Annotated in this window: 81 protein-coding genes, 3 tRNA genes and 1 pseudogene (1 of these 85 running past the window's edge); 48 read left to right on the forward strand and 37 right to left on the reverse strand. The window is 55.9% G+C overall.

Annotated elements, in window-relative coordinates; all coding sequences use genetic code 11:
• The 3 genes from mscM to rsgA all read right to left on the reverse strand — a co-directional run.
• A protein-coding gene (gene mscM / locus CMQ96_RS16685) for a miniconductance mechanosensitive channel MscM (protein WP_049086624.1) crosses the window boundary here: on the reverse strand, positions 1–2,967 show its 5' portion. It extends 360 nt beyond the left edge of the window; 2,967 of the gene's 3,327 nt are visible here — the first part of the coding sequence; the start codon lies at positions 2,965–2,967; its stop codon lies off the left edge, out of view.
• 24 nt (positions 2,968–2,991) lie between these two features.
• Positions 2,992–3,954: an archaetidylserine decarboxylase gene (gene asd / locus CMQ96_RS16690; protein ID WP_049086623.1), complete on the reverse strand. Its 963-nt coding sequence runs from the start codon at positions 3,952–3,954 to the stop codon at positions 2,992–2,994.
• Between the two features lie 93 nt (positions 3,955–4,047).
• A complete protein-coding gene (rsgA, locus tag CMQ96_RS16695) occupies positions 4,048–5,109 on the reverse strand; it encodes a small ribosomal subunit biogenesis GTPase RsgA (RefSeq protein ID WP_098067036.1) in 1,062 nt (353 codons plus the stop codon).
• Between the two features lie 94 nt (positions 5,110–5,203).
• Between rsgA and orn the strand changes: the two genes are divergently transcribed.
• Positions 5,204–5,749, forward strand: coding sequence for an oligoribonuclease (gene orn / locus CMQ96_RS16705; protein ID WP_004097954.1), 546 nt, complete (start codon positions 5,204–5,206; stop codon positions 5,747–5,749).
• Between the two features lie 41 nt (positions 5,750–5,790).
• Here the strand turns inward: orn and CMQ96_RS16710 are convergent, their stop codons facing one another.
• Entirely contained in the window at positions 5,791–6,522 is a 732-nt protein-coding gene (locus CMQ96_RS16710) for an arginine ABC transporter substrate-binding protein (RefSeq protein WP_024360249.1), read from the reverse strand.
• A 286-nt stretch (positions 6,523–6,808) separates the two neighbouring features.
• Between CMQ96_RS16710 and CMQ96_RS16715 the strand changes: the two genes are divergently transcribed.
• The 3 genes from CMQ96_RS16715 to CMQ96_RS16725 all read left to right on the forward strand — a co-directional run bounded on the left by CMQ96_RS16715 (position 6,809) and on the right by CMQ96_RS16725 (position 7,083).
• Positions 6,809–6,884 (forward strand) — tRNA-Gly (locus CMQ96_RS16715).
• Positions 6,885–6,907: 23 nt separating this feature from the next.
• Positions 6,908–6,983, forward strand: a tRNA-Gly gene (locus CMQ96_RS16720).
• A gap of 24 nt (positions 6,984–7,007) precedes the next feature.
• Positions 7,008–7,083, forward strand: a tRNA-Gly gene (locus CMQ96_RS16725).
• A 270-nt stretch (positions 7,084–7,353) separates the two neighbouring features.
• On the opposite strand, the gene queG is transcribed toward CMQ96_RS16725, so the two are convergent.
• A complete protein-coding gene (gene queG, locus CMQ96_RS16730; protein ID WP_064371506.1) occupies positions 7,354–8,493 on the reverse strand; it encodes a tRNA epoxyqueuosine(34) reductase QueG in 1,140 nt (379 codons plus the stop codon).
• 13 nt (positions 8,494–8,506) lie between these two features.
• Between queG and nnr the strand changes: the two genes are divergently transcribed.
• From nnr to hflC, 9 genes are all read left to right on the forward strand, one after another.
• The gene (gene nnr, locus CMQ96_RS16735; protein WP_165909815.1) at positions 8,507–10,018 is read left to right on the forward strand and encodes a bifunctional ADP-dependent NAD(P)H-hydrate dehydratase/NAD(P)H-hydrate epimerase; all 1,512 of its coding nucleotides are present in this window, start codon (positions 8,507–8,509) and stop codon (positions 10,016–10,018) included.
• Complete coding sequence (gene tsaE, locus CMQ96_RS16740) at positions 10,011–10,472, forward strand: tRNA (adenosine(37)-N6)-threonylcarbamoyltransferase complex ATPase subunit type 1 TsaE (RefSeq protein ID WP_004871122.1); 462 nt, start codon at positions 10,011–10,013, stop codon at positions 10,470–10,472. The genes nnr and tsaE overlap by 8 nt, the downstream gene beginning before the upstream one ends.
• A 16-nt stretch (positions 10,473–10,488) precedes the next feature.
• Positions 10,489–11,826 (forward strand): N-acetylmuramoyl-L-alanine amidase AmiB, encoded by a 1,338-nt coding sequence (gene amiB, locus CMQ96_RS16745; RefSeq protein WP_004871121.1) that lies wholly within the window; start codon positions 10,489–10,491, stop codon positions 11,824–11,826.
• 10 nt (positions 11,827–11,836) lie between these two features.
• A complete protein-coding gene (gene mutL / locus CMQ96_RS16750) occupies positions 11,837–13,732 on the forward strand; it encodes a DNA mismatch repair endonuclease MutL (protein WP_064342090.1) in 1,896 nt (631 codons plus the stop codon).
• A complete protein-coding gene (miaA, locus tag CMQ96_RS16755) occupies positions 13,725–14,675 on the forward strand; it encodes a tRNA (adenosine(37)-N6)-dimethylallyltransferase MiaA (RefSeq protein ID WP_032695150.1) in 951 nt (316 codons plus the stop codon). The genes mutL and miaA overlap by 8 nt, the downstream gene beginning before the upstream one ends.
• A gap of 92 nt (positions 14,676–14,767) precedes the next feature.
• Positions 14,768–15,076, forward strand: coding sequence for an RNA chaperone Hfq (gene hfq / locus CMQ96_RS16760; protein WP_004871115.1), 309 nt, complete (start codon positions 14,768–14,770; stop codon positions 15,074–15,076).
• Positions 15,077–15,151: 75 nt separating this feature from the next.
• On the forward strand, positions 15,152–16,432 hold the full coding sequence (hflX, locus tag CMQ96_RS16765) for a ribosome rescue GTPase HflX (protein ID WP_004128082.1): 1,281 nt from the start codon (positions 15,152–15,154) through the stop codon (positions 16,430–16,432).
• A 65-nt stretch (positions 16,433–16,497) separates the two neighbouring features.
• The gene (hflK, locus tag CMQ96_RS16770; protein WP_004128085.1) at positions 16,498–17,754 is read left to right on the forward strand and encodes an FtsH protease activity modulator HflK; all 1,257 of its coding nucleotides are present in this window, start codon (positions 16,498–16,500) and stop codon (positions 17,752–17,754) included.
• Positions 17,755–17,756: 2 nt separating this feature from the next.
• The gene (gene hflC, locus CMQ96_RS16775; protein WP_004871105.1) at positions 17,757–18,761 is read left to right on the forward strand and encodes a protease modulator HflC; all 1,005 of its coding nucleotides are present in this window, start codon (positions 17,757–17,759) and stop codon (positions 18,759–18,761) included.
• A 63-nt stretch (positions 18,762–18,824) separates the two neighbouring features.
• On the opposite strand, the pseudogene CMQ96_RS16780 reads toward hflC, so the two are convergent.
• A pseudogene (locus tag CMQ96_RS16780) lies at positions 18,825–19,117 on the reverse strand (hypothetical protein).
• Positions 19,118–19,335: 218 nt separating this feature from the next.
• Here CMQ96_RS16780 and CMQ96_RS16785 point away from each other — a divergent pair.
• The 5 genes from CMQ96_RS16785 to rlmB all read left to right on the forward strand — a co-directional run bounded on the left by CMQ96_RS16785 (position 19,336) and on the right by rlmB (position 24,813).
• The gene (locus tag CMQ96_RS16785) at positions 19,336–19,533 is read left to right on the forward strand and encodes a DUF2065 domain-containing protein (RefSeq protein WP_004097978.1); all 198 of its coding nucleotides are present in this window, start codon (positions 19,336–19,338) and stop codon (positions 19,531–19,533) included.
• A 102-nt stretch (positions 19,534–19,635) separates the two neighbouring features.
• Positions 19,636–20,934: an adenylosuccinate synthase gene (locus tag CMQ96_RS16790; protein WP_004097979.1), complete on the forward strand. Its 1,299-nt coding sequence runs from the start codon at positions 19,636–19,638 to the stop codon at positions 20,932–20,934.
• Positions 20,935–21,085: 151 nt separating this feature from the next.
• Positions 21,086–21,511: a nitric oxide-sensing transcriptional repressor NsrR gene (gene nsrR, locus CMQ96_RS16795; RefSeq protein ID WP_004097980.1), complete on the forward strand. Its 426-nt coding sequence runs from the start codon at positions 21,086–21,088 to the stop codon at positions 21,509–21,511.
• Between the two features lie 37 nt (positions 21,512–21,548).
• Entirely contained in the window at positions 21,549–23,996 is a 2,448-nt protein-coding gene (gene rnr / locus CMQ96_RS16800; protein ID WP_024360254.1) for a ribonuclease R, read from the forward strand.
• Positions 23,997–24,081: 85 nt separating this feature from the next.
• The gene (rlmB, locus tag CMQ96_RS16805) at positions 24,082–24,813 is read left to right on the forward strand and encodes a 23S rRNA (guanosine(2251)-2'-O)-methyltransferase RlmB (RefSeq protein ID WP_024360255.1); all 732 of its coding nucleotides are present in this window, start codon (positions 24,082–24,084) and stop codon (positions 24,811–24,813) included.
• A 45-nt stretch (positions 24,814–24,858) separates the two neighbouring features.
• On the opposite strand, the gene CMQ96_RS16810 is transcribed toward rlmB, so the two are convergent.
• Positions 24,859–25,212 carry a hypothetical protein gene (locus tag CMQ96_RS16810; RefSeq protein ID WP_024360256.1) on the reverse strand — a complete coding sequence of 118 codons (354 nt, stop codon included), beginning with the start codon at positions 25,210–25,212 and terminating at the stop codon, positions 24,859–24,861.
• Between the two features lie 105 nt (positions 25,213–25,317).
• Here CMQ96_RS16810 and CMQ96_RS16815 point away from each other — a divergent pair, with 105 nt between their 5' ends.
• Positions 25,318–26,955: an isovaleryl-CoA dehydrogenase gene (locus CMQ96_RS16815; RefSeq protein ID WP_024360257.1), complete on the forward strand. Its 1,638-nt coding sequence runs from the start codon at positions 25,318–25,320 to the stop codon at positions 26,953–26,955.
• Here CMQ96_RS16815 and yjfN read toward each other — a convergent pair.
• Positions 26,946–27,221: a DUF1471 family protease activator YjfN gene (gene yjfN / locus CMQ96_RS16820; RefSeq protein WP_004871092.1), complete on the reverse strand. Its 276-nt coding sequence runs from the start codon at positions 27,219–27,221 to the stop codon at positions 26,946–26,948. The genes CMQ96_RS16815 and yjfN overlap by 10 nt on opposite strands.
• Positions 27,222–27,359: 138 nt before the next feature.
• Complete coding sequence (gene bsmA, locus CMQ96_RS16825; RefSeq protein ID WP_024360258.1) at positions 27,360–27,668, reverse strand: biofilm peroxide resistance protein BsmA; 309 nt, start codon at positions 27,666–27,668, stop codon at positions 27,360–27,362.
• 197 nt (positions 27,669–27,865) lie between these two features.
• Between bsmA and yjfP the strand changes: the two genes are divergently transcribed.
• Entirely contained in the window at positions 27,866–28,582 is a 717-nt protein-coding gene (yjfP, locus tag CMQ96_RS16830) for an esterase (protein WP_024360259.1), read from the forward strand.
• Here yjfP and ulaR read toward each other — a convergent pair.
• Positions 28,579–29,334 (reverse strand): HTH-type transcriptional regulator UlaR, encoded by a 756-nt coding sequence (gene ulaR, locus CMQ96_RS16835; protein ID WP_004871087.1) that lies wholly within the window; start codon positions 29,332–29,334, stop codon positions 28,579–28,581. The two genes, yjfP and ulaR, sit on opposite strands and share 4 nt — an antisense overlap.
• A gap of 106 nt (positions 29,335–29,440) precedes the next feature.
• Positions 29,441–30,505 (reverse strand): L-ascorbate 6-phosphate lactonase, encoded by a 1,065-nt coding sequence (gene ulaG, locus CMQ96_RS16840; RefSeq protein WP_024360260.1) that lies wholly within the window; start codon positions 30,503–30,505, stop codon positions 29,441–29,443.
• A gap of 364 nt (positions 30,506–30,869) precedes the next feature.
• On the opposite strand from ulaG, the gene ulaA reads away from it, so the two are divergent.
• Genes ulaA through CMQ96_RS16870 form a run of 6 tightly spaced genes read left to right on the forward strand, consistent with a single transcriptional unit; the run spans position 30,870 to position 35,279 of the window.
• Positions 30,870–32,270 carry a PTS ascorbate transporter subunit IIC gene (gene ulaA, locus CMQ96_RS16845; protein ID WP_004871084.1) on the forward strand — a complete coding sequence of 467 codons (1,401 nt, stop codon included), beginning with the start codon at positions 30,870–30,872 and terminating at the stop codon, positions 32,268–32,270.
• A gap of 12 nt (positions 32,271–32,282) precedes the next feature.
• A complete protein-coding gene (ulaB, locus tag CMQ96_RS16850) occupies positions 32,283–32,588 on the forward strand; it encodes a PTS ascorbate transporter subunit IIB (protein ID WP_004109091.1) in 306 nt (101 codons plus the stop codon).
• A gap of 9 nt (positions 32,589–32,597) precedes the next feature.
• Complete coding sequence (gene ulaC / locus CMQ96_RS16855; protein WP_024360261.1) at positions 32,598–33,065, forward strand: PTS ascorbate transporter subunit IIA; 468 nt, start codon at positions 32,598–32,600, stop codon at positions 33,063–33,065.
• A 13-nt stretch (positions 33,066–33,078) separates the two neighbouring features.
• Positions 33,079–33,729 (forward strand): 3-keto-L-gulonate-6-phosphate decarboxylase UlaD, encoded by a 651-nt coding sequence (ulaD, locus tag CMQ96_RS16860; protein ID WP_004128129.1) that lies wholly within the window; start codon positions 33,079–33,081, stop codon positions 33,727–33,729.
• Positions 33,730–33,738: 9 nt separating this feature from the next.
• Positions 33,739–34,593: an L-ribulose-5-phosphate 3-epimerase UlaE gene (gene ulaE, locus CMQ96_RS16865; protein WP_098067037.1), complete on the forward strand. Its 855-nt coding sequence runs from the start codon at positions 33,739–33,741 to the stop codon at positions 34,591–34,593.
• On the forward strand, positions 34,593–35,279 hold the full coding sequence (locus CMQ96_RS16870) for an L-ribulose-5-phosphate 4-epimerase (protein ID WP_024360264.1): 687 nt from the start codon (positions 34,593–34,595) through the stop codon (positions 35,277–35,279). The genes ulaE and CMQ96_RS16870 overlap by 1 nt, the downstream gene beginning before the upstream one ends.
• Before the next feature lie 61 nt (positions 35,280–35,340).
• Here the strand turns inward: CMQ96_RS16870 and CMQ96_RS16875 are convergent, their stop codons facing one another.
• A complete protein-coding gene (locus tag CMQ96_RS16875) occupies positions 35,341–36,534 on the reverse strand; it encodes an MFS transporter (RefSeq protein ID WP_098067038.1) in 1,194 nt (397 codons plus the stop codon).
• Positions 36,535–36,672: 138 nt separating this feature from the next.
• Positions 36,673–36,948 (reverse strand): DUF1471 domain-containing protein, encoded by a 276-nt coding sequence (locus tag CMQ96_RS16880; RefSeq protein WP_004871080.1) that lies wholly within the window; start codon positions 36,946–36,948, stop codon positions 36,673–36,675.
• Positions 36,949–37,285: 337 nt separating this feature from the next.
• On the opposite strand from CMQ96_RS16880, the gene rpsF reads away from it, so the two are divergent.
• The 5 genes from rpsF (at position 37,286) to CMQ96_RS16905 (ending at position 39,797) form a co-directional block, all read left to right on the forward strand.
• Positions 37,286–37,681 carry a 30S ribosomal protein S6 gene (rpsF, locus tag CMQ96_RS16885; protein ID WP_004098001.1) on the forward strand — a complete coding sequence of 132 codons (396 nt, stop codon included), beginning with the start codon at positions 37,286–37,288 and terminating at the stop codon, positions 37,679–37,681.
• 5 nt (positions 37,682–37,686) lie between these two features.
• Entirely contained in the window at positions 37,687–38,001 is a 315-nt protein-coding gene (priB, locus tag CMQ96_RS16890) for a primosomal replication protein N (RefSeq protein WP_004128142.1), read from the forward strand.
• Positions 38,002–38,005: 4 nt separating this feature from the next.
• Positions 38,006–38,233: a 30S ribosomal protein S18 gene (gene rpsR / locus CMQ96_RS16895; protein WP_000135199.1), complete on the forward strand. Its 228-nt coding sequence runs from the start codon at positions 38,006–38,008 to the stop codon at positions 38,231–38,233.
• A gap of 41 nt (positions 38,234–38,274) precedes the next feature.
• A complete protein-coding gene (gene rplI, locus CMQ96_RS16900) occupies positions 38,275–38,724 on the forward strand; it encodes a 50S ribosomal protein L9 (protein ID WP_004098003.1) in 450 nt (149 codons plus the stop codon).
• Between the two features lie 146 nt (positions 38,725–38,870).
• Positions 38,871–39,797, forward strand: a complete 927-nt coding sequence (locus CMQ96_RS16905) for a DMT family transporter (RefSeq protein ID WP_098067039.1) — start codon at positions 38,871–38,873, stop codon at positions 39,795–39,797.
• Positions 39,798–39,859: 62 nt separating this feature from the next.
• On the opposite strand, the gene CMQ96_RS16910 is transcribed toward CMQ96_RS16905, so the two are convergent.
• The 6 genes from CMQ96_RS16910 to CMQ96_RS16935 are packed head-to-tail and all read right to left on the reverse strand — an operon-like array spanning position 39,860 to position 47,245.
• The gene (locus tag CMQ96_RS16910) at positions 39,860–41,137 is read right to left on the reverse strand and encodes an MFS transporter (protein ID WP_049132180.1); all 1,278 of its coding nucleotides are present in this window, start codon (positions 41,135–41,137) and stop codon (positions 39,860–39,862) included.
• Between the two features lie 57 nt (positions 41,138–41,194).
• Positions 41,195–43,264: an FAD-binding protein gene (locus CMQ96_RS16915; RefSeq protein ID WP_098067040.1), complete on the reverse strand. Its 2,070-nt coding sequence runs from the start codon at positions 43,262–43,264 to the stop codon at positions 41,195–41,197.
• The gene (locus tag CMQ96_RS16920) at positions 43,261–44,802 is read right to left on the reverse strand and encodes an acyl CoA:acetate/3-ketoacid CoA transferase (RefSeq protein ID WP_098067041.1); all 1,542 of its coding nucleotides are present in this window, start codon (positions 44,800–44,802) and stop codon (positions 43,261–43,263) included. Before CMQ96_RS16920 ends, CMQ96_RS16915 begins: the two co-directional genes overlap by 4 nt.
• Positions 44,803–44,812: 10 nt before the next feature.
• Entirely contained in the window at positions 44,813–45,589 is a 777-nt protein-coding gene (locus tag CMQ96_RS16925) for an enoyl-CoA hydratase/isomerase family protein (RefSeq protein ID WP_098067042.1), read from the reverse strand.
• Positions 45,590–45,598: 9 nt separating this feature from the next.
• Positions 45,599–46,444, reverse strand: a complete 846-nt coding sequence (locus tag CMQ96_RS16930; RefSeq protein WP_064411401.1) for a sugar phosphate isomerase/epimerase — start codon at positions 46,442–46,444, stop codon at positions 45,599–45,601.
• A 9-nt stretch (positions 46,445–46,453) separates the two neighbouring features.
• Positions 46,454–47,245 (reverse strand): 3-ketoacyl-ACP reductase, encoded by a 792-nt coding sequence (locus CMQ96_RS16935; RefSeq protein WP_098067043.1) that lies wholly within the window; start codon positions 47,243–47,245, stop codon positions 46,454–46,456.
• A 208-nt stretch (positions 47,246–47,453) separates the two neighbouring features.
• Between CMQ96_RS16935 and CMQ96_RS16940 the strand changes: the two genes are divergently transcribed.
• The gene (locus CMQ96_RS16940) at positions 47,454–48,104 is read left to right on the forward strand and encodes a TetR/AcrR family transcriptional regulator (RefSeq protein WP_049132175.1); all 651 of its coding nucleotides are present in this window, start codon (positions 47,454–47,456) and stop codon (positions 48,102–48,104) included.
• On the opposite strand, the gene CMQ96_RS16945 is transcribed toward CMQ96_RS16940, so the two are convergent.
• Positions 48,088–48,747 (reverse strand): LysM-like peptidoglycan-binding domain-containing protein, encoded by a 660-nt coding sequence (locus CMQ96_RS16945; RefSeq protein ID WP_004871078.1) that lies wholly within the window; start codon positions 48,745–48,747, stop codon positions 48,088–48,090. The two genes, CMQ96_RS16940 and CMQ96_RS16945, sit on opposite strands and share 17 nt — an antisense overlap.
• Before the next feature lie 268 nt (positions 48,748–49,015).
• On the opposite strand from CMQ96_RS16945, the gene fklB reads away from it, so the two are divergent.
• Both fklB and cycA read left to right on the forward strand, forming a co-directional pair.
• The gene (fklB, locus tag CMQ96_RS16955) at positions 49,016–49,636 is read left to right on the forward strand and encodes an FKBP-type peptidyl-prolyl cis-trans isomerase (RefSeq protein WP_004871077.1); all 621 of its coding nucleotides are present in this window, start codon (positions 49,016–49,018) and stop codon (positions 49,634–49,636) included.
• A gap of 305 nt (positions 49,637–49,941) precedes the next feature.
• The gene (gene cycA, locus CMQ96_RS16960; protein ID WP_024360266.1) at positions 49,942–51,345 is read left to right on the forward strand and encodes a D-serine/D-alanine/glycine transporter; all 1,404 of its coding nucleotides are present in this window, start codon (positions 49,942–49,944) and stop codon (positions 51,343–51,345) included.
• A 115-nt stretch (positions 51,346–51,460) separates the two neighbouring features.
• Here the strand turns inward: cycA and ytfE are convergent, their stop codons facing one another.
• From ytfE to CMQ96_RS16980, 4 genes are all read right to left on the reverse strand, one after another.
• Positions 51,461–52,123: an iron-sulfur cluster repair protein YtfE gene (ytfE, locus tag CMQ96_RS16965; RefSeq protein ID WP_024360267.1), complete on the reverse strand. Its 663-nt coding sequence runs from the start codon at positions 52,121–52,123 to the stop codon at positions 51,461–51,463.
• 82 nt (positions 52,124–52,205) lie between these two features.
• Positions 52,206–53,177: a DMT family transporter gene (locus tag CMQ96_RS16970; RefSeq protein WP_004098010.1), complete on the reverse strand. Its 972-nt coding sequence runs from the start codon at positions 53,175–53,177 to the stop codon at positions 52,206–52,208.
• 75 nt (positions 53,178–53,252) lie between these two features.
• Positions 53,253–54,077 carry an AraC family transcriptional regulator gene (locus CMQ96_RS16975; RefSeq protein WP_024360268.1) on the reverse strand — a complete coding sequence of 275 codons (825 nt, stop codon included), beginning with the start codon at positions 54,075–54,077 and terminating at the stop codon, positions 53,253–53,255.
• 80 nt (positions 54,078–54,157) lie between these two features.
• Positions 54,158–55,006 carry an SDR family oxidoreductase gene (locus tag CMQ96_RS16980; RefSeq protein ID WP_024360269.1) on the reverse strand — a complete coding sequence of 283 codons (849 nt, stop codon included), beginning with the start codon at positions 55,004–55,006 and terminating at the stop codon, positions 54,158–54,160.
• A gap of 90 nt (positions 55,007–55,096) precedes the next feature.
• Between CMQ96_RS16980 and CMQ96_RS16985 the strand changes: the two genes are divergently transcribed.
• Positions 55,097–55,474, forward strand: a complete 378-nt coding sequence (locus tag CMQ96_RS16985) for a helix-turn-helix domain-containing protein (RefSeq protein ID WP_004871067.1) — start codon at positions 55,097–55,099, stop codon at positions 55,472–55,474.
• Between the two features lie 52 nt (positions 55,475–55,526).
• On the opposite strand, the gene CMQ96_RS16990 is transcribed toward CMQ96_RS16985, so the two are convergent.
• Positions 55,527–57,470 carry a bifunctional 2',3'-cyclic-nucleotide 2'-phosphodiesterase/3'-nucleotidase gene (locus CMQ96_RS16990; RefSeq protein ID WP_098067044.1) on the reverse strand — a complete coding sequence of 648 codons (1,944 nt, stop codon included), beginning with the start codon at positions 57,468–57,470 and terminating at the stop codon, positions 55,527–55,529.
• A gap of 191 nt (positions 57,471–57,661) precedes the next feature.
• On the opposite strand from CMQ96_RS16990, the gene cysQ reads away from it, so the two are divergent.
• Complete coding sequence (gene cysQ / locus CMQ96_RS16995) at positions 57,662–58,405, forward strand: 3'(2'),5'-bisphosphate nucleotidase CysQ (RefSeq protein WP_004871063.1); 744 nt, start codon at positions 57,662–57,664, stop codon at positions 58,403–58,405.
• On the opposite strand, the gene CMQ96_RS17000 is transcribed toward cysQ, so the two are convergent.
• A complete protein-coding gene (locus CMQ96_RS17000) occupies positions 58,395–58,952 on the reverse strand; it encodes a YtfJ family protein (RefSeq protein WP_004871061.1) in 558 nt (185 codons plus the stop codon). The two genes, cysQ and CMQ96_RS17000, sit on opposite strands and share 11 nt — an antisense overlap.
• A 322-nt stretch (positions 58,953–59,274) precedes the next feature.
• Between CMQ96_RS17000 and CMQ96_RS17005 the strand changes: the two genes are divergently transcribed.
• On the forward strand, positions 59,275–59,481 hold the full coding sequence (locus CMQ96_RS17005; protein WP_004128166.1) for a DUF1107 domain-containing protein: 207 nt from the start codon (positions 59,275–59,277) through the stop codon (positions 59,479–59,481).
• A gap of 67 nt (positions 59,482–59,548) precedes the next feature.
• Here the strand turns inward: CMQ96_RS17005 and araC are convergent, their stop codons facing one another.
• From araC to msrA, 5 genes are all read right to left on the reverse strand, one after another.
• Entirely contained in the window at positions 59,549–60,421 is an 873-nt protein-coding gene (gene araC / locus CMQ96_RS17010; RefSeq protein ID WP_024360272.1) for an arabinose operon transcriptional regulator AraC, read from the reverse strand.
• 30 nt (positions 60,422–60,451) lie between these two features.
• Complete coding sequence (locus tag CMQ96_RS17015) at positions 60,452–62,461, reverse strand: beta-galactosidase (protein ID WP_024360273.1); 2,010 nt, start codon at positions 62,459–62,461, stop codon at positions 60,452–60,454.
• 18 nt (positions 62,462–62,479) lie between these two features.
• Entirely contained in the window at positions 62,480–63,712 is a 1,233-nt protein-coding gene (locus tag CMQ96_RS17020; RefSeq protein WP_024360274.1) for an oligosaccharide MFS transporter, read from the reverse strand.
• A 196-nt stretch (positions 63,713–63,908) separates the two neighbouring features.
• Positions 63,909–65,252 (reverse strand): hemolysin family protein, encoded by a 1,344-nt coding sequence (locus CMQ96_RS17025; RefSeq protein WP_004098030.1) that lies wholly within the window; start codon positions 65,250–65,252, stop codon positions 63,909–63,911.
• Between the two features lie 185 nt (positions 65,253–65,437).
• Positions 65,438–66,076 carry a peptide-methionine (S)-S-oxide reductase MsrA gene (gene msrA, locus CMQ96_RS17030; protein ID WP_004871050.1) on the reverse strand — a complete coding sequence of 213 codons (639 nt, stop codon included), beginning with the start codon at positions 66,074–66,076 and terminating at the stop codon, positions 65,438–65,440.
• Positions 66,077–66,285: 209 nt separating this feature from the next.
• Between msrA and tamA the strand changes: the two genes are divergently transcribed.
• From tamA to CMQ96_RS17045, 3 genes are read left to right on the forward strand one after another with little or no spacing between them, the layout of a single operon-like run.
• The gene (tamA, locus tag CMQ96_RS17035) at positions 66,286–68,019 is read left to right on the forward strand and encodes an autotransporter assembly complex protein TamA (RefSeq protein WP_024360275.1); all 1,734 of its coding nucleotides are present in this window, start codon (positions 66,286–66,288) and stop codon (positions 68,017–68,019) included.
• On the forward strand, positions 68,016–71,792 hold the full coding sequence (gene tamB, locus CMQ96_RS17040) for an autotransporter assembly complex protein TamB (protein ID WP_049089952.1): 3,777 nt from the start codon (positions 68,016–68,018) through the stop codon (positions 71,790–71,792). The genes tamA and tamB overlap by 4 nt, the downstream gene beginning before the upstream one ends.
• 2 nt (positions 71,793–71,794) lie before the next feature.
• Entirely contained in the window at positions 71,795–72,139 is a 345-nt protein-coding gene (locus CMQ96_RS17045; protein ID WP_004871046.1) for a gamma-glutamylcyclotransferase, read from the forward strand.
• A 156-nt stretch (positions 72,140–72,295) separates the two neighbouring features.
• Here CMQ96_RS17045 and ppa read toward each other — a convergent pair whose 3' ends face one another.
• A complete protein-coding gene (ppa, locus tag CMQ96_RS17050; RefSeq protein WP_004098041.1) occupies positions 72,296–72,823 on the reverse strand; it encodes an inorganic diphosphatase in 528 nt (175 codons plus the stop codon).
• A 403-nt stretch (positions 72,824–73,226) separates the two neighbouring features.
• On the opposite strand from ppa, the gene ytfQ reads away from it, so the two are divergent.
• From ytfQ to yjfF, 4 genes are all read left to right on the forward strand, one after another.
• Positions 73,227–74,183: a galactofuranose ABC transporter, galactofuranose-binding protein YtfQ gene (gene ytfQ / locus CMQ96_RS17055; RefSeq protein WP_004098043.1), complete on the forward strand. Its 957-nt coding sequence runs from the start codon at positions 73,227–73,229 to the stop codon at positions 74,181–74,183.
• Positions 74,184–74,363: 180 nt separating this feature from the next.
• Positions 74,364–75,866, forward strand: coding sequence for a galactofuranose ABC transporter, ATP-binding protein YtfR (gene ytfR, locus CMQ96_RS17060; protein ID WP_004871040.1), 1,503 nt, complete (start codon positions 74,364–74,366; stop codon positions 75,864–75,866).
• Positions 75,867–75,876: 10 nt separating this feature from the next.
• Positions 75,877–76,902: a galactofuranose ABC transporter, ATP-binding protein YtfT gene (gene ytfT / locus CMQ96_RS17065; protein ID WP_049089953.1), complete on the forward strand. Its 1,026-nt coding sequence runs from the start codon at positions 75,877–75,879 to the stop codon at positions 76,900–76,902.
• Positions 76,889–77,875 carry a galactofuranose ABC transporter, permease protein YjfF gene (gene yjfF, locus CMQ96_RS17070; RefSeq protein ID WP_098067045.1) on the forward strand — a complete coding sequence of 329 codons (987 nt, stop codon included), beginning with the start codon at positions 76,889–76,891 and terminating at the stop codon, positions 77,873–77,875. The genes ytfT and yjfF overlap by 14 nt, the downstream gene beginning before the upstream one ends.
• Positions 77,876–77,919: 44 nt before the next feature.
• Here the strand turns inward: yjfF and fbp are convergent, their stop codons facing one another.
• The gene (fbp, locus tag CMQ96_RS17075; protein WP_004098053.1) at positions 77,920–78,918 is read right to left on the reverse strand and encodes a class 1 fructose-bisphosphatase; all 999 of its coding nucleotides are present in this window, start codon (positions 78,916–78,918) and stop codon (positions 77,920–77,922) included.
• Positions 78,919–79,093: 175 nt separating this feature from the next.
• Between fbp and mpl the strand changes: the two genes are divergently transcribed.
• Together mpl and CMQ96_RS17085 are read left to right on the forward strand one after the other, a co-directional pair.
• Positions 79,094–80,467, forward strand: coding sequence for a UDP-N-acetylmuramate:L-alanyl-gamma-D-glutamyl-meso-diaminopimelate ligase (gene mpl, locus CMQ96_RS17080; protein ID WP_004871032.1), 1,374 nt, complete (start codon positions 79,094–79,096; stop codon positions 80,465–80,467).
• 64 nt (positions 80,468–80,531) lie between these two features.
• Positions 80,532–81,077, forward strand: coding sequence for a GNAT family N-acetyltransferase (locus tag CMQ96_RS17085; protein WP_004871030.1), 546 nt, complete (start codon positions 80,532–80,534; stop codon positions 81,075–81,077).
• 162 nt (positions 81,078–81,239) lie between these two features.
• Here CMQ96_RS17085 and CMQ96_RS17090 read toward each other — a convergent pair whose 3' ends face one another.
• The 4 genes from CMQ96_RS17090 to yjgA all read right to left on the reverse strand — a co-directional run bounded on the left by CMQ96_RS17090 (position 81,240) and on the right by yjgA (position 86,805).
• Complete coding sequence (locus tag CMQ96_RS17090; RefSeq protein ID WP_024360280.1) at positions 81,240–82,448, reverse strand: aldose 1-epimerase family protein; 1,209 nt, start codon at positions 82,446–82,448, stop codon at positions 81,240–81,242.
• A 327-nt stretch (positions 82,449–82,775) separates the two neighbouring features.
• Entirely contained in the window at positions 82,776–83,918 is a 1,143-nt protein-coding gene (locus CMQ96_RS17095; protein WP_098067046.1) for an iron-containing alcohol dehydrogenase, read from the reverse strand.
• Positions 83,919–84,120: 202 nt separating this feature from the next.
• Entirely contained in the window at positions 84,121–85,632 is a 1,512-nt protein-coding gene (locus tag CMQ96_RS17100; RefSeq protein WP_064411407.1) for a CoA-acylating methylmalonate-semialdehyde dehydrogenase, read from the reverse strand.
• Positions 85,633–86,253: 621 nt separating this feature from the next.
• Complete coding sequence (gene yjgA, locus CMQ96_RS17105; protein ID WP_004098062.1) at positions 86,254–86,805, reverse strand: ribosome biogenesis factor YjgA; 552 nt, start codon at positions 86,803–86,805, stop codon at positions 86,254–86,256.
• A gap of 94 nt (positions 86,806–86,899) precedes the next feature.
• On the opposite strand from yjgA, the gene pmbA reads away from it, so the two are divergent.
• Positions 86,900–88,252 (forward strand): metalloprotease PmbA, encoded by a 1,353-nt coding sequence (pmbA, locus tag CMQ96_RS17110; protein ID WP_004128199.1) that lies wholly within the window; start codon positions 86,900–86,902, stop codon positions 88,250–88,252.
• Between the two features lie 36 nt (positions 88,253–88,288).
• Entirely contained in the window at positions 88,289–88,675 is a 387-nt protein-coding gene (gene cybC / locus CMQ96_RS17115; protein ID WP_004128201.1) for a cytochrome b562, read from the forward strand.
• Positions 88,676–88,758 lie beyond the last annotated feature (83 nt).

An 88,758-nucleotide genomic window follows, 5' to 3' on the forward strand; every position in this document is an offset into this window, starting at 1 on the left:
GGTCACGGAATCCGACAACGACCAGTTGATGAATTGTTCGGTGATGAACGCCTTGTTCGGCACGATAATCTCTTTACGGTCCCAGTCGCTGATAGTCGTGGCGCGAGTATTAATACGCGTCACGCTGCCGGTGAGATCGCGAATAGTGACCGTATCGCCAATTCGTATCGGTTTCTCAAACAGGATAATCAGGCCGGAGATAAAGTTGGCGAAGATCTCCTGCAAGCCAAAACCGAGACCGACGCCGAGGGCGGCAATGAGCCACTGTAGCTTGGACCACTCAATGCCAATCATCGAGAAGCCGACCAGACCGCCGATCAGCATCAGCAGATACTTCGTGATGGTGGTGATGGCGTAGCCGGTGCCCGGCGTCAGTTCCAGATGCTGGAGGATCGCCAGTTCCAGCAGCGCGGGCAGGTTGCGCACCAGCTGGGTGGTAATAATCAACACCAGGATGGCAATCAGCACCGCGCCGAGGGTAATCGGCTCCAGGCTCTCAACGCCCTGTACCGTAGAAGTGACGTCCCACAGCGAGATATTCTCCAGGAAGCTAAACGCGGAATGGATTTCTGACCACAGCACGATAACCGACACCAGCGCGATTAGCATCAGCAGGGAGCGCACCAGACGCAACGACTGGGTACTGATGGCATCCAGATCGACCTCGCTGACCTCGGCTTCCATTGAACCTTCCGGGCTGCTGGTATGCTGAGCCTCTTCTTCGCCACGTGCGCGCTGGGCGAGGATCTCCGCCCGTCGGTGCTTGGCGCGATCGAACGCCAGGCGGCGCCGCTGGATCAACATCCAGCGGCGGATGATGTGATAGACCACCAGCAGCAGGAACCAGATGGCGACCGAGGTTTCGAGCCTGGCGAGCAGCGCCTGCGCCGTGGCGAGATAGCCGATCGCCGCCGCCAGCATCGCCACCAGCGGCGCGCCGAGCAGCATATTCCACAGCAGCCGGTTCAGCATATTGTCGCCGCTGCCTTCTTTATCCAGATACAGCGGGATTCCGGCGCGTTTCAGGCTCAGGGTCACCATCGCCAGCGCGCCGCAAATCAGCATAAAGCAGAGGCGGCCCAGCGAGGCGGAAAACTCGCGATCGTTGAGGTTATCGAAGGTAATCAGCGCCATAATCAGCGGCACGATCAGCCCGATGCTCATCAGGTAGTAGCGCATCGCTTTGCTGACGCGGCTACGCGGCCAGCCGAAGTGGGCGACGAACAGGCCGTTCGGGCGGGCGAACGTGGCGCAAATCATCACCACCCACAGCAGCGGCACCGTGGCGGTGACGCTATCGCCAATGGCGACCGCCAGCGGGAAAGGCCAGGCGGCCTGCAGACCATAGCCCAGCGTCATCCACAGTACCGGCAGCGGCGAGGCCACCAGTATTGACCAGAACACCGTGCGCAGCGTGAGCCAGAAGTGATCCTGCGTAACCTTGCCGACGCGCGCGCTGGAACGCTCAAGGAAGCTGGTGAAATGGCGGCGCGAGCTGATGCTGAACCCCACCAGAATGAGCGCGACGAAGAGCGGCAGCAGGGTCTCTTTGCTGGTGAGCATCATCATGCTGGCTTTGCCGAGCTGGCTCATGGTATCGAGCGAGATCAGACGGCGTAGGTCCTGAACGATCTCCAGCGGCCATGAGAAGCCGATTGGGCTGACGTCGGAGGTCCAGAACAGATAGCGGTGGGTCGCTTCGTTGATCTCTTTAAGCGCATCCTCAAGCTGACCGTTAGCGACTTTTAGCTTGGTCAGTTCGAGCATAAGCGTATCGCCACCGCGCAGCAGGGAGTTGAGCAGCTCAGTCTGCGTACGCATCTGAGCCTGCAGAATACGGTTCTGCTCGCTGGTGAGCGGTTCCCCATCCGCCTGACGAATTTGTCTTAGCTGCGGCTGTTTGCCGAGCTGATCTTCATAGCGTAAACGCTGCACGCGCAGCTGCGCCATTTCGGTATCCAACTGCTGCGGTCGCGGGATTTCCGGCAGCCGCGCAACCTGCGCGCGCAGGGCTTCGCCGAGCAGATTGGAAGAACCCAGCCACTGGGACTGTTCGCGCAGGGTGTTTAAAGCCTGACGCACCTGCAGGGTTTGATTGGTCGCCTGGCGCTGCTGCGAGGCGATCAGATCCATCCGCTGCGCCTGCTGGTTGAGCGCCTGCGACAGCTCGCGGTTAACTTTAAACTGCGCCACGATATCCGGCGGCAGGTTTTCGCTGTTTTCCGCCAGCAGTTCGGTGCTTTCCAGCGCTTTCTCCGCCTCGCGCTGTCGTTGATTATTTAGCTGATTACGCAGCGCCTGTAGCCAGGCGTCGAGCTGTTCGCTCTCTTTCTGCGCCAGCTCGGAGCGCAACCGTGAAAGTTCCTGACGGTTATTGGCGGAGAGCTGGGCCAGATCGAGCTCATCGACCAGCGCTTTCAGCCGCGCGGACTCCGCCTGCAGACCAAGATTCTGCGCCTGCGCCAGCGGCGTATTGCTATTTTGCGCGCCAACCCGGCGCTCAACCTCGTTCAGCTGGCGGCGGGCATCGCTCTGCTGCTGCGGCAGTTGGTTAAGCGAGTCGGCGATGTCCCGGGCGCGATCCTGCTCCTGCTGAGCTTTACGGCTGGCTTCCAGCAGCTGGCTGCTGACCTGGAGAATCTCCTGGTTCAGCGCATCAGAGGAGAGGGTAGTAGAGACCTGGCGCGGCTCATCGCTCAGATTATTGAGCTGTGCGCGCAGGGTTTGCGACAGTTTAGGGAAGTTATCGATAACGTCCTGGTACTGACGGACGCGCTCAAGGGAAGCATTACGCTCCTCAAGGGCGTTGAGGGCAGATTGCAGGACTTCGACGGTCTCAGGCTGGGCGGGCTTCGCCGCCTTCGCCTGTTCCAGTTCCTGAGCTATCTGTTTAGCATCCGGGGCTGTCGCTGCGTACGCCCCAAAACTGAGGCACCAGGCCAGCAGGAAAGTGTATATCAGGCGCACGGCGTAACCTTTTTCTTTCAGGAATTAACCTTCGTCTTGTTTATCGTCAACCAGCGGACTGGCGGCATGTTCAGCGCGGACTTCTTCCTCTGCCAGCGGAGCGGGCTCGACCGGCGCTACGGCTTCAGGCGCGGTTGCCAGCGGCTGGCCTATTTTGGTGGCCGACAGGCTGTGTAACTGCTCAACCAACGTCACCTGGCCTGGCGCAAATAGGTTGATCACCGTGGAGCCCAGCTTAAAGCGGCCCATCTCCTGGCCTTTAAGCAGGGCGACGGAGCCTTCGCTATCGCCGGCGGGCCAGGTCCAGCGCTTAATGACGCCTTCACGCGGCGGCGTCACGGTACCGGACCATACGGTTTCGATGCTGCCGACGATGGTGGCGCCGACGAGGATCTGCGCCATGGGGCCGAATTCAGTATCGAACAGGCAGATGACGCGCTCGTTGCGGGCAAAAAGATTCGGCACGTTTTGCGCGGTCAGATGGTTCACGGAGAACAGGTCCCCCGGCACGTAGATCATTTCGCGCAGAATACCGTTGCACGGCATATGCACGCGGTGGTAATCGCGCGGTGACAGATACGTGGTGACGAAGCTGCCGTTACGAAACAGGTCGGCCATCTGGTAGTTACCGGCCAGCAGCGCTTCCAGGCTGTAGTTGTGACCTTTGGCCTGCAAAATTTTGTCGTCTTCAATGGCGCCGAGCTGGCTGATGACGCCATCGGCAGGCATCACCAGCACGCTCGGGTCGGTGTTTAACGGACGTACGTCATCGCGCAACGGGCGAACGAAGAAATCGTTAAAGGTGCGGTAGCTGGCGGTGTCAGGCTTTTGCGCCTCTTTCATATCGACCTTGTAATATTTCACGAACAGATCGATGACCAGCTTTGTCAGCCAGCCTGCTCGCTTGCGCGCACCCCAGCCTGCGAGGCGGGTGAGCCACAGTTTAGGCAGAATGTATTGCAGTGAAAGTTTAAGATCGTTTAACAAGGTAGCCTCCAGGCCATTATTTGTCGTTCCTGGCCCCGCGCAACAGCGGGACCTGAAAAAGGGGGACGATTCTAACGATGCTCAGGTTAAATGTCAGTTATCAGATGATGAAAAGCTTTTACGCGTTTTTACCTGTACCTGCGCCATGCTTTCCAGAATGCGGTGGTAGTTTTCAAATCGGCTTTCGGCGATTTCCCCTTTCTCCACCGCTTCGCGAATGGCGCAGCCCGGGTCAGCGTCGTGCTTGCAGTCGCGGTATTTGCAACGGCCTAAATAATCATGGAAGTCGACAAAGCCGTGGGTGATTTGTTCCGCGTCGAGGTGCCACAGACCGAACTCGCGTACGCCCGGCGAATCAATCACATCGCCGCCGTGCGGGAAGTGGTACAGGCGCGCGGCCGTGGTGGTGTGTTGCCCCAGTCCTGAGACGTCCGAAACGTCATTGGTAAGGATTTGGTCATCATGCAGGCCCAGCAGCGCGTTCAGCAGGCTGGATTTGCCTACCCCGGACTGCCCGGCAAAAATACTGATACGATCGGTGAGCGCCTCTTCAAGCGGCTTCAGGCCATCCTGCGTGCGGCTGGAAACCATCAATACGCGATAACCAATATGGCGATAAATGTCCATCTGCTCGTTGACGAAGGCCATGCTCTCCTGATCCAGCAGATCGATCTTGTTGAGTACGATCAGCGGCTCAACGTTCAGCGCTTCGCAGGCCACGAGATAGCGGTCGATAATATTCGGAGAAAGCTCAGGCAAAATCGCGGAGACAATAACAATCTGATTGATATTGGCGGCGATAGGTTTGACGCCGTCGTAGAAATCCGGACGCGTCAGTACGGAAGTTCGTTCATGTACGGCCTCGACGATACCCTTGACGTTGACGCCGTCAGCTTCGCTTTTGCCCGGACGCCAGACCACGCGATCGCCGGTAACCAGCGAACGAATAGTTCGGCGAATATTGCAACGGTGGACGCTACCGTCGGCGGATTCGACATCGGCATGCATGCCAAAGCGGCTAATGACGGTCCCTTCGGATTTCTCACCGAACAGGTTGTCATCAAAATCGGCCTTCTCCGAAGTCGTTTTCAGGCGGCGCTGGTGGTTGGCCTTCACGCGGCGCTGTTGGCCTTTGGAGAGTTTATTTTTACTCAATCGAACTGGCTCCTGGTCGCCCTGTACGGGCAAAACCTCTATGATACACGCTATTTTAGATGAATATAGTGACGTAAGAAGGGTGGAAAATAACATGAGTGCAGATGAAAACAACCTGATTTGGATCGATCTTGAAATGACGGGGCTGGATCCGGAGCGCGATCGCATCATCGAAATCGCCACCCTGGTGACCGACGCGAATCTGAACATTCTGGCGGAAGGGCCGACGATTGCGGTACACCAGTCAGATGCGCAGCTGGCGTTGATGGACGAGTGGAACGTGCGTACCCATACCGGCAGCGGGCTGGTGGAGCGGGTGAAGGCGAGCACCCAGGGCGATCGTGAAGCCGAACTGGCGACTATCGAATTCCTCAAAAAATGGGTACCGGCGGGTAAGTCGCCAATCTGCGGCAATAGCATCGGCCAGGATCGCCGCTTCCTGTTTAAATATATGCCGGAGCTGGAAGCCTATTTTCACTACCGTTACCTCGACGTCAGCACGCTGAAAGAGCTGGCTCGTCGCTGGAAACCGGAAATTCTTGACGGTTTTAAGAAACAGGGGACGCACCAGGCGATGGACGATATTCGCGAGTCGGTCGCGGAACTGGCTTACTACCGCGAGCACTTCATCAAGCTTTAATGTTTATGCCGGGGCCAGAAGCGCCCCGGCATGACGTCTGATTATTTAAACCACTTCTGTTCCATCGCCTGGAATTCCGGCGAGGCCTTTACGACATCCAGAGCGGCATTGAGGTTATTCAGCAGCTCAGGATCGTCTTTACGTACCGCAATGGCGTACTGCTTACCGTAGTAGCCGGGATCCGTGGCGCGTTCGTCCATCATGGCGTAGTCGGGGTTATCCTGGAGCCATTTCGTTAACGTCTCCTGATCGCCCATCACGCCGCTAATCACGCCTTCTTTAAGCGCGCGCAGGGCGCTTTCGTCGCTGTCGTAAGGCACCGCATGCACGGCTTTTTGTTTGTCCCGCAGATAGCGCTGATGAAGGGTGCCTTTCACGACGCCGAGTTTTTTATCCTTCAGATCGGCAAAGGTATGGGCGGCGTCTTTCGCTGTGACCACTACGCCGGACAGCGCCTGACGATAGGGATGGCTGAACGCGACCTGTTTTTCCCGCATCGGAATCACTTCGATACCGGCAATCACGGCGTCGAATTTCTTAAAGCGCAGCGCCGGGATGAGGGTATCGAACCCCTGGGGAGTAAATTTGCATTCAACCTGCATCTGCTTGCACAGCGCATTGGCCAGGTCGATATCAAAACCCGTGGGTTGGTTTTTGCCACTGACGGTTTCAAACGGCGGATTGGCCGTCGTTGTCCCAAAATGTAGCGTTGTTGCCGATGCTGTTCCTGTGGCAAGCGTGGCCAGCAGCAGGACGGTAAGCGCTTTTTTCATTTTATTTCCCTGGTTATCATCGTTGTTGACCGTCAGCGGGCGATATCCGCCTGTAAACTTGAGCGATTTTGCGCCTTTAGCGAGCCCGGAAAAAGTCATTTTGCGGCATTTGCTGTTTATTTAGACAAATCAGGCCTGGATGTGGTGATAAAGTGGTCACTTAAACCAAAAACGAAAAAAATTGCGTTCAGGGGGGTTGCAGCTAAATCGAATTCTCGTATAATGCGCCTCCCGTGACGAAGCAGAAATGCAAATCACGACGCCATAGAAATATGGCCAGAAGTATGCGGGAATAGCTCAGTTGGTAGAGCACGACCTTGCCAAGGTCGGGGTCGCGAGTTCGAGTCTCGTTTCCCGCTCCAAAATTTGAAAGTACCACACCCAAGCGGGAATAGCTCAGTTGGTAGAGCACGACCTTGCCAAGGTCGGGGTCGCGAGTTCGAGTCTCGTTTCCCGCTCCAAAATTTGAAAGTTACCACACCCAAGCGGGAATAGCTCAGTTGGTAGAGCACGACCTTGCCAAGGTCGGGGTCGCGAGTTCGAGTCTCGTTTCCCGCTCCAAAATTTCTTCTCATATCCAGTTTATCCACAGCGCAACTACGCGTCATGAATGCTTTTCGCGATGTCCTGAAAATACTGTGAACAGAGTTATCCACAGGTTAGTCTTTCGTCTTTTCTCAGAAAAACACTTCACTATGTAAATAGTATTTTTATATATAACTGAAATATAAGAATTAAATTTCATTTCAAAGTGTTAATCCGATCACTTGACGAACGTCTGCCCGTTGAAACGCAATGTGTTTTTATTTTTATTCACACCCTGTGAATGAATCAGGCGTCGCGCGGTAGTCCTTTTTCAACCACCCTGACCAGCCGTAGCTTCTTGGGCAATTGCACCTCAACCACATTGGCATTTCGTTTTGCCATTTGCTGCGTCATCGCCCACTCAATGTGTTCATCGAGAAGCGGGTGCTCACCCCGGCGGCTCTCCAGCGCTTTGAGGTTGGCTTCATCCCAGGGCGCATTGCCCAGCGCGACAGCGATATTACGTAGCCAGCGCAGATGGCCAATACGGCGAATAGCCGATCCCTCCGTCACTTTTAGAAAATATGACTCGCTCCAGGTGAAAAGCTCCAGTAACTCAGGGGCATGCAGCGCCTTGCGCGGGCTGAAATCATCTTCATCGGTCAGCTGCGCGAAGCGGTTCCACGGGCAAATCAGCTGGCAATCATCGCAGCCGTAAATGCGGTTACCGATCAGCGGGCGGAACTCTTCCGGGATGGCGCCTTCCAGTTCAATCGTCAGATAGGAAATACAGCGCCGGGCGTCGACGGTATAGGGCTCGACGATGGCGCCGGTTGGGCAGATAGTCATGCAGGCCACGCAGCGCCCGCACTCTTCCTCGACGGGTTGGTCGATGGGAAGAGGGAGGTCGATAAGCAGCTCGCCGAGGAAAAAGAACGAGCCGGCATCGCGGCTGAGGATAAGTGAGTGCTTACCTGTCCATCCCAGCCCCGCTTTTTCGGCTAAAGGGCGTTCAAGAATCGGCGCGGAATCGACAAAGGGTCTAAAATTGAGCGAAGCACACTGCGCCTGAATCATCTCACCTAATTTTTTCAGGCGATGACGTAACAGCTTATGATAGTCCCTTCCGAGGGCGTAACGGCTAACGTAACCCCGCGCGGGATCTTTCAGGGTGCGGGCGAATGCGGCATTAGCGGGCAGATAGTTCATCCTCACGCTAATCACGCGTAAGGTACCGGGCTGGAGTTCATGAGGGCGCGCGCGCATCATGCCGTGGCGCGCCATCCACTCCATTTCGCCGTGGTATTGTTTATCCAGCCACGCCTGTAGTTTAGGTTCGCTGGTGCTGAGATCGGTATCGGTAATACCGACCTGCTGGAACCCCAGCTCTGTGCCCCACTGTTTGATTTGCTGCGCTAAATGATTGAGATCGAGGGGCTGTGACATGATGGACCATACGATGACGAAAAACACCGACAGTATACCACATATCATCTGGCCGGCGGAGGCGCTACGGCGGGCGGAAAAAGAGGCGGCGGATGCCCTTGGGCTGACGTTATATGAGCTGATGCGCCGTGCGGGCGAAGCGGCTTTTGAACTTGCCTGCGTACAGTATCCAGGAAGCCAGCACTGGTTGATTCTTTGCGGCCACGGTAATAACGGCGGAGACGGCTACGTGGTGGCTCGCCTGGCGCAGGCGCGCGGGATTCAGGTTACGCTGCTGGCGCTGGAGAGTGAGAAGCCGCTGCCGGAAGAGGCCAGCCTGGCGCGTGAAGAGTGGCTTAACGCCGGCGGGACGATTCACGCCGCGAACATCGCCTGGCCTGAAGATATCACGTTGATTATTGACGGCCTGCTCGGTACCGGGCTACAGAGCGCGCCCCGGGAAAACGTCGCTGAGCTTATCGCGCATGCTAACGCTCATCCGGCGCCGGTTGTCGCGCTCGATATTCCCTCTGGTCTGAACGCGCAGACAGGTACCACGCCAGGCGCGGTTATCCATGCTGCTCATACCATCACGTTTATCGCGCTTAAGCCGGGGCTGCTGACCGGCAAAGCCCGCGATGTCGTGGGCCGCCTGCATCATCACGCTTTAGGGCTTGAGCGCTGGCTGGCAGGCCAGACGACGGCAATCAGTCGATTCGATGCCTCGCAGCTTCCCGACTGGCTGCCGCCGCGACGCCCAACATCGCACAAAGGCGATCACGGTAAGCTGGTGATTATTGGCGGCGAACCGGGTACGGCGGGAGCCATTCGCATGAGCGGGGAAGCGGCGCTGCGCGCGGGCGCCGGGCTGGTGCGCGTCCTGACTCATAAGGACAATATCGCCCCCGTTCTGACCGCCAGGCCGGAGCTGATGGTCCATGAACTGTCATCCCGCGCGCTTGAGGAAAGCCTGCAATGGGCGGATGTCGTCGCGATTGGGCCGGGTCTTGGTCAGAGCGAGTGGGGTAAGAATGCGCTGCGCCAGGCGGAGAATTTTCGCAAACCGATGGTCTGGGATGCGGATGCGCTGAACCTGCTGGCAATCAATCCCGATAAACGTCACAATCGCGTGCTGACGCCGCATCCCGGCGAAGCCGCCCGTCTGCTGAACGTGAGTGTGGCAGAAATTGAAAGCGATCGCTTACATTCTGCACAACGTCTGGTAAAACGTTATGGTGGCATCGTGGTGCTGAAAGGTGCAGGTACGGTCGTGGCGAGCGAAACCGGCGAAATGGGCATTATTGACGCCGGTAATGCTGGAATGGCCAGCGGCGGGATGGGCGATGTGCTGACCGGCATTATCGCTGCGTTGTTAGGCCAGCGCCTGGCGCCGTATGATGCTGCCTGCGCCGGATGCGTTGCTCATGGCGAAGCCGCCGATCGGCTGGCGGCGAGACACGGCACCCGCGGAATGCTGGCGACCGATCTTTTTTCCACGCTCAGGCGTGTTGTTAACCCGGATGTGATTGACGTAGACCATGATTAACCGAGTGATTCCTTTACCCGATGAGCAGGCGACTTTAAGCCTTGGCAACCGCGTCGCGCAGGCATGCACTGGCGCGACGGTCATCTATTTGTATGGCGATTTAGGGGCGGGTAAGACCACCTTTAGCCGCGGTTTCCTTCAGGCTCTCGGTCACCGTGGCAACGTTAAAAGCCCAACCTACACCCTCGTCGAGCCTTACAGTCTCGAGAATTTGATGGTCTATCACTTCGATCTTTATCGCCTGGCGGATCCTGAGGAACTCGAGTTTATGGGGATCCGCGATTATTTTACTGACGATGCTATCTGCCTGGTGGAATGGCCGCAGCAGGGCACGGGAGTACTGCCGGACCCGGATGTTGAAATTCACCTCGAGTATCAGGCACAAGGGCGTGAGGCGCGCGTAACCGCGGTCTCCTCATTGGGTGAGTCTTTATTGGCGCGTTTGGCTAATTAGCCTGAAGGACGACGGGATGATGTATCGCTTAACCAGTTGGCTGGCCGCCGCGCTGATGCTGTTCAGCATTCAGGCCACTGCGGCAAGTTTATCCGATATCCAGGTCTCAAATGGCGATCGGCAGGCCCGCATTACCATTAGTTTTATCGGCGAGCCTGAGTATTCGTTTAGCCCCCAGGGCAAACGCATCGTGGCGCTGGATATTAAACAGACCGGCGTACTCCAGGGGCTACCGTTGCAGTTTAGCGGTAATAATCTGGTAAAAAGTATTCGTTCCGGGACGCCGCAGGATACGCAGTCGCTGCGCCTGCTGGTGGATTTAACTGCCGATGGCAAAACCCGCGCGGTGAAACAGCAGAACGGCTCTAACTACACCGTGGTGTTTACGATTAACGCCGACGCACCGCCTCCACCTCCGCCACCGCCGCAGCCGGTGGTGGTTAGACAGGCGGAAAGGCCCATGGCGCAGCCCGTGCGTCCGAGCGAACCCGCACGCAACCCGTTTAAAGCCGATAACGACCGGCTCACCGCGGTGACCAGCACCAGTAGCGTAACGCGTCCCGCGGCGCGTACCGTTTCTGGCGACGACAAAGTGATTATCGCCATTGACGCCGGCCACGGCGGCCAGGATCCGGGGGCCATTGGCCCGAACGGCACGAAAGAGAAGAACGTGACCATTGCTATTGCGCGTAAGCTCCGCGCGCTGCTGAATGCCGATCCGCAGTTCAGGCCCGTTCTGACGCGCGACGGCGATTACTTTATTTCAGTCATGGGACGATCTGACGTCGCGCGTAAGCAAAACGCCAATTTCCTTGTCTCCATTCACGCCGACGCTGCGCCGAATCGCGATGCCACCGGAGCCTCGGTTTGGGTACTTTCCAACCGCCGCGCGAACAGCGAAATGGCCGGCTGGCTCGAACAACATGAGAAGCAGTCCGAGCTGCTGGGCGGCGCGGGTGATGTGCTGGCCAATAGCCAGTCGGACCCTTACCTGAGCCAGGCGGTGCTGGATTTACAGTTCGGCCATTCCCAGCGCGTCGGGTATGATGTGGCGACCAATGTGCTGAGCCAGCTGCAGCGGATCGGCGATTTACATAAGCGTCGTCCTGAGCATGCCAGCCTCGGCGTACTGCGTTCGCCGGATATCCCGTCGATCCTTGTCGAAACGGGTTTTATCAGTAATACCGGCGAAGAGCGGCTGCTGGGCAGCGATGCCTATCAGCAGCAGGTCGCAGAAGCGATTTATAACGGTCTGCGTAACTACTTTATGCAGCATCCTCTGCAATCCGCGCCGCGCGGGGCAGCCGCGCAGACCGCCAGCGCAGGTTCGTCTGATGGGACGTTGTTAAATTAAGGAGACGGCCATGCCGATACAGGTTCTACCGCCGCAGCTCGCCAACCAGATTGCCGCAGGTGAAGTGGTGGAACGACCGGCGTCGGTGGTCAAAGAGCTGGTGGAAAATAGCCTCGATGCCGGGGCGACGCGCATCGACATTGATATTGAGCGCGGCGGGGCGAAGTTAATCCGCATTCGCGATAACGGCTGCGGCATTAAAAAAGACGAGCTGGCGCTGGCGCTGGCCCGTCACGCCACCAGTAAAATTGCTTCGCTGGACGACCTTGAGGCGATCATTAGCCTCGGCTTTCGCGGCGAAGCTCTGGCCAGTATCAGCTCAGTGGCTCGCCTGACGTTGACCTCGCGTACCGAGGATCAGCAGGAGGCCTGGCAGGCCTATGCCGAAGGGCGCGATCAGGCGGTCACCGTGAAGCCGGCGGCGCACCCGGTGGGGACAACGCTGGAAGTGCTGGATCTGTTTTATAACACCCCCGCCCGGCGCAAATTTATGCGCACCGAAAAAACCGAATTTGGCCATATCGACGAGATCGTCCGGCGCATCGCGCTGGCGCGTTTCGACGTCACTATCAACCTCAGCCACAATGGTAAAGTCGTGCGCCAGTACCGGGCGGTATCGCAGGACGGCCAGCGCGAGCGGCGTCTGGGCGCGATCTGCGGTTTGCCATTTCTCGAACACGCGCTGGCGATTGAGTGGCAGCATGGGGATCTTACCCTCAGCGGCTGGGTGGCCGATCCTCTGCATACCAATCCGACGCTGGCGGAGATTCAATATTGCTACGTCAATGGGCGGATGATGCGCGATCGCCTGATTAATCACGCGATTCGTCAGGCCTGTGAAGACAAACTGGGGGCCGATCAGCAGCCTGCTTTTGTGCTGTACCTGAAGATAGATCCGCATCAGGTGGATGTGAACGTCCACCCGGCCAAACATGAAGTGCGTTTTCATCAATCGCGCCTGGTGCACGATTTTATCTATCAGGGCGTGCTGAGCGTCCTGCAGCAGCAACTGGAGGTGCCGTTGGCAAAAGAGGGCGATGAGCCCGCGCTGCGGCAGGTGCCGGAAAATCGCGTTGCGGCAGGCGGCAATCATTTTGCCCAGCCGGCGGTCGCGCGTGAAAACGCGGCTCCCCGATATCGTGATGAGCCCGCCGCGCCGCGCTTTAACGCCGGCGGTTCGCGAGAACCTGCCGCCTCGGGGTCATCTTCAACTGGCGGAGCCGGCTGGCCGCATGCGCAGCCAGGCTATCAAAAACAGCAGGGTGCGCTCTACCGCCAACTGCTGGATACTCCTGCCGCGGAGCGCAAACCCAAATCTCCCGCACCGGCGGCGGAAGGCCTGTCAGGTCATAGTCAAAGCTTTGGCCGCGTGCTGACCATTATCGATAGCGACTGCGCGCTGCTGGAGCGCGACGGTAAGTTAGCGCTGCTGGCCCTGCCGGTCGCTGAGCGCTGGCTGCGCCAGGCGCAGCTGACGCCGGGCGCAGAGGCGGTTTGCGCCCAACCGTTGCTTATCCCGCTACGGATAAAAGTGTCCGAAGAGGAAAAAGACGCGCTCAAGCAGGCGCAGTCGGCGCTGGCAGAGGTCGGGATTGAACTCCAGTCCGATGCGCACCACGTGACGATCCGCGCAGTGCCTTTACCCTTAAGACAACAAAATTTACAAATCTTGATTCCTGAACTGATAGGCTACCTGGCGCAGCAAAAAACCGTCGACGTCGGCAATATTGCTCAGTGGATGGCGCGTAACCTGGCGAGCGAACATGCGCAGTGGAATATGGCGCAGGCGATTGCCGTCCTGGCGGATATTGAGCGCTTATGTCCGCAGCTGGTTAAAGCGCCGCCGGGTGGTCTGTTACAACCTGTTGATTTACATTCGGCGATGAATGCCCTGAAAGATGAGTGATGTAACCGAGGCAAGCCTGCCTAAGGCAATATTTTTAATGGGCCCGACGGCCTCTGGTAAAACCGCATTGGCGATCGCCTTACGTAAAGTTTTGCCAGTAGAGTTGATTAGCGTTGATTCAGCCCTCATTTATCGAGGAATGGACATCGGCACGGCCAAGCCGGATGCCGCGGAGCTAAGCGCTGCGCCGCATCGGCTGCTGGATATTCTTGATCCGGCTGAAGCTTATTCCGCGGCGGATTTTCGTCGTGATGCGCTGGCTGAGATGGCTGATATTGTTGCCGCCGGGCGTATTCCGCTACTGGTTGGCGGAACGATGTTGTATTTCAAGGCGTTGTTGGAAGGATTGTCGCCTCTACCCTCGGCTGACCCTGAGGTCAGGGCCAGGATCGAGCAACAGGCCGCAGAGCAAGGATGGAACGCGTTGCACCAGCAGCTACAGGAAATTGATCCGGTTGCCGCCGCGCGTATTCATCCAAATGATCCGCAAAGACTTTCCCGAGCACTGGAAGTTTTTTTCATTTCGGGTAAAACTTTAACGGAGCTGACGCAAACGTCAGGTGATGCTCTGCCGTATAAGGTGCACCAGTTCGCCATCGCCCCGGCGAGCCGTGAACTGCTCCATCAACGCATAGAACAGCGTTTTCATCAGATGTTGGCTTCAGGTTTTGAAGCAGAAGTGCGGGCGCTTTTTGCCCGGGGAGATTTGCATACGGATATGCCTTCCATTCGTTGTGTCGGATATCGCCAGATGTGGTCGTACCTAAATGGCGAGATCCCGTATGATGAAATGGTTTATCGAGGTGTTTGCGCCACGAGACAGTTGGCTAAACGTCAGGTTACCTGGCTGCGCGGTTGGGAAGGTATTCATTGGTTAGACAGTGAACAACCTGAACAAGCGTTCAACAAAGTATTACAGGTTGTTGGTGCTAGCCTGGACTGAACGTGTACAATTGAACAGGTATCGTGCGTAATTTTTTTAAGAATCGTAAGGTTCTGAGTACAAAACAAGCATACATATAAGGAAAAGAGAGAATGGCTAAGGGGCAATCTTTACAAGATCCGTTCCTGAACGCTTTGCGTCGGGAACGTGTTCCGGTTTCTATTTATTTGGTGAATGGTATTAAGCTGCAAGGGCAAATTGAGTCTTTCGATCAGTTCGTGATCCTGTTGAAAAACACGGTCAGCCAGATGGTCTATAAGCACGCAATTTCTACTGTTGTCCCGTCTCGCCCGGTGTCACACCACAGCAATAATGCTGGCGGCGGTACAAACAACTATCACCACGGTGGTGGTGCGCAGGGTACTTCTGCGTCGCAGCAAGACAGCGAAGACGCCGAATAAGGCAGAAGCTGTTTTTCCACGTCGGGGAGCCAGGTTTTCTGCGTTCCCCGCTGGTATTTTATAAGGGGTTTACGCTTGTTTGACCGTTATGATGCCGGTGAGCAGGCGGTACTGGTACACATCTATTTTTCGCAAGACAAAGATATGGAAGATCTCCAGGAGTTTGAAACTCTGGCCTCTTCCGCCGGTGTCGAAGCAATGCAGGTGATTACCGGTAGCCGTAAAGCACCGCACCCGAAGTATTTTGTTGGTGAAGGTAAAGCTGTCGAAATAGCGGAAGCCGTCAAAGCGACCGGAGCATCGGTCGTGCTCTTCGATCATGCCCTGAGTCCGGCTCAGGAACGAAACCTGGAGCGCTTATGCGAATGTCGGGTTATCGATCGTACCGGCCTGATTTTAGATATTTTTGCCCAGCGAGCGCGTACCCACGAAGGGAAACTGCAGGTCGAGCTGGCGCAGCTGCGTCACATGGCGACTCGTCTCGTTCGCGGCTGGACCCACCTTGAAAGACAGAAAGGCGGGATTGGTTTGCGCGGCCCGGGTGAAACCCAGCTCGAAACTGACCGCCGTTTGCTGCGTAACCGTATTATGCAGATCCTGGCGCGGCTGGAAAAAGTTGAAAAACAGCGCGAGCAGGGACGGCGTTCACGCGCCAAAGCCGATATTCCTACCGTGTCGCTGGTCGGTTATACCAACGCCGGTAAATCCACGTTGTTCAACCAGATAACTGAAGCCGAGGTCTATGCTGCGAACCAGCTGTTCGCCACTCTGGATCCGACGCTGCGCCGCATTGACGTCCCTGATGTTGGCGAAACCGTACTGGCGGATACCGTAGGTTTTATCCGCCACCTGCCGCACGACCTGGTGGCCGCGTTTAAAGCGACGCTCCAGGAGACGCGCCAGGCGACGCTGCTGCTGCATATTATTGATGCGGCCGATGTGCGTGTGCAGGAAAACATTGACGCGGTAAATACGGTGCTCGCGGAGATCGAGGCCGATGAGATCCCGACGCTGCTGGTTATGAATAAAATCGACATGCTGGATGATTTTGAGCCGCGTATCGATCGAGATGAAGAAAATAAACCGATTCGGGTCTGGCTTTCCGCCCAGACCGGGGTTGGCGTACCGCTGCTTTTTCAGGCTTTGACGGAACGGCTTTCTGGTGAAGTGGCGCAGCACACGCTGCGCCTGCCACCGCAGGAAGGCCGGTTGAGAAGCCGGTTCTATCAGCTTCAGGCGATAGAGAAAGAGTGGATGGAGGATGACGGTAGCGTTGGTCTGCAGGTGCGCATGCCGATCGTTGACTGGCGTCGCCTCTGTAAACAAGAGCCAGCGCTGGTTGAATACGTGATTTGACCTTGCAGCTTGCCTGAAGATATTAACCCCTGTGGGGATATCAAAAACAAATATGGAGCATATACATGGCGTGGAATCAGCCCGGTAATAACGGACAGGACCGCGACCCGTGGGGAAGCAGCAATAACCAAGGCGGCAACTCTGGGGGAAATGGCAACAAAGGCGGTCGCGATCAGGGACCTCCCGATCTGGATGATATCTTCCGTAAGCTAAGCAAAAAACTTGGCGGCCTGGGTGGCGGAAAAGGTGGACTGGGCGGCGGTAGCGGCTCTCAGGGACCTCGCGGGCCAATGGGCGGGCGTATCGTCGGCATCGTTGCCGCCGCTGCGGTTATTATCTGGGCAGCCAGCGGTTTCTATACCATTAAAGAAGCTGAACGTGGCGTCGTCACTCGCTTTGGTAAATTTAGCCATCTGGTTGAGCCTGGCCTTAACTGGAAACCGACCTTCATTGATAGCGTTCAGGCGGTTAACGTTGAGTCGGTCCGTGAACTGGCGGCTTCCGGCGTCATGCTGACGTCTGACGAAAACGTCGTGCGCGTTGAGATGAACGTGCAGTACCGCGTGACCGATCCGGAACGCTATCTGTTTAGCGTCACCAGCGCGGACGACAGCCTGCGTCAGGCTACCGACAGCGCCCTGCGCGGCGTGATCGGCAAATACACCATGGACCGTATCCTGACCGAAGGACGTACCGTCATTCGTAGCGATACTCAGCGTGAGCTGGAAGAGACCATTCGTCCGTACAACATGGGTATTACCCTGCTGGACGTCAACTTCCAGACGGCGCGTCCGCCGGAAGAAGTAAAAGCCGCGTTTGACGATGCGATTGCCGCACGTGAAAACGAACAGCAGTACATTCGTGAAGCGGAAGCTTACACCAACGAAGTTCAGCCGCGGGCTAACGGTCAGGCGCAGCGTATTCTTGAAGAAGCTCGCGCATACAAGACCCAGACCGTTCTTGAAGCTCAGGGTGAAGTGGCTCGCTTTGCGAAAATCCTGCCTGAGTATAAAGCGGCTCCGGAAATCACCCGCGAGCGTCTGTATATCGAAACCATGGAAAAAGTGCTGAGCCATACGCGCAAAGTGCTGGTTAACGATAAGGGGAGCAACCTGATGGTTCTGCCTCTGGATCAGATGCTGAAAGGCGCCGGCGCGCCGGCGGCAAAGAGCGATAGCAGTGGCGCAAGCGATCTGCTGCGTCTGCCGCCTGCATCCAGCTCAAACAGCGCCAGTAACGCTTCTACCTCTACGGGAGGCACCATTATGGACCAACGCCGCGCCAACGCGCAGCGTAACGACTACCAGCGTCAGGGGGAATAACGATGCGTAAATCTGTTATCGCGATAATTGTCATCGTGCTGGTGGTGCTCTACATGTCCATCTTTGTGGTCAAAGAGGGCGAGCGCGGGATCACGCTGCGTTTTGGTAAAGTTCTGCGCGACGATGAAAACAAACCTCTGGTGTACGCGCCAGGACTGCACTTCAAGATTCCGTTTATTGAGTCTGTGAAGATGCTCGATGCGCGTATCCAGACGATGGACAATCAGGCCGACCGCTTCGTCACCAAAGAGAAGAAAGACCTGATCGTTGACTCCTACATCAAGTGGCGCATCAGCGACTTTAGCCGTTACTACCTGGCAACCGGCGGCGGTGATGTCTCCCAGGCCGAGGTACTGCTGAAACGTAAATTCTCTGACCGTCTGCGTTCTGAAATTGGCCGTCTTGATGTGAAAGACATCGTGACCGATTCCCGCGGTCGTCTGACCCTGGAAGTGCGCGATGCGCTGAACTCAGGTTCCGCGGGCACGGAAGATGAAGTCAGCACGCCGGCTGCCGATGACGCGATTGCCAAAGCGGCAGAGCGTATTGAAGCGGAAACCAACGGTAAGGTTCAGGTGATCAACCCGAACAGTATGGCGGCGCTGGGTATTGAAGTTGTCGACGTGCGAATCAAACAGATCAACCTGCCGGCTGAAGTGTCTGAAGCGATCTACAACCGTATGCGCGCCGAGCGTGAAGCGGTTGCCCGTCGCCATCGTTCACAAGGTCAGGAAGAAGCTGAAAAACTGCGTGCGACCGCGGATTATGAAGTGACCAAAACACTGGCGGAAGCCGAGCGTCAGGGACGTATCCTGCGCGGTGAAGGCGATGCGGAATCGGCGAAACTGTTTGCTGACGCATTCAGTCAGGATCCGGGCTTCTATGCCTTTATCCGTAGCCTGCGCGCGTACGAGAACAGCTTCCAGAGCAATCAGGATGTGATGGTTCTCAGCCCGGACAGCGATTTCTTCCGCTATATGAAATCACCTACGGCAACGAATCGTTAATAACTGATGGCATAAGTAAAAAGGCGCCCTTTATAAGGCGCCTTTTTTACAACCGAGCTGGAATTAATTGCCGAGAAGTTTATTGAGCAGACCGCCGATTACCGGCAGGCCTGCCCCAGGGTACTCTCAATGGCTCCGCCAACGGTGAAACCAACCGTCTCGCCTACGGTTTTGCCTAAATCGGGAGCAATAGTTGAAAGATTGATAGTGCCTATAATCGGCAGTTCAATGTTCAACATATCGCTGCTGAGCGACCACACGGCGGCGCCAGCTTTTGCACCTATAGAAGCGAGACTATCCTGTAACCAGCCTGCGCCGCTTACGGCGTCGATTTCAATTGCGGTTAATTCTCTCATCATAATCCTCCTGATTATTTTATGCTCGTATCTGAAACTGATACGCGCTGGCATAGTTGCAATTTAAAAAAACACATTCAATACAATAAATTATGAATTTTGTTTCACTAAATAGGTTCATAATAACGATGAAATACCGGACAATATGAAATAAAAGTAAACGCAACGTTGATAAACGACTGGTTCTGTACTGGGCGGCGTATAAATAAAGGTGAATAATGAATTCAACAATCTGGCTGGCACTGGCGCTGGTTTTAGTCCTTGAAGGACTGGGTCCGCTGCTTTATCCACGCGCGTGGCGTCGAATGGTCGCCACCATGAGCCAACTACCGGATAATTTATTACGCCGGTTTGGCGGTGGTCTTGTGGTTGCTGGCATCGTCATCTACTACATGTTGAGGAAAACGATTGGCTGAGCGTAAAGTAGACTAATTTCCCGTCTTTCGAGTGCAAAAAGTGCTGTAACTCTGAAAAAGCGATGGTAGAATCCATTTTTAAGCAAACGGTGATTTTGAAAAATGGGTAACAACGTCGTCGTACTGGGCACCCAATGGGGTGACGAAGGTAAAGGGAAGATCGTCGATCTCCTGACTGAACGGGCTAAATATGTTGTGCGCTATCAGGGCGGTCACAACGCCGGCCATACTCTCGTAATCAACGGTGAAAAAACCGTCCTCCATCTTATTCCATCAGGTATTCTTCGCGAGAATGTCACCAGCATCATCGGTAACGGTGTCGTGCTGTCTCCGGCTGCGCTGATGAAAGAGATGAAAGGTCTGGAAGACCGTGGTATCCCTGTCCGCGAGCGTCTGCTGCTTTCTGAAGCTTGCCCGCTTATCCTCGAATATCACGTTGCGCTGGATGTCGCCCGCGAGAAAGCGCGTGGCGCGAAAGCTATCGGTACGACCGGTCGCGGTATCGGCCCGGCTTATGAAGATAAAGTGGCTCGCCGCGGTCTGCGCGTTGGCGATCTGTTTGATAAAGCCACCTTCGCTGAGAAACTGAAAGAAGTGATGGAATATCACAACTTCCAGCTGGTGAATTTCTACAAAGCCGAAGCGGTTGATTACCAGAAAGTTCTCGATGACGTGATGGCGATTGCCGACATCCTGACCGCGATGGTTGTTGACGTTTCCGATCTGCTCGACCAGGCGCGCAAGCGTGGCGATTTCGTCATGTTTGAAGGCGCGCAGGGTACGCTGCTGGATATCGACCACGGTACTTATCCGTACGTGACCTCTTCCAACACCACCGCCGGTGGCGTGGCGACCGGTTCCGGTCTGGGTCCGCGTTATGTAGACTACGTTCTGGGTATCATTAAAGCCTACTCCACTCGCGTAGGCGCGGGTCCGTTCCCGACTGAGCTGTTTGATGAAACCGGCGAGTTCCTGTGCAAGCAGGGTAACGAGTTTGGCGCCACCACCGGCCGTCGTCGTCGTACCGGTTGGCTGGATGCCGTGGCGGTACGCCGCGCGGTGCAGATTAACTCCCTGTCGGGTTTCTGCCTGACTAAGCTGGACGTCCTGGACGGCCTGAAAGAAGTTAAAATCTGCGTTGCCTACCGTATGCCGGATGGCCGCGAAGTGACGACCACTCCGCTGGCTGCTGACAACTGGGAAGGCATCGAGCCGATTTATGAAACCATGCCGGGCTGGTCTGAAACCACCTTTGGTGTGAAAGAGCGCAGCGGCCTGCCGCAGGCAGCGCTGAACTACATCGCACGCATTGAAGAGCTGACCGGCGTACCGGTTGATATTATCTCTACCGGTCCTGACCGTACCGAGACGATGATTTTGCGCGATCCATTCGACGCGTAATGATCTCCAGGGGCGCCGTTAAGGCGCCTCTTGTTTTTACTGTTCGCCCGCCCCACTTAAATAAATTAGCGGCCTGAGCGCTGGCTGGTTTATCATCAATAGTAATTACGTCTACCGACGCACTCTGTTTTTCTTTTCCCTGAGGTTGATTGTGCAGTTAACGAGTTTCACTGATTACGGATTACGCGCGCTGATCTATATGGCGTCGCTGCCGGATGGAAGAATGACCAGCATCTCCGAAGTAACGGAGGTTTACGGCGTTTCTCGTAATCATATGGTTAAAATAATCAATCAGCTAAGTCGCGTAGGGTATGTGACGGCGGTACGGGGAAAGAACGGAGGGATTCGTCTTGGTAAACCGGCAAATATGATTCGCGTGGGTGATGTTGTTCGCGATCTGGAGCCGCTCTCTTTGGTCAATTGTAGTAGCGAATTTTGCCATATTACGCCCGCCTGTCGTCTGAAACAGGCGCTTGCTGAAGCCGCGCAAAGTTTTCTCAAGGAACTGGATAACTACACGCTGGCCGATTTGGTTGAAAAGAATCAACCGCTTTATAAATTATTACTGGTGGAGTGACGTAAACTTCACTGGAGATGACAACGGAGGAACCGACATGTCACAAGATCCTTTCCTGGACCGCGAATCTGAAAAATACGCTAATCCAATCCCGAGCCGGGAATTTATCCTCGATCATTTAGCAAAACGCGAAAAACCGGCTAGCCGAGATGAGCTGGCAACAGAGCTGAATATTGAAGGCGAAGAACAACAAGAAGCATTGCGCCGCAGATTGCGCGCAATGGAACGCGATGGTCAGCTGGTCTTTACGCGTCGTCAGTGCTATGCGCTGCCGGAACGTCTTGACCTGCTGAAAGGTATCGTTATTGGCCATCGCGATGGCTATGGCTTCCTGCGCGTGGAAGGCCGTAAAGATGACCTGTATCTGTCGTCTGAGCAGATGAAAACCTGCATTCACGGCGATCAGGTGCTGGCGCAGCCGCTGGGCGCCGACCGTAAAGGCCGTCGGGAAGCACGAATTGTCCGCGTACTGGTGCCAAAAACGGGCCAGATTGTGGGCCGCTACTTTACCGATGCAGGCGTCGGCTTTGTGGTACCGGATGACAGCCGTTTAAGCTTCGATATCCTGATCCCCCCGGAACAGATCATGGGCGCGCGTATGGGCTTTGTCGTGGTGGTTGAGCTGACCCAGCGTCCAACCCGCCGCACTAAAGCGATCGGTAAAATCGTTGAAGTGCTCGGCGACAATATGGGGACCGGCATGGCGGTCGATATGGCCCTGCGCACCCATGAAATCCCCTACGTCTGGCCGCCAGCGGTCGAAAAACAGGTCGCCGGCCTGAAAGAACAGGTACCGGAAGAGGCGAAAAAAGGGCGCGTTGATTTACGCAGCCTGCCGCTGGTCACCATTGATGGCGAAGACGCCCGCGACTTTGATGATGCCGTGTACTGCGAGAAGAAACGCGGCGGCGGCTGGCGTCTGTGGGTGGCGATCGCCGATGTGAGCTACTACGTGCGTCCGGGGACGCCGCTGGATGGCGAAGCGCGCAGCCGCGGCACCTCGGTCTACTTCCCGTCTCAGGTGGTTCCCATGCTGCCTGAAGTGCTCTCTAACGGCCTGTGTTCACTGAATCCCCAGGTCGACAGACTCTGTATGGTTTGCGAAATGACCATTTCAGCCAAGGGGCGTCTGACCGGCTTCAAATTCTACGAAGCGGTGATGAGCTCCCACGCCCGTCTGACCTATACCAAAGTCTGGCATATGCTGCAGGGTGACCAGGATCTGCGCGAGCAGTACGCGCCACTGGTTAAGCATATTGAAGAGCTGCATAACCTTTACAAAGTGCTGGACGGCGCGCGCGAAGAGCGCGGCGGTATCTCATTTGAGAGTGAAGAAGCTAAATTCATCTTCAATGCTGAACGCCGTATTGAACGCATTGAACAGACTCAGCGTAACGATGCGCACAAGCTGATTGAAGAGTGCATGATCCTGGCGAACATTTCCGCTGCGCGCTTCGTTGAGAAGGCCGAGGAACCGGCCCTGTTCCGTATCCATGACAAACCAAGCACCGAAGCGATTACCGCCTTCCGTTCGGTTCTGGCGGAGCTGGGGCTTGAGCTGCCTGGCGGCAACAAGCCGGAGCCGCGCGACTATGCGGAATTACTGACGTCTATCGCCGATCGTCCGGATGCGGAGATGCTGCAAACCATGCTGCTGCGCTCGATGAAACAGGCGATATACGACCCGGAAAATCGCGGTCACTTTGGCCTGGCGCTGCAATCCTACGCCCACTTCACCTCGCCGATTCGCCGCTATCCTGACCTTTCTCTGCATCGTGCGATCAAGTATTTACTGGCGAAAGAGCAGGGACATAAAGGCAACAGCACCGAGACCGGCGGCTGGCACTACAGCATGGATGAGATGCTGCAGCTGGGGGCGCACTGTTCGATGACCGAACGCCGTGCTGATGAAGCGACGCGCGATGTTTCGGATTGGCTGAAGTGTGATTTCATGTTGGATCAGGTCGGTAACGTCTTTAAGGGCGTGATTGCCAGCGTGACCGGCTTTGGGTTCTTCGTCCGTCTGGATGAGCTGTTTATTGACGGTCTGGTGCACGTCTCTTCCCTCGATAACGACTACTACCGCTTCGATCAGGTAGGGCAGCGTCTGATCGGTGAATCCGGCGGTCAGACCTATCGTCTGGGCGATCGTGTAGAAGTGCGCGTTGAAGCGGTCAACATGGACGAGCGTAAAATTGATTTCTCGCTTATCTCCAGCGAACGCGCGCCGCGCAACGTCGGTAAAACCGAGCGTGAAAAGGCGAAGAAAAGCGCCGGAGGTAAATCGTCCGGGCGCCGCCGCCAGGCGGGCAAGCAGGTGAACTTCGAGCCAGATAGCGCATTCCGCAAGCAGAAAGGCCAATCTCAGCCGAAGTCCGCTCAGCCAAAAGGCGAGAAGAAAGCGAAGAAGCCGTCGGAGAAAACCCAGAAGATCGCCGCAGCGACCAAGGCCAAGCGTGCGGCGAAAAAGAAAATAGCTGAGTAATGATCTCCCTTTGCCCCGGCGTCTCCCACCATCGTGATGGGGCCGGGGTGAAGGGACTGAAAACAGAACCTAAACGAGTAGATAAATGAGTGAAATGATTTACGGCATCCACGCGGTGCAGGCGCTGCTGGAGCGCGCTCCTGAGCGTTTCCAGGAAGTCTTTATTCTGAAAGGCCGTGAGGATAAGCGCCTTATGCCGCTGATCCATGCTCTGGAAGCGCAGGGCGTGGTGATTCAGGTCGCCAGCCGCCAGTTTCTCGATGAGAAAAGCGAAGGCGCCGTTCATCAGGGGATTATTGCCCGCGTGAAGCCCGGACGTCAGTATCAGGAGAACGATCTGCCGGATCTGATCGCCTCTCTCGATCGGCCGTTCTTTTTGATCCTCGATGGCGTGACCGATCCGCACAACCTCGGCGCCTGTTTACGTAGCGCCGACGCCGCTGGCGTGCATGCGGTGATTGTCCCCAAAGACCGCTCTGCGCAGCTGAACGCCACGGCGAAAAAAGTGGCCTGCGGCGCGGCGGAAAACGTCCCGCTGATCCGCGTCACCAACCTGGCCCGCACCATGCGTCTGCTGCAGGAAGAGAACGTCTGGATCGTCGGGACCGCCGGTGAGGCCGACCATACCCTGTTCCAGAGCAAGATGACCGGATCGCTGGCTTTGGTGATGGGCGCGGAAGGCGAAGGCATGCGTCGCCTGACTCGCGAACACTGCGATGAGTTGATCAGCATTCCGATGGCCGGTAGCGTGTCGTCGCTGAACGTATCGGTTGCAACCGGTATTTGCCTGTTTGAAGCGGTGCGCCAGCGCAGCTAATCTCTTCTTTCTGAATAAGCCATTCTCCGGAATGGCTTATCTTCATCAGTCCTGTTCATCCTCTTGCTCTCTCTGACGGGCGATTTCGAGACCTCTTTCCACATAGTTCAACACCTGGCTCAAGAGTAATTCATCTCCCGGTTCATCTCCCGTTTGCTCGATGAATTTAAGCCGCGCGCCTCGATGCTTTAATACCTTGATGAGATTAAGAAAATTTCCAATGGGGTTCTGCTCTTCCAGAATGTCTGCGCAGATCGTGTCTTCATCAAATGACGTGACGTAACCCGAAGCGTTCAGGTTCTGTTTGATGGCGTTGATAGCGAGATGGGGAAAATGGCGGCGGATAAGCGGGATATAGATCAGCGCGTTTTCCCGATCTTCAATAGTTAAATGAATCATGAAATTCCCTTTCTGATTGTGAGAGAACTTTATAACAGAGTTCTCTGACGGAAAGTGCGCCGTTGTCCATACTTATGCATAGAGCCATTGAAGGAGGGAAACATAATGCACTGGCAAACTCATACCGTATTTAATCAACCCTCGCCGCTGTGCAACAGCAACTTGTTCTTGTCCGATACCGCCCTGCGTGAAGCCGTCGTCCGCGAAGGCGCGGGCTGGGATGGCGATCTGCTGGCGAGCATTGGTCAACAGCTGGGGACGGCGGAATCGCTGGAGCTGGGGCGCCTGGCCAACAGCAACCCGCCGGAACTGCTGCGCTATGACGCCACGGGATCGCGGCTTGACGATGTTCGTTTCCATCCGGCCTGGCATCTCCTGATGCAGGGACTATGCGCTAACCGGGTACATAACCTTGCCTGGCAGGAGGACGCTCGAGAAGGCGCTTTCGTTGCCCGCGCTGCCCGCTTTATGCTGCACGCGCAGGTAGAAGCGGGAACCCTGTGTCCCACCACCATGACCTTTGCCGCTATCCCATTGCTGCAGCGTTCCTTACCCAGGCCCTTTAGCGACTGGTTATCACCGCTATTAAGCGATCGCTACGATCCGCATCTGATACCGGGGAATCAGAAACGCGGGCTGCTTATCGGCATGGGGATGACTGAAAAGCAGGGGGGATCTGATGTCCTGAGCAACACGACCCGTGCGGAGAAGACCGCCGAAGGCTTTTATCATCTGATTGGACATAAATGGTTTTTCTCCGTGCCGCAGAGCGATGCTCATCTGGTGCTGGCGCAGGCGCCGGCGGGGCTCTCCTGCTTTTTTGTTCCGCGCCTGCTGCCGGACGGTCAGCGTAACGGCGTACATCTGGAGAGGCTGAAAGATAAATTGGGTAACCGCGCGAACGCCAGCAGTGAAGTCGAGTTTTTCAACGCTTGCGGTTGGCTGGTCGGAGAAGAGGGGGATGGCGTCCGGCAAATTCTCAAAATGGGCGGCCTGACCCGCTTTGACTGCGCCCTGGGCAGCCATGCGCTGATGCGCCGGGCCTATTCGGTGGCGCTGTACCATGCCCTGCAGCGTCAGGCGTTTGGCAAAAATCTGGTCGATCAGCCGATGATGCGTCAGGTGCTGGGGCAGATGGCGCTGCGGCTTGAAGGGCAAACCGCGTTTCTGTTCCGCCTGGCGCGGGCATGGGACAGGCGCGATGATGCGCAGGAAGCGCTATGGGCAAGGTTGTTCACGCCCGCGGCGAAATTTGCTATCTGCAAATCCGGGATCGCCTTCGTCGCCGAGGCGATGGAGGTGCTGGGCGGCTCCGGCTACTGTGAAGAAAGTGAACTGCCGCGTTTGTACCGTGAAATGCCGGTAAACAGCATCTGGGAAGGTTCAGGGAATATTATGTGTCTGGACGTGATGCGGGTTCTGATGAAGCAGCCGGCGGCGCTTGAGCTTCTGGCGGCGGAGTGCGCGGAAGTGAAAGGGCAAAATCGTCATTTCGATCGGGCGTGGCGGCAGCTGCAGCAGTGGCTACGGCGCCCTCTGGAAGAGCAGGGACGGGAGATTACCCGGCTGGTTTATCTGCTTGGCGTTGGCGCGCAGGTATTACGCTTCGCTTCACCGCCGCTGGCTGAAGCCTGGTGCCGGATGATGCTCGATACGCGCGGCGGCATGCGCCTGGATGAGCAAACGCTCGACGACTTACTGTTACGGGCAATGGGGCGCGGACGCCAGGCGCCTCAGGCATAAAGAATGGCCTGTACCCGCCAGTTATCCGGCTGCTGCTCCTCGTACATCTGGACGATGCGATACCAGGACGCGCCCTGCTCGTCGGCCTGCACGGCGATGGCGTGCTCCACATCCTGCTGGCTGCCGGAGATGTTGTTAACGCAAATCAGGCCAATTTCGTTCAGGCCAGTTACGCAGTCAGCGCTGGCAAACTCCGCCGACTGCGCGGAAGTATTGGCCGTGGCGGAGGTCAGCATCAGGCTGGGTAGGGTAAAAGTTCGTTTCATCGTCAGCTCCATTTCACATAGTCCTGAGGGCAGTCCGTTGCTAACGTTCTGCCAGGTTTACGGCTGGCTGAACGTTATTAGGCGCAGGAGAACGTGAATGGATGCAAAGCAGTGTCAAGCTGGCTTAAAGGTTGACCGCTATTGACGGTACAAAATTGCCTGCGAATACCACTGGCCTGGAACCATGGTGTCATCAATCATAATGATGACGTAGTAATCCGCCTTAGCCGCCTCTGCTTTGACCTTCAGCGCAGCCTCTACATCCATCGGCGAGCCGTACATTAATACGCTCACCGTCCCCATCTTCTGCAGACCCGTCGTCTGGTTACGCTGGATCTCTTGTGGATGGTTGGTTGCTGGCGGCGGCGCCTTGGGCGTCCCCTGTAGGGCGCTACAGCCGGTTAAAGCGATTGCCAGTAACCACGGTGTAAACCTACGCATAACCATATCTCGTTTCCTGTTAGCCATAGTGTAGTGGTAGCCTGAATGTCATTGCCGGGGAATGTTCCCAAATTGTTATCCCGTACGCGATTTTCGAATGAAAATATCGTGAAAGCGTAATCTGGTTCTCAAGATTATGAATCATGTGCGAACGCGTGGCTTGAGTACTAACATAACATCACTTTAGAGAAAGGAGACGGTAAATGATCGCACTAGAAATGCGTAACCTTGCGGGCGGGGAGGTTCTCCATGCGTACCCGCAGGGCGCCGCGGATACTCCGCTTCCCTGCATTGTCTTTTATCATGGCTTTACCTCTTCTAAGCTGGTCTACAGCTATTTCGCCGTTGCGCTTGCAGAGGCGGGGTTTCGGGTGATTATGCCTGATGCTGCGGAACACGGCGCGCGCTACCGGGGAGACGAACAGGGGCGGATGCAGCGCTTCTGGCCGATTCTGACGCACAATTTTGTTGAGTTTCCGGCATTACAGGAGGCGATTCGGGAGCAGGGATGGCTTGCGGACGACAGGCTGGCGGTGGCCGGCGCATCGATGGGTGGAATGACCGCGCTGGGGATTATGACCCATCACCCGGAGCTGAAAAGCGTCGCCTGCCTGATGGGGTCAGGCTATTTCAGTACGCTCTCGCAGACGCTTTTTCCTTCGCCTTCGTGGGAGGCAGGGCAGCTGGCGGAGTGGGACGTCAGCCAGCAGCTGGCGACCCTCGCCAGCCGACCGCTGCTGCTCTGGCACGGCGATGAGGATGATGTGGTACCGCCGGGGGAGACCTTCCGTCTGCAGCAGGCGCTGCAGCAAAACGCACTGGCCGACAACCTAACCTGCATCTGGCAGAAAGGCGTCCGTCACCGCATTACGCCGGAAGCGTTAGCTGCGACGGTGGCTTTTTTTCAACGTCACCTTTAAACGCGAATCACCTGAACGCCCTGATCTTCAAGCTGCTTGAGAATCGCTTCATCCGCCTGTTTACCGGTTATCACCAGGTCGATTTGCCCGGCCTGGCTGAAGAGCATTCCGGCGCGTTCGCCAACTTTGCTGCTGTCGACCAGTACCGCGAGTTTGCCGACGACGTTAAGCATCTTTTGCTCCGCCATCGCCGTCAGCATATCGGTTTTATATAGCCCCTCCGCGGTCAACCCTTTGCCGCTGGTAAACATCCAGTGCCCAGCGTACAGGCTGTTTTCGCTGCCCTGAGGGCTCAGCGTGATGGAGTGGCTGCGGTTATACTGCCCGCCCATAATAATGACGCTGTCGTGTTCCTGATCGATCAGGTAGTTAGCCAGCGGCAAATAGTTGGTGATGATCTGCACCGGTTTACCGCACAGTTCTTGCCCAAGCAGGAATGCGGTAGAGCCGCAGTTTATGACGATGCTTTCGCCCGGGTTCACCAGCTGCGAAGCCGCGCGCGCAATCCGTACCTTCTCATCGTGGTTTTGCGCCTGGTGAATATTCATTGGCGACCAGCGCGGGCGCTGCTCGCTGACGGCTTCTGCGCCGTTGCGGACTTTTTTCAGCTTGCCGCTTTCGTCGAGTTTGTTGATATCGCGTCGTGCCGTCGCCGGAGAAATTCCCAGCCGGGAAATCACCTGCTCCACGGTGACAAATCCCGTTTGTGCCAGCAAATCCAGTAAAATTTGATGTCTTTGCGCTTCCGTCATGAGCAAATCCGATTAAAAGTGATAAGCAAAGATGATATTTGAAATCAGGTGAAAATACTAATGCTGACGGGGATAATTTCCGGCGGGCGGTCCCGCCGGAGAAGCCTTACAGGAAAGACTTAAAGGGCAGGTCCGGCTCCATGGTGAAGCAATCGTCGAATCCGCGCGGATAGTGGTATTCGAAGTTATCTTTATCCAGCGGCCAGGTGAATTTCCCACCCACCTGCCAGATGAAAGGCTTAAAGCCATACTTCAGACGGTCTTTTTTCATCTCCCACAGAACGCGGATTTCCTGCGGATCGGCCTGGAAGTTTGACCAGATATCGTGATGGAACGGGATCACCACTTTGGCATTCAGCGATTCGGCCATGCGCAGGATATCGGCGCTGGTCATTTTGTCGGTGATACCGCGCGGGTTCTCGCCATAGGAACCGAGAGCCACGTCGATCTGGTGTTCGTTACCGTGCTTCGCGTAATAGTTGGAGTAGTGGGAATCGCCGCTATGGTACAGGTTGCCGCCCGGCGTTTTGAACAGGTAGTTCACCGCGCGCTGATCCATTCCGTCCGGCAGTACGCCTGCCGCTTTTTGATCCGCGGGTAAGGTAATCAGAGCCGTACGGTCAAAAGCGTCGAGCGCATGAATTTCAACATCTTTTATTTTGACCACATCGCCCGGCTTCATCACGATGCAGCGCTCTTTCGGTACGCCCCAGCCAATCCACAGATCGACGCAGGTTTGCGGGCCGATAAACGGCACGTCATCGGCGCAGTTCTGCATAACCGCGGCGGCCACGTTCACATCAATGTGATCGTTATGATCGTGGGTAGACAGCACGGCGTCGATCTGGCGAATAGCGAACGGATCGAGAACAAACGGGGTGGTGCGCAGGTTGGGCTGGAGCTTCTTCACGCCGGCCATACGCTGCATCTGGTGGCCGGTTTTCATCAGCGGATTCCCGTGGCTTTGCTTGCCGGTACCGCACCAGAAATCGACGCAGATATTGGCTCCGCCTTCGGATTTCAGCCAGATGCCCGTACAACCCAACCACCACATCGCAAAGGTGCCCGGCGCAACCTGCTCTTGTTCAATTTCTTCATTCAGCCAGCTACCCCATTCCGGAAAAGTGTTCAGGATCCATGATTCGCGGGTGATGGTTTGCACTTTACTCATTTGTTTTTCCCTCACATATTATCAAAAGTAATCACGATGTGATTTGTTTTGACGAATACTGGCATCGTTTGTTCAGGATTGCAATCCTGAATTTCGCCCTTCATGAGAGGAATAGTGGGGGTTAAAAAGGGGCGGAGGCATACTTCATGATATGCGTGTTATTTTATTTAATTGATTTACATATACTATTTTTCAGGTTATGAAAATGAGAATTAATACCATGACGGATTGTGTGATTATTTGCGGCGTGCGTCACATTTAATCAAATATAATCTTGTTGTGATTATTTTTGATTATTAGAGTGATCGCAACAACCAACCTGGGCGTAGCGTGCGTTCAGAGCGTCCACCTTCTGGAGTGTGTTATGGAGATTCTCTACCACATCTTTACCGTGTTCTTTAACCAGGTTATGACCAACGCCCCGCTGCTGCTGGGTATTGTGACCTGCCTGGGTTATATCCTGCTGCGCAAAAGCGCCAGCGTTATCGTTAAAGGAACAATTAAAACCATTATCGGTTTTATGCTGCTGCAGGCCGGCTCCGGCATTCTGACCAGCACGTTTAAACCGGTGGTGGCGAAAATGTCTGAGGTTTACGGCATCAACGGCGCTATTTCTGATACCTACGCCTCCATGATGGCGACCATTGAGCGGATGGGCGATGCCTACAGCTGGGTGGGCTATGCCGTGCTGTTAGCCCTGGCGCTGAATATTTGTTATGTCCTGCTGCGGCGTATTACCGGTATTCGTACCATCATGCTGACCGGGCACATCATGTTCCAGCAGGCGGGGCTGATTGCCGTCTTTTTTTATATCTTCGGCTACCCGATGTGGACGACGATTATCTGCACGGCGGTGCTGGTGTCGCTCTATTGGGGCATTACCTCGAACATGATGTATAAGCCGACCCAGGAAGTGACCGACGGCTGCGGCTTCTCCATCGGACACCAGCAGCAGTTCGCTTCATGGATTGCTTACAAGGTCGCCCCGTATCTGGGTAAAAAAGAGGAGAGCGTTGAGGATCTCAAGCTGCCGGGCTGGCTGAACATCTTTCACGACAACATCGTCTCCACGGCCATCGTGATGACCATTTTCTTCGGCGCGATTTTGCTCTCCTTCGGCATCGACACCGTACAGGCGATGGCGGGTAAAACCCACTGGACGATCTATATCCTGCAAACCGGCTTCTCGTTCGCCGTCGCTATTTTCATTATCACCCAGGGCGTGCGCATGTTCGTCGCCGAACTTTCTGAAGCGTTCAACGGCATTTCCCAGCGCCTGATTCCCGGTGCCGTGCTGGCGATTGACTGCGCCGCGATTTATAGCTTTGCGCCAAACGCCGTCGTCTGGGGGTTTATGTGGGGCACCATCGGCCAGCTGATCGCCGTCGGTATTCTGGTCGGCTTCGGCTCTTCCATTCTGATTATTCCGGGCTTTATCCCAATGTTCTTCTCTAACGCCACCATCGGCGTGTTTGCTAACCACTTTGGCGGCTGGCGCGCGGCGCTCAAAATTTGTCTGGTAATGGGGATGATCGAAATTTTTGGCTGCGTCTGGGCGGTGAAGCTGACCGGTATGAGCGCCTGGATGGGTATGGCGGACTGGTCAATTCTGGCGCCGCCGATGATGCAGGGCTTCGCCTCCATCGGTATCGCGTTTATGGCTGTCATCATCATTATCGCACTGGCTTATATGTTCTTCGCAGGGCGCACGCTGCGTGCTGAAGAGGACGCGGAAAAACAACTGGCAGATGCTTCTGCTCAATAAGGAGTTTTGACTATGACCGTACGTATTCTGGCTGTATGTGGCAACGGGCAAGGAAGTTCCATGATCATGAAGATGAAGGTGGACCAGTTTTTGACCCAGTCAAATATCGATCACACGGTGAACAGCTGCGCGGTGGGTGAATACAAAAGTGAACTAAACGGCGCGGACATCATCATCGCCTCCACCCATATCGCCGGTGAGATTAGCGTCTCCGGCAACAAATATGTGGTTGGCGTGCGCAACATGCTCTCGCCTGCGGATTTTGGCCCAAAACTGCTGGAAGTGATCAAAGCGCACTTCCCGCAGGATGTGAAGTAAGGAGACCAAATGAAATTACGCGATTCGCTGGTGGAGAATAACTCCATCCTTCTCCAGGCCGACGCCAGTACCTGGCAGGAAGCCGTCAAGCTGAGCGTTGATTTACTGGTGAAGGCGGATGTCGTTGAGCCGCGCTACTACCAGGCCATTCTCGATGGCGTAGCCCAGCATGGCCCCTATTTTGTGATTGCTCCCGGTCTGGCGATGCCGCACGGCCGCCCGGAAGAGGGGGTTAAGAAAACCGGCTTTGCGCTGGTCACGCTGAAAACGCCGCTGGTTTTTAATCACGAGGATAACGACCCGGTCGATATTCTGATCACCATGGCGGCCGTGGATGCCAATACCCATCAGGAAGTCGGCATCATGCAGATCGTCAACCTGTTTGAAGATGAAGCCAATTTTGACCGTTTACGCGCCTGCCGCACCGCGCAGGAAGTGCTGGAATTAATTGATAACGCCACGGCGGCGGCCGTTTAAAAGGAACACTACAATGTCATTACCTATGTTGCAGGTTGCGCTCGATAATCAATCCATGTCTTCCGCGTATGAAACGACGCGCCTGATAGCCGATGAAGTGGACATTATTGAAGTCGGCACCATTCTTTGTGTGGCTGAAGGCGTACGCGCCGTTCGCGACCTGAAGGCGCTCTATCCCAATAAAATCGTGCTGGCGGACGCCAAAATCGCCGATGCCGGTAAAATTCTCTCCCGCATGTGCTTTGAAGCCAACGCCGATTGGGTCACCGTGATCTGCTGCGCGGACATCAACACCACCAAAGGCGCGCTGGACGTCGCGAAAGAGTTCAACGGCGACGTCCAGATCGAACTGACCGGCTACTGGACCTGGGAGCAGGCGCAGGAGTGGCGCGAAGCGGGTATTCAGCAGGTGGTTTATCACCGTAGCCGCGATGCCCAGGCGGCCGGTGTGGCGTGGGGCGAGGCGGATATCAGCGCGATCAAACGCTTGTCCGAAATGGGCTTTAAAGTCACCGTCACCGGCGGCCTGGCGCTGGAAGATTTACCGCTGTTTAAAGGTATTCCCATTCACGTCTTTATCGCCGGTCGCAGCATTCGCGACGCCGCTTCTCCGGTAGAGGCCGCCCGGCAGTTTAAACGTTCTATCGCCCAGCTGTGGGGCTAAGGAGCGGTCATGCTGTCAAAACAAATTCCGCTCGGTATCTATGAAAAAGCGCTCCCCGCGGGGGAGTGCTGGCAGGAACGCCTACGGCTGGCGAAAGAGCTCGGCTTTGATTTCGTCGAAATGTCGGTCGATGAAACTGACGCCCGTCTGGCGCGGCTCGACTGGAGCCGGGAGCAGCGCCTTGCGCTGGTCAACGCGATTGCTGAAACCGGGGTGCGGGTACCCTCTATGTGCCTGAGCGCCCATCGCCGCTTTCCGCTCGGTAGCGAAGACGACGCGGTTCGGGCGCAGGGCCTGGAGATTATGCGCAAAGCGATTCGGCTGGCGCAGGATGTGGGTATTCGCGTTATCCAACTGGCGGGTTACGACGTTTACTACCAGCAAGCCAATAACGAGACGCGCCGTCGTTTCCGCGACGGGCTAAAAGAGAGCGTCGAAATGGCGAGCCGCGCGCAGGTGACGCTGGCGATGGAAATCATGGACTACCCGCTGATGAACTCGATCAGCAAGGCGTTGGGCTATGCCCACTATCTCAATAATCCGTGGTTCCAGCTTTACCCTGATATCGGCAATCTGTCGGCATGGGATAACGACGTACAGATGGAATTGCAGGCCGGGATCGGGCATATCGTTGCCGTACATGTGAAGGATACTAAACCGGGCGTATTCAAGAACGTGCCGTTTGGCGAAGGCGTTGTCGATTTCGAGCGCTGCTTTGAAACGCTCAGGCAGAGCGGCTATTGCGGCCCGTATCTGATTGAAATGTGGAGCGAAATGACCGACGATCCGGCCGCTGAAGTTGCGAAAGCGCGCGATTGGGTGAAGGCGCGGATGGCCAGCGCCGGTCTGGTGGAGGCGGCATAATGCAAACGTTAAAACAGCAGGTCTTTGACGCTAATATGGATTTGCCGCGTTACGGACTGGTCACTTTTACCTGGGGTAACGTCAGCGCCATCGACCGTGAACGTGGGCTGGTGGCGATTAAGCCCAGCGGCGTCGCCTATGAGACCATGAAAGCGGACGATATGGTGGTAGTCGATCTCGAGGGTAAGGTGGTGGAGGGGCGCTATCGTCCTTCTTCCGATACCGCCACGCACCTGGCGCTGTATCGTCGCTATCCGAGCCTCGGCGGCGTGGTGCATACCCACTCGACGCACGCGACGGCCTGGGCGCAGGCGGGCCTGGCCATTCCCGCGCTGGGGACGACCCACGCGGACTACTTCTTTGGTGATATTCCCTGCACCCGGGCGTTAAGCGCGCAGGAAGTGGCTGAGGCTTATGAGCTGAACACCGGCCGCGTAATTATTGAAACGCTGGGCGACGTTGAGCCGCTGCATACGCCGGGCATCGTGGTCTATCAGCACGGGCCTTTTGCCTGGGGCAAAGATGCGCACGATGCGGTGCATAACGCGGTGGTGATGGAAGAAGTGGCGCGGATGGCGTGGATTGCTCGCGGGATCAACCCGCAGCTGAAGCCCATCGATAGCTGGCTGATGGACAAGCACTTTATGCGTAAGCACGGGCCAGATGCCTATTACGGGCAAAAGTGAAAGACGTGCTCCGGAGCATTCATCTTTATGATGAATCAACCGGTCTGCTCCGGAGCTATTTTTAGTTTTGCTGATAAGCCGACGGCATACAGCGCATACCGATCAGCGTCAGCACGCAGATTACCGCGCCGGCGTAAAACGTCGAGGCGGCACCGAATACCTCCCACAGCACGCCCGCACCTGCGCTGGCCAGCAGCAGCGCAACGCCGCTCATCAGGTTGAACATCCCGAACGCCGTTCCGCGCAGCTCCGGCGGGGCGGTATGCGCCACCATCGCCGCCAGCAGTCCCTGCGTCATCCCCATATGAATGCCCCATAGCGACACGCCGGCTAAAAGCGTGCTCCAGTGGCTGCTCAAGGCCAGCACGATATCGGCGGCGATCAGCACCAGCAGACCCCACTGCAGCATTTTGCTGTGGCTCATGCTGTCCGATAGTTTACCGAACGGATAGGCGGTCAGGCTGTACACCAGGTTCATCGCGACCATCACCAGCGGAATCGCGAACAGCGGGATCGCCATCTGCTGGGCGCGCAGCACCAGAAACGCTTCGCTGAAGCGGGCGAGGGTAAAAATCGAGCCGATAACCACAACCCACCAGTAGGCGGCTGAAAGCTTTTTTAGGTTCTCGCGGCGCAGGGGATTGGTCCGTTTCCGGGTGATCGGCGTTTTTGGCTCTTTTAGCCCAAAGCCTAATAAAGCGATGGAGAGCGCGGCAGGAATGACCGCGACCCAGAAAATAGACTGGAAGTCGTTATCCCAGAGAAACATCAGCGCGACGGCAAGCAGCGGTCCCAGAAAAGCGCCGATAGTGTCCAGCGCCTGGCGCAGCCCGTAGGCGGCGCCGCGAATTTCCGGCGGAGTGACGTCGGCGACCAGCGCATCCCTCGGCGCGCCGCGTATCCCTTTGCCCACGCGGTCGATCATTCGCGCGCTGAACACCACGCCGGAGGTTGGCGCGATGGCGAAAAGAGGTTTGCTTAGCGCCCCCAGGCCATAGCCGAGCAGCGCAAGGCCTTTGCGTTTGCCGACATAATCGCTGATGACGCCAGAGAAAACCTTCAGCATCAGCGCGGTAGCTTCAGCAACGCCTTCGATAATGCCGATAATAATCACGCTGGCCCCCAGCGTGGTGGCCATAAATAGAGGAAGAAGGCTGTGGATCATCTCTGACGAAACATCCATCAGCAGGCTAACGCCGCCAAGAACCCAAACCCCTTTCGGGATACGGCTTAGCGTGGCAAAACGCGGAACCATGAATCACTCCGGATAATCATGTGGTTAAAGAGAGATTAAATCAGGTTACGTTCCTGCTGATAAGGCACGAAGAAAAATAATTCTCAATTGCATTAAGACTTCGCCCTGACTATCGGGCGAAGTCAAAAAACAGGCAAATTAACGGTAAATGGCCGCACTGGCGTGAATCGGACCGTCGCTTCCCGGTTCATGAATGAGGATCGGCTGGAAGTATTTCGCTCCCTGAGCATCGCTCTGCTGGCTAAGCGCCTGGTCGGCTTCCTGCTCGGTGGCGATGTTGTGGTTGATATAGATAACGCCGAGGCTCTGCACATCGTCCATGTTGCGGGCCTGGCGGGCATCGATTTTAATAGCAGCCAGCGCGTTGGCGCTCAACAAAAGCGCTGCCATCATGGTTATGAGGATGTATTTCATCATCTACGCTCCTTATGACAGTCCTGACGTTAACCCGCTTCCCTGGGGTATGGATTGCTTCTAATCTAAGTGTAATCGCTGCCTCGCTGGCGTATCGCGACCATTTCTGATGCAGTTGTTCAAAAAATTGTCGCTTCCGCCGTTGATTAATTTTAAATCACTGGCTTAAGGCCACTTCGCGCTTAGTGCGAATTATTTGCACAATTCACTTGTCTTAAAACCCGCTCGCCCGTATTATGACGCGTCAATTTTTCAGCCGCCCTTTAACACGTTCCTTGCCTCCATGGGCCGCGGCTGACCCAGACAGGAGGCTGAATAATCCGTAAGGAGCAATTCGATGCGTCATTACGAAATCGTTTTTATGGTCCATCCTGACCAGAGCGAACAGGTTCCGGGCATGATCGAACGTTACACTGGTGCAATCACTGCAGCAGAAGGTACGATCCACCGTCTGGAAGACTGGGGCCGCCGTCAGCTGGCTTATCCGATCAACAAACTGCACAAAGCTCACTACGTTCTGCTGAACGTTGAAGCGCCGCAGGAAGCGATCGATGAGCTGGAAACTAACTTCCGCTTCAACGACGCCGTTATCCGCAGCATGGTAATGCGTACTAAGCACGCTGTTACCGAAGCATCTCCGATGGTTAAAGCGAAAGACGAGCGCCGCGAGCGTCGCGAAGATTTCGCCAACGAAACTGCAGATGATTCTGAAGCTGGGGATTCTGAAGAGTAATCCTGATGACCAACCGTCTGGAACTGTCCGGCATTGTATGCAGGACTCCACTTCGTAAGGTCAGCCCGTCAGGAATTCCACACTGCCAGTTCGTGCTTGAGCATCGTTCAGTGCAGGAGGAAGCCGGTTTTCACCGGCAGGCATGGTGCCAAATGCCCGTGATAATCAGCGGACACGAGAACCAGGCCATTACTCACAGTATAACGGTCGGTAGCGCAGTAATCGTTCGAGGGTTCATCTCTTGCCACAAGGCAAAGAACGGCTTGAGCAAAATGGTTCTGCATGCCGAGCAGATTGAATTGATAGATTCTGGAGACTAGCCATATGGCACGTTATTTCCGTCGTCGCAAGTTCTGCCGTTTCACCGCGGAAGGCGTTCAAGAGATCGACTATAAAGATATCGCTACGCTGAAAAACTACATCACCGAAAGCGGTAAGATTGTCCCGAGCCGTATCACCGGTACCCGTGCAAAATATCAGCGTCAGCTGGCACGCGCTATCAAACGCGCTCGCTACCTGTCCCTGCTGCCGTACACTGATCGTCATCAGTAATCGGTCACGGTCCATTAATACGACTTTGAGAGGATAAGGTAATGCAAGTTATTCTGCTTGATAAAGTAGCAAACCTGGGTAGCCTGGGTGATCAGGTTAACGTTAAAGCGGGCTATGCTCGTAACTTCCTGGTACCACAGGGTAAAGCTGTTCCTGCTACCAAGAAAAACGTTGAGTTCTTCGAAGCACGCCGTGCTGAACTGGAAGCCAAACTGGCAGAAGTTCTGGGCGCTGCTAACGCACGTGCTGAAGCAATCAACGCACTGGGCACCGTTACCATCGCGTCTAAATCTGGCGACGAAGGTAAACTGTTCGGTTCCATCGGTACTCGCGACATCGCTGACGCTGTAACTGCAGCTGGCGTTGCCGTTGCTAAGAGCGAAGTTCGTCTGCCGAACGGCGTTCTGCGCACCACCGGTGAGCACGAAGTGGACTTCCAGGTTCACAGCGAAGTTTTCGCTAAACTGGTTGTTAACGTTGTAGCTGAGTAATTTATTACTCAACTCACGTCGAGACGCCGGCCTTGTGCCGGCGTTTTGCTTTTCTGTCTTTGCTGAATCTTTTCCTGGTATGGTGGCTATTCTTAGCAACTTTCTGGATAATAAAATAAAACACTATTTTATTTCTGGTGAAGTGAATGGACGCACCCTCGATTTTTACCCGCAAGAAAGTGGCTTATGCCTGCGCAACCCTCTGCTGCCTGCTGTGGGGAAGCTCCTACCCGGCGATTAAAAGCGGCTATGAACTATTTCAGATTGCCACTGATGATGTGCCGTCTAAAATCGTCTTCGCTGGCTATCGCTTCCTGTTTGCCGGAGCGCTACTGCTGCTCTTCGCGCTGGCGCAGCGTAAGCCGATCGCCCGCTTAAATTCCCGTCAGTGCGGCCAACTGGCGATACTGGGCGTCACGCAAACGTCCATCCAGTACATTTTCTTCTACGTTGGCCTGGCGTTTACCACCGGCGTGAAGGGCTCGATTATGAACGCCACCGGCACCTTCTTCAGCGTCCTGCTGGCGCACTTTATCTATCAGAATGACAGGCTGAGCTACAACAAAGCCGTCGGCTGCATTCTCGGTTTTGCCGGCGTGATGCTGGTGACCGTTAATCATTCATTGAGCGATTTTAGCTTTGTCTGGCAGGGCGACGGTTTTGTGGTGCTGGCGGCTTTTATCCTGTCGGCGGCGACGCTGTACGGTAAGCGCATTTCGCAGACGGTTGACCCGACGGTGATGACCGGCTGGCAGCTGGCGTTTGGCGGCCTGGTGCTGGTTGGCGGCGGTTACCTGACCGGCGGAACCCTGGCGGTCCACAGCGCCGCTGCTGCGCTGGTGCTGGCTTATTTGACCCTGCTCTCTTCCATCGCTTTTGCGCTATGGAGCGTGCTGCTTAAGCATAACCGCGTGAGTATGATTGCGCCGTTCAACTTTGTGGTCCCGGTTGCCGGCACCGTGCTGTCGGCCATCTTCCTCGGCGAGAATATTCTTGAGCTGAAATATGCGGTTGCGCTGGCGCTGGTGTGCACCGGGATCTGGTGGGTAAATAAAGTGGGTCAACATCGTTAACTGCCTGATGACGCCACGCTGCTCAGGCCTGCATGGGTTTGCAGGCCTATGATTAAGAATGGTTATGCCGGCTGTATCTGCTTCGCGACGACGCGCTGCGGATCAACAATGGTCAGCCAAATAATCGCTGCTGCGATAAGATCGAGAATGCTCAGCGCAATAAAGAATGGCGTATAGCCAATCTGATGCACCAGCAGCCCCATTACCAGGGTGAACAGCAACTGGCCCATCCATGCTGCAGAACCCGCCATGCCGCTCACGGTGGCGACCTGGTTCTTTTTGAACAGATCCGAGGCTAACGTCATTGCCATGGTTGACAGCATCTGGTGCGCAAAGCCGCCAAGGCTGATCAGTGCAATCGCGAAGTAGACGTTTTCGACAAATCCCACGGCTGACAACGAGGTCATAAGCAGCGCGCCGATAGTGAACCCGATGCGCCTGGAGTTGACAGTGGTAATGTGGAACTTGGTGATCAACACATTCGAGAGCACGCCACCCGCCACGCAGCCAATATCCGCCGCGAGAAAGGGGAGCCAGGCAAACATAGCAATCTCTTTTAGCGGCAGATCGCGAACCTGAATTAAATACAATGGCAGCCAGAAGCTTAACGTTCCCCAGACCGGATCGGACAAAAAACGCGTCATCGCGATGCCCCAGAAATTACGCTGCTTCAGCAGGGGGAGTAATGAAGGGCGCTTATCGCCGTCAGACTGCAGAGCTTTCTCTTGTCCTGAGAAAATATACTCTTTTTCTTCATCTGATACCCATTGATGTTTTTCCGGCGAGCGATATAAAAATAACCACATAAAAGCAAATATAATCCCCAGCCCCCCGCTAATAATAAAAGCGAACTGCCAGTGCCAGGAAATAATCGCCCAGACGACGATCGGCGGTGCCAGCATGGCACCAACGGACGTTCCGATATTAAACAGACCACCTGCCACGCCCCGCTCTTTTGACGGGAACCATTCCGATGCGGTTTTAATACCTGCAGGGATCGCGGCGGCTTCGCTCAGGCCAAGCAGGCCGCGGAAGCAGGCCAGCGACTGCCAGTTAAACGCCAGAGCATGGGCCATATTGGCGAAGGACCATGCCAGTGCGAAGATAAAAAAGCCAATCCGTAAACCGATGGAATCCAGAATATAGCCGCAGAAAGACTGGGCAACGGTATAAGCCATTTGAAAGGACATAATGACCCACGAATATTGCTGTTCAGTAATATGCAGTTCGGTAAATAAGGTTGACGCGGCAACGCTTAATGAGCTGCGCGCCAGATAGTTAATGGCTGTGCCCAGCGCCACCAGGCCGATAATCCACCATCGTAGTCCTTTAATTTTCATTGTGATCACCTTAACGGGTTTATAGGGTACAAAGGGAAGGTTTAATGAGTTACACCGCTAGCGATAAATATTGCCGTTGAGAAAATCAGGCCAGTTCTTTTCAAAATAATGATCTTTACTATCGGCTAAGCTTCTCAGGGCTTTTTGCCGAACAATAAATTTGGCCTCCTGATAATTAATCGTCAGCTTTTTCTCTTTGTCTGACGCCTGCTCCGGTCGAAAACGCCATAGCTGCGCGGGCCCGTTACGGGTTAACGGCAGACAATCGCCTTCGGGGTCAAGGATGATCCTGGCACCCCGGCTGCCGCCGCCTGCGGAGATATAGTCGTCCAGCATTGTCAGCACCGCCGCCGATATCGGTGCCATTTGACGCCACATAAACAGTTCGGGGATTTCTGTCAGATGGCGGATCGATAGGGCATTTTTCGCCACCGCGGCAGCCAACAGGCGGGCCTCCTGTGCGGCCTGCCTGACGGCATCGACATGGCAGATAAAGCCGCCGTGGTCGGACATGCGTGCCTGGATCTCTTCCTTGACGCTTTGAAGGGAGCGGCCTGACTCGTTACGCTGCGCTCGCAGGATGACGTCGTTTACCTCCGCCAGCGGCTGAGCAGCCAGTTCAGGCACGTCATCGACCGCGTTGCGCCTGCCTGCATGTGCGATATAGCGCGCCAGACGCATGGCAAAGACCTGTCCGGCATTCAGCGCCGCGCCGCCTGGGCGGGTAACCCCGTGGGTTCCGGCGATTTCACCTACCGCAAAACAGCCGGGCAGAGAGGTTTGACCCCAGATATCGACCTCAATACCACCATTCATATGCTGATTGTTCATGGCGAACTGCAGCGGTGTTTGCGTCAAATTGTGGCCGTGCATTTTATACAGGGCGATCGATAGCGGATTCATTCGCTGCAGGCGTTCAATGGGTAGCGCTGCCAGCGCATCGTTGTTTTCCAGATAAGCCCGCACATCGTCGTCTAGCCGTTGCAGCGAGAAGGGAAGATCGCCTGGTACCGCTTCTGGATTGCGATTGAAGTCCATATAGACTTTGCGCCCCAGCTGCTGCTCATGCGCCACAGCCATATCCAGCAGGCTGGAGCCGAAATCCATCACCCTTGTAGCATGGAACGGCCACTGATACCCCTTACGAAAGATGTTTGAGGCTAGTTCCTGAGTGGTGCGGTAGTAGTCAGCGAGAAAATTATGCTCTTTGCCGCCGCTATCGACAGAATAGATATAGGGAATCACCTGCACGTAGGTGCCGGATAAATTCCACGGAAAGGCGCTGCGCGGCGTGCCGATACCGAACTGGCTTTCGGTCAGATTGGTGAGTGTGATTCCCTCTTCCAGCGCCAGCCCGAGTGAGCCAAAGCATTTATTAGGATAGACGCTGTCGCGGTAGAGCTCTCCGGGGCCGCCGGTCGCCAGGACGACATTGGGAGCGACTACCAGCGCCAGCCCCCACGGGTTATGGGCGCGAGAACCCGTCGCCAGAATTGCCCCCGCAACATGTTCCGTTCCTGATTCATCGCGCTGGCGTAATAGTTTGATAACTGTCGCACCGCTCAACAGTGGGATATTGAGCCGCTGAACCTCTTCCAGCAAAACCTTTACCATCAGACGCGAGGTGCGCGGGCCGCAGGAGGTCGCGCGTCCGGCTTCATCATGGTCGGTTTGATAGCGGAGGATCGCCCCATAGCGGTCCTCCGGCAGTTCAAGCCCAAGAAATTGCAACCCACCCAAAGTATGCAGCGAACCTACTGCTTCCACATAGGCGGTGTCGTAGTCCATGGCACCGCCGCTGGCCAGCGCGTCAGCCAGTTTAAGAAAGCTATCGCCATTGCCTGCTGTGGCGGCAGTAAACAGCGTCTGTTTATCCGAGCCGGAGCAGGCGGAGGTTCCCATATATAATCCGGCGGTCGCTAATAATACGTTTTGCTGACGGTGCTTGAGTTCAACGGCGGCGCGTAACCCCGCGGCCCCGCTGCCGACGACTAGCGCATCGGCTTTCCAAAGCGGATAGTTAACGTTATCGATCGTCAGAATGGAAGCCGGTTCCGCTTTAGCGAACCCTTTAGGAAAGGAGACGTGAGTCAGGGCATCAAGAATGGCGTCATCGATCTGGCTCATGCGTCCTCCATCGCGCTAAACAGCGCGCTATCCATCAGGCGCGGCTGGTTAATTATCGGGCGGAAGGCCATGTAAGGCAGAATATCGCGCTCAACATTAACGCATGGTGCTATCTCGATTAACTCAACGCCCGCTTCCGTGAGCTGAAATACCGCGCGTTCAGTGACATAAAGCACTTCTTGTCCGCTCTGCCGGGCGTAGCTGGCGCTAAAGGTAATTTTTTCCACTTCCGTCACTAGCTTCGGAATCTGGCCAGATTGCTCTATTTGCAGGCCATCCGGTGTTACGTTGATCTTGCTGCCTTTGGCGTCGAAAGTGCCGCAGAACACCACTTTGCGAGCATTCTGCGCGATTTCCAGAAAACCACCAGGACCGATCAGGTTGCCGTTAAGATGCGACACGTTAACGTTACCGTGCCGGTCCATCTCCCCCATGCCGAGGAAGGTGATGTCGATACCGCCGCCGCTATAGAATTCGAATTGATCCAACGAAGGAATAATTGCATCAGCGTTGCGCGCGCAGCCAAACAGCGCATCGTCCAGCATCATGCCGTTATGCACGCCTTGCTCCACGCTGAGCCATAAACTTTGATAGGGTACGCCTTCACGCAGGGCGATACCGGGAATGCCGCCTGGGATACCAAATCCGAAGTTAGTCGACGCGCCTGCGACCAGTTCACGCGCCGCGCGACGGGCAATCAGGCGGCGCACCGGGTGGCTGACCAGCTCTATTGCATCGCTGGAACAGAGGCGTCGGTGTTGGCCACTGATCGTCAGATCGTAGCCGCCGAGGTAGGTCTGCGGCTGCTCGCGATGCTCCACGATGCCATCGACCAGAATTCCGGGGAGGGTGACGTTGCGTGGCGCGATTGCCCCTGCTTCCAGTACATCGCGCACCTGAACGAAGACCTTGCCGCCGCTATTGTGTGCCGCCAGCGCCATTGAGTAGCTGTCCATATTGATCGCTTCCTCTTCGAGGCTGACGTTGCCGCGCGGGTCGGCGTAGGTGCCGCGCACAATGGCGTAATTCACCCTGAATGGTCGGTAACGTAGTTTGGTTTCACCATCGATCTCAATTAGTTCCACCATATCTTCGGTGGTTCGGGCATTCGATTTACCGCCGCCGTGACGCGGATCGACAAACGATCCCAGCCCCACGTGGGTAATCAGGCCGGGACGACCGGCGCCAATTTCACGCAACAGCGCCTGAATCACGCCGCCGGGAAAGCAGTAAGCTTCGATCTCTTCGTTTTTTACCAGAGCCTGCATTTTTGGCGACCAGGTAAAATGCCCCGCGATAATTCGCTTGAGCATTCCTGCATGGGCGAAACGGTTGCTGCCTTTGCTATCGCGATCGCCAATTCCCAGCGAGTGAATAAGCGTCAGATCGCGTGGATGTCCGGTCTCCAGAAAGCGTTTTTCAATGGCTGCCAGTAAATAATCGGCTTCAACCATACCGCCGCCGTTGCCGCTGATAGCAATCGTGGCGCCATCTTCAATGAGCGCGGCGACGGCGTCGGCTGAGGTCACTTTATTCATTCTCTTTTCCTTACTGATTCTGGAAAATTACCGGGCTTTTGTTAGCAAAAGCCCGCGTCGCCTGCTGGCAGTCCTGGGTGGCTGACATCAAGCCGGCCAGCAACTGATGCGAGTAGTCGGCATGCTTATTTTCCAGCGCCAGAATGAGCTGTTTAATATGCGCCAGGGCGACCGGGCCGCACTTTTGCAGAGCGCAAAGCTGATTTATCAGCCAGCCTTCCGCGTCATCTTTTTCCACGACCTCGTTAATCAATCCTGCGGCTTGCGCTTCTTGGGCGCTGAGGCGCTGGCCCAGCATCAGCATCTGGCGGCCAACAACCGGGCCAACCTGATTGAGAACCCGCTCGATGCCCAGCCAGCCGGGCACCATGCCAAGCGTGACTTCCGGGGTGGAGAATTTTGCTGTCGGCCGGGCGATGCGGATATCGCAGCTCAGCGCCAGTTCAATGCCGCCGCCGATGGTGTGACCGTTAATATTCGCCACGGTAAGCTGGGGTAAATTGCGCAGGCGCGAGAAGACCTCATTGCCGCGCTTAATCCATTTCCGCCCCATATCCAACGGTGAATAAGCAGACCAGGATTTAATATCGCCACCCGCGCAGAAAAACTTATCTCCCGTGGCGGTCAATTCCACCAGGCGCAGCGTGGCGTCATTTTCAATTTCATTTAAATAGCGATCGAGTAATTCGATCATCTCTTCGTTAATCGCGTGGCATTTATCTTCGCGATTCAGCGTCAGGCGACAGGAGGCCGCCGCTCTGCTGAACAGAACGGGTTGTTCATTCATGTTTCATCCTTAGCAATAATGCGCGATACGATCGACGCTAATATCCAGGGTGCTGTTGATGTCCTTTTGCCACCAGTTGTGCGGCGAGAAAATTTCTAATTCCACCGCGCCGTTAAAACCGGCGTTTTCCACTAGCCGACGAATCGAGGGAATATTAATGATGCCGTCTCCCGGCATACCCCGGTCGTTGACTAGATCGGTGGTCGGCACCAGCCAGTCTGAGATGTGAAAGGCCAGAATGCGCTTTCCCGCCCGCAGGATCTGATTCGCGAGGTCCGGGTCCCACCAGATATGGTAAACGTCCACCGCTACGCCCAGGCCGTATTCGCCATCGGGATCGAGTTCGTCGCACCAGTCCAGCGCCTGACGTAATGTGCACAGGCAGGAACGATCGGCAGCGGTCATCGGGTGCAGCGGCTCCAGTGCGATGGGCACGCCCACGTCTCTGGAGTGAGGCAGCAGCTGACGGATACCGTATTTCACCTGCTCCCGCGCTTCGTATAAATCTTTACTTCCCCGCGCTAGCCCGCCGACCACCTGCATATAGCAGGCAGCGTTCAGGGTGGCGGCATCGTCAAGCGCCCGACGGTTATCGTCGATGGCGAGTTTGCGTTCCGACAGGGTTGGCGCGGTGTAATAAGTACTGCGGCAGAATCCGGACACCGCCATGCTATTCGCCGTCAACTGACGGGCGATGTCCGCTAAATTTTCACCGGCAAGCTCTCTTCTCCACGGCGCAATAGCGCCGATACCACGTTCCGCGCAGGCATCAATAATGGCGGGTAAGGGCGTTTTATAGCCGAGCGTCGCGGTGTTGATGCTGAACAGATCGGGACGTTGCAACAGATCTCTCATTATTCAACCTCAGAAGCGCGGCATGCTCAGGCCGCCGTCAATGGCCACGGCCTGCCCACAGGTATAAATCAGCTTGCCTTCCGCCATGGCGCGTACGGTTGAGGCGATATCTGCCGGGAAACCCCAGCGACCCCACGGTACCAGTCCTTTGGCAATCAGTTCGTCGTAGTAGGCGGTAGCTGGAACGGTCATCTCGGTTTTAATCAGGCCTGGACGCACTTCATAAACGCCGATTTGCTCATCGCACAGGCGGGCGGCAAACAGACGGGCGGCAGCGGAAACGGCGGTCTTGGCCATCGTGTATTCGCCGCGATTCATTGCCAGCATGATGGCGTTAATTGAGCTGACGAAAATAATCGAACGATGCGGGAGTTCATTTTCCGGTTTCGGCTGCGCCAGCAGGCGCTTGCTGAACGACTGGGCGAGAAAGAAGGGGGCACGGGTGTTGACGGCAATGTTTTCGTCAAAGCTGTCCGGCTGCATGTCGAGGATATCGCCCCGTTTTTTGACGGAAATCCCGGCATTGTTCAGCAGGCAATCGAGGCGGCCCCATCGATTTTGCGCCGCGTCGAGCATCTCTTCGTGCAGCGACAGGTCGGCAATATCCGCCGGGAAACAGATGACTTCTGCGCCTTCAGCAATGCACTCCTGCCGGGTGGTTTCCAGCTTTTCAACGCTTTCAGCATCCGGGCGATCGTTAATTAAAAGATTGAATCCTGCGCGGGCCAGTTCAAGCGCACAGCCCTTGCCAATGCCGCGAGCGGCTCCGGTAATAACGGCAACGGATTTATTTGATCTCATTTGTAACCTCACAGTGAATAGGGATGACCTGGTGGCATCAAAATGCATCTGGAACACTAAAAGATCAACCATCTAGTTGGTTGGTTTGTGAGGGCGATCACCAGGCTGTTAATAACTTATTGAATTATATTGTTTTAATTCTTTTTTACTGAATAGGGTTAAAATTATCGCTATGATAGGCATCGCGAAGGGTGAATGGGGAAGCGGAATGTATCTTGATACCAGCAATGCGCAAAGCCTGAAAGAAAAGCTTCTTTTAAGCGCTGTCAATGAATTTGCCGAATATGGCTACGAAGGTGCCAGAGTCGATAATATCGTCAAAGCGGCAGATTGCAGTAAACAGACCGTGTATCACCACTTCGGCAATAAAGAAAATTTGTTTATCGAAGTCCTCGAATATACCTGGAACGATATTCGTCAGAAAGAAAAAAGTCTGGATGTATCAGGGCTTTCCCCTGACAAAGCCATTGAAAAAATCATTGATTTTACGTGGGACTACTACATTGAAAACCCGTGGTTTCTCAAGATTGTTCATAGTGAAAACCAAAGCAAAGGCGTTCATTATGCAAAATCAACGCGCCTGCCGGAAATTAACCATTCGCATCTGCAATTGATGGCTTCGCTGCTCGATGAAGGGAAGCAACAAAATATCTTCAAAGCCGATATCGATCCGCTCCAGGTTAATATTAGTATTGCCGCCCTCGGGGGGTATTACTTAATTAACCAACATACGTTAGGGTTGGTTTATCACATCAGCATGGTTTCGCCGCAGGCTCTGGAAGTCAGGCGTCGGGTCATAAAAGAAACGATTCTAAGCTGGCTTCTTGTGACGCCTGACTCTCTTAACGGACGCGAATAAAGCTGCCGTTCGACTGGCGGGTAAACAGCACCTGCTGGCCGCCGCCGGTATCGATGGTCAGCCCGGTGACTACGCCATTGGCGTTCTGACGGATCTGTACCGTCTGCCCGGTTTGCAGTGAGCTTAGCGGTTTTCCTGCGCCTTCCACCTGGGCCATGGCGTAAACGTCGGTCGGCGGCAGGTTGTGGTCGCGGAACAGCTGCGCGAGAGTTTTCCCCGATTCAATGCGGTAGGTCCGCCACTGCTGCTCGATGCCCGGCGTCGACTGCGGCTCCTGATACGGCTGGGAAGCGGCCTGCTGCTGCGGCTGATCCGGCTGCTCATCCTGAATCGGCTCCGGCGCGACCGGCGCCACCTGATCGGCATCGTTCACGGGCGGCGTATTGGTGATGGGCGGCAGCGGGACAGCCTGATTACCGGAAGAGGGCTGCGACTGGGATTGCAGGTTGAGATTCGCCTCGCGGCTGGCCTGAACCTCGCTGCTGTTATCCTCGGAAGGGAGCAGAACGCCGATAATCACCAGCAGCGCTCCGGCAATAATGCCCCGGCGGTGCATCGGCGGTAGCGGATCCATGAGGCGAAAATGATCCGGGGCGTGCCAGATCTTCGCCAGGGTAGATGTCAGTTCAAAGCGCCCGGGCATGGCTTTCCTCCTGCTCCGCATATTTTTATCCTGCTCTCTCTAGAGTATAGATGGCTAACTTCCTGAAGGACGAGACAAAGCTATGTTTCGTGAGGTTAACCTTATCCCTCTATTGTTTCTGTTTCCCTTAGATTTGTCATCATCCAGGCGACAAAGTTTTACCCGTCGTGCTATGGCTGATATGCTTCCCACCTCTTTTCTCTGCTCATTGTCTTTTGCATTTTGGAAGCCAGAGAGCATGAGAGCCCCCACGAAAAAAGGAACAAAGATGGCAACCCCAACTTTTGACACGATCGAAGCACAGGCAAGTTACGGTATCGGCTTGCAGGTTGGACAACAGCTGAGCGAGTCTGGCCTGCAGGGGCTGCTGCCGGAAGCGCTGGTCGCGGGTATTGCTGACGCGCTGGAAGGTCAACAGCCGCAGGTGCCGGTGGAAGCCGTTCACCGCGCGCTGCGTGAAATCCACGAACGCGCTGACGCCGTGCGTCGCGAGCGTTTCCAGGAAATGGCCGCGGATGGCGAGAAATACCTGGAAGAGAACCGCGAGCGCGAAGGCGTGAACAGCACCGAATCTGGCCTGCAGTTCCGCGTACTGACCCAGGGTGAAGGCCCGATCCCGGCGCGTACTGACCGCGTTCGCGTCCACTATACCGGCAAACTGATCGACGGTACCGTCTTCGATAGCTCCGTCGCGCGCGGCGAGCCGGCTGAATTCCCGGTGACTGGCGTAATCGGCGGCTGGATTGAAGCGCTGACCCTGATGCCGGTAGGTTCCAAATGGGAACTGACCATTCCGCACAGCCTGGCCTACGGCGAGCGCGGCGCGGGCGCATCCATTCCTCCGTTCAGTACCCTGATTTTTGAAGTTGAACTGCTGGATATTATCTAAACAGCAGGTGCTTCCTCTCCCGCAGGGGGGAGGAGGCCGCTTTAAATAGTGTAAAACCCTTAAGTTATGAATTTGCTGGAACTTTATATTGCATATCGGCTTAATGGGTGTATTTTTGTGAGCTGTTTCGCGTAACCGGAGTGATATAACACTCACTTTAAACATAAAATTAACATTATATCTAAATCATAGTATTCATCCCTCCGATTCTTACCTAATATCGATAAACCCTCGTTCCAGGGTTAAGACGAATGAAGGGCCAGTAGAGCCCGAACAACACAGACAGGTACAACAGGAAAAATCACATGGTAGATCAGGTAAAAGTCGTTGCCGACGAACAGGCTCCGACTGAACAATCGCTGCGGCGAAATCTCACTAACCGGCATATTCAGCTTATCGCTATCGGTGGCGCGATCGGCACCGGGCTGTTTATGGGCTCGGGTAAAACCATCAGCCTTGCCGGGCCGTCAATTATTTTTGTTTATATGATCATCGGCTTTATGCTGTTTTTCGTCATGCGCGCCATGGGTGAATTACTGCTGTCGAATCTTGAATATAAGTCGTTCAGCGATTTTGCCGCCGACCTGCTGGGACCCTGGGCAGGCTATTTTACCGGCTGGACCTACTGGTTCTGCTGGGTGGTCACCGGGATGGCGGACGTGGTGGCGATCACCGCCTACGCGCAGTTCTGGTTCCCGGGACTCTCCGACTGGGTCGCCTCGCTGGCGGTCATCCTGTTGCTGCTGGGCCTTAACCTCGCTACCGTGAAGATGTTCGGCGAGATGGAGTTCTGGTTTGCGATGATCAAAATCGTCGCTATCGTGGCGCTGATCGTCGTCGGCCTGGTGATGGTGATGATGCACTTCCAGTCACCGACCGGCGTGGAAGCCTCTTTCGCCCATCTGTGGAATGACGGCGGCTGGTTCCCGAAAGGCATCAGCGGATTCTTTGCCGGCTTCCAGATCGCGGTCTTCGCCTTCGTGGGCATCGAGCTGGTGGGAACCACGGCGGCGGAAACCAAAGATCCTGAGAAATCTCTGCCGCGGGCGATTAACTCGATTCCAATCCGCATCATTATGTTCTACGTCTTCGCGCTAATTGTGATTATGTCAGTGACGCCGTGGAGCTCAGTGGTGCCGTCGAAGAGCCCGTTCGTCGAGCTGTTTGTGCTGGTGGGGCTGCCGGCGGCGGCGAGCCTGATCAACTTCGTGGTGCTGACCTCGGCGGCCTCTTCCGCCAACAGCGGCGTGTTCTCCACCAGCCGTATGCTGTTCGGTCTGGCGCAGGACGGACAGGCGCCAAAAATGTTCGCTAAGCTGTCGAAGCGCGCGGTACCGGCGAAAGGGCTGACCTTCTCCTGTATGTGCCTGCTGGGCGGCGTGGTGATGCTGATGGTCAATCCGAGCGTGATCGCGGCATTCACCATGATTACCACGGTGTCGGCGATCCTGTTTATGTTCGTCTGGACGATTATCCTGTGCTCGTATCTGGTCTATCGCAAAAAGCGCCCGCAGCTGCATGAGCAGTCCAAATACAAGATGCCGCTGGGCAAACTGATGTGCTGGGTGTGCATGGCCTTCTTCGCCTTTGTGCTGGTACTGCTGACGCTGGAAGCCGATACCCGCGAAGCGCTGATGGTGACTCCGCTGTGGTTTGTGCTGCTGGGGGCGGGCTGGCTGTTTGCCGGCAAGAAGCGTCTGGCGAAATAAAAAAATGTTCGGGAGAGATTTTTAACGTTGCTTGCAGCGGCCCGTCATAAAAAAGGCCACCCGGGGTGGCCAATAAGACTGACAATGTCGAGGGCGCCTGCGGGCGCCTTTTTTATTACTTTCCGGCGAGGGCACGCGGGAACAGCACGTTATTTTCGAGGCTGATGTGCTCCATCAGGTCATCAATCAGTTCGTTGATGCCGTTGTACATCGCTTTCCAGGTGGTGCAGGCTTCCGGCGGAGGCGTCACGTTCTGCGTGATGTGCTTAATCACCTCCAGCAGCTCGCCCGCTTCATCATGCTCGCTTTCCATGACGCTGATAGGACCGCCGGCCTGCGTTCCCATGCCCTGTTTGATCATCGGGAACAGAATCTGCTCCTCTTTCATCATATGGCTGGAAAGCTCCTGGTGCAGCATGGTCAGATACTTGGTCAGGCCCTTCGGAACGTTGGGCTTGTCGGCATGAACGCGCTCGACTTTGGTGGCCTGTAAAATTAGCTCCGGCAGCTGCTCACGATGCCTGTCGTGATAGCGAAAGATAATGTGATCGATGATGTCCGCGTAGGGCGCAGCCCGCCAGTCGCGCTCCACCGGCTCTTCCGCCAGTTTAGCCAGCTCGGCTTCAATCACCGCGACGTCCAGCTCTTTGCGCGACGCCGCGCGCTCCAGCGTCTGTTTGCCGCCGCAGCAGTAGTCCATATCATATTGACGGAACAGCGCGGAGGCGCGCGGAATTGTCAGCGCCAGCTCGCCTAAAGGTTGGTCACGGAAAGCCATAGCAGTTACCTCGTCATCAAGAATATAAGTTGTATTTTAAATGCATCTTATTCTCCTGGGAATACCCCTTTGGGATACCTGGCTATTTTTTCTCGCTGACCAGCTCCTGCAGCGCGGGCTTTTCCGGGCGGGCACGCACCGCAGACACCACGCCGAGCACCAGCAGCAGGATACCGCTGAAGGTCAGAAGCGGCGGCAGGCTCTGGCGCAAAATAAAGGTATACAGCAGTCCGGCAAGGGTTTCGAAGACAATCAGCGGCCCGAGGATCACCGTTGGCAGACGCTGGCTGGCGACGTTCCAGCACCACGCGCCGACCCATGAGCAGAAGATAGCGATCGCCAGCATCAGGGTGACAAATACCGCCGGACGCGGACCGAAAGGCAGCGGAAAGTCCGCGTGCTGGCCGTGCAGCCACCCGCAGGCGATGAGATACCCGGCCAGCGATACCGGCAGGGTGACCAGCGCCTGGGCGGTAGCCCACATCATCGGCGGTTTGTCCGGATTTTCCCGCAGCCAGCGGGCATTGCGCAGTGCGTACCAGGCCCAGCACACTACCGAGATTAGCGCCAGCGCGATACCGGAGCCGTAGCGCCAGGGGCTGAAATCGGGTAAACCCTGATGCAGTTCGGCAATATTGACGCACGCGAGGCCGAGGGCAATACAGACCAGCGCCGGAAACAGGCGTCGCCACGGCAGCTTGCCGTCGCGCTGGCTATAGAGCAGGTTAGCGAAAACCGGCAGCACAACCGGCAGGGTGCCGATAATCATCGTGGAGACCGGCGCGCCGGTACGCTGAATCGCGCTGGCCAGGCAGACGTAATAGATTAAGTTACCCATCATGGTCAGCCCCAGCGCCGTCCACCAATCTTTCCCGGTGAGCTGGCGCAGCCGCGCGCGGCCCAGCCAGGCCAGCGGCAGGGCGATCAGCCCCAGCGCCAGATAGCGTCCCATCGACTGTAAAACCGCCGGGTATTCCGGCACCAGTAAAGGACCCACGAATATCAATCCCCACATCAGCCCTGCCAGCAGGGCGTACAGCACACCACTAATCATCACGCCTTCCATTACTCTTTTCGTTGCCGACAGTGTAGGCGAGGCAAAAGCGGGAATATTGTATGAGGTTGCGCATTAGCGCGGGAGAACCTGCTTTTGATAACGCACCGGCGTAATGCCGTAGCGGCGGGTGAACGCGCGGGTCAGGTGCGACTGGTCGGTCAGTCCGGCGGCGAGGGCGACGTCGGCGGCGGGCATGCCGTGGGTGAGAAACGCTTTGGCGCGCCACAGGCGAATCGCCATCAGCATCTGGTGCGGCGTGACGTGAAAGTGCGCTTTGAACTGGCGTTGAAAATGGTATGGGCTGAGCGCTGCCACCTGCGCCAGCTCATCGAGGGTGACCGTACGCATATAGTTATCGTGCAGATAGTCGCGTACCCGCTCGAAGCGGTGACGGGCCTCGGGCAGCGCAGCGGCGTGATGGGCAAACGGACGGAAGGTATCGATTAGATCCAGCAGTAGGCCCTGCTGCGCCAGCGGATCGTCGGTATGCCACAGGCCATAGATAAGATTGCCGATTTGCCGGGAGCGCAGCGGATCCTGGCGAACCACCTCACTGAACCACCAGTGGCGTTCGCCGGTCACCTCTTCCAGCGTATCCGGGTCGAGATAAATCATCCGATAGCGCCAGCCGTCGGCGGTTTCCGCCTCGCCGGTGTGCAGCTCATCGGGGTTCATGGTGACGATAGAGTTGACCGAAGCCACGTGCTGGCTGCCCCGATAGCGAAAACGCTCGGCGCCGAGCTCGATCGCGCCGATACCAAAGGCTTCATGGGTGTGCGGTTCAAAGGCGTAGCGGGAGATATGGGCATGATATAGCTCAACGCCGGGCAGCTGCGCCAGATGGCGGAAGCGCGCGCTGTCTCTTTCATCATTAAACTGTTCCGGTACGCCTTGCATGCGATAACTCCCGACGGACATCCTTTTATTATTGAGGATGGCCCGCCGGGATGCTACAAAAATTAACCACTATGTAACAGTTACAGAATGCCTTTGACGCTCTCTGCCAGCGTCGTGGTTGGGCGACCGATGAGCTTACTCAGAGTGCGGCTGTCGTCGAACAGACCGCCTTTGGAAGCGCCGGTATCGGAATCCGCCAGCATATCCGCCAGACCGGCAGGCAGCCCGACGCCCTTCAGCGCGGCGGCGAAGTCGGCTTCGCTGAGGTTTTGATACACCACATTTTTACCGCTTTGTTTGCTCAGCTCTGCGGCGAGTTCGCTCAGCGTCCACGCCTCATCGCCCGCCAGCTCGTACACTTTTCCGGCGTGGCCCTCTTCGGCGATAACGCGAGCGGCGGCGGCGGCGTAGTCTGCGCGGGTCGCGGAGGCGATTTTGCCGTTACCGGCCGCGCCGATAAACACGCCGTGCTCAATCGACGGCGGCGCGCTGGCGAGATAGTTTTCGGTGTACCAGCCGTTACGCAGCAGGGCATATGCAATGCCGGAGTCGGCGAGCATTTTCTCGGTGGCGATATGCTCATCCGCCAGCCCCAGCGGAGAGGTATCGGCGTGCAGCAGGCTGGTGTAGGCGATAAATTTTACGCCGGCGGCTTTCGCGGCGTTAATCACGTTGCGGTGCTGGACGGCGCGCTGGCCGACTTCGCTGGACGAGATCAGCAGCAGTTTGTCTACGCCCTGCAGGGCGGCGGTCAGTGCGGCTTCGTCGCCGTAGTCGGCCTGACGAACCACTACGCCCTTTTGGCTCAGCGATTCGGCCTTCGCCGGGTTGCGCACGATAGCCACAACCTGGTCTGCGGGTACGGTAGTTAACAGATTTTCCAGGACGTGCTGGCCAAGCTGGCCGGTTGCGCCGGTAATTGCGATCATAGGTCTTCTCCTTCGTGTTCATTGGCAGTTGTGGTAAGCTAACACCTTAACTAACTTTTAGTAAGTACGTACAAAAAGGTAAGTGTGAATATGGCGAATCTGACGCTGAGCGAGCAGCTACGCAACGGCAACCTGTTTGCCGAACAGTGCCCCTCGCGGGAAGTGCTCAAGCATGTGACCAGCCGCTGGGGCGTGTTGATTTTGGTGTCTCTGCGCGATGGCACCCATCGGTTTAGCGATCTGCGGCGTAAGATCGGCGGCGTCAGCGAAAAGATGCTGGCCCAGTCGCTCCAGGCGCTGGAACAGGACGGCTTTCTTAATCGCGTATCCTATCCGGTGGTGCCCCCGCACGTTGAATATAGTCTGACTCCGCTCGGTGAGCAGGTAAGCGAGAAGGTGGCGGCGCTGGCGGACTGGATTGAACTGAACCTGCCCGTGGTTCTGGCGAACCACGGGCAGGTAGCCTGAGGGTGATGCCTGGGTAGCCCCGGTAAGCGTAGCGCAACCGGGGAAGGGGCAATTACTGACTCAAATCCAGCTGATAAATGGCAAAACCGATATCGTCGGTGGCGACCTGACGCATTGGGTATTGCGCTTTCTCTTTGATAAACGCCGCGGCCTTATCGCCCGGAGAGGTTTCAAAGCGAATATCCAGCGGTACGCTGCTGTGGATCGGCGCCAGGCGCCAGTTGTTATCCGCCGCAGGATGGATCTCGCCGTTTTTCTTCGACTCCGCGCCAATCCACGCCGCCAGCACCGAGCGGTTTTCATCCGGTGAGGCGAACGCGATATGATCTTCGCCGGTGCCCTGGAATTTACCGCCGTAGGCGCGGTAGTTGTTGGTCGCGACGAGGAAAGTGGCGTTCGCATCGATCGGCTTGCCGTTAAAGGTCAGATGCTTAATTCGCTCGGCCTGCGGATTGACGCTGTTGCATTCGCCGTCGTAGCGCGCCGGCTGGGTGATATCAATCTGGTAGTTCACGCCATCAATGACGTCGAAGTTGTAAGTGCGGAAGCCGTCCCAGTTAATCAGCGACTGCGGCTTGCTGCTGGCGGGGTCAATCTGATTGAACTGCCCGGCGGAGCACTCCAGCCACTCTTTCACCTCTTTACCGCTCACTTTCATCACCACCAGGGTGTTGGGATACAGGTAGAGATCGGCGGCATTGCGGAAGGTGAGCTGACCTTTTTCCACTTCCACAAAGCTGGCCGGATCGTTTTTCCGTCCGCCGACTTTAAACGGCGCGGCGGCGGAGAGTACCGGCAGCTTCGCCAGATCCGGGTCGCCCTGAATATAGTGCTCCACATAGGCTTTCTGGGCCATGTTGACTACCTGTACGGTCGGGTCGTCCTGCACCAGCGCCAGGTAGCTGTACATATTATCCGAGGATTTACCGATCGGTTTGCCGACAAACTCGCGGGTGGCGTCATGGTCGGCTTTTAATACCGCCACCATGTTGCTGTCTTCTGCCGCCAGCGATTTCTTCGCCGCCGGATCGTAGATCGGGCGCGCTTCGGCTTTCGCTGCGCTGACCTGCCATTTGCCGCTGTCGTTGTTCAGAACCAGATCGACCACCCCAAGATGATCGCCCCACATGCCCGGCATCACCGCCGGTACGCCGTTCAGCGTACCTTTAGCGATATCCGCGCCTTTAATACCGGCAAAATCTTTGCTCGGGAAGACGGCATGCGCGTGGCCGAACATAATGGCATCGACGCCGGGCACCTGGCTTAAATAGTAAACGGAGTTCTCCGCCATCGCCTGATACGGGTCGGCGGAGAGGCCGGAGTGGGCAATGACCACGACCACGTCCGCGCCTTTTTCACGCATTTCCGGGACAAATTTGCGCGCGGTTGCGGTAATGTCGTTGACGGTGACTTTGCCGCTGAGATTGGCTTTATCCCATGTCATAATCTGCGGTGGTACGAAGCCGATATAGCCAATACGCAGCGTCTGCGTTTTGCCGTCGCTATCCTGAACCTGGGTATCCTGAATCAGATAAGGCGTAAACATCGGTTTGCCGGTTTTGGCATCGATGATATTGGCGTTCACGTAGGGGAATTTCGCGCCGGCCAGCGCTTTGTGCAGGAAGTCGAGCCCGTAGTTAAACTCGTGGTTACCGAGGTTCCCCACCGCATAGTCCAGGGTATTCATCGCTTTATAGACCGGGTGAACATCGCCCTCTTTCAGCCCCTTCGCCGCCATATAGTCGCCCAGCGGGCTGCCCTGAATGACGTCGCCGTTATCGACCAGCACGCTGTTTTTGGCTTCCTGGCGTGCTTTTTCAATCAGGGTTGCGGTGCGCACCAGGCCAAATTTTTCCGTGGCGCTGTCTTTGTAATAGTCAAAGTCCATCATATTACTGTGCAGATCGGTGGTTTCCATGATCCGCAAATCGACCGTCGCCGCATTTACGCTGGCGGCGATCAGCGTGGCCAGCAGCGTTGCGCTAAACTTAATCATCAGTGGCGTCCTTTTTTATGAGCAATGGCACAGAAGAAAATGTATTTACATTCTGTTGCTTACAGAAATGTGAATCATGCCAGAAAAGCGATGAATGAAACCGCCATCGTTATCACAGATAGCGGAACTCACAATGATGCGATATAAATAAAACAACGAGTTAACGCCACTGTAACCAGACGAGGTGGAGAATGTTAGAACAAGTATGTCAGCTTGCACGGAACGCGGGCGATGCCATTATGGAAGTTTACGATGGAAAACAGCCGATGGACATCGCCAGCAAGAAGGACGATTCTCCGGTCACGGCCGCGGATATTGCGGCGCACAAGGTGATTATCAGCGGCCTGCTGGCGCTGACGCCCGATATTCCGGTTCTGTCGGAAGAGGACCCGCCGGCCTGGGAGGTGCGCCAGCACTGGCAGCGCTACTGGCTGGTGGACCCGCTGGACGGCACCAAAGAGTTTATCAAGCGCAACGGCGAGTTTACCGTCAATATCGCTTTGATTGAAAACGGGAAACCGATCCTTGGCGTGGTCTACGCGCCGGTGATGAAGGTGATGTACAGCGCGGAAAAGGGCAAAGCATGGAAAGAGGAGTGCGGCGTTCGCAAGCAGATTCAGGTCCGCGATGCGCGTCCGCCGCTGGTGGTAATTAGCCGCTCCCACGGTAATGACCCGGAGCTGCAGGAGTATCTGGAGCAGCTTGGCGAACACCAGACGACCTCAATCGGTTCGTCGCTGAAGTTTTGTCTGGTCGCCGAAGGGCAGGCCCAGCTTTATCCGCGCTTCGGGCCGACCTCCACCTGGGACACCGCGGCCGGTCATGCGGTCGCCAGCGCCGCCGGGGCGCACGTTCACGACTGGCAGGGGCGTACCCTGGATTACACGCCGCGTGAATCGTTCCTCAACCCCGGCTTCCGGGTCTCTATTTATTAAGCAGCTTGTGCAGCAGGGCCACTACCTGCTGCACTTCCTCCTGGCTGAGCGCGCCGTCTTTAGCCCACTGTACGCGGCCGTCTTTATCCAGCACCACGATGGCCGAACTCTCTTCATTGAGCTGCCATGCTTTGCGGACCACACCGTTGCTGTCGACGATAAACTGCGACCAGGGGTAGAGCTGCTTGTTGCTCTCAATACTGCTGCGGACAAACACGCCTGAACCCGGGATAGCGTCATCGGTATTAACGATGGTGGTGGTTTGATAGCGATCGTGCGGGAGCTTCGCGCTCTTAATGGCTTCAATCAGAGTGGCGTTTTTTTCTTTTGCCGACGAGCGCCCGGCAATATGCTGCACGACGCGCACTTTCCCCGCCAGCTGCGCGCTATTCCAGCTTTTATAGCTAAACTTATCGTTATTCAGCACCAGCTCCCCTCGATCCGCGACGCCGACCGGCGCAACGCGCTGACCGTCGACAAAGTTGTGCGCCGAGGCGATCAGCGGGAACAGGAGACATGAAACGGCCAGTAATCTACGTAGGGTCATGGTGTTTCCTTTTATTATCTTTGCAGGTGATCCGACCACTTGGTCTTCTTTAATCATAAGTGCGATTTATGCGCATTACCCGCAATGATGGTGCCAGTTTGCGTGTTAACGCACAAATTCGTCCAAAATCGGCGACTTATACTACCTTCATCGGATGCCTGAAACGAAAACTCTGAATTATTGTCATCATAAGGTAAATAAACTTATACATACTGGGTATCACTCAGATTCTGGACTATAGTTTCAGGGCACTAAAATTTGCGCTTCCGGTACGTGGGCTAACTGTGGCACCACAGGAGCGTAACCCTGGCAGGAGACAACAATGAAAATTTTCCAACGCTACAATCCGCTACAAGTAGCGAAGTACGTGAAGATCCTGTTCCGTGGACGTTTGTATATCAAGGACGTTGGCGCTTTTGAGTTTGATAAGGGCAAAATCCTTATCCCGAAGGTGAAGGACAAGCTGCATTTGTCGGTGATGTCCGAAGTCAATCGTCAGGTTATCCGTCTGCAGACAGAGATGGCATAATCTGAAAAGTGGTATGGCTACACGGTAAAAAGGCGGCTCCCAACGGGAGCCGTTGATGTTTCTGGACCTACCCCTTCATTTCCGCATAGCGTTTGCGGTACTCGCCCGGCGGAATGCCGTTATGCTTGCGGAAAATGCGCGTGAAATAGACCGGGTCTCCATAACCTACCGACAGGGCGATTTTGTTAAGCGGCAGCGACGTGGTTTGGATCAGCCACTTTGCGCGGTTAATGCGCTGCGCCTCGCGCCAGGCGTAAACCGTTTGCCCCAGTTCATTTTTGAACAGATGCGCCAGCCGGGAGGGGGAGATAAAAACCATCGCCGCCAGGTTCTCAATCTTAATCTCCTGGGCAATATGTTCGTTAAGATAGTCGCATACGGCGTTAATCCGCGGATCGTGGGCGTGGCGGTTGCTGATCGGCTGTCGCTGAAAGCAGCTCAGGATCAGGCGCTCCAGCGCGTTCATCGCCAGCGCCTCCGACAGCGGGGCGGAAGCGGAGTGATGGCGGATGACCTCATAGAACAGATCGCGCAGGCTTTGCAGCTGCTCAGGATCGTTGACCGTGGTTTTGCCGATACCGTGCGCTGTTTGATCCCACTTTAGCCAGTCTATCCAGTAGGGGCGAGGGATAAAGTAGATCCATAAGTGATCCCAGTAGTCGCTGTGTTCGTCCCGTCCATAATGGTGGGGAACGCCGGGGGGAAAGAGCAGCAGGTCGTTTTCACGAAACAGAAGAGAGCCGTCGCCCGCTTTCGCGCGCGCCTGGCCGCGCAGGGTCAGATTGATGATGTAACCTTTCATTCCCTGCGGGCGGTTAATGTAGTAGTCCAGCTTTGAGCCACGGGTGATGGGAGTAAAGCCGGCGACGACCCAGGCGTTGAAGGTAAAGGTCTTCATCAATGGCGAGAAGTTCAGTAGCTCATTGATATCCAGTTCCATCGTTTCCCCCGCCCGAGTGCCGCCGCTCGCTTAACTTTCGATGATACTAAATTCCCATGCCCTGAGACGCAACGGCTGGCCGCAGTGAACTTTTTCCCCGCTCAGCAGCGCGTTACCCGATGTCTCGCTGATAAACGCCAGCGGATCGCCGGAGTAGTTAAACAGGAAGTAGATGCTATTGCCGTCGCGGTTGCGCATCTTTTTGACCACCAGCGGATAGCGGTAGGCCGAGGTACGTGAACGCAGATCCAGACCCGCCGTCAGCCGGTCGAACAGCTGGCTAATCAGCGTTTTTTGCGGCAGGAAGCCAACGTAAATCGCCCGGCCCTGGCCGTAATCCGCCTCGGTGGCGGCGGCATAATCGCTCCATGCCGGATGCTGATAGCGCAGTAGCGTACGGGTACCGGCGTCCGGCGTCAGCAGCTCCATCCACAGCTCGGCCTGGTTATCTTTACTGCAATCAATGTCCGCGCTGCACGCGCTTACCGTCGTCTCTTCCGGCAGGGTGAACTGGCTGTAGCTCACGCCGCAGCTTTCGCGCAAAACTCCCGGCTGCGCGCCGCTGCGCACCTTCACGTTTTCATCGCTAAAGCCCGATTTAAAGCCGATCAGCGCTCTGCCGCCCTGTTCAATATAGCGGTTAATGCGCGTAAGCAGGCCATCATCCGCGGCGTAGAGTCCGGGTACGATCAGCACGCGATAGCGCGCGGTTTCCTCGTTAACGTCGTGGATAATATCGAGGCTGATATTGTGGTCGTACAGCGCATCGTGGAAGCGGCGGAAAATATCGTTATAAATATTGCCCTGCGCGTCGCCGGGGCGGAACTGGTTGAGGGCGTCCATCGCCTCATTGCTGATCAGCAGCGCGACGTCGTTTTCCGCCTTCAGCTCCGCCAGCTGCGGCGACAGGCGGGCGAAGTCAGCCCCGATAGTGGTGGCCTCCTGCCAGGTCGCGTTGCGCGAAAAGTCATGGCTTAACAGCCCTTTCCAGTAAGTTTCGAACGCATTATGAATCGAATGCCAGTGCCAGTAGGAGACCATCGCCGCTCCCGAGGCCACGTGGCTAAAGGCCTGCAGGCGCAGCTGGCCAGGATAAGGGGTCCACTGGGCAAAGCCTTGCGCCTGGGTTTCCAGCACGAAGTAGTTGTTGCCCTGCTTGAGCGAGCGCGTAATGGCGCCGCCAAACGCGATTTCCCGCCCGGTCAGGTGCTTCTGGCTCGGGTGATAGATATCGACACCGGCAATATCCAGCGCCTGCGCCGCCGCAAAATGGTCGACTCGCGGCTGCACGCCGTAGGAGTAGCCGCGCCATTCAAAATCGAAGTTGTGGGTGACGAACTGATGCGGCTGGGCATATTCGCGCACGATCTCCGCCTGCCAGGCGAGATACTCCGTCACCTGCTGGCGCTGGTAGCGAGAGAACGCGCAGGCGAGGCTGGCGTTAATGGTATTCTCGACCGGCGGAAAATCCTGCCAGCTATCAATACGGTTGCTCCAGTAGTCCAGACCAAAATCGTTATTCAACCGGTCGAGATCGGGGTATTTTTCTCGCAGGCTGCGCACAAACCCCTCCTGCATATAGCGGCCGATATTATCGTAATGCTTGGTTTCATTATCCAACTGCCAGCCAATAATTGCCGGATGTCGCTGCACGTGCGCCATTAGCGTACGAATAATCTTTTCGGCATAGCGGCGAAAGGTCGGGTTGACGATATCCATAATCTGGCGCGGGCCATATTTTTGCTGGCCATCGACGGTGGTGACCAGTATGTCCGGATGTTTAGCCGCCAGCCAGGTCGGGACGGCGTAGGTCGGCGTGCCGATAATCACCGCGATCCCCGCCTCATGCATGGCATCCAGCACCCGGTCGATATGATAGAAGTTATATTCGCCCTCCCGGGGCTCGAGCGTACTCCAGGTCGATTCGGCAATGCGCACCACGTTAATGCCCGTTTCCTGCATTAAGGCGATATCTTTCGCCAGCCGATCTTCCGGCATATATTCATCGTAATAGGCCACGCCATAAAATAAATCAGACATACAGGTTACCTCCTTAAATTAATGCGCGGGCGCCGGCTGCGGGGCAAAAGCGCGCGCTTTATCCAGCGTAATAAATGAAATCAGCGTAAAGCACAGGGCGATACCGCCGAGCACGATATAGCTGCTGGTAAAGCCCATGCTCTGGTACATATGACCGATGCCGGTAGAAAGGAAAATAGAGCTAAAGCTTTTCGAAAACTGGAAGCCGATTAAATAAACCGTGGCTGATAGCAGCGGGTTGAAGTTGGCGGTGATATATTTCAGCGCGGCGACGAGTAATACTGAACTTTCAAAACCGTGCAGCAGTTTAATCAGGCTAATGGACACAGGACCCATAGCCCAGGCCGAGCCGATAATGCGCAGACTCATAATCATTCCGCAGTACAGCAGCGCATTTTTCGGGCCGATTTTATTCACGAACCATGGGGCGAAGAACATCACCACCGCATCAAGGAAAATCTGACCGGTGGTTAAATAGCCGAACACTTCCGCGCCGCGCGCTTTGCTCTCAAAGAAGTGGCTGTAATAGATGGCGAACTGCTGGTCGTAGGTTTCATATACTGCGCCGACGCCAATCGTGTAGATCGCGAAGAACCAGAATTTCTTCATTTTCAGCAGCGAGGCGGCGTCGCTCAGGGTGACCGGAGAGGCTTTACGACTCTGCATCGCGCCTTGTTTATGCGCGCTGATCTGCATTTTCCAGACAATGACCAGCAGGCATACGCCGGCGCAGCTGGCCAGCCAGAAAATCATGTTCTGGTCGATGCCGTAGAGCTTGCCTGCCGCGAAGGTGCCAATAGCCGCGCCAATGCCGCCAAACATTCTGGCGCGACCAAACTCAAAGCCGGAAGCGCGGCTGACTTTATCAATGTAAGCTTCGCAAATACCGCAGCCTGCGCCGTAGGCCATGCCAATATAAATACCGCCGGCCAGCGCCCCGAGAAAAACGTTAACTTTTAATAATGGCGCAAAGACGTAGATCCAGTAAGGGGCGAAAAGGGTAATAATGATGGCCAGCATCCACATCAGGTTTTTACGATAGACGAGCCTGTCGGAGATGAACCCGAATAATGGTTGAACGCAAACGGCAATAACCGCAGTAAAGGAATAAACCAGACCGACATCAGTGTAATTAATACCGATGGTTTCCGTTAACCACAATGATAAATAAGGATAGCAGCATCCCCAGCCAATAAAGAAGAACAGGAAGAACAGACAGCTTATATAGTAGTTTTTATTTGATTCTATCATGGTAACCCTCGCTTCCTTTATTCAGGAATATGATCGTGTAGTCGCGAGCAAAGTTACCTTTTTGCGAAGCGGGGAGTCATGAACGTTTCGCTATGGAGCAGTAAAAATCTGCTATCGCCCGAGGGGCGTGAGCCGCCTCACATTCGGGCAATAAAAAAGGCGGATTTTCATCCGCCTTATCGGTTCGTCAAACGCGTTACGCCGACTCTTTATCACTATTTGCCGCGTCCGGTAGCTTGGGCACCAGCACCGTCGGCTTATTGTCGATACGGGTCACCAGCAGCTGATCGATGCGGTAGTTATCGATATCCACCACTTCGAACTTATAGCCGGAAAATTTCACCGCGTCGGTCCGCTTGGGAATTTTACGCAGCATAAACATCATAAAGCCGCCAATGGTCTCGTAATTGCCGGACTGCGGGAAATCATCGATATCCAGCACCCGCATCACGTCATCAATCGGCGTCCCGCCGTCGATGAGCCAGGAGTTTTCATCGCGCGCGACGATCTGCTCTTCCAGCCCCTGGCCGACGAGGTCGCCCATCAGGGTGGTCATCACGTCGTTCAGGGTGATAATCCCGACCACCAGCGCATACTCGTTCATGATCACGGCGAAGTCTTCACCGGCGGTTTTAAAGCTTTCCAGCGCTTCAGAGAGCGTCAGGGTATCCGGGACAATCAGCGTATTGCGAATCTGCACGCCGCCGGTCAGCACCAGGCTCTGGTTCGCCAGCACGCGGTTCAGCAGATCTTTAGAGTCAACGTAGCCGATGATGTGGTCGATATCTTCGTTACACACCAGGAATTTGGAGTGCGGATGCTCCGCGACCTTATTTTTCAGGCTCTGCTCATCCTCATGAAGATCGAACCAGATGACGTTTTCACGCGAGGTCATGGATGAAGGTACGGTGCGCGATTCTAGCTCGAACACGTTTTCAATCAGCTCATGCTCCTGCTTACGCAGCACCCCGGCCAGCGCGCCGGCTTCCACGACGGCGTAAATATCATCGGAGGTAATGTCGTCTTTACGCACCATCGGAATTTTGAACAGGCGGAAGATGTTGTTGGCCATGCCGTTAAACAACCACACCAGCGGGCGGAAGATAAACAAGCAGAAGCGCATCGGGTTGATGATGCGTAAAGCGACGGCTTCAGGCGCAATCATACCGATGCGTTTCGGAGTCAGGTCAGCAAACAGAATGAACAGGCTGGTGACCAGGGTAAAAGAAATAATAAAGCTCAGCTGCTCGGAGAGCTCCGGCGACAGATAGCGGCTCAGCAGGCCGTAGAAAGCCGGTGAAAACGCAGCATCGCCGACGATACCGCCGAGAATCGCCACCGCGTTGAGACCGATTTGCACCACGGTAAAGAACATACCGGGGTTTTCCTGCATCTTCAGCACGCGTTGAGCGTTGATGTTGCCATCATCGGCCAGCAGCTTGAGTTTGATTTTACGTGATGCGGCCAGCGAGATTTCCGATATCGAAAAGAACGCACTGACGGCTATCAGACAGAGTATGACTAAAATACTGTTTAACATATCTTATCTGACCGTTGAGATCAGATCCTCGGAAGGGAAGTGGATAACGCTAAGTGGAATTCACAAAAAGCCGGTCCGAAGGCTCTGGACCGGCGATAGCACGGCGTAGTATAGCGTAAGGTACTGTAAAGCCGCCAGAGCGTAAATTATTCAATCCGGCGGCCTGCGGGAACCACGCGGCGGCATCAGGCCTGCGGCGGCAAACAAACGCCGATTCCGCCGATACCGCAGTATCCGTACGGGTTTTTATGCAGATACTGCTGGTGATCGTCTTCGGCATAATAGAACGGCTTCGCCGTCGCTATCTCGGTGGTGATCGTCCGGGTGTCGTTCGCTTCATTCATTGCCGCCTGGAAACGCGCCAGGCTGGCCTGTGCCGCCTCGCTCTGCTCCGGCGTCAGCGGATAAATCGCGGAACGATACTGGGTACCGCGATCGTTACCCTGCTGCATACCCTGCGCCGGGTCGTGGTTTTCCCAGAAGACCTGGAGCAGCTGCTCATAGCTGATAACCTGCGGATCGTAGACCACGCGCACCGCTTCGGCGTGGCCGGTCTCGCCGCTGCACACTTCGCGGTAGGTCGGGTTTGGCGTATAGCCGCCGGTGTAGCCGGCGGCGGTACTGTAGACGCCGGGCAGCTGCCAGAACAGGCGTTCAACGCCCCAGAAGCAGCCCATGGCGAACAGAGCGATTTCCATTCCTGCGGGAACGTTGGTCATCGAGTGACCATTGACGGCGTGGAGCGTAGCCACCGGCATCGGCGTGTTGCGTCCCGGCAGCGCGTCCGCTTGGGCGACAAGATGCGTTTTATCAAATAGACTCACGGTGGGCCTCTCAAAACAGAAAATGTGGTTAAGGTTGTAACCAAGCGCGTCTTTTAACACAATAAACGCGCTTAATACGTCTAGATTTAAACATAAGAATTATTTGGGATAACGTCTATTTTTCAACCCTTGATTGTTAGGGTTTTGTTAAGCCGTGGAGCGGCGCTTTCGTTTCCTTCGGGGGGAAACAAGGATATTCAGGAGAAAACGTGCTACAAATCCGCCAGTTATGTATCACCAGCCTTTTGCTGGTCAGCGGGGTCGCCAGCGCAGCGAGCGTGCGTTTGCAGGTTGAGGGGTTATCCGGGGAACTGGAAAAAAACGTCCGCGCCCAACTATCTACGATCCAGAGCGATGAAGTCACGCCGGACCGGCGCTTTCGCGCGCGCGTTGATGATGCTATCCGCGAAGGCCTGAAAGCGCTCGGCTACTACGAACCGACGATCGATTTTGATTTACGTCCGCCGCCGGCGAGGGGCCGCCAGGTCCTGATCGCCAAAGTCACGCCCGGCGAGCCGGTGCGTATTGGCGGCACCGAAGTGATTTTACGCGGCGGCGCCCGAACCGATCGCGACTATCTGGATTTGTTAAAAACGCGCCCGGCGATCGGCACCGTGCTGAACCACAGCGACTATGATGGCTTCAAAAGCTCCCTGACCCGCGTTGCGCTACGTAAAGGCTATTTTGATAGCGAATTTAATAAAAGCCAGCTCGGCGTCTCTCTCGACCGGCATCAGGCCTTCTGGGATATCGACTACAACAGCGGCGAGCGCTACCGCTTTGGCCCGGTCACTTTTGAAGGCTCGCAAATTCGCGACGAATATCTGCAAAACCTGGTGCCGTTTAAGCAGGGCGACTACTACACCTCCCAGGATCTCGCCGAACTGAACCGCCGCCTGGCGGCAACCGGCTGGTTTAGCTCCGTCGTGGTGGCGCCGCAGTTTGAAAAATCCCGCCAGACCAAAATTCTGCCTTTGCAGGGTGTGGTCTCTCCGCGTAAAGAGAATACCGTTGAAACCGGGGTCGGCTACTCAACCGACGTCGGGCCGCGCGTCAAAGGCACCTGGAGAAAGCCGTGGATGAACTCCTACGGCCACAGCCTGACCTCCAGCCTCAGCCTTTCCGCCCCGGAACAGCAGCTTGATTTCAGCTATAAGGTGCCGTTGTTAAAAAGCCCGCTGGAGCAGTACTACCTGATGCAGGGCGGCTTTAAGCGTACCGATCTTAACGATACCAAAGCCGACTCTACGACCCTCGGGGTATCACGTTTTTGGGAGATGTCGAGCGGCTGGCAGCGCGCGCTGAACCTGCGCTGGAGCCTCGACCACTTTACCCAGGCCAACGTCACTAACACCACCATGCTGATCTACCCCGGCGTGTCGGTGAACCGTACCCGCTCGCGCGGCGGCCTGATGCCGACCTGGGGCGATTCGCAGCGCTATTCGGTGGACTACTCCAACACCATGTGGGGCTCGGACATCAACTTTATCGTGATGCAGGCGCAGGACGTCTGGATCCGCACCCTGTATGACCGCCACCGCTTCGTGGTGCGCGGCAATCTTGGCTGGATTGAGGCCGATAACTTCAGCAAGGTCCCGCCGGATCTGCGTTTCTTCGCCGGTGGCGACCGTAGCATTCGCGGGTATAAATACAAATCTATCTCGCCAAAAGATGATGACGGCAAGCTGATGGGGGCCTCGAAACTGGCCACCGGCTCGCTGGAGTATCAGTACAACGTGAGCGGCAAATGGTGGGGCGCGGTGTTTGTCGATAGCGGCGAAGCGGTGAGCGATATCCGCGAGAGCAACTTTAAAACCGGCGCCGGCCTCGGCGTGCGCTGGCAGTCTCCGGTCGGACCAATCAAGCTGGATATCGCCAGACCGATCGGCGACAAAGAAGAGCACGGTTTACAGTTTTATATCGGTCTGGGGCCTGAATTATGAGTTTATGGAAGAAGATAAGCCTCGGCGTACTGATTTTTCTTGTGCTGCTGCTGGGGACGGTAGGATTCCTGGTGGGGACCACCACCGGCCTGCATCTGGTGATCAAAGCCGCCGACCGCTGGGTTCCGGGGCTGGAGATCGGCAAAGCGACCGGCGGCTGGCGCGATTTGACGCTGGAGAACGTGCGCTTTGAGCAGCCGGGCGTGGCGGTCACCGCTGGCCAGTTCCACCTCGGCCTCAAGCTGCGCTGCCTGTGGGACAGCAGCCTGTGCGTCAACGATCTTTCTCTGCGCGATATCTATGTGGCGATCGATACCAGCAAGATGCCGCCGGCGGCGCCGGTTGAAGAAGAAGATAGCGGCCCGCTGAATCTCTCCACGCCTTATCCCATCACCCTGAGCCGGGTGGCGCTGCATAACGTCAACGTAAAAATTGACGATACCGCCGTCTCGCTGCGCGACTTTACCAGCGGTCTGAACTGGCAGGAGAAAAACCTGACCCTGACGCCGACCTCCCTGCAGGGGTTGCTCATCGCGCTGCCGAAGGTGGCGAAGGTGGCCCAGGAGCAGGTGGTCGAGCCGAAAATTGACAATCCGCAGCCGGAAGAAAAGCCGCTCGGCGAGACGATGAAAGATCTGTTCTCGACGCCGGTGCTGCCGGAAATGACCGACGTCCATCTGCCGTTGAATCTCAATATTCAGGCCTTCCGCGGCGAGCAGCTGCGTCTCACCGGCGATACCGATATCACCATCTATAATCTGCTGCTCAAAGTCAGCAGCATTGATGGGCAGATGAAGCTGGACGCACTGGACGTGGACTCCGACCAGGGCAAAGTCACGGCTTCCGGCAACGCCCAGCTGCAGGATAACTGGCCGGTCGATATTACCCTCAACAGTACGCTGAATATTGATCCCCTGAAGGGCGAGAAAGTGCAGCTGAAAGTGGGCGGTGAAGTCCGTAAGAAGCTTACGCTCGGCGTGGATTTAAACGGTCCCGTGGCGATGACCCTACGCGCCGAAACGCAGCTGGCGGAGGCGGGGCTGCCGCTGGATATGGAGATTAAAAGCAAGCAGCTTTACTGGCCGTTCACCGGCGAGAAAGCGTATCAGGCTGACGATCTCCTGCTGAAATTTAACGGCAAGATGACCGACTACACCCTGACTTTCAGCACCGCGGTCAAAGGGCAGTCGCTGCCGCCGGCGAAGATTAACCTCGACGCCAAGGGCAACGAGCAGCAGGTCAATCTTGATAAGCTGACCGTCGCCGCTCTCGAAGGGAAAACCGAACTGAAGGCGCTGCTCGACTGGCAGCAGGCGATCAGCTGGCGCGGCGAACTGACGCTTAACGGTATCAACACCGCTAAAGAGGTGCCGGACTGGCCGTCGAAGCTCAACGGCCTGATTAAGACCCAGGGCAGCCTGTACGGCGGCAGCTGGCAGATGTCGGTACCGGAGCTGAAAATCACCGGTAACGTGAAGCAAAATAAAGTCGATGTGAGCGGGTCGCTGCAGGGCAACAGCTATATGCAGTGGAAAATCCCCGGTCTGCATCTGGCGTTAGGCCCCAACAGCGCTGACGTGAAAGGCGAGCTGGGGGTCAAAGATCTTAACCTTGACGCCACCATTGACGCGCCGCATCTCGACAACGCCCTGCCGGGGCTGGGCGGGACGGCGAAGGGGCTGGTGAAAGTTCGCGGCACCGTCGACGCGCCGCAGCTGCTGGCGGACATCACCGCCCGGGCGCTGCGCTGGCAGGAGCTGTCGGTGGCCCAGGTGAACGTGAAGGGCGATGTGAAGTCAACCGACCAGATTGGCGGTAGCCTCGACGTGCGCGTGGACCGTATCAGCCAGCCGGGCGTTAATATCAGCCTGGTGCAGCTCAATGCGAAGGGCAACGAGAAGCAGCACGACCTGCAGCTGCGGGTGCAGGGCGATCCGGTCTCCGGGCAGCTGTCGCTGGCGGGGAGCTTTGACCGCAAAGCGGAGCGCTGGAGAGGCACGCTGAGCAATACCCGTTTCCAGACCCCGGTGGGGCCGGTGGCGCTGACGCGCAATATCGCGCTGGATTACCGTAACCTCGAACAGAAAATCAGCATCGGGCCGCACTGCTGGACTAACCCGAACGCCGAGCTGTGCGTACCGCAGACCATCGACGCCGGGGCAAGCGGGCGCGCGGTGGTGAACCTCAACCGTTTCGACCTCGCGATGCTGAAGCCGTTTATGCCGGAAGCGACCCAGGCCAGCGGCGTGTTTAGCGGCAATGCCGATGTGAGTTGGGACACCACCAAAGAGGGGCTGCCGCAGGGCAAAGTGACGCTGAACGGGCGTAACGTGAAGGTCACTCAGACGGTCAACGACGCGCCGCTGCCGGTGGCTTTCGATACTCTCAACCTCACCGCCGATCTGCATAATAATCGCGCCCAACTGGGCTGGCTGATTCGCCTGACCAACAATGGTCAGCTGGACGGGCAGGTGCAGGTCACCGATCCGCAGGGCCGACGCAATCTGGGCGGCAACGTCAATATCAACAACTTCTCGCTGGCGATGATTAACCCTATCTTCTCGCGCGGCGAAAAGGCGGAAGGGAGACTGAATGCGCGCCTGACGCTTGGCGGCAACCTTCAGAGTCCGCAGCTGTTCGGTCAGATGCAGCTGAATGGCGTTGATATTGACGGTAACTTTATGCCGTTCGATATGCAGCCGAGCCAGCTGGCGATGAATTTCACCGGTACCCGCTCGACCCTACAGGGAACGGTGAATACCAGCCAGGGCCACATCGCGCTTAGCGGCAACGCCGACTGGACGCAGATTGACAACTGGCGCGCGCAGATTGCGGCGAAGGGCAGCCGGGTACGGATAACCGTGCCGCCGATGGTGCGCCTGGATGTCTCGCCGGACGTGGTGTTTACCGCCACGCCAAGCCTGTTTAACCTGGATGGCAGCGTTGATGTGCCCTGGGCGCGTATCGTGGTCAACGAAGTGCCGGAAAGCGCCGTTGGGGTCTCATCTGACGAAGTGATGCTGGATAAAAATCTGCAGCCGATTAAGCAGCAGAGCGCCGGTATCCCTATCAACAGCAACCTGACGATTCACGTAGGCAACAACGTTCGTCTCGATGCCTTCGGTCTGAAAGCGCGTCTGACCGGCGATTTGAAAGTGGCGCAGGATAAACAGGGGCTGGGACTGAACGGGCAGATCAACATCCCGGAAGGCCGCTTCCATGCCTACGGCCAGGATCTGATCGTGCGTAAAGGCGAGCTGCTGTTCTCCGGTCCGCCGGATCAGCCGCTGCTGAATATCGAAGCCATTCGTAACCCGGACGCCACCGAGGACGACGTTATCGCCGGCGTTCGCGTGACCGGCTCGGCCGATCAGCCGAAAGCGGAGATTTTCTCCGATCCGGCGATGTCGCAGCAGGAAGCGCTCTCTTACCTGCTCCGCGGGCAGGGTTTAGGCAGCGGACAGAGCGATAGTGCGGCAATGACCTCCATGCTTATTGGTATGGGGGTTGCACAAAGTGGTCAGGTTGTGGGTAAAATCGGCGAGACGTTTGGCGTAAGCAATCTGGCGCTGGATACCGAGGGAGTGGGCGACTCCTCCCAGGTGGTGGTCAGCGGCTATGTGCTGCCCGGTCTGCAGGTAAAATATGGGGTAGGGATCTTTGATTCCCTGGCGACGTTGACGTTACGTTATCGCCTGATGCCTAAGCTATATATGGAAGCCGTGTCTGGTGTAGACCAGGCTCTCGATTTGCTCTATCAGTTTGAGTTTTAGCAATGCGAATATTTGTTTACGGCAGTTTACGACGCAAACAAGGCAACAGCCACTGGATGACCAACGCTCAGTGGCTGGGCGATCATAGTGTCAATGATTATCAACTGTACAGCCTGGGCCACTATCCAGGCGCGGTGCCCGGCGATGGCACGGTACATGGTGAAGTCTATCGTATTGACGCATCGACGCTGGCTGAATTGGATGCGCTGCGTACCAAAGGCGGCGAGTATGCTCGTCACCTGATCCAGACGCCCTACGGTAGCGCCTGGATGTATGTCTATCAGCGCCCCGTTGAGGGCTTCACGCGGATAGAAAGCGGCAACTGGTTGGACAAAGACCAGTATTAATAACGATAACGCCACCTTCGGGTGGCGTTGTTTTTTGCGGGGGTAACTTTTGTCGCCCCGCCAAGGCGCGTTAGTCGCTAACCGGGAAATGGCTCAATATCCCAAATAAAAACACCGCCCGGAGGCGGTGTTTTCGCTAACCTGAGTGCGGCAGAATTACTTCTTAGCGCGCTCGAAGGAAGCCACGATTTCAGCTTTCGCCGCTTCGGCGTTGTCCCAGCCGTCAACCTTAACCCATTTGCCCGCTTCGAGGTCTTTATAATGCTCGAAGAAGTGGGTGATCTGCGCTTTCAGCAGTTCCGGCAGGTCGTTCACATCTTTGATGTGATCGTACTCTTTGCTCAGCTTGGTGTGCGGTACCGCAACCAGCTTCGCATCTTCACCGGATTCGTCGGTCATTTTCAGTACGCCGACCGGACGGCAGCGGATGACTGAACCTGGCTCCAGCGGGTACGGCGTCGGGACCAGAACGTCAACCGGGTCGCCGTCCAGGGAGAGAGTGTGGTTGATGTAGCCGTAGTTGCACGGATAGAACATCGCCGTGGACATGAAACGGTCAACGAACAGTGCACCGCTCTCTTTGTCGACTTCGTATTTAATAGGATCTGCGTTCGCCGGGATCTCGATCACGACGTAGATGTCTTCCGGCAGATCTTTGCCCGCAGGTACGTTGAGTAAGCTCATGTCTGTTTCCTTTAAAATGTATGGCAAACAAGTGCCCGGTATTATAGCCAACTCGCATCGAATGTCTTCGCTTCTTTTTCTCCAGAACGGGTGGGGGGAGTCTGAATTTTTCCCCGCTATACAGCCTGAAAATCCATAAACATAGCCGCATACTGAATAAATTTATGTAACCGTTTTCATTGCATATGCTTGATATCTCAAAGCGTGAAAAATTTCGTCATAAACGGCGAAGCTCGCGCGGGTCGCGAAGCCTCACCGGCTCTCCGCTGCTGAAAAGCGTATCGATTAACATCTAATTAACTTTTTTGAAGTGTGATGTAACGCATTCAGTTACATCTCCGATTGTCTATAGTTTGTTCGCAGGTGAGGCTTTAACCAACAATAACCCTACGAGGATCCTCTTATGTGGAAGCGCTTACTTCTTGTCACAGCAGTTTCCGCAGCTATGTCGTCTATGGTCATGGCTGCCCCTCTTACCGTAGGTTTTTCGCAGGTCGGTTCTGAATCCGGCTGGCGTGCGGCCGAAACCAACGTCGCGAAGGAAGAGGCCGCGAAGCGCGGCATCACTCTGAAGATTGCCGACGCCCAACAAAAACAGGAAAACCAGATTAAAGCCGTACGCTCCTTCATCGCTCAGGGCGTCGATGCCATCTTCATCGCTCCGGTAGTGGCGACCGGCTGGGAGCCGGTACTGAAGGAAGCGAAAGAAGCCAAAATCCCGGTATTCCTGCTCGACCGCTCAATTGATGTCAAAGACAAAGATCTCTATATGACCACCGTTACCGCGAACAACGTGCTGGAAGGCCAACTGATCGGTGAGTGGCTGGTGAAAACCGTCGACGGCAAGCCGTGTAACGTTGTTGAACTGCAGGGCACCGTGGGGGCCAGCGTGGCGATTGACCGCAAGAAAGGCTTCGCTGAAGCCATTTCTAAAGCCTCCAATATCAAGATTATCCGCTCCCAGTCCGGCGACTTTACCCGCAGTAAGGGTAAAGAAGTGATGGAGAGCTTTATCAAAGCGGAGAACAACGGCAAGAACATCTGCATGGTTTACGCCCATAACGACGACATGGTGATTGGCGCCATTCAGGCGATTAAAGAGGCCGGGCTGAAGCCGGGCAAAGATATCCTCACCGGCTCTATCGACGGGGTGCCGGATATCTATAAAGCGATGATGGCCGGCGAGGCTAACGCCAGCGTTGAGCTGACGCCGAATATGGCCGGCCCGGCGTTCGATGCGCTGGAGAAATACAAAAAAGACGGCACCCTGCCTGAAAAAGTCACCATCACCAAATCGACCCTTTATCTGCCGGATACGGCGAAAGAAGAGTTAGAGAAGAAGAAAAATATGGGCTACTAAGTAGCGAAAAACAGGCACGCTCCCGGTGGCGCTATGCGCTCCGGGCGACAGGTTCATCGCCGTCTGCGGATTGAGTAGCCCGGACAGGCGCGCAGCGCCGCCTCCGGGATTTTCCCGGTCGCTAAAGCGCGGCTGAGCTCCCTCTCCCTGCCGGGGAGAGGGTTAAGGTGAGGGGAGAGCATGAACGGCGAACAACATCAGGAAATCCTTCGTACTGAAGGGCTAAGCAAATTTTTCCCCGGCGTGAAGGCGCTGGATAACGTTAATTTCAGCCTGCGCCGGGGCGAAATCATGGCTCTGTTAGGCGAAAACGGCGCGGGTAAATCCACCCTGATTAAAGCGCTTACCGGCGTCTACCACGCCGACCGCGGGGCAATCTGGCTGGAAGGCCGGGAAATCTCGCCAAAAAATACCGCCCACGCCCAGCAGTTGGGGATCGGCACCGTCTATCAGGAAGTGAACCTGCTGCCTAACATGTCGGTGGCGGATAATCTGTTTATTGGCCGCGAGCCCCGGCGCTTTGGCCTCCTGCAGCGCAAAGAGATGGAAAAACGCGCCACCGCGCTGATGGCGTCCTACGGTTTTTCTCTCGATGTCCGTGAACCGCTGAACCGCTTTTCGGTCGCCATGCAGCAGATTGTCGCGATCTGCCGGGCAATTGACCTGTCAGCAAAAGTGTTAATTCTTGATGAACCGACCGCCAGCCTGGATACCCAGGAGGTGGAAATGCTCTTCACCCTGATGCGCCAACTGCGCGATAGCGGCGTCAGCCTGATTTTCGTCACCCACTTCCTCGACCAGGTTTACGCCGTCAGCGACCGCATCACCGTTCTGCGTAACGGCGGTTTTGTCGGCTGCCGGGAAACCCGCGAGCTGCCGCAAATTGAACTGGTGAAAATGATGCTGGGCCGCGAGCTGGAGCATAACGCCCTGCAGCGCGCGGGCCGCACCCTGCTGAGCGATAAGCCGGTGGCCGCCTTCGAAGATTTTGGCAAAAAAGGCACTATTGCACCGTTTAATCTGCAGGTCCGTCCCGGTGAAATCGTCGGTCTGGCAGGACTGTTAGGCTCAGGACGCACGGAAACCGCGGAAGTCATTTTCGGCATTAAACCCGCCGACAGCGGCAAAGCGTGGATCAAAGGCAAGCCGCAAACCCTGCGCTCGCCGCATCAGGCATCGTGCCTCGGGATCGGCTTCTGTCCGGAAGATCGTAAAACCGACGGCATAATCGCCGCCGCCTCGGTGCGGGAAAATATCGTTCTCGCGCTACAGGCGCAGCGCGGCTGGCTGCGGCCGATTAGTCGCCGCGAACAAAATGAGATTGCCGAACGTTTTATTCGTCAACTCGGTATTCGTACCCCCAGCGCTGAACAGCCGATCGAATTTCTCTCCGGCGGTAATCAGCAGAAGGTGCTGCTCTCCCGCTGGCTGCTGACGAAGCCGCAGTTCCTGATCCTCGATGAACCGACCCGCGGTATTGACGTTGGCGCCCACGCCGAAATCATCCGCCTGATCGAAACCCTGTGCGCCGATGGCCTGGCGCTGCTGGTCATCTCTTCAGAGCTGGAAGAGCTGGTGGGTTACGCCGATCGGGTGATTATCATGCGCGATCGCCAGCAGGTGGCGGAGCTGGCGCTGAGCGAGCTCTCCGTACCGGCGATCATGAACGCTATTGCGGCATAAGGAGTAACCGATGATGCCTCAATCTGTTCCGAAAAGCGGCCAGCCGAAACGGCGCTTTAACTGGCCAAAAGGGATGCCGCAAATTATTGCGCTGCTGCTGGTGCTGGTGGTTGACAGCCTGGTCGCGCCGCATTTTTATCAGGTCGTGCTCCAGGACGGGCGGCTGTTCGGCAGCCCGATAGACATTTTAAACCGCGCCGCCCCGGTGGCGCTGCTGGCGATTGGCATGACGCTGGTTATCGCCACCGGCGGGATTGACCTCTCCGTCGGGGCGGTGATGGCGATTGCCGGCGCAACGGCAGCGTCGATGACCGTGGCAGGGCACAGCCTGCCGATTGTGCTGCTGGCATCGCTGGGGGCCGGCGCGCTGGCCGGTCTGTGGAACGGGATCCTGGTGGCGGTGCTGAAGATCCAGCCGTTCGTCGCCACGCTGATCCTGATGGTCGCCGGGCGCGGAGTGGCGCAGCTGATCACCTCCGGGCAGATCGTGACCTTTGACTCACCGCATCTGGCGTGGCTGGGTAGCGGGTCGCTGCTGCTGTTCCCGACGCCGGTGATTATCGCCATCGTCACGCTGGCGCTGTTCTGGCTGTTTACCCGCAAAACCGCGCTGGGAATGTTTATCGAAGCGGTGGGGATTAACATTCGCGCGGCGAAAAACGCCGGGGTAAATACCCGCGTCGTCGTGATGTTGGCCTACGTACTCAGCGGCGTTTGCGCGGCAATCGCCGGGATTATCGTTGCGGCGGATATTCGCGGCGCGGATGCCAATAACGCCGGGCTGTGGCTGGAGCTGGACGCCATCCTGGCGGTGGTTATCGGCGGCGGCTCGCTGATGGGCGGGCGCTTTAACCTGCTGCTCTCGGTCGTCGGGGCGCTGATTATCCAGGGCATGAATACCGGGATCCTGCTGTCAGGCTTCCCGCCGGAGCTTAATCAGGTAGTCAAAGCGGTGGTGGTGCTGTGCGTACTGATCGTCCAGTCGCCGCGCTTTATCAGCATACTGAAGGGGATGCGCGGCCATGATAAAACGTAATTTACCGTTAATGATTACCCTCGCGGTCTTCGTACTGGGATACCTTTACTGCCTGACCCAGTTTCCCGGCTTTGCCTCGACGCGGGTGCTCTGCAATATCCTGACCGACAATGCCTTTCTCGGGATCATCGCCGTCGGTATGACCTTTGTGATCCTCTCCGGCGGGATCGATCTGTCGGTCGGGTCGGTGATCGCCTTTACCGGGGTCTTTCTCGCTAAAGCGATCGGTTTCTGGGGGATTTCGCCGCTGGTGGCGTTTCCGCTGGTGCTGGTGATGGGCTGCGCCTTTGGCGCGTTTATGGGCCTGCTTATTGATGCGCTGAAGATCCCGGCGTTTATCATCACCCTCGCCGGGATGTTTTTCCTGCGCGGCGTCAGCTACCTGGTCTCGGAAGAGTCGATTCCCATTAATCATCCGGTCTATGACGCCCTTTCCGGACTGGCATGGACCATCCCCGGGGGCGGGCGTCTGAGCGCGATGGGGCTGCTGATGCTGCTGGTGGTGATCGGCGGAATTTTTATGGCCCACCGCACCCGCTTTGGCAATCAGGTTTACGCCATCGGCGGCAACGCGACGTCGGCGAACCTGATGGGGATCTCCACGCGGAGCACGACGATCCGTATCTATATGCTCTCCACCGGACTGGCGACGCTGGCGGGGATCGTCTTCTCCATCTATACCCAGGCGGGCTATGCGCTGGCGGGCGTCGGCGTTGAGCTGGACGCGATTGCTTCAGTGGTTATCGGCGGCACGCTGTTAAGCGGTGGGGTAGGGACGGTGCTCGGCACGCTGTTTGGCGTAGGGATTCAGGGGCTGATTCAAACCTATATCAACTTCGATGGTACGCTCAGTTCATGGTGGACCAAGATCGCCATCGGTATTCTGCTGTTTATCTTTATTGCGCTGCAGCGCGGCCTGACGGTGCTGTGGGAGAATCGGCAGAGCTCGCCGGTCACAAGGGTGGGACACTGATTGGAGAATTTCCCCTCCCGTACGGCGGGAGGGGAAGAGGCGCGTTACGCGTCCGGGAACTCTTTAATAAAGTTCTCGACGTCTTCAACCATATGGTTGTTGCCGACGAAGAAAGAGCGGCGCTGGTGCAGGCTTTCCGGAATGATATCCAGAATACGCTCTTTACCATCGCTGGCTTTACCGCCCGCCTGTTCCGCGAGGAACGCCATCGGGTTGCATTCGTACAGCAGGCGCAGTTTACCGTCCGGGTGGCTGGCGGTGCTCGGGTAGAGATAGATGCCGCCTTTTAGCAGGTTGCGGTGGAAATCCGCCACCAGAGAGCCGATGTAGCGCGAGGTGTACGGGCGCTGGGTCTCTTTATCTTCTTCCTGGCAATGCTTGATGTACTTCTTCACACCCATCGGGAACTTGATGTAGTTACCTTCGTTAATCGAGTAGGTGTTGCCCTTTTCCGGGAAGCGCATGCGCTCCTGGCACAGGCAGAAGACGCCAAGGGACGGGTCGTAGGTAAAGGCGTGGACGCCGCAGCCGGTGGTATAAACCAGCATCGTCGAGGAGCCGTAAACCACATAGCCCGCGGCGACCTGTCGGTTGCCCGGTTGCAGGAAATCTTCTTCAGTAACGGGGGTTCCCACCGGCGTGACGCGGCGATAGATAGAGAAAATCGTTCCAACGGAGACGTTAACGTCGATGTTAGAAGATCCATCCAGCGGATCCATCAGCACCACGTATTTGGCGTGTTCACATCCTTCAAAGACGACGATTTCATCTTCTTCTTCAGAGGCGATCCCGGCAACAATATCGCGTGCTCGCAGTGCGGCTTTCAACTTTTCATTGGCAAACAGGTCGAGTTTTTGCTGCACCTCGCCCTGAACGTTTTCAGCACCGCTGGCACCCAGGATATCGACCAGACCGGCCTTGTTGATATCGCGGTGGATGATCTTGGCGCCTAACTTTATCGCCGACAACAAAGCAGTAAGCTCGCCGGTTGCGTGAGAGAACTCGTGCTGCTTTTCGACAATAAATTCACCTAACGTTTTCATAACCCGTTCCCTGCATGTTTATGTGAAGTAAAACGAACATAACAATCTTAACAAAGAATAAAAAAAGTTCGCACAGGTGAATCGCGCCAGCAAAATACGGATTCGCCTTAAATGCATTTCTTTCACCCCCAACATCCCGGTAAACTGTGCTTCAGATAAGAGAAGGAAGTGACGAATGCGCATTCATATTTTAGGAATCTGTGGCACGTTTATGGGGGGGCTGGCGATGCTGGCGCGTTCCCTCGGTCATGAGGTAACGGGGTCGGATGCGAACGTCTATCCGCCAATGAGTACCCTGCTGGAAAATCAGGGAATTGAGTTAATTCAAGGATATGATGCCAGCCAGCTGGATCCGCAGCCGGATCTGGTGATTATCGGTAACGCGATGACGCGCGGAAACCCGTGCGTGGAAGCGGTGCTGGAAAATAATATCCCTTACATGTCCGGACCGCAGTGGCTGCACGATTTCGTGCTGCGCGATCGCTGGGTGCTGGCGGTTGCCGGAACGCACGGGAAAACCACCACAGCCGGCATGGCGACCTGGATCCTCGAAGCCTGCGGCTACAAGCCGGGCTTTGTTATCGGCGGCGTTCCGGGCAACTTCGATGTTTCCGCGCGCCTTGGCGACAGCCCGTTCTTCGTGATTGAGGCCGATGAATACGACTGCGCTTTCTTCGATAAACGCTCCAAGTTTGTTCACTACTGCCCGCGCACGTTGATTCTCAATAACCTTGAGTTTGACCACGCGGACATCTTTGACGATCTGAAAGCGATCCAGAAACAGTTCCATCATCTGGTGCGCATTGTGCCGGGCAAAGGCAAGATTATCCTGCCGGAGAACGACATCAATCTGAAACAGACGATGGCGATGGGCTGCTGGAGCGAGCAGGAGCTGGTCGGCGAACAGGGCCACTGGCAGGCGAAAAAGCTCACCACAGATGCTTCCTCATGGGAAGTGTGGCTGGACGGCGAGAAAGTCGGCGAGGTGAAGTGGGCGCTGGTTGGCGAACATAATATGCATAACGGTTTGATGGCCATTGCCGCCGCCCGTCATGTCGGCGTGCAGCCTGCCGATGCGGCTAACGCGCTGGGCAGCTTTATTAACGCCCGCCGGCGTCTGGAGCTGCGCGGCGAAGCCAACGGCGTGACCGTGTACGACGATTTTGCCCACCACCCGACGGCGATTCTGGCGACCCTGCAGGCGCTACGCGGCAAGGTTGGCGGTACCGCGCGTATTCTTGCCGTGCTTGAACCTCGTTCCAACACCATGAAAATGGGTATCTGCAAAGACGACCTGGCGCCGTCCCTTGGCCGCGCGGACGAAGTCTTCCTGCTGCAGCCGCAGCATATTCCGTGGCAGGTCGCTGAAGTGGCTGACGCCTGCGTTCAGCCCGCGCACTGGAGCGCCGATGTCGATGCGCTGGTGGAGATGATTGTTAAAACTGCCCATCCGGGCGACCACATTCTGGTGATGAGCAACGGCGGATTTGGCGGCATTCATCAGAAGCTGCTCGATAAGCTGGCGAAAAAAGCCGAGGCGGCCGAGTAGGCTATGCTCCTCGTTTATCCGCCCTCCGCGCGAGGGCGGAGGGTTTTTGTGACCAGGATGGTTCATGTTGATTTCACAAAGAGTGACCTCTACCGATTCCGCGCATTTTCCCGCGCTTGACGCGCTGTACGGCAGGGCCTTCCCGTGGCATGAACAGCGTGAAGCCGAGGCTAAACAGCAGGCGCTTGATAATCCGCATTATGAACTGGAAGCCTGGTTCGATGATGGCCTGTTTATTGGCCTGAGCGGCTGCTGGCGGTTTACCGACTATGTCTATATTGAGCATCTGGCCGTTGACGACAGGTTACGATCGCGCGGCTACGGCAAGCGGTTGTTAGCTGAAATACTTCAGCGCGCGCCGCTGACCATTCTGGAAATCGATCCGCTGACCAGCGAGATCGCCCATAAGCGCCTGCGCTTTTATGACACCATGGGTTTTTGCGCGAATCCCTGGGCCCATCGCCACCCGAGCTATCATCAGGGGATCGCCGATCATGAATTGATCGTGTTGAGCTACCCGCAGCCGATTAATGAAGCGCAGTACCAGCGCTTTGCGCAGGATTTGCGTTTGGTGGTCATGGATCGGGCTGGTGCGGTCAAGGTTTTGTAGCCCGGATAAGGCGCTTCAAGCGCCGCCTGCGGGAAAGTATATCCAACGTGGCCTCTGAACCATTCCCCGGTGGCGGCTGACGCCTTACCGGGGCTACGAGTTACTGCCGTTTGCGGTTCGGTAGCCCGGACAGGTGCGCGGCAACGCCTGCGGGAAACAGCGCTACTCCTTCGCGATAGGCGTTTCGTTTTCCGCGACTTTGGTATCGCCCTGAATGGCCGCGATTTTCTTCTCCACGTCGGCAACCTGCTCGCTGCTGTGCAGCAGCGTATAGGTCAGATCAAACTGGGTGCTTGCCCCAGGCTGAAGCTGCTTAACGCGTTTTTGCTCGCGCTCAATGGTCACCGGATAGGCGTAGCTGGTGCCCGGCTCAATACCGGTTACGTAGCCCTGTTTCTCGGTATCGGTGTTTTTCCACAGCGTCAGCACCGGCAACTGGCGGGTATCAAACTGAATCGATGCCCCTTTATCGCCGGCTTTGTTGACCACGGCGGCCAGGGTTTGATGATTTTCATCCGCCAGCGGCTGCATATTAAACACCATTTCATCGAAACCTTTGGTTGGACCGGCGTAGGTTTGCCAGGTTTTTAAGCCGGCCTTGGCGTAGTCATTGAACGGGCTGATGCTTGAAATCGGCGCCAGGAAGCGGGCCCCCTCTTCGAGGATCGGCTTGCCAAAGTTGCTGTGATAGATAATTTGATAGTCATGCGGATAGTCGGCATGGTTGGTTAAGACATCGTGCAGGCTGAAGCTGTTGCTGCCGGGTACATAGCGCAGCTCGGTCATGGTCTGCAGATCCGCTTTCTTAAACGTGCTCTCCTTCACCAGTCCGCGAACGCGAATTTCATACGGCGCGGCGTCCGCGACTTCCACTTCCACCTGTGAGGCCGGCGTGTTGCCAACTTTGCCGTGCAGAGTATAAATCTGACCGTCTGCGGTTACCGGGTGGCCGGTCCATTCATAGCCGCAGCGCACCATCATCTCATTGAACCCTTCCAGCCAGCCCAGCCCGTTACGGCTTTCGAGGTTTATGAATGCCGGGTTGACTACCTCTTTAACCGGCGAGTCCCAGCCCATTCGCGAACCAAACCCTTCGATTTTCAGCAGGTTCATGCCGCGGGTCGGGCTCAGGGTAATTGTCAGGCCGTCTTTGCTGTGGATGACGAGGATTTTGCTGCCTTCTTGTTTACCGCCGTGAAGGACTTTTTGCTCAATGCTGAAATTATGATCTTTAATCTTCAGCTGATCGCTGGTTATCTGCCAGTTTCCTTTATCCATGCCGCTTTCAGCGCTTGTCAGCACCCACGTTTTTGCTACTACTGGCCCAGAAACAAGCATAGCGATTACGGTTAAAGCTAATGTTTTTTTCATTTTTTATTCCTTTTGCTGAATCGATTGTGTCGCTGATGGAGGGAATTTAGTTGCAAGTGGATTATGAAAATGTGAAGTGTCTCACCTGGTGAGAAAATGGCCGTTTTTATATTTTTAAATGAGATTTAAATCGCGTTTTTTAGGCAATTATAAAAATGTTTGCTAAAAATATGTGATTTAAAGCGAAATAAGCTTTAACGATTCAGCTATTGTTGGCCACGGATATGATGACGTCTGTGGAACCGATAAGGCCGCCGGGTTTTAATTACCTATGCGGCCCTGGTTGACTCTGCTTTACCGTTTAAGAAAAACGCAGCGGGGAGGCGATTAAGCGCCGTAGAATGCCTGGGTATAGAGCCCTTTGACATCCTGAACGGACGGATAGTTAGGGTTAGTTAAGGTGCAGGGATCGTCGACGGCATGGCGGCTCATTCTGTCGAGAACATTCATAAAGGTCACTTCATTGATTTCAACTTCATCGCACTGGCTTAGCGTTTTCGGCACGCCCAGACGTTGATTCAGCGCGTTGATCGCATCACTCAGGTTATTGATGCCTAAAGCCGCTTCCAGCTGGCGATATTTTTTGGTGAACTTCGCGTTATATCGAATGATATAAGGCAACATAATCGCGTTCGCCAGCCCGTGGGTAATACCAAACTCGCCGCCAATTTTATGCGCCATCGCGTGGACTAATCCCAGCGAAGCATTAGTGAAGGCGATTCCCGCCAGCGCAGAGGCGTTGTGCATATGCATGCGGGCGTTTATATCATCAGGCGAGCGCCAGGCGGTTTCCAGATACTTAAACACCAGCCGAATCGCTTCTACCGCATAGGGATCGGTAAACGAGTTGGCCGCGGTGGACACATAGGCTTCAATCGCGTGGGTCAGAACGTCCATACCGGTGTGAACGGTGACGTGCGGCGGCATTTTTGCCGGAATTGTGGGGTCGAGAATAGCAATATCCGGCACCAGATCGGCGGCAACAATCGGGTGCTTAATATGATTTGCCGTATCGGTGATCACCGAGAACGCGGTGATTTCAGAGGCGCTGCCGCTGGTGGAAGGAATCGCTACAAACCGGGCTTTATTGCGCAGCGCTGGCATGGAGCCGACCGGGAGAATATCTTCGAACTTCAGCTGCGGATGCTCGTAAAAACACCACATGACTTTGGCGGCATCAAGCGCGGAGCCGCCGCCAATCGCCACTATCCAGTCTGGTTCAAAGGCCTGCATCTCTTTTGCGCCGCGCCAGACGGTTGTAATGGATGGGTTGGGTTCGACATTATCGATAATAATGCATTCCATCCCCGCTTTATTAAGTTCACTAACGGCTTTATCCAGAAAGCCAAAACGCTTCATTGAACTTCCGCCGGTGACTAATGCGGCTTTTTTACCGCTCAGCGTGGAAAGATGTTCTAAAGCGTTTTCGCCGTAAATAATACTACGAGGAATTGAGAAGGCCTGGGTCATAGGAAACTCCATTTAATATTAAGGATTTTTTTAGTGTGCATTCGTCATTTTCGATTCAGCGACACGTGCAGAGTAAAAAAATCGAATTAATGCTCCAGATATTGCCGGAGCAATATCTGGAGGGAGCTTTTTCTTTTATCCGCCATATTTCCAGGAGGGAGGTGATGGCGGCAACTCGAATTAACTGGAGAATAAGCGGCGATTAAATCGTACCGTCCCAGGAGTCGACTTTTTCGCGTTTCGCTTCCTCTTCATCAAACCAGCGCGAGGTCACGCATTTTGATTCGGTGTAGAAACGTACGCCGTCTTTGCCCAGGCAGTGCAGGTCGCCGAAGAAGGACTGCTTATGGCCAGAGAACGGGAATACGCCGACCGGCACCGGGATACCGACGTTGATACCGACCATACCGCCGTGGGTGCGTTTCTGGAATTCACGGGCGTAGTAGCCGCTTTGGGTGAAAATAACCGAGCCGTTGGCAAACGGGTTATTGTTCATTAATTGCAGACCTTCTTCGAAGGTTTTCACCCGCTTAAAGCACAGCACCGGCCCGAAAATTTCCTGCGTGCCGACGCTCATCTCTTCGGTTACGCGATCCAGTATGGTCGGCCCGACGTAGAAGCCGTTTTCCTGGCCCGGCACCTTAATATCGCGACCATCGAGCACCAGCTTCGCCCCTTCCTCAATGCCTTTATTAATCCAGCCGATCACCGACCGTTTATGGTCTTTAGAAATCACCGGACCCATATCGGTATCGCGCAGATAGCCGGGGCCGATTTTCAGCTGTTTGGCTTTTTCGACGACGGCGGCAATCAGCTTATCGGCGATCTCTTCCTGCACCACGACGACCGGCAGCGCCATGCAGCGTTCGCCCGCGCAGCCAAACGCGGCGTTGATAATCCCCGCTGCGGTGCGGTTAATCGGCGCATCGGCCAGCACCAGGGCATGGTTTTTCGCTTCGCACAGCGCCTGAACGCGTTTGCCATGAGCGGCGGCTTTGGAGTAAACGTGCAGGCCCACGGAGGTGGAGCCGACGAAGGAGACGCCGTTGACGTCCGGATGGGTTAGCAATATATCGGCTTCGTTACGTGAGCAGGTCACCACGTTGATAACCCCATCCGGCACGCCTGCTTCCTGATAGAGCTTGGTGATTTCCATACAGGTCATCGGCGTCATACTGGCCGCTTTTATCACCATGGTATTACCGGAAGCGACGCATAATGGCGCCATCCATCCCATCGGGATCATCGCCGGGAAGTTAAACGGCACAATACCGGCGAACACGCCAATTGGCTCACGGTAAAGGTTGGTGTCGATCCCGGCAGAGGCGTCCATCAGGTTTTCGCCGGCCATGAGAGTGGGAATCGAGCAGGCAAGCTCGGTGCCTTCTTTCGCTTTTAAAACATCGCCCTGGGCATCGCCCCAGGCTTTACCGTTTTCTTTTGCCACCAGCTCGGTTAAACGGTCCTGATGCTGGATTAATAATTCGCGAACGCGGAACATAATTTGCGAGCGTTTAATGGCTGGCGTATCTGACCACGCCGGAAAGGCTTTGCGCGCCGCGGCAACGGCATCCAGCACTTCTTGCTCGGTGCAGCAGGGGGCCTGAGCCATCACTTCCCCGGTACTTGGGTTATAGACGTCCATATAGTGTTCGGTCTGCGATACGCGCCATTGACCATCAACGAAATATTTCAGCCTTGGTACAGTAGTCATATTTTTCTCCATGATGATAGCTGTCGACTCTCTAAAAATCTGGCTCTGACCGGCGGCGAACGGCTTAGCGCCGGGTCAGCCACTTTCGTGAATAGTGAATCCCTGATGATTACCGGGCGATTCACCTGCGGCGGCGCGGAAGATTTGGTCGACTTTCTCCTGAAGAAAGCCTGCAGACGCTTGGTTTTAATTAACAGAACTGACTGGCCAAAATACGCGCTCGCACCGTTTCGTTTCTCACGACTTAATGAAATTAATTTTTCATTATAATGATGTATGAAATAACAAAACCGTTTTGAGAGATGGATCAAAGATAAGCAAACTGCTGATAAAGTCAGCGTTATAAAGGCGGGTTTTGTTATTTAAGTTAATGAGATTAATGCATTGGGATTTGTCTGGCAGCGTTAGAGGAAAGGTGGAATGACCAGCCAGGCAGGAATGGAACGGCTTTTTTGTGAAATAAAAGTTAAATATAAACGCCAAATGGAATTAAAATGAAAAATTACAACCGATTTAAAGCCATGACAACGGCGACGGGCTATCGACCATGTGATTTGTAAGAGGAGGTGGGGGGGTCGCCCGGATTGGGCACGGGCCGTAATCCGGGGGAGTCGTTCAGAATTAGCCTTCGCTTTCGGCCAGTTCTCGCAGATACTGGAAGATAAGACGCGCGGACTTCGGCGGCTTGTTGCCTTCTTTCTCTTTTTTGGCGTTGCGGATAAGCGAACGCAGCTGCTGACGATCGGCGTCAGGCCACAGGTTCAGCACTTCAGCCACGGCATCATCACCATTATCAATCAGACGATCGCGGATCTGCTCAAGCTTATGGAACAGCGCAACCTGCTGGTTGTGGCGGTTCTTCAGCTTGTCCAGCGCCTGACGAATCGGCTCGACGTCGCGGCTACGCAGCATTTTACCAATCAGCTGCATCTGGCGGCGGCGGCCTTCTTTCTTGATACGCTGGGCGAGTTCAATCGCGTCGCGCAGGTCGGTATCCAGCGGGATTTTATCGAGCGCGTTTTTACCCAGCTCGACCATTTCCGCGCCAAGACGCTTCAGTTCTTCGGCGTCGCGCTTTATTTCACTTTTACTGACCCAGATAATTTCATCGTCTTCATCTTCGACGTCATCACCAGGGACGTCGTCGAGCCAGTCTTCGGGCTGCTTTGTCATCTCAGGCTCCTTAAAAAAGAGACTAATGTTACCAGTTAAGGCGCGCACTGAAAAACGGTTCTCTGTTAGACTTCAGTTAACTCCTTCTTACATTATGGCATTAGCGATGAAAGTCATCTCTCAAGTTGCACAACAGCGTAAGACGCTGGAAGAGGCCGTGACCACGGCGCTGGAACTGGCGGCAGGCAAATCCGACGGCGCGGAAGTCTCCGTCAGCAAAACTACCGGTATCGGCGTTAGTACCCGCTACGGCGAAGTGGAGAACGTAGAATTCAATAGCGATGGCGCCCTGGGCATCACCGTTTATCACCAAAACCGTAAAGGCAGCGCATCTTCGACCGATCTTAGCCCGCAGGCTATCGCCCGCACGGTGCAGGCGGCGCTGGATATTGCCCGCTACACCTCGCCGGACCCGTGCGCGGGCGTGGCGGATAAAGAGCTGCTGGCCTTTGAGGCCCCGGATCTTGACCTGTTCCATCCGGCGGAAGTGTCGCCGGACGAAGCCATTGAGCTGGCCTCCCGCGCTGAACAGGCGGCGCTGAAAGCCGATAAGCGCATCAGCAATACTGAAGGCGGCAGCTTTAACAGCCACTACGGCATTAAAGTCTTCGGCAACAGCCACGGTATGCTGCAGAGCTACTGTTCGACCCGCCATTCGCTCTCCAGCTGCGTGATTGCCGAAGAGAATGGCGATATGGAGCGCGATTACGCTTACACCATCGGGCGGGCGATAGACGATCTGCAATCGCCGGAGTGGGTTGGCGAGGAGTGCGCCCGCCGTACCCTGTCGCGCCTGGCCCCGCGTAAGCTATCGACGATGAAAGCGCCGGTGATTTTCGCCAACGAAGTCGCTACCGGTCTGTTCGGGCATCTGGTCGGAGCGATCGCCGGCGGGTCGGTTTATCGTAAATCCACCTTCCTGCTTGATGCGCTGGGTAGCCAGATCCTGCCGGAGTGGCTGACCATTGAAGAGCATCCGCACCTGCTGAAAGGACTGGCTTCCACCCCGTTTGATAGCGAAGGCGTCCGTACGGAACGCCGCGATATCATTAAAGACGGCGTGCTGACCCAATGGCTGCTGACCAATTACTCGGCGCGCAAGCTGGGGCTGAAGAGCACCGGCCACGCGGGCGGTATTCACAACTGGCGGATCAACGGCCGCGGCCTCAGTTTTGCAAAGTTGCTTAAAGAGATGGGAACCGGTCTTGTCGTAACGGAACTGATGGGGCAGGGTGTAAGCGGCGTCACCGGCGACTACTCACGCGGCGCATCCGGCTTCTGGGTAGAGAATGGCGAAATTCAGTATCCGGTCAGTGAGATAACCATTGCAGGAAATCTGAAAGATATGTGGCGTAATATCGTGACCATCGGCGACGATATCGAAACGCGCAGCAACATTCAGTGCGGTTCCGTGCTGCTGCCGGAGATGAAAATCGCCGGGCAATAAAACCTGTGTGCTAAATAATAAAAAAGGAAGTGAGCAATGCGTAAAAAACTGTTAGCGATGCTGGCCGTATCGGCTTTTGCGCTCGGTTCGGCATCGGCCTTCGCCGATCTGGGCGAAGACATGGATACCCTTGCCGAGAACCTGCAAGTGGTGCAGAAAACCTCCGACGCCGGCGAGCTGAAAGCGGCGCTGAATAAGATGCGTACGGCGGCGGTGGATGCCCAGAAAGAGACGCCGCCGAAGCTGGAAGGTAAAGCGGCGGACAGCGCGGAAATGAAAGACTATCGTCACGGTTTTGATGTGCTGATCGGCCAGATCGACGGCGCGCTGAAGCTGGCCGATGAAGGTAAAGTTAAAGAGGCCCAGGCCGCCGCGGAAGAGTTTAAAACCACCCGCAACGCCTATCACAAGAAGTATCGTTAATCGTTTTTAGATTTTAGGTATTTCTGCCGGGCGGCGGCTGACGCCTCGCCCGGCATGGCAAACTGAAAAATACTCCCAAACCC

The sequence above is a fragment of the Klebsiella sp. MBT K-1 genome, from assembly GCF_002556465.1.
GTDB classification, from domain to species: domain Bacteria; phylum Pseudomonadota; class Gammaproteobacteria; order Enterobacterales; family Enterobacteriaceae; genus Klebsiella; species Klebsiella grimontii.

Excerpts from the sequence above, each read along its gene's own strand:
- CMQ96_RS16970 (WP_004098010.1), bottom strand. The coding sequence starts at position 53,177 with ATGATTAGTGGTGTGCTGTACGCCCTGCTGGCAGGGCTGATGTGGGGA.
- CMQ96_RS17095 (WP_098067046.1), bottom strand. The coding sequence starts at position 83,918 with ATGACCCAGGCCTTCTCAATTCCTCGTAGTATTATTTACGGCGAAAAC.
- ulaR (WP_004871087.1), bottom strand. The coding sequence starts at position 29,334 with ATGACGGAAGCGCAAAGACATCAAATTTTACTGGATTTGCTGGCACAA.
- CMQ96_RS16915 (WP_098067040.1), bottom strand. The coding sequence starts at position 43,264 with ATGAGCCAGATCGATGACGCCATTCTTGATGCCCTGACTCACGTCTCC.
- rpsF (WP_004098001.1), top strand. The coding sequence starts at position 37,286 with ATGCGTCATTACGAAATCGTTTTTATGGTCCATCCTGACCAGAGCGAA.
- orn (WP_004097954.1), top strand. The coding sequence starts at position 5,204 with ATGAGTGCAGATGAAAACAACCTGATTTGGATCGATCTTGAAATGACG.
- mutL (WP_064342090.1), top strand. The coding sequence starts at position 11,837 with ATGCCGATACAGGTTCTACCGCCGCAGCTCGCCAACCAGATTGCCGCA.
- nnr (WP_165909815.1), top strand. The coding sequence starts at position 8,507 with ATGACGAAAAACACCGACAGTATACCACATATCATCTGGCCGGCGGAG.
- mpl (WP_004871032.1), top strand. The coding sequence starts at position 79,094 with ATGCGCATTCATATTTTAGGAATCTGTGGCACGTTTATGGGGGGGCTG.
- ytfQ (WP_004098043.1), top strand. The coding sequence starts at position 73,227 with ATGTGGAAGCGCTTACTTCTTGTCACAGCAGTTTCCGCAGCTATGTCG.
- CMQ96_RS17090 (WP_024360280.1), bottom strand. The coding sequence starts at position 82,448 with ATGAAAAAAACATTAGCTTTAACCGTAATCGCTATGCTTGTTTCTGGG.
- yjfF (WP_098067045.1), top strand. The coding sequence starts at position 76,889 with ATGATAAAACGTAATTTACCGTTAATGATTACCCTCGCGGTCTTCGTA.
- rplI (WP_004098003.1), top strand. The coding sequence starts at position 38,275 with ATGCAAGTTATTCTGCTTGATAAAGTAGCAAACCTGGGTAGCCTGGGT.
- rlmB (WP_024360255.1), top strand. The coding sequence starts at position 24,082 with ATGAGTGAAATGATTTACGGCATCCACGCGGTGCAGGCGCTGCTGGAG.
- CMQ96_RS16815 (WP_024360257.1), top strand. The coding sequence starts at position 25,318 with ATGCACTGGCAAACTCATACCGTATTTAATCAACCCTCGCCGCTGTGC.
- hflK (WP_004128085.1), top strand. The coding sequence starts at position 16,498 with ATGGCGTGGAATCAGCCCGGTAATAACGGACAGGACCGCGACCCGTGG.
- yjgA (WP_004098062.1), bottom strand. The coding sequence starts at position 86,805 with ATGACAAAGCAGCCCGAAGACTGGCTCGACGACGTCCCTGGTGATGAC.
- ulaB (WP_004109091.1), top strand. The coding sequence starts at position 32,283 with ATGACCGTACGTATTCTGGCTGTATGTGGCAACGGGCAAGGAAGTTCC.
- tamB (WP_049089952.1), top strand. The coding sequence starts at position 68,016 with ATGAGTTTATGGAAGAAGATAAGCCTCGGCGTACTGATTTTTCTTGTG.
- miaA (WP_032695150.1), top strand. The coding sequence starts at position 13,725 with ATGAGTGATGTAACCGAGGCAAGCCTGCCTAAGGCAATATTTTTAATG.
- fbp (WP_004098053.1), bottom strand. The coding sequence starts at position 78,918 with ATGAAAACGTTAGGTGAATTTATTGTCGAAAAGCAGCACGAGTTCTCT.
- CMQ96_RS17015 (WP_024360273.1), bottom strand. The coding sequence starts at position 62,461 with ATGTCTGATTTATTTTATGGCGTGGCCTATTACGATGAATATATGCCG.
- CMQ96_RS16935 (WP_098067043.1), bottom strand. The coding sequence starts at position 47,245 with ATGAGATCAAATAAATCCGTTGCCGTTATTACCGGAGCCGCTCGCGGC.
- tsaE (WP_004871122.1), top strand. The coding sequence starts at position 10,011 with ATGATTAACCGAGTGATTCCTTTACCCGATGAGCAGGCGACTTTAAGC.
- ppa (WP_004098041.1), bottom strand. The coding sequence starts at position 72,823 with ATGAGCTTACTCAACGTACCTGCGGGCAAAGATCTGCCGGAAGACATC.
- araC (WP_024360272.1), bottom strand. The coding sequence starts at position 60,421 with ATGGAACTGGATATCAATGAGCTACTGAACTTCTCGCCATTGATGAAG.
- CMQ96_RS16925 (WP_098067042.1), bottom strand. The coding sequence starts at position 45,589 with ATGAATGAACAACCCGTTCTGTTCAGCAGAGCGGCGGCCTCCTGTCGC.
- ulaG (WP_024360260.1), bottom strand. The coding sequence starts at position 30,505 with ATGAGTAAAGTGCAAACCATCACCCGCGAATCATGGATCCTGAACACT.
- CMQ96_RS16875 (WP_098067038.1), bottom strand. The coding sequence starts at position 36,534 with ATGGTTCCGCGTTTTGCCACGCTAAGCCGTATCCCGAAAGGGGTTTGG.
- priB (WP_004128142.1), top strand. The coding sequence starts at position 37,687 with ATGACCAACCGTCTGGAACTGTCCGGCATTGTATGCAGGACTCCACTT.
- bsmA (WP_024360258.1), bottom strand. The coding sequence starts at position 27,668 with ATGGTTATGCGTAGGTTTACACCGTGGTTACTGGCAATCGCTTTAACC.
- ulaA (WP_004871084.1), top strand. The coding sequence starts at position 30,870 with ATGGAGATTCTCTACCACATCTTTACCGTGTTCTTTAACCAGGTTATG.
- hfq (WP_004871115.1), top strand. The coding sequence starts at position 14,768 with ATGGCTAAGGGGCAATCTTTACAAGATCCGTTCCTGAACGCTTTGCGT.
- CMQ96_RS16870 (WP_024360264.1), top strand. The coding sequence starts at position 34,593 with ATGCAAACGTTAAAACAGCAGGTCTTTGACGCTAATATGGATTTGCCG.
- CMQ96_RS17025 (WP_004098030.1), bottom strand. The coding sequence starts at position 65,252 with ATGTTAAACAGTATTTTAGTCATACTCTGTCTGATAGCCGTCAGTGCG.
- ulaC (WP_024360261.1), top strand. The coding sequence starts at position 32,598 with ATGAAATTACGCGATTCGCTGGTGGAGAATAACTCCATCCTTCTCCAG.
- CMQ96_RS16940 (WP_049132175.1), top strand. The coding sequence starts at position 47,454 with ATGTATCTTGATACCAGCAATGCGCAAAGCCTGAAAGAAAAGCTTCTT.
- yjfP (WP_024360259.1), top strand. The coding sequence starts at position 27,866 with ATGATCGCACTAGAAATGCGTAACCTTGCGGGCGGGGAGGTTCTCCAT.
- cycA (WP_024360266.1), top strand. The coding sequence starts at position 49,942 with ATGGTAGATCAGGTAAAAGTCGTTGCCGACGAACAGGCTCCGACTGAA.
- rpsR (WP_000135199.1), top strand. The coding sequence starts at position 38,006 with ATGGCACGTTATTTCCGTCGTCGCAAGTTCTGCCGTTTCACCGCGGAA.
- CMQ96_RS16880 (WP_004871080.1), bottom strand. The coding sequence starts at position 36,948 with ATGAAATACATCCTCATAACCATGATGGCAGCGCTTTTGTTGAGCGCC.
- CMQ96_RS16810 (WP_024360256.1), bottom strand. The coding sequence starts at position 25,212 with ATGATTCATTTAACTATTGAAGATCGGGAAAACGCGCTGATCTATATC.
- CMQ96_RS16975 (WP_024360268.1), bottom strand. The coding sequence starts at position 54,077 with ATGCAAGGCGTACCGGAACAGTTTAATGATGAAAGAGACAGCGCGCGC.
- CMQ96_RS17020 (WP_024360274.1), bottom strand. The coding sequence starts at position 63,712 with ATGATAGAATCAAATAAAAACTACTATATAAGCTGTCTGTTCTTCCTG.
- CMQ96_RS16710 (WP_024360249.1), bottom strand. The coding sequence starts at position 6,522 with ATGAAAAAAGCGCTTACCGTCCTGCTGCTGGCCACGCTTGCCACAGGA.
- CMQ96_RS16785 (WP_004097978.1), top strand. The coding sequence starts at position 19,336 with ATGAATTCAACAATCTGGCTGGCACTGGCGCTGGTTTTAGTCCTTGAA.
- cybC (WP_004128201.1), top strand. The coding sequence starts at position 88,289 with ATGCGTAAAAAACTGTTAGCGATGCTGGCCGTATCGGCTTTTGCGCTC.
- fklB (WP_004871077.1), top strand. The coding sequence starts at position 49,016 with ATGGCAACCCCAACTTTTGACACGATCGAAGCACAGGCAAGTTACGGT.
- ytfE (WP_024360267.1), bottom strand. The coding sequence starts at position 52,123 with ATGGCTTTCCGTGACCAACCTTTAGGCGAGCTGGCGCTGACAATTCCG.
- CMQ96_RS17005 (WP_004128166.1), top strand. The coding sequence starts at position 59,275 with ATGAAAATTTTCCAACGCTACAATCCGCTACAAGTAGCGAAGTACGTG.
- CMQ96_RS17100 (WP_064411407.1), bottom strand. The coding sequence starts at position 85,632 with ATGACTACTGTACCAAGGCTGAAATATTTCGTTGATGGTCAATGGCGC.
- CMQ96_RS16920 (WP_098067041.1), bottom strand. The coding sequence starts at position 44,802 with ATGAATAAAGTGACCTCAGCCGACGCCGTCGCCGCGCTCATTGAAGAT.
- ulaE (WP_098067037.1), top strand. The coding sequence starts at position 33,739 with ATGCTGTCAAAACAAATTCCGCTCGGTATCTATGAAAAAGCGCTCCCC.
- ulaD (WP_004128129.1), top strand. The coding sequence starts at position 33,079 with ATGTCATTACCTATGTTGCAGGTTGCGCTCGATAATCAATCCATGTCT.
- rnr (WP_024360254.1), top strand. The coding sequence starts at position 21,549 with ATGTCACAAGATCCTTTCCTGGACCGCGAATCTGAAAAATACGCTAAT.
- CMQ96_RS16985 (WP_004871067.1), top strand. The coding sequence starts at position 55,097 with ATGGCGAATCTGACGCTGAGCGAGCAGCTACGCAACGGCAACCTGTTT.
- pmbA (WP_004128199.1), top strand. The coding sequence starts at position 86,900 with ATGGCATTAGCGATGAAAGTCATCTCTCAAGTTGCACAACAGCGTAAG.
- CMQ96_RS17045 (WP_004871046.1), top strand. The coding sequence starts at position 71,795 with ATGCGAATATTTGTTTACGGCAGTTTACGACGCAAACAAGGCAACAGC.
- cysQ (WP_004871063.1), top strand. The coding sequence starts at position 57,662 with ATGTTAGAACAAGTATGTCAGCTTGCACGGAACGCGGGCGATGCCATT.
- yjfN (WP_004871092.1), bottom strand. The coding sequence starts at position 27,221 with ATGAAACGAACTTTTACCCTACCCAGCCTGATGCTGACCTCCGCCACG.
- queG (WP_064371506.1), bottom strand. The coding sequence starts at position 8,493 with ATGTCACAGCCCCTCGATCTCAATCATTTAGCGCAGCAAATCAAACAG.
- amiB (WP_004871121.1), top strand. The coding sequence starts at position 10,489 with ATGATGTATCGCTTAACCAGTTGGCTGGCCGCCGCGCTGATGCTGTTC.
- ytfR (WP_004871040.1), top strand. The coding sequence starts at position 74,364 with ATGAACGGCGAACAACATCAGGAAATCCTTCGTACTGAAGGGCTAAGC.
- CMQ96_RS16905 (WP_098067039.1), top strand. The coding sequence starts at position 38,871 with ATGGACGCACCCTCGATTTTTACCCGCAAGAAAGTGGCTTATGCCTGC.
- CMQ96_RS16945 (WP_004871078.1), bottom strand. The coding sequence starts at position 48,747 with ATGCCCGGGCGCTTTGAACTGACATCTACCCTGGCGAAGATCTGGCAC.
- CMQ96_RS16790 (WP_004097979.1), top strand. The coding sequence starts at position 19,636 with ATGGGTAACAACGTCGTCGTACTGGGCACCCAATGGGGTGACGAAGGT.
- ytfT (WP_049089953.1), top strand. The coding sequence starts at position 75,877 with ATGATGCCTCAATCTGTTCCGAAAAGCGGCCAGCCGAAACGGCGCTTT.
- CMQ96_RS16910 (WP_049132180.1), bottom strand. The coding sequence starts at position 41,137 with ATGAAAATTAAAGGACTACGATGGTGGATTATCGGCCTGGTGGCGCTG.
- hflC (WP_004871105.1), top strand. The coding sequence starts at position 17,757 with ATGCGTAAATCTGTTATCGCGATAATTGTCATCGTGCTGGTGGTGCTC.
- CMQ96_RS16980 (WP_024360269.1), bottom strand. The coding sequence starts at position 55,006 with ATGATCGCAATTACCGGCGCAACCGGCCAGCTTGGCCAGCACGTCCTG.
- CMQ96_RS17000 (WP_004871061.1), bottom strand. The coding sequence starts at position 58,952 with ATGACCCTACGTAGATTACTGGCCGTTTCATGTCTCCTGTTCCCGCTG.
- CMQ96_RS16990 (WP_098067044.1), bottom strand. The coding sequence starts at position 57,470 with ATGATTAAGTTTAGCGCAACGCTGCTGGCCACGCTGATCGCCGCCAGC.
- CMQ96_RS16930 (WP_064411401.1), bottom strand. The coding sequence starts at position 46,444 with ATGAGAGATCTGTTGCAACGTCCCGATCTGTTCAGCATCAACACCGCG.
- CMQ96_RS17085 (WP_004871030.1), top strand. The coding sequence starts at position 80,532 with ATGTTGATTTCACAAAGAGTGACCTCTACCGATTCCGCGCATTTTCCC.